The sequence below is a fragment of the Roseateles sp. GW835-FHT13E02 genome (assembly GCF_058794035.1).
In genome coordinates, this window is sequence record NZ_JBXAGJ010000008.1 from 1 (window position 1) to 111730 (window position 111730).

Genomic DNA, 111730 nt, shown 5'->3' on the forward strand with positions numbered 1-111730 from the left:
CAGTGAGCGCAGCGAACGGAGGGAGTTTGGCGCCGCTGAGCCGCGGAGTGAGCACCGAGGGGAGTCGGCTCACAGAGACGACCCGCGAACCATGAGCCCGGTGGCGGGCCGAGCCACCGCAGCGAGAGCGACGAGCACAACGAAGGTCCGCAACGTGTCGATTCCAGCCTCGCTCATTGCCGAGTCGCCATGAAAAAGGCCCCCGCAGGGGCCTGGCATTGAGTGCAACGAGGTGGCTTACATGCTGCGCCGGTACTGCCCGCCCACCTCGAACAGCGCCGAGGTGATCTGGCCCAGGGAGCAGACGCGCACCGCGTCCATCAGCACTTCGAAGACGTTCTTGTTGTCGATCACAGCCTGCTGCAGGCGTTGCAGCATGGCCGGGCTCTCAGCAGCGTGGCGCTCGTGGAAGGCGGCCAGACGCGAGAGCTGGCTTTGCTTTTCTTCCTCGGTCGAGCGGGCCAGCTCGATGCTTTCGGGCACGGTGTCGCCCTGCGGATTGCGGAAGGTGTTGACGCCGATGATGGGGTACTCGCCGGTGTGCTTGAGCATCTCGTAGTGCATGCTCTCTTCCTGGATCTTGCTGCGCTGGTAGCCGGTCTCCATCGCGCCCAGCACGCCACCGCGTTCGGCGATCTTTTCGAACTCAGCGAGCACCGCTTCTTCCAGCAGCTCGGTCAGCTCCTCGATGATGAAGGCGCCTTGCGACGGGTTCTCGTTCTTGGCCAGGCCCCACTCGCGGTTGATGATGAGCTGGATGGCCATGGCGCGGCGCACCGACTCTTCGGTCGGCGTGGTGATGGCCTCGTCGAATGCGTTGGTGTGCAGGCTGTTGCAGTTGTCGTAGATGGCGATCAGGGCCTGCAGCGTGGTGCGGATGTCGTTGAACTGGATCTCCTGCGCGTGCAGGCTGCGGCCCGAAGTCTGGATGTGGTACTTCAGCTTCTGGCTGCGTTCGTTGGCGCCGTATTTGTCGCGCATGGCCACGGCCCAGATGCGGCGGGCGACGCGGCCGAGCACGGTGTACTCGGGGTCCATGCCGTTGGAGAAGAAGAAGCTCAGGTTGGGCGCGAAGTCATCGATATGCATGCCGCGCGCCAGATAGGCTTCCACAAAGGTGAAGCCGTTTGACAGCGTGAGCGCGAGCTGGCTGATCGGGTTGGCGCCGGCCTCGGCGATGTGATAACCGCTGATCGAGACGGAGTAGAAATTGCGCACATTGTGGTGCACGAAATACTCGGCGATGTCGCCCATCACCTTGAGCGAGAACTCGGTCGAGAAGATGCAGGTGTTTTGGCCCTGGTCTTCCTTCAGGATGTCGGCCTGCACGGTGCCGCGCACATTGGCCAGCACCCAGTCCTTGATCTTGGCGGCCTCGTCGGCGGTCGGGTCGCGGCCGTTGTCGGCCTTGAACTTGGCGATGTTCTGATCGACCGCCGTGTTCATGAACATGGCCAGAATCGTCGGTGCCGGGCCGTTGATGGTCATGGAGACGGAGGTCGTCGGGCTGCACAGGTCGAAGCCGTCGTACAGCACCTTCATATCGTCCAGCGTGGCAATCGACACGCCGGAGTTGCCGACCTTGCCGTAGATGTCCGGCCGCGGCGCCGGGTCGGCGCCGTAGAGCGTGACCGAGTCAAACGCGGTGGACAGGCGCTTGGCCGGCATGCCCTCGGACACCAGCTTGAAGCGGCGATTTGTGCGGAAGGCATCGCCTTCGCCGGCGAACATGCGGGTCGGATCCTCGCCCTCGCGCTTGAAGGCGAACACGCCGGCGGTGTAGGGGAAGCTGCCCGGCACGTTTTCCAGCAGCAGCCACTTGAGCAGCTCGCCATGGCACTCGTAGTGCGGCAGCACGACCTTGCGGATCTTGGTGCCCGAGAGGCTGGTGTGGACCAGGTTGGTGCGGATCTCCTTGTCGCGGATCTTCACCACGTACTCGTCGCCGGCGTAGGCTTTTTGCATGTCCGGCCATTGCTTGAGCAGCTGGCGGGCGCCGCCTTCCATCTGCGCCTCGCGAGCCTCGGCCAGCTCGGCCAGGGCGGTGCGGGCGCCGTTCTTCTCGGGGTTGGCTTCCAGCAGCATGCGCGAGCTGCCCCAGAGCTGCTGGATCTCGCGGGCCAGCGTGGCCTGTTGGCGGGCGCGCTTTTTGTAGCCGCGCACGGTGTCGGCGATCTCGGCCAGATAACGCACACGTGCGGCGGGCACCACCGGCGTCTGGTGGGTGCTGTGGCGGGTGGCGACCAGGGGCAGGCGGCCATCTTGCAGCTGCAGGCCCAGCTCGGCCAGGCGGGGCTTCATGGCCTGGTAGAGGGCGGTGACGCCGTCGTCGTTGAAGCGGCTGGCCATGGTGCCGAACACCGGCATTTGATCCGGAGCAGTGGTCCAGGCTTCCTTGTTGCGCTGCACCTGCTTGGCGACATCGCGGATGGCATCGAGCGCGCCCTTGCGGTCGAACTTGTTGATGGCCACGAACTCGGCGAAGTCCAGCATGTCGATCTTCTCGAGCTGGCTGGCGGCGCCAAACTCGGGCGTCATCACATACATGGGTACGTCCACATGCGGCACGATGGCCGCATCGCCCTGGCCGATGCCCGAGGTCTCGACCACGATCAGGTCGAAGCCGGCCACCTTGGCGGCGGCAATCGCATCAGGCAGAGCAGGGGAGATCTCGCTGCCGAAATCACGGGTGGCGAGCGAGCGCATAAAGACTCTTTGACCTTGGCTCCACGGTCCGATGGCGTTCATGCGGATGCGGTCGCCCAGCAAGGCGCCGCCGCTCTTGCGGCGCGAGGGGTCGATGGAGATGACGGCCACGCGCAGGCGGTCGTTCTGGTCCAGGCGCAGGCGGCGGATCAGCTCGTCGGTCAGGCTGCTTTTGCCGGCGCCGCCGGTGCCGGTGATGCCCAGCACGGGCACCTGGATGTTCTTGGCAGCGGTTTGCAACTCGGCCACCAGGCCGGCATCGGCCTTGTCGTTCTCCAGCGCGGTGATCAGCTGGGCCAGGGCGCGCCAGGCGGCTTCGCTATGGCCTTGCAGGGCGCTCAAGGCCTTGGGTGCGTAGACGCTGAAGTCCTGGTCGGCCTTCATCACCATCTCGCCGATCATGCCTTGCAGGCCCATGCGCTGGCCGTCTTCGGGGCTGAAGATGCGCACGCCGTGGGCGGCCAGGTCGCGGATCTCGGCCGGCACGATCACGCCGCCGCCGCCGCCGAAGACCTGGATGTGCGCGCCGCCGCGTTGCTTCAGCAACTCCACCATGTATTTGAAGTACTCGACATGGCCGCCCTGGTAGGAGCTGATGGCGATGCCTTGTGCGTCTTCTTGCAGGGCGGCGGTGACCACCTCGTCGACCGAGCGGTTGTGGCCCAGGTGGATCACCTCGGCGCCCATGCCTTGCAGGATGCGACGCATGATGTTGATGGCCGCATCGTGGCCGTCGAAGAGGCTGGCGGCCGTCACAAAGCGCACCTTGTTCGTCGGGCGGTAATTGGCCAGGGCTTTGTTTTCGGCGGACAAATCGGTCATGGCGAGTCTCCTGCGGGCCTTGCGGTGGCGAAGCCCGGTTCTATCAGCAAAGGTGGGCGGATTCTAGGTGTTGATTGACGTTTACGTAAACGTCATCGGCGGCGAAGGCTGGGTTCGTGGCTGCGCCTGCAGCAGGGCGCGGCGCCCATGCGGATGGCGCACGGGCGCGTTGGTACAAGCTGCGATGATGCGTCACCTCTTCGTTTCAACCCTTCTTTTGCAAGTGAGAGCGCGCTGACCATGAGTTCCAAGTTCCAACGTCTGTCTCTTTCGACCACTCTGGCCCTGAGCCTCGGCTTGGTCTGGCTGCCGGCTCAAGCGGCTGAAGAATCGGCCAAGCCGGCCGTCAAAAAGGTCGTCAAGAAGGCGGCTGACAGCAAAAAGGCCGCGGCTGCAGCTACGGCAGCGACCGCCACCACCGCTGTCGCTGCTGCGGCGGCGGCAAGTGCCGCAGCCTCGGCCGCCGCGCCGGCCCCGGTGACCACCGCTTCGGGACTGCGTTATGAAGAGCTGCGCACCGGCACCGGCGCCCACCCGACGGCGGCCGACAAGGTGCGTGTGCACTATGTCGGCACCTTCCTCGACGGCCGCGAGTTCGACAGCTCGGTCAAGCGCGGCACCCCGGCCGAGTTCCCGCTGGGCCGCGTCATCAAATGCTGGACCGAAGGCGTGCAGCTGATGAAGGTCGGCGGCAAGGCCCGCCTGCACTGCCCCTCGGCCCTGGCCTACGGTGAGCGCGGCGCCGGTGGCGGTGTGATCCCGCCGAACAGCGATCTGCAGTTCGAGGTGGAACTGCAGGACATCGTCGCCCCCTGATCTTGTCGGGCTTACGGGCCGTGACGCCTTCACACCGGCGCCTCAGCCCCCGGTTTCTCCGGGCGGGCGCCGGGCTCAAGTGCTGTTAGGCTGCGCCTTGCAACACCTGACCCCTTCCCATCCCCCGGCTCCTCACTCTGTTTCCTCATGAGTTTTCTCGCCATCGACATCGGCAACACGCGCCTGAAATGGGCGCTCTACGCCTCGCCCCAACCCGGGGCGGTGCTGCTGGCGCATGGAGCCGTGTTCCTGGAAAACATCGACCAGCTGGCCGAGAGCGATTGGCGTGGCCTGCCCGCCCCTCACAGCGTGCTGGGCTGCAATGTGGCCGGCGATGCGGTGCGGCGCCGGGTGGAGGAACAGCTGGAACTCTGGGACATCGAGCCGCGCTGGGTGGTCAGCAGCGCGCAGGCGGGTGGCGTCACGAACGGCTATGACCACCCGGGGCGCTTGGGCACGGACCGCTTTGTCGCGCTGATCGGCGCACGCGCCCATGTGCTGGCCCGCGCCTCGGCCGAGCGGCCGGCGCAGGCCGCGCTGGTGGTGATGATCGGCACGGCGGTCACGGTCGATGCGCTCGACGCCACGGGCCGTTTTCTCGGCGGACTGATCATGCCGGGCCACGGCATCATGCTGCGTGCGCTGGAAGGCGGCACCGCCGGCCTGCGCGTGCCCACCGGCGAGGTGCGCGATTTCCCGACCAACACCTCGGATGCGCTGACCAGCGGCGGCACCTACGCCATCACCGGCGCCATCGAGCGCATGCACCGCCATCTGCGCCAGCGCGAGGGCGCCATGCCTCTGACCTTGATGACCGGCGGCGCCGGCTGGAAGGTCTCACCGACCTTGGATATCGAACATGAGCTGGTCGATTCGCTGATCTTCGACGGCATGCTGGCGCTGCAGTCGCACCGCCTGGCGCTCTGAGCTAGGGCCTGTTTCGGTCGCTGCGCTCTGGTCGCTGCTGACGCAGCTCGTCCTTGAGCTGGGCCAGTTCTTCATGCACGCTGCGCAGCTGGCTGTGCAGATCGCGCAAGATGTCTTGCTCCATGCGCCGCTCCGAGGTTTCCACCCACATGGCGGCGATCGCCGCCGTCACCAGGGACAGCACGGCATAACCGAGCAGAACGACGAACACCGAGAAGATCTTGGACGCGGCCGTGGTCGGCACGATGTCGCCAAAGCCCACGGTGGCGGCGGTGGTGAAGGCCAGCCAGAGCCCATCGCCCAGCGTGTTGGCGCGCGGCTCCAGGGCCCAGAAGCCCAAGCCGCACAGGCCCAGCACCAGCAGGGAGAGCAGCAGCAGATAGCCCAGGCCGCCGCGCGTGACCCAGCTCTTGACCGTCCAGACCATGCGCAGCAGGGTCAGCATGGCAATCGCCAGGCGAATCGCCAGCGAAATCTGTGATTCGATGCTGGGCGGCATCAGCGCCGCCACCGGCAGCAAGGCCACCAGCATCAGGTCCAGCAGATTGCTGCGCAGGTACTGGTGCGGGTGGCTGCATTGCCGCGCCACCCGCCACAGCGAGATCGCCACCAGGGCCGCGGCCGCCAGATAGATGGCCACGGCCAGGGGCGTGGGCAGGGATTCCAGCAACTCGATGTAGAAGGCCGGAATCGTGCACAGCAAAGCCACCAGCACCGGCCAGCGCCAGAACTTCTCGGCGCGCACGGCTGCGGCATTGAGGGCGCTGGGGCGGCTCAGGCCCCAGCTGCGGGTGGGCAGGCGGTGTGGCATGGCGCCAGCTTAAGCGCCAGCCGACTGCCCGGGCTTGATCTAAGACAAGAGGCCGGGCTTGGAACCACCCGGCATCCGCTCACAAGATGAAGCGTGACAGGTCTTCGTTGCGCGACAGCTCGCCCAGCTTGGCATCGACCTCGGCCGCACCCAGCTGCACCGTCTGGCCGCTGAGCTTGGGCGCGTCGAAGCTGATCTCGTCGAGCAGGCGCTCCATCACCGTGGACAGGCGGCGGGCGCCGATGTTCTCGGTGCGTTCGTTCACCTCGAACGCGATCTCGGCCAGGCGGCGGATGCCCTCGGGCGTGATCTCCAGCGTCACGCCCTCGGTGGCCAGCAAGGCCTGGTACTGCTTGATCAGGCTGGCGTGGGTGCTGCTGAGGATGGCTTCGAAATCATCGACCGAGAGCGAGCCCAGCTCGACCCGGATCGGGAAGCGGCCTTGCAGCTCGGGGATCAGATCGCTGGGCTTGGCCAGGTGGAAGGCGCCCGAGGCGATGAAGAGCATGTGGTCGGTCTTGACCATGCCGTACTTGGTGTTGACCGTCGTACCCTCGACCAGGGGCAGCAGATCGCGCTGCACGCCCTGACGCGACACCTCAGCGGTTCCTGAGCCTTCGCTGCGCGAGCAGACCTTGTCGATCTCGTCGATGAAGACAATGCCCATCTCCTGCGCGGCCTGCAGAGCGGCGGTCTTGATCTCGTCTTCGTTCAGCAGCTTGGCGGCTTCTTCCTCGGCCAGCAGCTTGAGGGCCTCGCCGATCTTGAGCTTGCGGGTCTTCTTCTTGCCCGCGCCCATCTGCGAGAACATGCTCTTGATCTGCTCGGCCATCTCCTCCATGCCCTGGCCGCCCAGGATCTCCATGGTCGGTTTGGCTTCCAGCAGATCGAGCTCGATCTCCTTGTCGTGCATGCTGCCTTCACGCAGGCGCTTGCGCATGATCTGGCGGGCGGTGCTGTCTGGGGCCGGGCTGGCGGCGGCATCGCCTTCCAGCCGGGGAGGCGGCACAAGGATGTCCAGCACGCGGTCTTCGGCGGCGTCCTCGGCGCGTAGGCGCTGGCGGCGCAGTTGCACCTCCCGCTCCTGTTTGACGGCCATGTCGATCAGGTCGCGGATGATGGTGTCCACATCCTTGCCGACGTAGCCCACCTCGGTGAACTTGGTTGCCTCGACCTTGATGAAGGGCGCGCCGGCCAGGCGGGCCAGGCGGCGCGCGATCTCGGTCTTGCCGACGCCGGTGGGGCCGATCATCAGGATGTTCTTGGGCGTGATCTCGCCGCGCAGCTTGTCATCCACCCGCTGGCGGCGCCAGCGGTTGCGCATGGCAATGGCCACGGCACGCTTGGCGGCGTTCTGGCCGACGATGTGCTGGTCGAGTTCGGAGACGATTTCTTGCGGGGTCATGGAGCTCATTCGAGCACCTCGATGGTGTGGTTGCCGTTGGTGTAGATGCAGATTTCGCCGGCGATTTCCAGCGATTGCTTGACGATCTCGGGGGCGCTGAGCGTGCTGTGCTGCAGCAGGGCGCGTGCGGCAGCCTGGGCGTAGGCACCGCCCGAGCCGATGGCGACGATGCCCAGCTCGGGCTCCAGCACATCGCCATTGCCGGTGATGATCAGCGAGGCCGTGCGGTCAGCCACGGCCAGCATGGCCTCCAGGCGGCGCAGCACGCGGTCGGTGCGCCAGTCGCGTGTCAGCTCGACGGCGGCGCGCACCAGATGGCCCTGGTGCTTTTCGAGCTTGGCCTCGAAGCGTTCGAACAGGGTGAAGGCATCGGCCGTGGCGCCGGCGAAACCGGCCAGCACCTGGTCACGGTGCAGCTTGCGCACCTTGCGCGCGCTGGCCTTGACGACGATGTGGCCCAGGGTCACCTGGCCGTCACCGCCGATGGCGACCTGCATGCGGCCATCGGGCAGGGCACGGCGCACACTGACGATGGTGGTGCCGTGGAAAGACGGCGGGGCGTTGTTGGAATGTGAGGATGAGTCCATAGCGGCTCCAGATGGGGCTGCGGGTCGCAGCTTTCAAGCTTGCGACCCGCAGATGGTGATCTCGATGATGATGAAGAAGGCGGCCGAGGCGCTAGACCGTTCGGACCTTGATCTTGGCGTGCTCGTTGATGCCCATGGCGGCAAAGAACATGGCCACCAGGCGGTGCGGCTCGCTGAAGCTGACGCTGCGGTTCTCGCTGCGGCGGCTCAGCACCCAGTTCAGCAGATCGCCCGCGGCCATGAAATCCAGCCGGATCAGGTGCGGGCAGTTGACGTTGATGACGGTGGCGGTGCCCAGATCACCGGCCAGCTTGCGCAGCAGTTCGGAGATGTCGCCACTGAGCTGGCCGCTGAGCTCCAGGTCCACGCTGGGTTCCAGCCGCGCCTGCTCGCTGATCTGCGACTCCAGGAAGGAGGTCGAGGCGCCCTCGGGCGCGGCGGTGCTGGTGGCCGGGCCGGTGGTCGAGAGCGTGGCACCGCTGACGCCGACGCGGCAGCGTGTGCGTTCCCAGGACGGCGGTGACACCTCGTAGGTGACGCAGTAGTCGATCGCCGCTTCGTCGAACTGATCGGGGCGGTTGACCAAGCGCAGCGCTTCCAGGCGCAGCATCCAGAGCTGGGGGTCGATGTCGCGCACACCGATCGGGGTCAGCTCGCGCAGGGCTTGCAAAAAAGCCTCGCCCGAGAGCCAGCGCATGTCCACCTGCTGCTTGGCCCATTCGCGGAACACGCCATGCAGCTGCACACTGGCGCTGGGGGTGATCTGGCGCGCGGCCGACCAGTCCAGCACCCAGGGCATGGGCAGGTTCTGGCAGCGCTTTTGCAGCAGGACCACGGCCTCGTCGTCGATGGTTTCGGGCGCCGCCCAACCGACGCCGCCGCTGGCCTTGGCCATGGGGGCACGCTGCTGCTTGGCCGCGGCCTCGGCCACCAGCTTGGGCAGGGAGAACCACTGCGGCGCCGAGCGGCCGAATTGCTGGGCGTAGTTGAGCGCCAGTGCCTCGAACTTGGCCTGCTGGCCGGTGGCGCGGTAGTGGTCGAACAGGACCAGCCAGGTTTCGCCGTCGCCGTGGCGGCGGCCGCCGCTCTGGGTCAGCTCGACCAGGGCGCGCTCGCAGCTCTCGTAATCGGCATTGGCGAAGGCGATCACGGCTTCGTCCAGCTCGGGGTCGTGGATCAGCTCATGCACCTCGATGGGCTTGTTCTCGACCTTCTTGCCGGCCTTCTCTTCCGCCACATGGAAGCTCAGGGGCTGATCCAGCACGGGCAGGGTGCTGAGGCCGGCCGGCGGCGTGGCGGTGGGTGTGGCCGCTTTGGCTGCGGCCGGCTTGGCGGCCTTGGCCGGTTTGGCCAGGCCGGTGGCCGGCGCCGGTTTGGCCGGCGGGAAAGGCACCGCGGGCAGGGCGCCGAGATTGGGCAGGCGGCTGGGCTTGGCGTCCGAGAGCGGGGCCATGCCCACGCCCATGGTCAGGGCCGAGGCGCCGCCGCCGCCCTTGCTGTCCAGCTTGCTGTCGCGCTGCGTGCTGCTGTGGGCGAACTGGCTGCCGCGGCCGTTGCGGCTGGGCACGCCATCGGCGGGAATGGTGGAGGGCGAGAAATGCACCGGCCGCGTGCTGGTTTCAAAGAAACCGGGCGGATGGGTGGTTTGCAGCTGGGTGGGGGCGAAGCTCTCGCCGGCCATTTGCTGCTCGATCTCATCGATCTTGGCCTTCACGCCCAGATCGATCTTGGAATTGACCTCGCTGTGGCCGCTGGCGCGCTCGACTTCTTCCAGCTTGGAGCTGGAGGAGCCCAGGGCGGCGAGTTGCTCGGGCGTCAGGCCTTCGCGGCGGATGCGGCGCAGCATGTCCAGCTCGCGCTTGCGCACGAAGTCATTGCGGCGTTTGCGCTCGACCATGGCGCGCAGCTCGGCCTTGGCCTGGTCACCTTCCGGGTCGTCCTGGCGCGAGTTGATCTCGGCCCAGTCCGTGGTCGGGTTGGCCACAAAGCGCGCGACCTTGCGGAAGAAGCTCTCGCCGTCTTTCGGTTCTGTCATGCGCGCTGGGCCTTGGGTGGAGGATGTGGGGTGGTGATGAAGGGCGGTCGGTGGCGCCGGAGCGCCCCTGAGTGCGGTATCGGCAGGCCGATGCGCGCTCAGCAGCTCGGCCCTCGATCAGTCACCGAACATCTTTTGCTTCATCTCGCGGCGTTGCTGGGCTTCCAGCGACAGCGAGGCGGTCGGGCGGGCGATCAAACGGCCCAGGCCGATGGGTTCGCCGGTTTCGTCGCAGTAGCCGTACTCGCCGTTGTCCAGGCGAGCCAGGGACTGGATGATCTTCTTCAGCAGCTTGCGCTCGCGGTCACGGGTGCGCAGTTCCAGGGCGTGCTCTTCCTCGATGGTGGCGCGGTCGGCCGGGTCGGGGACGATGGAGGTGTCTTCGCGCAGGTGCTCGGTGGTTTCGCCGGCATTGGACAGCACGCCGTTCTTCAGCTCATTGAGCTTGGCACGGAAGAACTCGACTTGCTTGGGGCCCATGTACTCGGAGTCGGGCATGGCCAGCACTTCGGCATCGGTCAGTTCGGCGCCAGACTTGGTCTTCCAGGCATTGGCCAGCTTGGGGTCGGCCTTGGCGGCTTTGTTGGAATTCTGAGGGCTTTCGATCACGGGCGTAGTCATTTGTCGGGTGGGCGGCTTCGGGGGAGCGAATCGGTCAGCGAAGCGGCTGTTTCCGGTCGGTGGAGGGCTGGCATCGAGCAAAGCGACAGCTGGCGAGGTCCCTGCGGCATCCACTTTGGACGACTTGGCCGCGGCCTTGCTGGTTTTGCTCGGCTTGGCATCGGCGTCAGGCTTGTTGGCTGACGTCGGGGTCGGGTTCGGGGCCTGGATCTTGCTCACGTTTCTCTCCTCGCTCCGGCAGACGATCTGAATGTCTCTGTCGGGCTAGATTGCAATCGGGACCAGCTGATTCGCTTTTTCGGGCGCCGCGGATTGTAGCCAGCTTGAGTGTGCGCTCTGAATGCCTGAGTTAGGGGAGTTTTCCCTCGGTCTCAGGCCCCTAATTCGCCACTTCGGCCGGCTGTTTTTCGTGCGGTACTCAGGCCAAGCAGCCTTCCAAACCTTGCAAGAGGATTTCCTTGGGCAGGTCGATGCCGATGAAAACCATTTTGCTCGTCTTTTTCTCGCCGGGCATCCAGCGCGGGCCCAGGTCCGAACCCATCAGCTGGTGCACGCCCTGGAAGATCACGCGCTTGTCGGTGCCTTTCATATTCAGCACGCCTTTGTAGCGCAGCAGCTTGGGGCCGTAGACCTGGACGATGGCGCTCAGGAAGTCTTCCAGCTTGGCCGGGTTAAAGGCGCGGTCGGATTTGAAGACGAAGGATTTCACGTCATCGTCATGGACATGGTGGTGCGGGTGGTCGCAGTGCTCGCCATGCTCATGGTCGTGATCGTGGTGATGGGGGTGGTCGTCCACCTTCAGGAAATCGGGGTCGATCTCCAGCTTGGCGTTCAGATTGAAGCCGCGCAGGTCCAGCACGCGCGACAGCTCCACCTCACCGAAGTGCACGCGCTGCTGCGGCGCGCGCGGGTTCATGTGCTTGAGGCGGTGGCTCAGGGCGTCGACGGCGGCGCTGTCGACCAGATCGGCCTTGCTGATGAAGATCTGGTCAGCGAAACCCACCTGGCGGCGTGCTTCCTGGCGGCTGTCCAGCTGTTGGGTCGCATGCACGGCATCGACCAGGGTCAGCACGCCGTCCAGCAGATAGGCTTCGGCGATCTCGTCGTCCATGAAGAAGGTTTGGGCCACCGGGCCGGGATCGGCCACGCCGGTGGTTTCGATGATGACGCGCTCGAAATCGAGCTCGCCGCGGCGCTTCTTGGCGGCCAGGTCGGACAGGGTGGTGCGCAGGTCTTCACGGATGGTGCAGCAGACGCAGCCGTTGTTCATCTGGATGATCTGTTCCTGGGTGTCGGCCACCAGGATCTCGGTGTCGATGTCCTCTTCACCAAACTCGTTCTCGATCACGGCGATCTTCTGGCCGTGGGCTTCCGAGAGCACGCGCTTGAGCAGGGTGGTCTTGCCGGATCCGAGGAAGCCGGTGAGGATGGTGACGGGGATGAGACCTTTGGACATGATGGGTTCGCGCGCGGCGCTCTGCTAGAAAAACCAGCCCTGGATATGGGGGCGGGTGAATGTCCTGCAAGAGCCTTGTCATGTCAATCGGTTATTCTGCAAGCTTGTGTAACTACGACACGCAGTCCCAGTGTCTGAACCTCAGCCTAGTCGGCCCTCTGCAAATCATGCAAAAGGGGGCGAAAGAAAACCATCCGCAGTGCCGCGCGGCCTCCTGGTGCGCATGTTGGAGTTTCTCCATCCCGGCCCGGATTCCAAGAGTGAGCTGCTGGAGGCCCTGGCCGATGCCGAGCAGCGCGAGCTGATCGAGCCCGAATCCCGTCAGATGCTGGAAGGCGTGCTTCGCATGGCCGAGCTCAGCGCCGGCGATGTGATGGTGGCGGCGCCGCGCATGGATTTGCTCGACATCGATGCGCCCTACGACGAATTGCTGGCGGCGGTGATCGACACCGGCCATTCGCGCTTCCCGGTCTTCGAGGGCCAGCGCGACAACATCATCGGCATCCTGCTGGCCAAAGATCTGCTCAAGATCCAGCGTGCCCCGGAGCTGAACCTGCGCGCACTGCTGCGGCCGACCGTGTTCGTGCCCGAGAGCAAGGGCCTCAATGATCTGCTGCGCGATTTCCGCTCCAACCGCAACCACCTGGCCATCGTCATTGATGAGTTCGGCAACACCGCCGGCCTGATCACCATTGAGGACGTGCTGGAAGAAATCGTCGGCGAGATCGAAGACGAGTTCGACGACAAGGACGGCGAATCCGGCATCTACACCCTGGCGGATGGCAGCCAGCGTGTGGCCGGTGACACACCCATCGCCCAGGTCAACCAGGCTTTCAGCGTGCAGCTGGCGCTGGACGAATTCGACACCATCGGCGGCCTGGTGGCCCAGGAGCATGGCCGAGTGCCGCGCCGTGGTGAGATGGTCGAGCTGGCCGGACTGCGCTTTGCCGTCATGCTGACCCGCGGCGGCTCGGTGCGCTGGTTCAAAGTCACCCGCATTCCCAAGACCGAGGCCTGATGCGCAAGCTACTTCCCAACTTCCTGACATCGAGCAAGGCCGCCCCCCGGGTGGCCTTTTTTGCGGCCCTGCTGGCCGGCTGTCTGCACACGGCCGCTTTTGCGCCGCTCGATGCTTGGTGGCTTCAGATCCTGGCCCTGGCCGGTCTGGCCTGCCTGGCCTGGGGCGCGAGCCCGCGCCGGGCGGCGCTCTTGGGCTTTGGCTTTGGCCTGGGCTGGCTGAGCAGCGGCCTGTGGTGGCTGCACATCAGCATGCACCAGTTCGGCCACATCCCATGGCTTCTGGCCGCCCTGGCCGTGCTCTTGCTGGCCGCGTTTCTGTCCTGCTACTACGCGGCCCTGCTGGCCTTGTGGGCGGCACTGCGGACGCGCGTACAGCCCGGCTCCGCGCAGCAGGTGTTGATGTTTGCGGCCATCTGGTTGCTGGCCGAGCTGCTGCGCGCCACGGTGTTCGGCGGCTTTCCGTGGATCGCCAGTGGCTATGCCCACACCGTCGGGCCGCTGGCGGCCTGGGCGCCCTGGGTGGGCATCTACGGCATCTCGGCCTTGGCGGCCCTGGCTGCTGCAGCGCTGGCGGCGCTGGCCTTGCCGGCCGTGCGCGCCTGGCGGCCGGCAGCGGCGGTGCTGGTTCTGCTGGTGCTGGCGGCGGTGCTGCTACCGCAGGATTTCACCCGCTCGACGGGCTTCATGAAAGTGTCCCTGCTGCAGCCCAATGTGCCTCAGGATCAGAAGTTCGACCGTGATCGCATTGATGCCAACTTGGAGCATTTGGCCCAGTTGATCGAATCGGCTCGCGGCCAGCTGGTGCTGACGCCGGAATCGGTGGTGCCGGTGCCCATGGCCTTTCTCGATCCTGCCTATCTGACACGCTTGCAGGCCGCCTCGGTCGACCGGCCGCTGCTGCTGGGCAGTTTTCTCGGCAATGAGCAAGACGGTTTCGTCAATTCCCTGCAGAGCTTTGGCAGCCTGCCCAGCTACAGCTATGGCAAGCGCCACTTGCTGCCCTTCGGTGAGTTCATTCCTTACGGCTTCCACTGGTTCGTGCGCCTGATGCGCATCCCCATGGACGACCAGGCGCGCGGCCAGCACCAGCGCGCTTTCGCCGTGGCCGGCCAGCGCCTGCGGCCCCTGATCTGCTACGAGGATCTGTTCGGCGAGGACTTCGTCGAAAGCGTGCGCGGGCCCGAGGCCGCCACCGTGCTGGCCAATGTCAGCAATCTGGCCTGGTTCGGTACGGCAATGGTGCTGGACCAGCACCTGCAGTTCTCGCGCATGCGTGCGCTTGAGTTCCAGCGCCCCTTCATCCGCTCGACCAACACCGGCGCCACCGTGGTGCTGGACCACCGCGCCGAGCGCACGGCCCAGCTGCCGCCGGCCCAGGCCGGCGTGCTGGAGGCCGAAGTCGAGGGTCGCCTGGGTGACACGCCTTATGCACGCTGGCTGCAGGCCTGCGGTCTGTGGCCGCTCTGGCTGGCTGCTGTGGCCCTGCTGCTGATCCCCGTGATCCGGGGGAGGGCCGGGGCCCCGGAAGCAGGTCGCCGCGCCTCGTAGAATCGGCGCAGCTCGAGGGCAGCTCTCGTCTGCCTGTTCATCACCTCTTCATTAGCCTGTGGCGCAAGCCCGAGTCCGAACTCTATGCTGAGCTTCCAGCACATCATCTTGACCCTGCAGGACTACTGGTCCAAGCAGGGCTGCGCACTCCTCCAGCCCTACGACATGGAAGTCGGCGCCGGCACCAGCCACACCGCCACCTTTCTGCGCGCCCTGGGCCCCGAGCCCTGGAAGGCCGCCTACGTCCAGCCCAGCCGCCGCCCCAAGGATGGCCGCTACGGCGAGAATCCCAACCGCCTGCAGCACTACTACCAATACCAGGTGGTGCTCAAGCCCGCGCCGGCCAACATCCTGGAGCTGTATCTCGGTTCGCTCGAAGCCCTGGGCTTTGACCTGAAGAAGAATGATGTGCGCTTCGTCGAGGACGATTGGGAAAACCCCACCCTCGGTTGCTGGGGCCTGGGCTGGGAGGTCTGGCTCAACGGCATGGAAGTGACCCAGTTCACCTATTTCCAGCAGGTCGGCGGCATCGATTGCAAGCCCATCACCGGCGAGATCACCTACGGCCTGGAGCGTCTGGCCATGTATTTGCAGGGCGTGGAGTCGGTCTACGACCTGGTCTATGTCGAAGGCAAGGACGGCGCACCGGACATCAAGTACGGCGATGTCTTCCACCAGAATGAGGTCGAGCAGTCGACCTACAACTTCGAGCATAGTGACGTCGAGTTCCTGCTGACCGCTTTTGCCGCGCACGAGAAGCAGTCCAAGCACCTGATGGAGCAGCAGCTGGCGCTGCCCGCCTACGAGCAGCTGCTCAAGGCCGGCCACAGCTTCAATCTGCTGGACGCCCGCGGCGCCATCAGCGTGACCGAGCGCGCGGCCTACATCGGCCGCATCCGCAATCTGGCACGCGCTGTGGCGCAGAGCTATCTGGAAAGCCGCGCACGCCTGGGCTTCCCCATGGCGCCGAAGGAATGGGCCGATCAAGTCATCGCCCAGATTGAAAAGAAGACAAAGGCGGCCTGAGCCATGACGACGACTGCTGTGAACAAGAACCTGCTGATCGAACTGTTTGTCGAAGAGCTGCCGCCCAAGGCGCTCAAGAAGCTGGGCGAAGCTTTCTCCGCCGTGCTGGTGGACAGCCTCAAGGCCCAGGGTCTGGTGGGCGAGGGCGCGCAAGCGACCGCCATCGCCACGCCGCGCCGCCTCGGCCTGCATCTGACGAACGTCGCGCCCAAGGCCGCCGATCGCGCCGTGCAGCAAAAGCTGATGCCGGTGGCGGTGGCGCTGACGGCCGAGGGCCAGGCCACGCCGGCCCTGCTGAAAAAGCTGGCCAGCATCGGCGCCGATGCCTCGGTGCTGCCTCAGCTGAAGCGCTTGCCCGATGGCAAGGCCGAGGCCCTGTTCCTGGATCAGCTGGTGCCCGGCGCCACCCTGGCCGAAGGCCTGCAAAAAGCCCTGGACGAAAGCCTGGCCAAGCTGCCCATCCCCAAGGTGATGACCTACCAGCTGAAAGACGGCTGGACCGATGTGAAGTTCGTGCGCCCGGCCCATGCCATCGTCGCCTTGCACGGCGCCGATCTGGTGGCCGTGTCGGCCCTGGGCTTGCAATCGGGCCGCACGACGCGCGGCCACCGCTTCGAGGCCAGCGCGCCCGAGCTGACGATTGAAAGCGCCGACAGCTATGCCGCGCAGATGCGCGAGCAGGGCGCCGTGATTGCCGGCTTTGCCGAGCGCCGCGCCGAGATCGCGCGCCAGCTGCAGGCCGCAGCGGCCAAAGAAGGCCTCAAGCCTATCGAGGACGAGGCCTTGCTGGACGAGGTGACGGCCCTGGTCGAGCGGCCGAATGTGCTGACCTGCCAGTTCGAGCCCGAGTTCCTGGCCGTGCCGCAGGAATGCCTGATTCTGACCATGAAGGCCAATCAGAAGTACTTCCCCCTGCTGGACGCCGCCGGCAAGCTGACGCACAAATTCCTCGTCGTCAGCGCCATCAGCCCGGCCGACGCCAGCGCGGTGATCGAAGGCAATGAGCGTGTCGTGCGCCCGCGCCTGGCCGATGCGAAGTTCTTCTTCGACCAGGACCGCAAGAAGACCCTGGCCGATCGGGTGCCAGGGCTTGCCAAGGTGGTGTATCACGGCAAGCTGGGCACGCAGGGCGAGCGCGTTGAGCGCGTGCGAGCCATCGCGCGCGCCATCGCCGGCCTGCTGGGCGGCGGCGCGCTGACCGAGCAAGCCGACCAGGCGGCACTGTTGGCCAAGTCCGACCTGCTGACCGATATGGTCGGCGAGTTCCCTGAGCTGCAAGGCATCATGGGTGGTTACTACGCCCGCCACGACGGCCTCAGCGAGGCCGTGGCCCTGGCCGTGGAAGACCATTACAAGCCCCGCTTCGCCGGCGACGAGCTGCCGCGCAACGAGGTCGGCCTGGTGGTGGCCCTGGCCGACAAGCTGGAGACCCTGGTCGGCCTGTTCGGCATCGGCCAGCTGCCCACCGGCGACAAGGACCCGTTTGCCCTGCGCCGCCATGCCCTGGGCCTGGTGCGCATGCTCAGCGAGCGCGCGCCCACGCTGGCGCTGGACGCCTTGATCGAAGCGGCCGTGCCGGCCTTCGGTGCCCTGATCCAGAACCCCGCCGGCCCGCTGGCCGACTTTGTTTTCGACCGCCTCTCCGGCTCGCTGCGCGAGCAGGGTTACAGCGCCCAGGAAGTCGACGCCGTGCTGGCCCTGCGCCCACAGCGCCTGGCCGATGTGGCCGCGCGCCTGACGGCCGTGCGCGCCTTTGCCGCCCTGCCGGAAGCCGCCGCCCTGGCCGCCGCCAACAAGCGCATCGGCAACATCCTGAAGAAGAGCGAAGAGCCGGTGCAAGCCCAGATCAACGAGGCCTTGTTGGTCGAGCCCGGTGAGCAGCATCTGGCCGCGGCGCTGACGAATGCCAAGCCGATTGCCGATGGCCTGTTCCACAACGGCGAGTACGCGGCTTCCCTGCGCGAGCTGGCTGTGCTCAAGGCCCCGGTCGACGCCTTCTTCGATGGCGTCATGGTCAATGCCGAAGACCCGGCCCTGCGTGCCAACCGTCTGGGTCTGCTCAAGACCTTGCACGAAGCCATGAACCGCGTGGCCGAGCTGGCGCGTTTGGCCTCCTGATCCTTTCCGCACCGCCACAAAAGGTCGCCACTCTATGCGCTCAGATCACAGCCACAGCATGAAGCTGGTCATCCTGGGCCGTGATGGCACGCTCAACGAGTACCGCGACGACCACGTCAAATCGGTGGATGAGCTGGTGCCCGTGCCCGGTGCGCTGGAAGCGGTGGCGCGGCTCAACCATGCCGGCTGGCACACGGTGATGGCCACCAACCAGCCCGGCATCGGCCGTGGCCTGCTGGATATGGCTTCACTGAACGCCATCCACATCCGCCTCAACCAGCTGCTGGCCGAGAAGGGTGGGCGCCTCGACGCCGCCTTCTTCTGCCCGCACACGCCCGAGGAAGGCTGCGATTGCCGCAAGCCCCTGCCGGGCCTGGTGCAGCAGATCGGTGAGCGCTTCGGTGTCGAGCTGCCCACCATCCATATGGTTGGCGCCAGCCTGCGCGATGTGCAGACGGCTCAAGCGGCCGGCTGCGTGCCGCATCTGGTGCGTGGCGCGCGCCTCGGTGATCTGGACGAGACGCAGCTGGCGGCCCTCCTGGCCAAGGTGCCGGGCGTGCGGGTCCATGCCAGCCTGGGTGCGTTTGCCGAGCATCTGATCCAGAAAGACCGGCGCAGCAAGGCCGATGCCCGCGGTCAGGCCCTGGCGCCCGACACCGCCCCGGGGGCGCTCACTTGAAGACCGGTGCCAGTGCGCCACCGCCGGGGGCTGTGTCGGCGGCTCCGCTGGCCAGCTTGCTGGCAGCGCTGCGTTCCGCCGTGTTTGTGCTCTGGCTGACGGCCACCGTCATCCCCTGGGCGCTGGCGGTGCTTTTGATCTCGCTGTTCGCCAAGGGCGACACGGTGTACTGGGCCTGTGCCGGCTGGCTGCGTCTGGCCATTCACAGCGCGCGCCTGATCTGCGGCGTGCAGTGGCGCATCCAGGGCATGCAGCACCTGCCCAGCCAGGCCGACCGCCGCTCCGCCGTCATCCTGCTGCCCAAGCACCAGAGCACCTGGGAGACCTTTGCCTTCCCGGCCCTGATGTCGCATCCGCTGGCCTATGTCTTCAAGCGCGAGCTGCTCTACGTGCCCTTCTTCGGCTGGGCCATGGCGCGCATGGACATGATCCACATCGACCGCAGCAAGCGCGCCGAGGCCTGGGCGAAAGTGGCCGCGCAAGGCAAGCGCTTGGCGGCCCAGGGCAACTGGGTCATCATGTTCCCCGAGGGCACGCGCACCGCGCGCGGCCAGAAGGGCGAGTACAAGACCGGCGGCACCCGCCTGGCCATCGAGACCGGCGTGCCCGTGGTGCCGATCGCCGCCACCTCCGCCCGCTGCTGGCCGCGCAAGAGCTTTTTGCTGCGCCCCGGCGTGGTGGACATCTCCATCGGCCGGCCGATCGCGCCGCAGGGCCGCGAGGCCGGCGAGCTGATGCGCGAGGTGGAAAGCTGGATCGAGGCCGAAATGCAGCGCCTGGACCCCGAGGCCTATCCCCAGACCCAGGCCGGCGCCCGCCGCGCCGCCGCCGCTCCGCCGCCAGCGGGTGCGATGCAGGCCTGAGCCCGGGCGCTTGATCACCACCATGCTCAAGAATCTCTTGCAAGGCGCCCAGCTGAGCCTGTTCGGTCAGGAGGCCGCACCGGCCCGCAGCGAGGCCGAGGTGCTGCAGAATCCGCGCGCCCAGCGCGAGCTCAGCCTGGGTGAACACCGTGTGGCCTATGAGCTCAAGCGGGCGCGCCGGCGCAGCATCGGCTTTGTGGTGGGCGCCCAGGGCCTGCGCGTCAGTGCGCCGCGCTGGCTGCCGCAGGCTGATATCGAGCGCGCCCTGCAGCACAAGGCTGATTGGATCCTGCGCAAGCTGGTGGAGCAGCGAGAGCGCGCCCGCCGGGTCGAGGCCTCTCGCATCGAGTGGCGCGATGGTGCCAGCCTGCCTTACCTCGGCGCGCCCATCACCCTGCGCCTGGAGCCTCAGCGCAACGGCGTGCTCTTCGACGAAGCCGAACGCGTGCTGCGCATCGGCCTGCCGCTGGCGGCCAGCGAGGAGCAGCTGCGCGACACCGTGCAAGCCTGGCTCAAGCGCCGCGCGCGCGCTGATTTCGAGCCGCGCTGCCAGCGCTTCGGCGCCGCCCTGGGCGTGCAAATGACTCAGCTGCGCCTGAGCTCGGCCCAGACCCGCTGGGGCAGCGCCAGTGCCGACGGTTCCATTCGCCTGAACTGGCGCCTGATCCATTTCGCGCCGGCCATCATCGATTACGTGGTGGCCCACGAGCTGGCCCATCTGCGCGAGATGAACCACAGCCCGGCCTTCTGGGCCGTGGTGCGCTCGGTGCTGCCGGACTTCGAAACCGCCCGCGGCCGCCTGCGCGAAGAGTCCATCGTCAGCGAGTGAGCGCGCGGCCGTTTCAGGTTCACTGGTTCACCTGTTCACGTGTTCACCCCTCCCGCAAAGTGAACAGGTGAACGGGTGAACAGCTGAGGGGTGGGCTCGGGTGGGGGCTTATCCCTCTTTGGGGGGGCTTGTCCCCTAAGAGGGTGACGATAGACACTCTGGGCCAACGCTGTCATCACCCGCACCCAGTTCTAGATTCCATACGGCGTGGAATCACTCGCAGCCCGGCTGCCGAGGGGTGCTAAAAGGGGCCGAGTGTCCGCCATCCTTGACGTTGCCTTCGCCGGCAGCCTCAGTGATGGCGGATTTCTTTTGGGCGCAGCGCTTCGGGCCGGTTCAGGTCTTGGGCGCCGCTGCCGGCGTGGCCAGTGTGCGGAAGCGGTAGATGCCGTCGGCACCGCGCTCGCGGCGCAGCTGGCCGCCCAGCCAGAGCGAGTTCAGATGGGCCACCGATTCGCCCATGGCAAAGGTGGTCTGGTGCAGATCCAGCTTGCGCTTGAACAGCAGCTCCAGCAGCTCGGCCGCATGGCAGGGCTTGTCGGCGCAGGCCTGGCGCACATCGGCCAGGCGCTCGACATGGTGCTCCTGCAACTGCTCGATGCGCGCATGCAGGCCGCGGAAGGGCAGGCCATGGGCCGGCAGCACCAGGGTGTCGGCCGGCAGGCTGAGCAGGCGCTGCAGCGAGTCGAGATAGAGGCGCAGCGGGTCGGCCTCGGGCTCGACATCGACGACCGAGACATTGGTCGAGATGCGCGGCAGCACCATATCGCCCGAGATCATCAGGCCGAGTGCGGCGCAGTAGAGGCTGATGTGCTCGGGCGCATGGCCGTAGCCGACCAGGCATTGCCAGCTCTGGCCGCCGATCTGCAAGGTCTTGCCGCCCATCAGGCGGCGAAAGCTGGCCGGCACCTCCGGCACCATGCTCGGGTAGTAGCTGCTGCGGGCGCGGATCTTGGCCAGGGCCTCCGGGTCGCTCAGGCCATGGCTGGCGAAGAAGGCCGCGGCGGTCTCGCCGCCCATGCCCACGGTCGAACCGCTGGCCAGGCGGGCCAGGTGAAAGTCAGTCGCGCTGATCCACAGCCGGCATTCGTGATGCGCCGGCAGGCCCGGCGCCACGGCGCCGCTCCAGCGCTGGCAGAGCCAGTGGGCCAGGCCGATGTGGTCGGGGTGGAAATGGGTGACGATCACGCGCAGCACCGGCAGGCCTTCGAGCTGATCGGCAAAGATGGCTTCCCAGTTCGCCTGCGTCGCTTCATTGGCCACGCCGCAATCGACGATGGTCCAGCCCTGGATCTTGGCCCCCTCGCTGCCGTCGATCTCGTCGCGCAGCAGCCAGAGGTTGATGTGGTCCAGCGCAAACGGCAGGCCCATGCGCAGCCAGCGCACGCCGGGCGCCAGCTCGATCAGCTCGCCCGGGCCGGGGCGGGCGTCGCCGAGCGGATAGTGCAGTTCCGATTCGCGGGGATTGGCCATGGTCGTTCAGCAAGAAGCAGAAATTGGGAGGGGAGAGGGCAAGGCCCGACGCGGCGCCGCCTCGCAGGTGCATAGAATTGCCGCTTACGTCAACGTCAATGCGAGCGAGCCCCAGTTTAGCGATGAGCACCGTCACCCCACCGAATGCCGCGAGCGAGGGTGCCCGCCAGTTCACCATCACCGAGCTGGCCCATGAGTTCGACATCACGCCCCGGGCCATTCGTTTTTACGAGGACATGGGCCTGCTCGAGCCCTCGCGCGCCGGCCGCAACCGCGTCTACACCCACCGCGACCGCACCCGCCTCAAGCTGACCCTGCGTGGCAAGCGCCTGGGCCTGAGCTTGCAGGAGATCAAGCAGCTGGTCGATATGTACGACGCCTCCAGCGGCGCGGCGCCGCAGCTGCGCGCCTTTCTGGAGGTGCTGCAGCAGCACCGCCGCCAGCTCGAGCAGCAGCTCGACGACATCGAGGTCACCCTGGCCGAGATCGCCCAGCACGAGGACCGCTGCAAGAGCCTGCTCAAGCAGGTCAAGTAAGAGCCCGGAAGAAGAAAGGGCCGCAGATCAGCGGCCCTGTTTCTAACGGCTTTTTTCCTCAGCTTTTCAGGGCCAGCACCGGCCGCATGGCCATGGCCTGCAAGCCATGGTGCAGGCTGGCGATCAGGCTCACCAGCAGCAAGCCCAGCAGGGCCAGGGCTTGCGGCCACAAGCCCATGGCCGCCCGGTCGGCAAACTGGCTCAGATAGCTTTGACCCAGCCACCAGGACAGCGGCAGGGCCAGCAGGGCCGCGATCAGCAGCAGGCCGGCGAACTCACGCAGCAGCCGCGTCAAGGCCTGGCCGGCTGAGGCACCGTAGAGCTTGCGCAGCACCAACTCGCGTGCATGGCGCTGCACCAGAAAGGCGGCCAAGGCATAGACGCCGAAGCCCGCCAGGGCCAGGGCCAGCACGCTGCTGGCCGTGACCAGCTCGGCCAGGCGCAGGTCGGCGCGGTAGGGCTCCTGCATGGCCGCTTCCACCGCTTCCAGCTGCAGGGCTTGGTCCGGCGCATAGCGCTTCCAGATCGGTGCGATCCAGGCCTCGGCTCGCGCCAGGCTGGCCGGTTCTCCTGCGCGTAGGCGCAGATTGAGCACCCAGGCGCCGCGGCCCGTGGCCAGCACCTGTTCGCTGCGCTTGAGTGCGAAGGCATGGGGCTGGCTGAGCTGGCGGGTGCTTTCCAGCAGCTGCTGCGGCACCACGGCAGCGACACGCCAACTCTGCTGGCGCTGGGCCAGGCCGGTGTAGGCCAGACGCAAGTCCTGGCCCACGGCCTGCTCAACCCGAGCCCAGCCGAGCGCACGCAAGGCCGGCAAGTCCAGCACCACCGTGTCTTGCTCGCCCGCGCGCAGCTGGCCGGCCAGCAGGGGAATCCGGTAGAGGGCAAAGAAATCGGCGTCGACATGGACGACCCGCAGCTTGCGGGCCTCACCCCCGTCGCGGCCCGGGTCCGCGCGCAAAAAGCCGCCCTCGCGCTCGATCCGACCGCTGCCGGGCACGCTGTCGCTCCAGGCCAGGGCCTGCACCTCGGGGCGCTGGGCCAGGGCCTGGCGCAGGTCTTCGGCCAAGGCCGGGCTGGCGCCATCGGGCAAGCGCAGGGCCAGCACGCCGTGGGGATCGAAACCCAGCTCACGCGCCAGCACATGGCGGTTCTGCAAGCTCAGGATCAAGGCCAGGCTGCAGACCAGGAGCGCCACGCCGAACTGCAGCACGGTCAGGGTGCGGCGCAGCCAGCGGCCTGAGGCGCCCTCACTGGCTTGCCGGCCCTGCAGGGCGGCGGCCGCATTCTGCCGCCAGGCCAGCCAGGCCGGGTAGAGGCAGACCAGGCCACCCAGCAGCGCGCAGCCCGCGGCCAGGCCCAGCAGGGGCAAGGTTTGCAAGAGGCTGTCCGGCACCGGCAGCTGCAGCACGCCGGCCAGCCAGGGCACCATCAACCAGGCCAGCAGCACCGCCAGCGCGGCCGCCAGTGCGATGCTCAGCTGCGCTTCGGCCGCGAACTGCAGCAGCAGGCGGCGCGGGCCCAGGCCCAGGCTTTTGCGCACGGCGATCTCGCGCTGGCGTTGCACGGTGCGCACGCTGCTGAGGTTGATGAAGTTGAGCAGGGCCAGGCTCAACAGCAGGACCGCCACGCCGCCCAAGGCCCACAGGGCTTGCACGCGCAGGCGCCCTTCGCGGCCTTCGAAGGGCAGCCGGGTGATGGGCAGGGCGCGCATGAAGGCCGCTTTGCGGCCCTCGGCCGTCCAGTCGGGCGGCAGCTGCTTCATGATGGGGCTGGCGTCGAGCAGGGCTTGAGCCAAGGCGCCGACCTGCTCGGCGCTGGCGCCGGGTGCCAGCCGGCCATAGATGCGCCCGCTGATCTGGAACCAGGCGCTGCGCATTTCCTCGTCGAGCTCGGCGGCGGGTGAGTCGAAGCCGATGAAGGCCGGCTCGCGCAGCGTGCTTTGTGAGCCCGGATCGGCCAAGAGCGCGCAGACGCTGAGCATGTGCTTGCCCGCATGCAGAAGCTGACCCAGGGCGGGCCGCTCGCCGAAGAGCTGGCGGGCCAGGCTCTGTCGCAGGACGATGGTGTCGGGCCGGGATAGGCAGGCCTTCAAGTCGCCTTGCAGGCTGCGCAAGCCGAACAGCTCGACGGCGCTGGCATCCAGGGCCAGCACGGCGCTGCGCTGCTGGCGCTCGCCCACGCGCAAGGTCAGCCAGTCGTTGCTGCTGCGGCTCAAATGCTGCAGCGGCGCGCCGGACTTCTGCAGCGCCTCGTGCAGCGCAAAAGGCGCGCCCAGAAACCAGTCCTCCTGGCGGCCCGGCATATTGCCGTGGAAATCGAGCATCACGATGCGCTCGGGCTCGCGCAGCGCCGGGTCGGGCCGGTAGCGTTCGCCCAGCATCACGGCCAGCAGGTAACTGGCTGCCAGAGCCAGGGCCAGGCCCAGGATCAGCACCGAGGCATTGAAGGGGGCGGCCCGCAATTGCCGGGCCGCCACGCGGAGGTCGAGCAGTCTCATGTGTGGCAGGCCGCTTCAGTCGCGCAGGGCCAGGATGGGCCGCATGGACATGGCCGCCAGGGCATGGCGCAGGCCGGCCAGGGCGCTCATCAGCAAGGTGCCGAGCAGGGCCGCCAGCAGCGGCCAGCCGCCCATCGGGGCGCGCTCGATAAAGCCGCTCAGGTACTGCTGGGCGATCCACCAGATCAGCGGCAGGCTGATCAGGGCGGCCAGGCCCAGCAGGGGCGCGAACTCCTTGACCAAGAGCGCGGCGATGTGGCGGTGGCCGGCGCCGTGCAGTTTGCGGATCACGATCTCCAGCGCCGCGCGCCGCACCGTGTAGGCCGCCAGGGCGTAGACGCCGAAAGCGGCCAGCAAGAGCGCCAGCAGGCTGGCGACGGCGATCAAGCGGCCGAGATTGCGGTCCAGGCGGTAGCGTTGGGCCAGTTCCTCATGCACGCTGCTCATCAGCAAGACATCGTCCTGGAAGTAGCGCGGCCAGGCCTCTTGAGCCGCCGCACGCAGCGCAGGCAGATCTGGGCCGGCCAGGGTGAGCACGCTGTGCCCGTTCTTGAGCAGCATGAAGAGCTGGGGTTGTTGCAGCGAGCGAGCCGATTCTTGCCGGATCGGGCCGCTCACGGCGACCACGCGCACTTCATGATCGTCGGCCAGCATCACCTGGCCCACGGCCTCTTGCGGTGACGCAAAGCCCATGGCCTTGGCCGCCGTCGCGTCGATCAGCGCGGGCCAGACTTGCTTGGCTGCGTTTGGGTCAAAAGGAGAGGTCTCGGGGAGGTTGATCCCCTCCAGGCTTCCGGCCAGCAGGGGGATGCTGTAGGTGGCCACGAAGCTGCCATCTGCCAAGCTGCGGCGGGTGGAAACCTTGGTCTCGCCTCGCGTCAGGGTGACCACGGCGCCGATCCCGTTGCGGCCCGGGATGTCGTCGCTCATGCTCAGGCGCTGCACGCTGGCATGCGCGCGCAGGGATTCGTACAGACCGAGCTTGGCCGCGCGTTTGGCCGTGGGCGGCAGTTCAATGGCCAACAAGCCATCGGTCTTGAAGCCCGGGTTGATGCCAGCCACAAACTCGCTCTGCCACACCACCACCACCGCTGCGCCCGACAGGGTCAGCGCGGCGCCGAACTGCAGCACCGTCATCGCCCGGCGTAGCTGGCGGCCGGCTGTGCCTTCGCTTTGCTTGCGGCCCTGCAAGGCCGGGGCGCAATGCACGCCCAGGGCCACCCGGGCCGGGTAGAGCCCGGACAATGCACCCAGGGCCAGGCAGCCCAGCAGCAGGCTGATCAGCTGCGCCGGGGCGAACAGCTTGCTGGCGAACTGCACATCGAGCAGGTCGGCAAAGCCTGGCGCTAGCAACCAGGCCAGCAGCAGGCCGACGACGCCGGCCAGCGAGGCCACCAGGCTGGACTCCAGTACAAACTGCAGGCCCAGGCGCGCCGGGCTGGCGCCCAGGCTCTTGCGCACGGCGATCTCGCGCTGGCGGCGCAGGGTGCGCACGCTGCTGAGGTTGACGTAGTTGATGGCGGCCAGGGCCAGCATGGTCAGGGCCATGAGGCTGAGGGCGCTGTAGAGCATCAGCCGGGTCCGTTGACCGGCCCCTTCAAAGGGGATGCGCGTCAAAGGCATGGCGCGCACGAAGGCGCTCTTGCGCCCTCCGGCGCGCCATTCGGGCGGCACCTCGGTGGTGCCGGGGCTGCGGTCGAAGATGGACTGCATCAGCGTGCCCAGTTGGGCGGCGCTGGCGCCATCGGCCAGGCGGGCGTAGACGTTGCCGTTGATGAAGTACCAGGCGCTCAGCATCCAGGGGGCTTGCTCGGAGGCGGGCGACTCGAAGTTGGCCAGCACATCGAACTCCAGCTCGCTGTTCGCGGCCTGGCGCGGCATCAGGGCCGCGACCGTCATCTCCTGCCCGCGCATGCGCAGGCGCTGGCCCAGCACATCCGTGCTGCGGCCGAACAGGCGCTCGGCCGCGCTGGTGGTCAGGGCCACGGTGTCGGGCTTGCTCAGCGCCGCCCGCACATCGCCGCTCAGGGCCTTGAGGCCGAAGATGTCGACCAGCTCCGGGTCGGCGAACATGACATGGTTCTTGCTGACCTGCTCGCCGACGCGCAAGCCGAGCTCGCTCTCTGCCACCCGCGCCACATGGCTCACCGGTGCTTTCGCATCGAGCAAGGCATTGCGAAAGACAAAGGGCATGGAGCTGAACCAGTCGTCGTTGCGACCGGGGATGTTGCCCTTGAATTCCAGGCGCACGACCCGGTCGGGCTGCGGCACGCTGGGGTCGGGCAGCCAGCGGTCGTTGAGCAGCAGGGCGATCAGATAGGCGGCGGCGATGGCCACGGCCAGGCCCAGCACGACCACCAGGGAGTAGGCCGGTTCGGCCAGCAGCTGGCGCCAGCTGACGCGCAGATCTTTGAGCTTCATGGTGCTGTGTCCTGTTTCAGGCCGCCATGGCATCGACGAGGATGCGTCCATCCAGCAGTCGCAAGCAGCGCGATGCTTGCGCGGCATGGGCTGGCGAGTGGGTCACCATCACCAGGGTCGTGCCTTCTTCGTTGAGCTCGCGCAGGATGCGCATGACCTCGTCGCCTTGCGCGCTGTCGAGGTTGCCGGTGGGCTCGTCGGCCAGCAGCAGGGCCGGGCGCGAGACGATGGCGCGGGCGATGGCCACACGCTGCTGCTGGCCGCCCGAGAGCTGCGAGGGCCGGTGATTGGCGCGGTGGTCGATGCCCAGGCGCAGCATGGCGGCATCCACGCGGGCGGCATGTTCCTTGCGCGGCACATCGCCGTATTCAAGCGCCAGCTCGATGTTCTCGCGCACGCTCAGGTCGTCGATCAGATTGAAGCTCTGGAACACAAAGCCGATGCGGCCGCGGCGCAGGGCGCTGAGCTGGCGCTCGTTCCAGCCGGTGACGTTCCGGCCCTCGAACCAGTACTCGCCGCTGCTGGGCGCATCGAGCAGGCCCAGGATGGACAGCAGGCTCGATTTGCCGCAGCCCGAAGGGCCGGTGATGGCCAGGTATTCGCCCGCTTCAATTTCCAGGTTGATCTGGTTCAGGGCGGTGGTCTCGACCTCGCTGTTGCGGTGCAGCTTGCTGAGGTTTTTCAGTTGGATCATGGTGTTCTCCGTCCTCTTGGAGGGTGTCTTGAAGTTGATGGGGCTCAGGTCTTGAGCTTGAGCAGGGGCGCGTCGCCGTAGGCGCGCACCTTGGAGACGATCACGCGCTCGCCGGGCTGCAGGCCGTCCAGCACCTCGATGCGGCCGGCCGCGCGGCGGCCCAGGCGCACCGGGCGGCGCTCGGCCGCCGTGCCCTCGGCATTGAGCACATAGACCCAGGCGCCGCCGCTGTCGCCGTAGAAGGCGCCGTCGTCGATCAGGCGGGCGCGGCTGGGCTGACCCAGCACGATGCGGGCGTCCAGGCTCTGGCCGGCCTGCAGGGCCGGCGGCATGCCCTGGCTGAACTCCAGCTCGACGCCGAAGCGGCCGTCCTTCACCTGCGGCACGCGCTGGCTGACGGTCAGGGGCCAGGTCTTGCCTGCGGCCTCCAGCGAGGCCTGCAGGCCTTTTTGCACGCGGGCCAGGTAGAACTCGTCGACATTGCCGGCCAGCTTGAAGCTGGCGATGTCGTCGATGCGGCCCAGCCGGTCGCCCGGCTTGACGCTGCTGCCCACCTGCAGGCTGAAGCCGCTGAGCTGGCCGTCGCGGGGCGCCCGGGCCGAGAGGCCGGCGGCCGCCTGGCGCACCACGGCCAGGCCTTCGCTGAGGCCTTTGACCGCGCGCTCCATCTCGGCCACGGCCTGCTCGCGGGTGCGGATCTCGGCCGCGCCGTCTTCGCGCGCCTGGGCCAGCAGACGCTGCTGCTGTTCGCGCTTGAGCTGGGCATCCTCCAGCACCGCTTTGGAGACAAAGCCCTGCGCGGCCAGGCTTTGCTGGCGGGCCAGCTCGTTCTCGGCCCGGGTCAGCTCATGCTGCAGGCTGCTGAGGTCGCGGCGCAGCATGCTTTGCGCATTGGCCAGGGCGGTGCGCTGCATGGCCAGATTGGCCTGCTGCTGGGCCACCTCGGCCGAGCGCTGCAGCACCTCCTGCTCGCGTTGCGGGTTGGACAGGCGGTAGAGCAGGGTGCCGGCCTTGAGCATGTCGCCGTCGCGCACCAGCACCGCGTCGACGCGGCCGGCGTCGGTCGCGTCCAGCAGCACCTGGTGGGCCGGCACGACCTGGGCGCGCAAGGTCAGCTCGTCGCGGAATTCACCCTCGGCCACGGTCGAAATGCTCAGCTCGGCCAGGGGCACCGCCAGGCCGCGCGGCACGCTGAGGTAGAGCGCTGAGGCCGCTGCCAGCGCGGCCAGGCTGAAACCGGCCCAGCGCAGGGCGCGGGCGTACTTCTTCTTCGGCAAGGGGCGGTCCATGGCGGCGCCGGTGACGGGGGGCAGGCGATGCAAATTCGCGTTCATGGCCGCTGTGTTTGCAAAGCGCGTGCCAGGCTGAGCCCCGCTGTTTCCCATGCCCTTGCCGGGGCGACTGTCCGGGAGCGGACACCCGGCCGCCGTGTCGCCCGAGCAGCTGTCCGGAATCGGACAGGTGCGCGCCCCAGCGCGCTGCTAATCTCGCGTCATGGCGATCTTGATACTGGACGACGACCCCGATGTGGCTCTCGCTGCGCGCTTGCTGCTGCAGCGCCGCTTCGGCCCGGTGCGTCTGCTGCATCAGCCCGAAGCGCTGCTGCCGGCCCTGGATGCGGGCGATGTGGAACTGCTGCTGCTGGACATGAACTTCCTGCCCGGCCGCACCGATGGGGCTCAGGGTTTGGAGCTCTTGCAGCGTGCCCTGGCCCACAGCCCCGAGCTGCCGTTGATTGTGATGACGGCCTATGCCGAGGTGAACCTGGCCGTGGCCGCGCTCAAGGCGGGCGCTTTCGATTTCGTCACCAAGCCCTGGGACAACGCCAAGCTCTGCGCCACCGTGGCCGCAGCCCTGGCCCGGCGCGCGCCGCAGGGCGGGGTGTGCCAGCCCTCGGCCCTGCTCGGCGAGGCGCCGGCCATGCGCGAGCTGCGGGCCTTGATCCAGAGCGTGGCGCCGACCGAGGCCAATGTGCTGGTGCTGGGCGAGATGGGCTCGGGCAAGGAGCTGGTGGCGCGCGAGATCCATGCCTGGAGCAAGCGCAGCGGCGAGACTTTCCTGGCCGTGGACCTGGGCGCTCTGTCCGAGACCACGCTGGAGAGCGAACTCTTCGGTCACAAGCGCGGCAGCTTCACCGATGCGCGGCAAGAGCGGCCCGGCCGTTTTCAGGCCGCGGCCGGCGGCACGCTCTTTCTCGACGAGGTGGCCAATCTGCCCCTGGCCGGCCAGGCCAAGCTGCTCACCGTGCTGGAACGCCGCGAGGTGACGCCGCTGGGCGCCGACCGGGCGCTGCCGGTCGATGTGCGCATCGTCAGCGCCACCAATCTCGACGAGGCAGCGCTGTTCGACCCGCTGCGCTTCCGCCCCGATCTGCTCTACCGCCTCAACACCATCGTGCTGCGCGTGCCGCCGCTGCGCGAGCGCCGTGAAGACATCCCGCTGCTCGCCCGCCACTACCTGGCCGCCTATGCCCATCAGTACGGCAAACCGCAGCGCGACTGCAGTGCCGCCGCCTGGCAGGCCCTGCAGGCGAACGACTGGCCGGGCAATGTGCGGGCTCTGCGCCATGCCTGCGAGCGGGCCGTGATCCTGGGGCAGGGCATGCAGCTGGAGGCGGCAGACTTTGGCTTGAGCGCCGCCACCATTCAAGCCCCAGCGGCTGCGGCTGCGGCGACGTCGAGCGCCGGTCCGAGCCTGAGCCTGCACGAGCGTGAGCGCGAGGCCCTGGACCAAGCCCTGCGCCAGGCCGAGGGCAATATCAGCCAGGCCGCGCGCCTGCTGGGCCTGAGCCGCGCAGCGCTCTACCGACGCATGGAAAAGCATGGGCTCTGAGCACCCGCCGCTGTCGCCGGCACAGCTTCAGCTGCGACGCAGCCAGCAGCTGCGGGGCCAGGTGCTGCTCGCCGCCCTGCTGCTGGCGCTGGGTGCGGCCGGCCTGGTCTGGCAGCAAGGCTCGCCGCGCTGGCAGGTGCTGATTGTGCTGGCCCAGCTGGTCGTGGCGCGCTGGGGCTGGCTGGCTTTGGGGCGTTTGCAGCTGCCCGCACCCGCCCTCGATCAGCCGCAGGGCAACCCGGCGCTGCAGGCCGATCTGCAGCAGAAGCTGAGCTTGCTGGAGGGCGAGCTGGAGCATGTGCCGGTGGCCTTGCTGCGCATCAGCGGCGAGCAGGTGACGGCGCTGAACGTGCGTGCGCGCCGCCTGCTGGCGCCCGGCGGGGCGCTGGAGCGCGAGGCCCTGCTGGCGCAGCTGCGCGAGGCCCGCGGCGAGGCCGGACGCGAGTTGCTCAGCATCGCCACCGAGCGCGGCCAGGAGCGCTGGCTGCTGGCCGGCAGCCGCCTGAGCCTGGGCGGTGTGGACGCGCGGTTGCTGGCCTTGCTGCCTCTGGAGTCCGAGCTGGAGGCCGAAACCCTCAAGGCCTGGCGCCAACTGGTCCATGTGCTGACACATGAGATCATGAACTCGCTCACGCCGATTGCCTCGCTCTCGCGCAGCGCGCGCGAGATGCTGGGCGACCCCGAGGCCGGGCCCGACCTCAACCTGGCCCTGGACACCATCGCCCGCCGCGCCGCCTCGCTCGCGGCCTTCGTCGGTCATTACCGCAGCATCAGCGAGCTGCCGGCGCCCCAAGCCGAGGTGCTGCAGCTGTCCGAGCTGTTTGCGCGTTTGGAGCAGCTGGTGGCGGCCGACTGGCGCGCCCGTGGCGGCGAGGCCAGCTTCACGGTCGAGCCCGAGAGCCTGAGCCTGCGCGCCGACCCGGGTCAGCTGGAGCAGGCCTTGCTTAACCTGATCAAGAACGCCGCCCAGGCCACGGCCGGTGTGCCGCAGCCGCGCCTGCAGGTGCGTGCCCGTCTGGTGCGCGGCGGCCGCCTGGCCCTGGAGGTGCGCGACAACGGCCCCGGCGTGCCTGCGGGTCTGGAGAACGACATCTTCCTGCCTTTCTTCAGCGCCCGCAGCGCGACTCAGGCGCGCGAGGATGGCAGCCACGGCATCGGCCTGGCCCTGGTGCGCAAGCTGATCCACGGCATGGGCGGCACGGTGCGCTACGTCAAGCCGGTGACGGGTGGGGCCTGCTTTGTGCTGAGCTTTTAGAGCGTCGAACAGCAGCTCAGGCCAGGGGCAGGTCCTGGCGCAGGGCCCGCGACTCCTCGTCATGCAGCGCCACCACGGCCTGCAGCTCGTGGTGGATGAAGCCACTGCCCAGGGTTTCGAGATAGCGGCAGGCGGCGTAGCTGGCGGCCTGGCTTTCGTAGCGCGCGATCCAGTCCTGGCGCGCCGGCATCTGCTCCGGTGACACCGGCCAGGTGCCGGAGCGCGGGCGGATGCGGCCGGTGAGACCCATGCGCCAGGGCTTGCCGCTCAAGCGTGCGCGAAAGCAGTTCTGGTTCAAACACATGCGCACATAGTTCTCATCGGCGCCGACGGCCTGGAAGAAGGCGCGGCTGAGGTCGGAACGTGCTGCCATGGTCTCGTGCGTGGCCAGCAGGCGCAGTCCGGCCGGTGTCTGGTAGAGGCGCAGACTCCAGTTGGGGTGTTCGGCCAGAAAGGCCTGGATGCACCGACGCTGGACTTGCAGCGGCCCCCCGCGCACGGCCAGCCACAGGCGCCGGACCTGCTGGGTCGCGGGCGCCGCCAGCAGCAGGGACAGGAAGAGCAGCAGGACAAAGGTGCCAGAACTGCGGAACAGCCAGGCCAGCAGCCCCGACCCCAGACACAGCAGCGCCCAGCCGAGCAAGCCCTGCCAGAGACGGACCTCAATCTTGAAATCGATGTCGGCGAACAGGGCATGTTCGGTGTTCAGGCAGCGCGCGCCGTAGGCATTGCGAGTCACGACGAGTTCGCCCTGCCGTGCCACCACCTCTTCGCGAATGGGCACGCCCTCGCTGCCGTTGTAGGGCATCTTCAGCTCATGCGCCGTCAAGGCCTCGCCGGCCATGCGGCGCCGCAAAGCCTCCTCGACCCGGGCCTCGGCCATGGCCTGCGCATCCTCGGGGCTGAGGTTGGACCAGCCGAAACGCCTCACGGTGACGGCATGGCCTCTCCTTGTTTGTGTGCGACGGGCTTCGGCCCAATGGTCGGGAATGATCATGGTGGCAGGCGTTCTGCGAGGCAGGGGTGGCGTGGGTTCTGGAGATTATGTGGCTCCAGCCAGCTCGCAGAAGCTTGCCCAGGGTTTGCCCCGATCCTCAGTCCGCGAGCCTCAGCCCGCGAACCTCAGCCCGCGAACCTCAAGGGCCACACCACGCGAAAGCGCTCGCAGGCGATCAGGAGGTCTTCGCTGAACACCCGCCCGGCGCGTTCGCATTCGCGTCTGAAGTACTCGCGGTGTGCGCGCCGCCAGAACGCCAGGGATCCGTCGCCTTCGCCCTCGGTGGCGGCGAACTCGGCCGTGACCTGGTCAAAAGGCGTCAGGTCCACCTGGGTGGTTTCGATGATGCACAGGGCGCGGTCTTGCGAATCGGTGACGATGCTGAGCAGGCCCGGCCGCGGCAAGCCCAGGCCCGAGGATTCGTAGAACCAGACGGCGCCGGCGGTCGCACGTTTGCGGCCGGCCAGCACCAGCTGCGCGAGTTCATCGATCAGCTCGGGTGTGTCCCCGAACTGGCAGACCTCGTGAAAGCGCTCCTCGTCGAGCGGGTCCTGGCCGCCCCGTTGAGCGGCGTAGGGAGCGGCGTAGGCTTGCCAGAATTCCTGCAGAGGAGCCGGGATGCGTGGATTCATCGTCCTTGAGGGGGCGTGTCGAGGGCGCCGCTCAAGGCAGCAGATCGGCCACGTCGTTCCAGGCCTCGGGGGCGACGCGGCCTTCGTAGCGGCGCACCACGCGGTTCTGCGCGTCCACGACCAGGGTCAAGGGCAGGCGGGCAGGCGCGGGCCCGGCGTCCAGGCGCAGAGACAGCAGGCCCGGTGGCGGCTTGTGCATGACGTTGCGGATCTGCTCATAGCTGCGCCAGTCCTCGGCCTGCTTGTCGACATTGACCTGCACCACGGACACCGGCTTCTTGCGCCAGCCTTCCAGGTTGGCGCGCAGCTCGGCCAGGGTGTCGCGGCAGACCGCGCAGGCGGTCGACCAGTAGAAGACCACGGCCACGCGGCCTTTCAGCTCGCTGGGCGCAAAGGCTTCGCCACTGAGCTTGCTGGCCTGCAGCTGCCAGTTGCTGGGCAGGCCGGCGCCAGTGGGGCTGTTCATCAAGAGCTGGGCCGGATCGTTGGCGATGGTGTTGCTGGCAGTGCTGCTGGCCTTGGCATGCAAGGTGGCGGCGGGTTTGCTTGGGGTCACCACACCGGCGGTCGGGGGCGTCTGGCTGAAGGCGCTGGAGTGCAGGCTGGCCAGCGCGATCCATGCGGGGAGCATCAGGCGAGCGCGCAAGTGGCGAGGGGGAGAAGCGCGAAGCGCTGGGCAGCAGGAGGCAGAAGAACAGGAGGCGGCCGAAGACTGGGGGAGACGGGTCTTGAGGGATGACGTCAGTGGCATCGCTGAGTGTCCTGGGGTGGAGGGGTGATCCCAGGATGCTCAGTTGAGGCGCGGAATTCAACTGCGATTTTGGGGGTGGGTAATATCACCCGAGCACCACTGTAAACTTATCCAGTGATTTCCTCTGATGCCCCTTTGCCCGCGCCGCCCGCATCGACTGCCGCGACTGCCGCGACTGCCGCGAGCGCCGCCCCGGCGCTCAGCCGCCCCCAGCTCAGCCGCTTGATGAAGGTCTGGCGCTCGGGTGGCTGGCCCTGCCGCGATCCGCTGGAGATCGACCTGCTGGCCGGTGGTTGGGTGGAGTTGCGTTGCCCGCCCGGCGGCCACGAAACCCTGCAGCTGACGCCCGCCGGCATTGCCGCCCTGGCCGCCTCGCGCCAGCGTGGCCAGCGGGCGCTGAGCCTGCATGACCGCCTCGCCTGCCTCATGAGTGAACAGCTGATGCGCCAGGACGGCCGCATCGTCTGGCGCGAGTTGTCGCTGCGGGCCCAGGTTCAGGCCGAAGCATCATCACCGCTCAGGGCTTCTTCCACGCCGCTGTTTGGCGAGGACTTGCTCGATGCGCCCCACGAGGCCGCGCCCAAGCAGCCCTGGCGCATGGCCCGCCCCGATCTTTTTTCGGTGCGCAACACCTCGGTGGCGGCTTATCTGCAGCCCGTGGTGCACGAGATCAAGGCCAGCCGGGCCGATCTGCAGTCCGATCTGCGCCATGCGGCCAAGCGCGAGTCCTACCAATGGCTGTGCAGCGCCTGCTACTACGTGTTCCCGGCGGGGGTGGCCGAGCCCGAGGAGTTGCCGCCTGAATTCGGCGTTTGGGTGCTGCACGGCGAGGTCGAGACCGGCCGGCTGGAACTGCTGCGCCCGGCACGCTACCAGCCCTGCGAGCTGCCTTTTGCCGTCTGGATGGCGCTGGCCAAGGCCACGCCCGATCGGCTGGAAGGCGAGAGCCCGCAAGCCCATCTGGGTGAGCCGGGGGCGCAACCCGAGGCGGCTTTGCCCGGCGACCCGGGCAGCGTGGCGTGAGCGAGACCGCCGCAGCTGCCGAGCTGCTCGTCGCCGTCCGCGCCCTGTGCGAGTTCAGCGCCAAGGCCGGCGATCTGGACCTGCGCTTCACGCCGGCACCCACCGCGCTGGAGGGCATGGCCGGCCATGCCCTAGTGGCCGGCCGGCGCGGCAGCGGCTACCAGACCGAGCTGAGCCTCAGCGGCGTGTTTGTTGAACCGGAGTGTGGTGCACGTTTGCGGGTGCGCGGCCGCGCCGATGGCTGGGATGCCGGCCGCCAGCGCCTGGAGGAAATCAAGACCCACAAAGGCAGCCTGGACGCCCAGCCCGCCAACCACCGCGCCCTGCACTGGGCCCAGCTCAAGGTCTACGGCGCCCTGCTGTGCGCGCAGGAGGGCCTGGCGCGGGTCGAGCTGGCCCTGGTGTACTTCGACGTCATGGCGCAGAGCGAAACCGTGTTCGCCGAGACCCACGGCGCCGCCGATCTGCAGGCTTTTTTTGCCGAACAATGCGGGCGTTATGTCGCTTGGGCGCAGCAGGAGCAGGCGCACCGTGAGGCGCGCGACGCGGCTTTGCTGGCCCTGGCTTTTCCCCATGCCGAATTTCGCCGCGGCCAACGCGCCCTGGCCGAGGGCGTCTACAAGGCGGCGGTCTCCGGCCGGGTGCTGCTGGCCCAAGCGCCCACCGGCATCGGCAAGACGGTGGGCACCATCTTTCCCATGCTCAAGGCCATGCCGGGCCAGAAGCTGGACAAGCTGTTTTTCCTGACGGCCAAGAGCTCCGGCCGCCAGCTGGCATTGGAAGGCGTGGAGAAGCTCAAGACCCCGCCGGGCAGCCTGCGGGTGCTGGAGCTGGTGGCCCGTGACAAGGCCTGCGAGCACCCCGACAAGGCCTGCCACGGCGAGAGCTGCCCGCTGGCCCAGGGCTTTTACGACCGCCTGCCGCAGGCCCGCGCCGCCGCCGTGCAAAGCGGTTTGGCGCTTGAGCGTGCGGCCGTGCGCGCCCTGGCCCTGGCCTTTGAGGTCTGCCCCTACTACCTGAGCCAGGAGCTGGTGCGTTGGGCCGATGTGGCGGTCGGCGACTACAACTACTTCTTCGACAGCAGTGCGCTCCTGCATGGCCTGAGCCAGCAGAACGGCTGGCGCGTGGGCCTGCTGGCCGACGAGGCGCACAACCTGCTCGAGCGTGGCCGCAAGATGTACTCGGCCGAGCTGGAGCAGGACAGCTTGCGTGGCGCCAAGCTGGTGGCGCCGCCCTCGCTGAAAGCGCCGCTCGACCGCCTGCAGCGGGCCTGGACCAAGCTGAGCAAAAGCACGGCCGGCGAAGAGGCAGCCGAGCCCTATCAAGTTTTGAAAGAGTTGCCCGAGGCCTGGATGCAGGCCTTGCAGCAAGCCACCGCCGCCATCAGCGAGCAACAACAGGCGGGCTCGGCCAAGCCGCTGGAGCCGGCGCTGCAGAACTTCTTCTTCGAAGCCCTGGCTTTTGCCCGCCTGGCCGAGCAACTCGATGCCCACTCGCTTTGCGACCTGACCCTGCGCAACAGCAATGCCCCCGGCTTTGCCAAGAGCCAGGCCAAGCTGCACACCACCCTGGCGATTCGCAACATCGTGCCCGCGCCTTTCTTGCGGCCGCGCCTGCTGGCGGCCCATACGGCCACCTTGTTCTCGGCTACGGTGCAGCCCGCCGGCTTTTATGCCGACCTGCTGGGCCTGCCCGAGAACTGGGCCTATCTGGAGGTGGAATCGCCGTTTGAGGCGGCGCAGCTGGAAGTGAAGGTGGCGCGCCAGATCTCCACCCGCTATGCCGACCGCCAGCGTTCCCTGGCCGCCCTGGTCGCCCAGATCGGCGCACAGTTCCAGGCCCGGCCCGGCAACTACCTGGCCTTTTTCAGCAGCCACGACTACCTACAGCAGGCGGCCGAGCTGTTCTCCCGCGAGCATCCGGGCGTGCCGCTCTGGCCGCAGGCGCGGCGCATGAGCGAGGCCGAGCAACAGGCCTTTCTGCAGCGCTTCACGCCCGAAAGCCAGGGCATCGGCTTTGTGGTGCTCGGCGGCTCCTTCTCTGAAGGCGTGGACCTGCCCGGCGCGCGCCTGATCGGCGCCTTCATCGCCACCCTGGGCCTGCCCCAGGTCAACCCGGTCAACGAGCAGTTTCGCGCCCGGCTGGAACAGCTCAAGGGCGCGGGTTATGACTACACCTACCTCTACCCGGGCCTGCAGAAAGTGGTGCAGGCCGCCGGCCGTGTGATCCGCACCACCGAAGACCGCGGCGTGATCCATTTGCTGGACGACCGCTTTGCGCGGCGCGAGGTGCGGGCTTTGTTGCCGAGCTGGTGGCGGGTGGAGGGCTGAACCAGATGCCGTGCCGCGATAGGGGCTGCGGCTCACGCCCTGCATTCACGGCAGGACATGAAGCCGCTCACAAATCCAGGTTCGACGGCAAGCGCAGCGAATCACAGCCGAAAGGCCTCTTTCTCGGCGGGGAGTCCTTGAGTTTCGGTCAGCGTGATTGACGCGTCAGGGTCGGGCTTGCGAAGCCGGGGCGATGGCCCGATTGCGCAAGGCCTCGATGCGGTCGGGGCTCATCTCAAGCACCACATTGCTGTCTGACGCGATCAGGCTCACGATGGCCTCGCGTGGTCCCTGGCGCCAGGCGGGGCTTGCATAGAACGCAGTCTGCTCGGCCTCAAGGGCGGCCATGTCGCGGAAAGCGCGCATGAGGAAATAGCTGTCTGCGTCATGCAGCGAGGGGCCCAAGTCGACGACGTCAAAGCCCCATTCCCGCATCAGAGGCAAGCTGTGTTGGCTGATCAGCCGATGGAAGCGATCTCGGCTGCCTGGTACCAGCTGGTAGCCGCGAATCTCGATCACGGGCATGCGGGTTTTCTTGCGAGGGACTCGGCAGGGCGGAAGTCCATCACCCAGTTGACTTCCCAGCTGACACCACCATCGGTGGAGAACGCCTGCTCCCAACGCGGCTGGCCCAGTTCAGAGCACTGGGTCCACAGGAAGCGAACGCGGATGGCTTGGCCTCTGAGCGTGTCGTCGGCGTAAAAGTAGCCTTTGCCCTCCTTGAAGCTGCCCACAACGGGCACATCGAGCTGATCGGGATGGCGCCCATCCAGCCACCAAATCGACCACAAACCCGTCGCTGCATTGAAGCTGCGAAGCGTCAAGGCCCGGTAGTCGCCATCGGGCAGGTGGATCAGGTTGTCATCGATATTGGCATGGCCGCCGAGCAGCTTCTGCATGCTTGAGCTGCCCTCGAACTGCTCCCATTCCTGGCAGCCTGTCAGCCGCTCCTTGAGCCGGCGGTGCTGTATCTGCCAGGAGCCGACGAAGAAGTCGAAGTCAGCGGCGGCGCCGATGCTGGGGGTGACTGGGATGCTGGTGCTTGGATGTGCCATGCCTGTGTGCTCACGGGGTCTGGGGGTGAAGTCCGAAGCCTAATTGCCCGGCTGACCTTGTGATCGTTTGTTCATGCAAGCCATGCTGTCAAAATTGCAAGCCATCAACGCCCTTGCCGTGATACATCGCCATGACTCAAAGCCCCGCTTCCTGGGACGACTTGCGCGTCTTCCTGCACATTGGCCGTGCGGGCTCCCTGACCGCGGCCGCCGAAACGCTGCGGGTCAGCCATGCCACCGTGTTTCGACGCCTGGGTTCCCTGGAAGCTGAACTGGGCGTGCGCTTGTTTGTGCGCAGCCGGGCTGGCTATGCGCTGACAGAAGCGGGGCAGGAACTCATGAAGGTGGCCGCTGAGATGGAGACCGGGCTGGCCTCTGCCACGCGGCAACTCGGCAGGCGTGCTGCCTGGCCGGGAGGGGTGGTGAGGCTGACCACCACCGACACCCTCATGCACGCCGCCCTGGCCCCCATGCTCAGCGCCTACCAGCGCCAAGCCGGCGTGCAGTTGTTGATCAACACCTCGACGGTGCAACAAGACATCTTGAAGGGCGAGGCTGATGTGGCGATTCGCGCGGGCGGCCGGCCGGCCGATCCGCTGGTGGCACGGCGTCTGTGCCGCATCGAGTCCACGGTGTACCGCTCGCGCAAGATCGGTGGCGCAAGCCCCAGCAATCTGGCCGACTTTCCTTGGGTCGCGGGTGACGAAACCTTCGCGCATCTGGACTCATCCAAATGGCTGCATCAGCAAGGCCTGGACGCCAAGGCCGTGTTGCGCACCAACAGTCACGTCAATGTCTTGAACCTGGTCAAAGCCGGCGCGGGCCTGGCTGTCCTGCCCTGCTATCTCGGCGATCTGGAGCCCGGCATCTGCCGCGTGATCGCGACCCCGCCCAAAGCCTGGCGCAGCGATCTGTGGCTGCTCACCCGCGTGGATCTGCGGCATGTGCCCCGTATCAAACAGCTCTTTGATGCGGTGTTCGAGGGCACACGCCCTATGGTCGAACTGTTTGAGGGGCGGGCGGCATTGCCTTGAGCGCGATGCAGAAAATGTGCGCGCCTCAGAGCGGAAGCCTGCTCTTGCTCAACGAGGCCCGTGATCGATGGGCGCTGCTGCCGCCAACATCGCCGCGTCAGCCTCGCATGGCCAGGGCCTGCCGGCCTTTCAGTCGCGTTGATACGCCGGCAGAGTCGCCCCGCAATGCCGGCAGAACTTGGAGTCGGCCTGGTGCCCCTCGCTGAGGCAGACATGGCAGCTGCGCGTGGTGGCCTTGGGTGCGCCGGCCAGGCGTTGTGCGCTCATTTCCGCCGTCACGATGCCGGTGGGCACGGCCAGCACGCCCCAGCCCAGCAGCATCATCAGCGAGGCAATCGCCCGGCCCAGATCGGTCTTGGGGGTGATGTCGCCGAAGCCCACGGTGGTCATGGTGGTGATGGCCCAGTAGACGGAGGTGGGGATGCTGCTGAAGCCGTTGATCGGGCCCTCGACCACATACATCACCGTGCCCATCACCAGCACGATCATCAGCACCGCGGTGATGAAGACCGAGATCTTGCGCGAGCTGGCCCGCAGAGCCTGGGCCAGGCTGGCGTACTCGGCCACATAGGCATTGAGCTTGAGGATACGGAACACCCGCAGCAGGCGCAGCACCCGCACATCGACCAGGGCGTAGAGCTCGGGCACGAAGAAGGCCAGATAGGTGGGCAGCACGGCCAGCAGATCGACGATGCCGTAGAAGCTCAGCGCATAGCGCAGCGGCTGGCGCACGCAGGCCAGGCGCAGCAGGTACTCGACCGTGAAGACGGCGGTAAAGAAGATCTCTAGCCCGGTCAGCCAGCGGCCATGCTCGTTGTGAATGCTGGCCACGCTGTCCAGCATCACGGTCAACAGGCTCAGCAGCACCATGGCGATCAGGCCCAGGTCAAAGAGCCGGCCGGCGCGAGTGTCGGCCTCAAAGATGATGGTGTAGCAGCGCAGGCGCCAGCCTTGCAGGGGGCGGCCGAACTCGGGTGTCTTGGCGGAGGAGCTGGAGGGCGAGGTCATGCCGGCGATTGTGCCGCCGCCAGATCGTCAGAGTCCCGCTTCCCAGGCCGCTTGCCAGTGCGCGGCATCCGCCTGCTCGAGCGCTCTCACCAGGCAGGCGGACGATGCGCCGGCCCGGCGTGCGGCCGTCACACGCTCCGCCTCGGTGATGCCGCCAATCGCCACCACAGGCCGGCCGGCCATGCGTACCCACCAGGTCAGGTTGTCCAGGCCTTGCGGACGCCAGGGCATGTCCTTGGTGACCGTGGCCCAGACCGGGCCGCAGGCGATGTAGTGCGGCGCCAGGCTGCGCGCGCGCGCCAGCTCCCAGAGGCTGTGGCTGGACAGGCCGAGCAGAGCGCCGCTGTCCAGGATCAGCTGCCGTTGATCGGCTGCCAAGGCCGACCAGTCCTCCTGGCCCAGGTGCAAGGCGCGGGCGCCGGCCTGCAAGGCCAACTGCCAGTGGTCGTTGATCCACAGGGTGGTGCGTGGGTGGTTGGCTGCCGCCTGCACGGCAGAGGCGATCGCCTGGCGCAGCGCGGCTTCGCTCGAGCCCGGCCTTGACTTGATGCGCAGCTGCAGCTGCGCATAGCCGGCCTCGGCCAGCGCGGTCAGGCGCTGCGGGTTCTCGGTGATGGCGTAAAGCCCCATCTCAGGCGCTTGCGCGGCCGGAGCTGCCAGCAGCGCCTGACGCCAACGTTGCACGGTGCCGGCATTGAGCGGCTCGGCGCCGAAGCTCAGCACCGGCATGGCCCTGGGGTCGGCAATGAAGCCGGGCGCGGCACGCACCGGCCCGGCGCCCGCGCCCGCCGCGTGGCCGGCGCGCAAGGCGCTCCAGGTCGCCATCTTGGCCAGCACCAGGGCGTCGGCCAGCGGGAAGCCTCGCGCCAAGGCGGCTGCGGCTGAAGTGGCAAAGCTGCAGCCGGTGCCATGGTGGTGGCGGCTGGGCAGGCGGGGCAGGGCCAGCCAACCCTGGGCTTGATGGTCGAGTGCCTGCACATCGATCCAGTCCAGGGCCAGTTCGCGCTGGGCCGGGGCGGAGGCGTCGTCACCGCCGGTGATGCAGACCGCGCGCGGGCCCAGCTCGCGCAAGGCTGCGGCCAGGACCGGTGGGCTGTCAGGGCTGCCGGGATCGCCTGCAGAAAGGCCCAGCAGGCGCTCGGCCTCACGGCGGTTGGGGGTCAGCAGGTCGCAGCGCGGCAGCAGCTGCTCGCGGTAGGCCTGCAGCAAGGCCTCGTCGCAAAACGCTGCGCCCCCGGCCGTGGCGCCCAGCACCGGGTCGATGATCAGCAGCACGGTGCGGTCGCGCCGCAGCGCGTCCAGCTGCTCGCACAAGGCCTGCACGGCGGCGACCGAGGCCAGCAGTCCGGTCTTGATCACCCGGGGGGCCAGGTCTTGCGCGAGGGTCTGCAGCTGGGCACGGATCTGCGCGGCGGGCAGCGGGTAGACGGCCGCCACGCCTTGCGAGTTCTGCGCCGTCACAGCGGCCAGCACCGGGCAGAGATGCACGCCGAACGCTGCCGCCGCGCGCGTGTCGGCCGAGAGCCCCGCGCCGCCGCCGCTGTCGTGACCGGCCAGGCTCCAGATCACCGGCGGCGCCGGGTCTTGCAGCCAGTCGGCCAGCGGCGGCTCGGCCGCCCACGGCGAGGGCAGGCTGGGGTGGGGGTAGAGCCTCGCGGTTGCGGTTGCGGTCGCGGCTTCGCTCATGGCGCGCTCCCGAGCAGAAAGGCATGGCCGCTGACGGGGGTCGAAGGCACGGCGAAGTCCTGGGTGGCCATCAGCCCGGCCCGGTAGGCGGCGCGGCCGGCCTCGATGGCGGCCTTGAAAGCGCCGGCCATGGCCACCGGGTCGCGCGCCTGCGAGACCGCTGAATTGAGGAGTACGGCATCGAAGCCCAGCTCCAGGGCTTGGGCCGCATGCGAGGGCGCGCCGATGCCGGCGTCGATGATCAAGGTGGTGTCCGGCAGGCGCTGGCGCAGGCTGCGCAGGCCGGCGATGTTGTTCAGGCCTTGGCCCGAGCCGATCGGTGCGCCCCAGGGCATGAGCAGGGGGCAGCCTGCATCGAGCAGGCGGCGGCACAGCACCAGATCTTCGGTGCAGTAGGGGAAGACCTCGAAGCCTTCGCGCACCAGGGTCTGGGCAGCGTTGAGCAGCTCGAAGGGATCGGGCTGCAGGGTGTGCTCGTCGCCGATCACCTCCAGCTTGATCCAGCGCGTGCCGTAGAGCTCACGCGCCATCTGTGCCAGATTGATGGCCTCGCGCGCGCTGCGACAACCGGCGGTGTTGGGCAGCAGACGCGCGCCCTGCACTTGTGCTGCTTGCAGGGCGCCGGCGACAAAGCCGTTGTCGCCCGCCTGCAGCGTGCGCTTGAGGCCGACCGTCAGCACTTGCGTGCCCGAGGCGGCAATCGCGCGCGCCAGGGTCTGCGGGTCCGGGTAGCCTGCGCTGCCGAGCAGAAAGCGGCTGCTCAGTGCCGCGCCGGGGAGTTGAAAGAGATCGGTGTGGGTGCTCATGGCGGAGGGGTATGGCAATCGGGTTCAACCGCCGACGATGGGTTGAAACAAGAGCACTTGATCGCCGGCTTGCAGCGTGGTGCTGGCCCGCGCTTCGCGGCGCAGGAACTGGCCGTTCAAGGCCGTGCCCACACTCTCGGGCGGGCGCTGCAGCTGGACCAGCAGATCGGCCACGGTGTGGCCGGCAGGCAGTGTCAGGTCTTGCTCGTCGAGGCGGATGGTGATGTGGGTGGCGTTCATGTCGGGGCGGTGCAAGATTCTTCGTGGGCCGCGAGCGAGGCCAGGCCGCAGTGCAGCAAGAGCTGCTGAACCAGGGCGGGCGCCAGCAACCAGCCGTGGCGGTAGAGGCCGTTCAGGCGCAGCAGTCCGGGCTCGGCCAGGCTCAGCGGGCGGTGGTCGGGCAGGGCGGGGCGCAGATTGACATCAAGCCGGGTGATGCGCGCCTCGGCCAGTGCGGGCATGACGCTGTGGGCGGCGGCCATCAGCTCGACGGCGCTTTGCAGGCTGACCGGCGAACGGTCCTCGCTTTCGATCTCGCTGGCGCCCAGCACCAGGCTATCCGGTGTGCGCGGCACGAGGTAGATGCGGTGGCGCGGATGCAGCAAGCGCAGCGGCCGCCGCAGGCCGTGGCCGCTGAGGCTCAGATGCACGACCTCGCCGCGCACGCCACGCAGGCCCGCGACTTGCGGCCGGGCGCCCAGGCCGCGGCAGTCGATGGCCCAGTCCGCGGCGACGCGTGAACCGCTGCTCAGCTGAAGTTCGCCGGCCTGCACAGCCTCCACCGGCGATTGCCAATGCCAACGCACGCCGCGAGCTTGATCGTGCAGCGCGGCCATCAGCCTCGGCGGGTGGATCAAGCCCTCGCGCGGCAGCAGCCAGGCGCGCGGGCCACGCAGGAGGCTGGGCTCCAGGTCCTGCAGCTCGGCTTCGCTCAAGGCCTGCGCCCGGCCGAGCTCGGGGTGCTCACCCAGGCGAGCCAGCACTCGCTCGGCCGCGCCCAGGTCCTGGCGGTGTGAGAGCAGCAGGCTGCCCTGGGTTTGCAGGCAAGACCTGAGCCCCAGCGCCTCGCAGACCTGCGGCCAGAGCTGCAGCGAGCGCCAACCCAGCGCCGCCACCTCGGCCTCGGCCCGGTCCAGCTCGGCCAGGGGGCTGAGCATGCCTGCGGCGGTGAAGGCGGCGGCGCCCTGGCCGTCGAAGTGCGGTTCGGGGCCGGGGCCGGCCTCGAAGACCTGCACGGCGTGGCCGGCGCGGCTCAGCGCCCAGGCGAACAGGCGCCCGGCCAGGCCGGCGCCCGCGATGGCGATCTGCAGGCCCATCTCAGACGGGCTGGATGGGGATGTAGATCTCGCTGCCCTGGGCCTTGAACTCGGCGCTCTTGGCGGCCATGCCGGCCTCGGCTTCCAGCTGAGCGGAGTACTCGCGCACGTCCTGCGTGATCTTCATCGAGCAGAACTTGGGGCCGCACATGGAGCAGAAATGCGCGACCTTGGCGCTGTCCTTGGGCAGGGTTTCGTCGTGGAAATCGCGTGCGGTTTCGGGGTCCAGGCCGAGGTTGAACTGGTCTTGCCAGCGGAACTCGAAGCGCGCCTTGGACAGCGCGTCATCGCGGGCGCGGGCGCCTGGGTGGCCCTTGGCAATGTCGGCCGCATGGGCTGCGATCTTGTAGGCCATCAGGCCGGCTTTCACATCGTCGCGGTTGGGCAGGCCCAGGTGTTCCTTGGGCGTGACGTAGCAGAGCATGGCACAGCCGAACCAGCCGATCATGGCCGCGCCGATGCCGCTGGTGATGTGGTCGTAGCCTGGGGCGATGTCCGTGGTCAGGGGCCCTAGCGTGTAGAAGGGCGCTTCGTCGCAATGCTTGAGCTGCTCGGTCATATTGGCCTGGATCATGTGCATGGGCACATGGCCGGGGCCTTCGATCATGGTTTGCACATCATGCTTCCAGGCGATCTTGGTCAGCTCGCCCAGCGTGCGCAGTTCGGCAAACTGGGCCTCGTCATTGGCGTCCGAGAGGCTGCCCGGGCGCAGGCCGTCGCCCAGCGAGAAGCTGACGTCGTAGGCCTTCATGATCTCGCAGATCTCTTCGAAGTGCGTGTAGAGGAAGTTCTCCTGGTGGTGGGCGATGCACCACTTGGCCAGGATGGAGCCGCCGCGCGAGACGATGCCGGTGCGGCGCTTGACCGTCATCGGGATGAAGGGCAGGCGCACGCCGGCGTGGATGGTGAAGTAGTCCACGCCTTGCTCGGCCTGCTCGATCAGGGTGTCGCGGAACAGCGCCCAGGTCAGGTCTTCGGCCACGCCGCCGACCTTCTCCAGCGCCTGGTAGATGGGCACGGTGCCGATGGGCACGGGGCTGTTGCGGATGATCCAGTCGCGCGTGGTGTGGATGTTGCGGCCGGTGGAGAGGTCCATCACCGTGTCGGCGCCCCAGCGCGTGCTCCAGACCAGCTTTTCCACTTCCTCCTCGATGGAGGAGGTGACGGCCGAGTTGCCGATATTGGCGTTGACCTTCACCAGGAAGTTGCGGCCGATGATCATCGGTTCCAGCTCGGTGTGGTTGATATTGGCCGGGATGATGGCGCGGCCTCGCGCCACCTCTTCGCGCACGAACTCGGGCGTGATGATGCGCGGGATGGCCGCACCCATGGGCGTGCCGGCCAGGCGGGCTTCGCGCTCGGCATCGGCCTCGTACTCGCGCATCCATTCATGGCGCTGGTTCTCGCGGATGGCGATGTACTCCATCTCGGGCGTGACGATGCCGCGGCGGGCGTAGTGCAGCTGGGTGACATTGAAGCCAGCCTTGGCGCGGCGTGGCGTGCGGCGCAGGCCGGCGCTCAGGGCCAGCAAGGCCTCTTGCTGTGCGCTTTCACGCAGGCCGTCGTCCATCAGCTGGATGGCGCGGCCGGCGTAGGGCTCGGTGTCTTGCCGCGCCTCGACCCAGGCGGCGCGGGGCGTGGGCAGACCTTGCTTCACATCGATCGTGGCGTTGGCATCGGTGTAGGGGCCGGAGGCGTCGTAGACCGTGACCGTCTCGCCATTCGTGAGTGCGATGGCGCGCATGGGCACGCGCAGCTCGGGGTGTTGCTGGCCGGCGAGATAGATCTTGCTGGAGCCGGGCAGGGGCGTGCGGGTCAGCTCCAGGCTGGTGTTGAGGCTGTCGCTGGCGCTGGCTGTTTGCAGGCCGGGGTCGGTGATGCTGTTCATGGGGATGCATTCCTCGCTGTGCTGGTGGGGCTGCGAGGGCTGGCATCGAAACGGCGGAGGCCTGGCACAAGGGCGGGCGCGACCGGCAGCGTTGGCGCTTTCGCTTCAACGGCGCTGGGATGGAGGGAGCCCAGGACGAGCGTCGGGTCAGGGTGTCGCAGCGGCGGTGAGGGCGGATCGGGGGCCACCTTTGAGGCGTGGTCTCGTTCGCGTTCACTGCGGCTGGCCCTGGTGCGATGCATGTCCAGGGCCCGCACCCCAGGCGGGGGTCGGGCTCTTCTTACGCCGGTATCAACCGGATCAAGTTCAGCGGGTCCGTGGCTTCCACCACATCTCAGCCCGGTGCATCGTGAACGACTGCACAACAGGGCCCCCCGGAGCGTGTCCGCAGTATATCCACATTAGGTTGGGCTCTCTGGACTGCGGGCAAACCCGAGCAAGGGAGGCCCTGGGCCTTCCCTAAACTCCCGCCTGCCGCGACCAGCGGTTTCGCTGACCCCCCCCAACACAATTTCAAGGAGCACAGCATGTGTCGAAGCAAGCGCCGGGCCTTGAGTCTGGTGGGTGTGGCCGTAACCCTGGCCACGACATTGAGCACCAGCCCTCTGGCGCAAGCCCAAGGCACTGAAGCCGGCAAGGCCGATGCCGGCAAAAGCAGCACCAGCAACAAGGCGGAAATGACTCCGGCCGAGCGCGCGCAGCGCGATGCCGACAAGGTCTTCCAATGGATCCGCCTGCATGCTGACAAGCCGGGCGCCAAGCCGACCATCATCTTGCCGGGTCAGGGGGCGGCCGCAGCACCGGCGCCGGTGGCGGCCAAAGCCGCCAGTAATCGCACGCCTGAGCGCAATGGTGGAAGCGATGTGGCATCGGCCAAACGCGCGGGCACGCCGGCCGACCGCAAAGGCATCACCGAAACCGTGACCGATATCGTGCCCGAGCGTGGCGCCGCCACGCAGACCGCGGCAGCCCCGTCACAGCTCAATGAACCGGCCCCGGAGCCCACCCGCCTGGCTGCCGCCAGTTTGAGCGCCACGTCGGTTCCGCCGACTCTGCCCGAGACCCTGGCTGCACCGCCGGCCTCCGCCTCGCCCGCCTTCGCCGAACCCCCGGCGCCGCCACTTGAAACCCCGCTCAAGGCCATCAAGATGGTCGAGCCCGAGTTCCCTCGGCAGCTGCAATCGACCCTGCGCTCGGGCTCGGTACAGGTGCGTTTCACCGTCAACCCGGATGGCACGGTGGGCCGTGCCGAAGCGATCCAGACCACCCATCGTCGGCTCAGCCCCGCCGCGCTGGAAGCTGTCAACCAATGGCGTTTCGAGCCCATTGCCAAGGCTCGTGAGGCGACGGTGGAGTTGGTGTTCCGCCTGGAGTGATCCGGTTCGCCGTTGCGCTGGCGCTGGTTGCTGGAGGGGGGGCGTTGTTTGTTTGATTGCGAAAATAGCCATGTAGCGCTTGATCGACCCGGCGGCGCGTAAAATCGGTGCTTCCCCAGCCTTTTGGCGACCCACCCGATCATGGAAGACCTGCCACTTGCCGCATTGACCCAGGTTGCGGCCTATTTCCAGGCCTTGTCTGAGCCCACGCGCTTGCAGATCCTCAATCTGCTGCGGCAGCAGGAGCGCAAGGTGGGTGAGTTGGCCGAGTTGTGTGGCTTCAGCATCGCCAACATCTCGCGCCACCTGAGCCTGCTGCAGCAGCAAGGTCTGGTGGAGCGAGAGAGCCGCGGTACCAGTGCTTACTACCGCATCGCCGATCCGGCGGTCTATCAGCTCTGCGATCTGGTCTGCGGCAGCATTGCCCAGAGCAATGCGCGTGCCGCCAAGATCAACGCGGCCTTTGTTCAGAACCGCTGACATATCCCGTTACAAAAACGGCACTCGTTTGCAGGTGGTTTCACGGGCTTGCGGCGTTGACGCGGCCTGCGCTTTGACGGAACCTCGCTTTCTTTTGTCGGGCCCGTGAACGATTGCGCTTCGAAGCCGGGGCGTCGTGATGGGCCCTTTTGAGGGAGAAGCGGTATGAGCAAGCGAAACAGCTGGGTCCTGAAACCTTTGGCCGTCGGCCTGATGGTCTGGGCCTGTGGGCCGCTGGCGGCGCAGACGGCGCCCTCCAGTTCGTATGCCAGCCTGGTCGTGTTCGGTGACAGCCTGGCCGACAGCGGCAACAACGCCCGTCTGGTCGGGGCGGACCCAGGGCAGTTGATCAGCGGGGATGCCTATTTCGCGTCCCGCCCCTTTGCCTCGGGTCGTTACAGCAATGGGCCGGTCTGGGCCGAGCGCTTCGCCGATCGGCTGGGCCTCAGCGCCCAGGCCTCGCAGCTGGGCGGCAGCAACTTTGCTTACGGCGGGGGGGCCTCCGGGCAGGACGGCTCGGGGACGCCCATCCCTGGCTTCCCTTTCAGCATGCGCACACAGCTGGACCAGTATCTGGCCACGCTGCCCCTGAGTGGCAGCACCGCGCCCGCGCAATCCTTGTTTGTGCTGTCGGGGGGCGCCGTCAATGTGAGCCAAGCCATGGAGGCGGCGGCCATGAACCCGGCTGCCGCCGCCGCAATTGTGGATGCCGCTGCGCGCAGCTTTGCCGAGGACATCGGCGCCATGGTCGACACCTTGCAAGCGGCCGGCGCACAGCACATCCTGGTGCTCAATGTGGCCGACTTCGGCCTCACACCGCGTGCACAGAGCCATGGCGCGCCGGTGGCCGCACTCGGTTCCTGGGCCGCGAATGCCATGAATCTTTCTCTGGCCCAGCGGCTCACCGGGGAGGCCGGCGTGCAGGTGTTTGATCTTTTCGGCACCTTGGGTCGGGTGGTGGCCCAGCCTTCGGCGTATGGGCTCAGCAATGTCAGCCATGCCTGTGGCGCTGCACACAACGGCTGTGATCCGGCCACCGCCCTGTTCTACGACGGCCAGCACCCCACCGCCTTCGGCCACCAGCTGATTGCCGATCAGGTGTATGCGGCGGCCGTGCCCGAGCCGGCATCGGCGGCGCTGCTCTTGGCGGGCCTGGCCGGCGTGCTGACCCTTGCGAGCCGGCGGCGGCGCATGGAGGCGGCCGGCGCCTGATCAGCGGCGCGGGTCGGGCGCCTGTCCCGGGCATTGCGCCATGCGTGCGACCAGGGCTTCGAGAAACACCCGCGTGCGCAGCGGCATCAGCCGCCGCTCGGGGAAGACCGCCCAGCAGGTGACGTCCGGCAACTGCCAGTCCGGCAGCACGTGCTGCAACTGCCCGCTGGCCAGCCAAGGGCCGGCGAAATGGTTGCCCACGGCTGTGATGCCCACGCCGGCGCAGGCCAGGCGCAGCAGCATGTCGGGCGCGTTGACCAGGCTGCGCCGGGCGGGCGTGCCGCTCCAGCTTTCTTCGCTGCCGTCGGGGCGAAGGCGTTGCAGGCGCCAGGGCGGGGCCTCACCCGCGCGGTTCAGAATCATCAAGCCATGCTGGTCGAGCAAGTCTTCGGGTTGTCGTGGTTCGCCATGGGCCTGCAGATAGCTCGGCGAGGCATAGAGCCCGTTGCTGAACACGGCCAGGCGGCGCGCGGCCAGCTGGCTGTCGGCCGGCAGCTCGCCGATGCGAACGGCCAGGTCAAAGCCCTCGGCGATCAGGTCCACGCGACGCGGCGACAGGTCCAGCATCAGCGTGATGTCGGGGTAGCGCAGGGTGAAATCCGCCAGCATGTCACCAAAGGCATGGTGGGCCAGATCGGCCGGCATGGACACGCGCAGCCGGCCGCTGGGCCGCAGCTGGCGCTGCGAGGCCAGGGCCAGGGCGCCATCGACCTCGGCGCTCAGCGCGCGCGCATGCTCCAGCACGCCGGCGCCGAATTCGGTCAGCGCCAGGCGCCGGGTGCTGCGCTGCAGCAGCTTTTCGCCCAGGCGCTGTTCGAGCGCGGCGATGCGCCGTGACACGCTGGATTTGGGCAGCTGCACCCGCTCGGCAGCGCGGCTGAAGCTGCCGCTGTCCATCACGCGGGCAAACAGCAGCAGGTCGTCGGCGTCGGGGCTCATGGGTGGAGGATGTCTTTGGATTGATGCTTTGGTGGAACAATCTTATCCAGATCGATGGCTTCTGTCGCTCGGGAGTTCTCAATACAGTGAGCCCATCGCTTCACCACGGGGTGCAGCGCAACCGGCTCCTTGAGAGGAATCCACCATGAGCGACATCAGCAACACCTCCACCACCCGCATCCTGCAAATCAACTCCAGCGCCCGCCGCGTCGTCGAGGGTCAAGGCTCCGTCTCCACCCGCCTGGCCCAGGAACTGGTGGCCCGCCTGCAGACCCAGCATCCGGCCAGCGCGCTGACCGTGCGTGACCTGGCCCTGCAGCCGCATCCGGTGCTCGACGAAGCGGCCCTGCAAGCCCTGTTCACCCCCGCCGAGCAGCGCAGCGCCGAGCAGGCCGCCCGCGTCGCTCTGGACGATGCCCTGATCGCCGAGGTGCAAGCCGCCGATGTGCTGGTGATCGGCTCGCCCATGATCAACTTTGGCGTCAGCGCCCAGCTGAAGAACTGGATCGATGCCATCTCGCGCGCCCGCGTCACGTTTCAATACACCGCCAACGGCCCCGAAGGCCTGCTGAAGAACAAGAAGGTCTATGTCGTGCTGTCGCGCGGTGGCATCCATCGTGACCAGCCCAGCGACACGGTTGTGCCCTATCTGCGCAATGTGCTGGCCTTCCTCGGCATGACCGATGTGCAGTTCATCTACGCCGAAGGTCTGGCCATGGGCCCCGAGGCCGAAGCCGCCGGCTGGGCCGCAGCACGCGAGCAGATCGACGAAGCCCTCGCTACCATCGCCTGAGCGCGATCCAGCCCCAAGCCCACCCACTTCGAAGACTTCAGAAAGGTCGTCCCCGATGAGCAGCCCGTCCCCTGTTCGCCAACCCGTCCACAGCCCTCGTGCGGTGGAGCGCCTGGTCGTCGGCCAGGCCACCAGCGATGGGGCTGGCGTCAAGCTCACCCGGGTGCTGACGCAGGACCTGCAGCGCCGGCTCGACCCCTTTCTGATGCTCGATGCTTTTGGCTCGGACCAGGCCGACGACTACATCGCCGGCTTCCCCAACCACCCGCACCGCGGTTTTGAAACCGTCACCTACATGCTCGAAGGCCGCATGCGCCACCGTGACTCCGCCGGCAACGAGGGCTTGCTCGGCAACGGCGGGGTGCAATGGATGACGGCCGGTCGCGGCGTCATCCACAGCGAGCTGCCCGAGCAGGAAGAGGGGCGCATGGAGGGCTTCCAGCTCTGGCTCAACCTGCCCAGCCACGACAAGATGCGCGCGCCCTGGTACCGCGACATCCCCACGGCCGAGATCCCTGAGTTCCAGACCGAGGCGGGCGTCACCGTGCGCGTGATCGCAGGCAGCAGCCACGGCGTGAGCGGTGCCATGCAGCGCGAACACACCGAGCCGCTCTACCTGGACCTGCACCTGCCTGCCGGCGCCCGTTTCGAGCAGGACTTGCCCGAGGGACATAACGCCTTTGTGTATGTGTACCGTGGCGCGCTGGAGTTCCCGGGCGGCTGCCGTGTGCCGGCCCAGCGCATGGCCATTCTGGCCAACACGCCGGGCAGCGATGGGCTGGTCTTGCAGGCGGCAGCGGATGCGCCCAGCCGCGCCATCCTGATCGCCGGCCGGCCGCTGCGCGAGCCGATCGCCCAGCACGGCCCCTTCGTGATGAACACGCACGAGGAGTTGGTGCAGGCGGTGCGCGATTACCAGGCCGGCGTGCTGGCCTGACGCCGGCTCAGGGCTGGCTGCTGGCCTCGCCAGCACCCGCCGCCTTGGTCTGCGGTGCGGCCAGGGCGGCGTTGATGTCGGCGGCGATCGCGTCGAGCGAGCTCTCGCTGTAGCCGCGGTAGAGGCGGATGATGCGGCCGTCGCGGCCGATGATCAGCATGTGCGGGATGCCTTGCACCCCGAAGGCCTGCTGGGCCTGCTTGTCGGGGTCGTAAATCATTTGCAGCTTGAAATCTCGGAGCGCGCGCTTGGCCTTGCGGAAGACATCGCGCGCCTCGGTGTTCACCGCGATCACTTGCAGGCGCTCAGGGCCGACCAGGTTCTGGATGTTCTCCAGCACCGGCAGCTCTTTCAGGCAATAGCCGCACCAGGTGGCCCAGAAAGTCAGCACCACGGCGCGGCCGGCGTACTGGCTCAGCAGGATGGTGTCGCCGTCGAGGTTTTTGCCGACGGCGTCGGGCGGCAGGTCGCCAGCGCCCGGTACCCCGGGCTTGGCCTGTGCCAGCGGGGCGGCCATCAGGGCCAGGCACAGCGGCAGGGTGACAGCGGCGCGGCCTGCGTGCCGCGCCCAGGTACGGCTTCGACTGACGAAGGCCCGGAGATGGTGGTGGTGTGCAGCCATTCAACGGCCCTGGATGAAGCGCTCGAACGCGGGGATGCGGAAGTCCTTGGGGTACTCGTCACGGGTGCGCAGGGCGAAGCGCACTGCGATCTCACCGTCGACCGGGCGGTTGTTGATGCGCTGGGCATCAAAGGCCCAGCCCTCGAAGGAGGCCTTGGCAAAGCGGCGCACCGATTCCGGCATGCCCGGCAGCATCTGCACCTCGATCTTCTGGCACTGGCCTTCCGGGCTGACATGGCAGGTGGCTTGCACGCCGCCCTCCCAGCCTGCTTGCTGGCTGACATCCTTCGGATAGCTGGCCATGTATCGCTTGACCGGCAAAGGCGCCACCGCCGAGCCGAGGAATTGCACCTGGCTGTTCGCCTCGGGGCTGCTGGCCGGCAGCAGCAGGTAGTTCAAGCGCACGCCGGTGCGAAAGGTGGCCGGCGAGCCATCGCTGTCCTGCACCGGCTGGATGCGTGCGGCTTGCAGCTGGCGCTTGACCAGCTCAGCAAAAGGCGTGGGCAGCACGGTCTCGTCGGGCAGGTGGAAAGCCAGATTGCGCCCGTCGGGGCCGAACAGCACATCGGCCCAGACTTCGTAGCGCTGTCCGGTGCTGGTGCTGCTGGCCGCCGAGCTTGGCGCCGCATCCTGGGCCCGAGCGGCACCAGCGGCGAGCAGCAGATGCGTACAAAGCAGGCTGCTCAACAGGGGACTCAAGACCGTGCACGCGAAGGCGCGGCGGCGAGGTGAATTCAGGACGGGCATGGCGGTGGGCGGCTGGCGGCGGAGTCAGCGCATATTCTGCGTCAGCCCGATTCCAGTTTGAGTCCAGCGCGTGGCCGATTCGCCTCACCCTGAAGTGGGGACGGTGCTCACAAGAGCATGGTTCGCAGCGAATCGAACTGCCAGCGCAGGAAGCGGCCCAGGCCGACCACGTCCGGGAAGATGCTGCTGGCGGTGATCTGGTGGTGCTCGGCCAGGAACTGCAGGGCCCGGCTTTTGCAAGCGGCGGTGATGGTGACGCGGCCGAAGTGCGGCTGCACCTCGAAACCGCTTGCGGCATTCAGCTTTTGCCGTTCCAGATCGAGCGTGCGGATCAGTTGGGCGTGATCCGAAAACACCTCGCTGGCCACCGTGTGATGGCCAAGTTGGGTGCGCATGCGCGGCGAGATCTTCGGGTCCAGCTCCACCAGGGCCGGCACCCCGGGCTGGTAGAGGTAGGCTGGCTCGGCAGGGGGTTGCGGGCTGGCATCGAGCAGGGCACTCCAGCGCCCATCCTGGTTGCGCTGCTCGATGAAGATGTTGCGGTCGTAGAACCAGAGCTCGGCGTCCTCGCCCGGGTCGCTGGCGCAGGCGAAGTAGAGCGAAGTCCAGTAGCTGGCGCTCCAGTCCAGCAGGCGTGTCGGGATCTCGTAGTGCTGCATGACGCTGAGGCAGCGCAGGGTGTGGAAGGCATCGATCTGCTGGGTGTTGGGCATGTCGCCATGGCGATCTGGCAGCTTGGCGTAGTGATCGCGAAAGGCCTGCACCAGATGCCGCTCGATCAGCTCGGCCGTGGCGCTGGACGGGCGGGTGAACTGGCGCTGGAACGAGGGCTGCAAGCTGCCGAAGGGCCGCGACTGGCCGCGGTAGGCCCAGACGCGGCCTTGGCTGCGGTGGGTTTCGAACAGGTCGATCAGTTCCGCCACGGCCGTGATGGGGGCGGGCGCCGTGATGGCTTGCAGTTCCTGGGCGTCGAGTTTCATGGGGGCAGGGTCTCCGGCCGGGCGATGCGCACCCGCAGCCGGCAGCATGCCTTCAGACCCGGCGGCTGCCGAGCTGAACATTCACCAAGCCCTGTCCCTGAAAGAGGGCTCAGGTGAACCCGCCCGCCGGCAGGTGGCGAATCGTCAGCGGCGTGCCTCGCTGCCGGTCGGCCGCCATCGCCGCAGCAGCAAGGCATTGCTGACCACCGACACGCTGGAAAACGCCATGGCCGCACCGGCCAACACCGGGTTCAGCAAACCGAAGGCCGCGAGCGGAATGCCGACGGCGTTGTAGGCGAAGGCCCAGAACAGGTTCTGGCGGATCTTGGCGTAGGTCCGGCGCGAGATGGCGATGGCATCGGCCACCAGGGCCGGGTCGCCGCGCATCAGGGTGATGCCGGCCGCGGCCATGGCCACCTCGGTGCCGCTGGACATGGCCAGGCCCACATCGGCCGCGGCCAGGGCCGGCGCGTCATTGATGCCGTCGCCCACCATGGCGACACGGCGCGGCTCACCTTGCGGGCCGGTCTTGAGCGCGCTGACGATGCGCGCCTTGTCCTGCGGCAGCACTTCGGCATGGACTTCATCGATGCCCAGCTGGCGGGCCACGGCAGCGGCCGCGCCACGGTTGTCGCCGCTGATCAGGGCGGTCTGCACGCCCATGGCGTGCAGGCGATCGACCGCCTGCCGCGCGCTGGGCTTGAGCCGGTCGCCAAAGGCCAGCAGGCCCAGCAGCTGAGGGCTTTCTTCGTTGCCGCGACCCAGGGCGGCCAGCCAGGACAGGCTGTGGCCCTGCGCCTGCAGCGCCTCCGCACGGGCTTGCAAGGGGCTCAGGTCCAGGCCCAGCTCCTGCATGAAACGGCTGCTGCCCAGGCGCAGCTCGCGCGCCTGGCCTTGCCAATCGACCTCGGCGGCCACGCCGCGGCCGGCCACGGCGCGCATCTCGCGTGCCGTCGGGATGGGCAGTTCGGGGCTCTCTGCGGCGGCCTCACGCACGGCGCGGGCCAGGGGGTGTTCGCTGCCTGCCTGTACGGCCGCGGCCAGGGCCAGCAAGTCGGCATGGCCTTCGTGGGCCTGCAGGCGAGGGCGGCCCTCGGTCAGGGTGCCGGTCTTGTCGAAGGCCACCAGGTTCAGACCGTGCGCCAGCTCCAAGGCTTGTGCGTCCTTGATCAGGATGCCGTGGCGTGCCGCCACGCCGGTGCCGGCCATGATGGCCGTGGGTGTGGCCAGGCCGAGCGCGCAAGGGCAGGCAATCACCAGCACCGAGACGGCATGCAGCAGGGCGGGCTCCCATTGCCCCGAGCCCAGCCCCCAGCCCAGCAGGGTCAGCAGGGCGAGCAGCAGCACCACGGGCACGAAGACGGCGCTGACCTGGTCGACCAGGCGCTGGATCGGCGCCTTGTGGCCTTGTGCGTCTTCCACCATGCGGGCGATGCGGGCCAGCGTCGATTCGGCACCCAGCGCGGTGCAGCGCAGGCGCAGCAGGCCTTCGCCGTTGACGGCGCCGCCGGTCAGATGATCGCCGGCCTGCTTGGCCACCGGCAGGCTCTCGCCCGTGATCAGCGATTCATCGACCTGGCTGCGGCCTTCCAGCACCAGGCCATCCACCGGGATGCGCTCGCCCGGCCGCACCAGCACCTCGTCGCCCAGATGCAGTTGCTCAAGCGGCAGCTCTTGCTCGCGACCCTCGCGCAGCACGCGGGCGCTCTGCGGCTGCAGGGCCTGCAGGGCCCGGATGGCCTCGGTGGTCTGTCGCTTGGCCCGTGCCTCCAGCCATTTGCCCAGCAGCACCAGGCAGATGACCACGGCCGCTGATTCGAAATACAAGGCCATGCTCATCGGCCCATGGGCCCAGAGCTCGTAGAGCGACAAACCAAACGCGGCGCTGGTGCCCAGGGCCACCAGCAGGTCCATATTGCCGCTGCCGGCGCGCAGCGCGGCCCAGCCGGCTTTGTAAAAGCGTGCGCCCAGCCAGAACTGCACCGGCGCCGCCAGGGCCAGCTGCCCGTAGCCATTCAGCATCCAGTGCTGGCCGAACAGCATGCCCAGCATGGGCAGCACCAGGGGCGCGCACAGCAGGGCCGCAATCAGCACCGGCCAGGCGCTTTGGGCCCAGGGTGTCGTTGCCGCTGACGCTGCTGCGCCGGAACCGCTCTCGTCCAGCTTTCGCGCGCCATAACCGGCTTTCTCCACAGCCTGGATCAGGACGCGCGCCTCCAGGCCGGCCAGGGTGCGCAGCGTCGCCGTCTCGGTGGCCAGATTGACCTCGGCGGAGATCACGCCGGGAATCTTGCCCAGCGCGCGCTCGACCCGCCCGCTGCACGAGGCGCAGGTCATGCCCTCGATCTTCAGCCGCAGCGCCTGCTCGCGCAGCGGATAGCCCGCCTGCGCCAGGACCACAGCCAGCGGCGCCAGCGCCACCGCGCCCTCGATCAGGGCCGTTTCCGTGGCGAGATTGACCTCGGCCCGGCTCACCCCTGGCTGCTTGATCAATAGCTTCTCCACCCGCGCAACGCAGGACGCGCAACTCATGCCGGACAAAGGCAGGCGCAGAGCTGAAAGAGTGGGTGAAAGAGAGGTCGGTATCGCTGTCATGGTTCCAGTGTCGCCCCAAGCGCCATGGCTTGTCCTAGACTTGCGGCAAGTTCTTTGCTGCCTTGATTCCACCCATGCTTGAATTCACCCTTCCCGATATGAGTTGCGGCCATTGCGTCGCCGCGATCACTCAAGCCTTGGCGGCAGCCGATCCTCAAGCGCGGCTGCAGTTCGACCTGCCCCAGCATCGGCTGGCGGTCGATGGAGGGCAGCTCGATGAGGCCGCGCTGGCGGCAGCCTTGCGTGAGGCGGGCTACCCGCCGGCTTGACGGCCGGCGAGTTGGTGCTGCTTGGGCTTGATCGCGAGGATCAGGCTCTGGGCCAGAACCTGATGTGCGATCTGCGGCGCGGCCTCAGCCTGTCTTCTTGACGACCAGCAGCGCCGGGTCGATCGGCAGCTGGCGCAGGCGCACGCCGGTGGCGGCGAAGATGGCATTGGCCACGGCCGGTGCCAGCGGCGGCGTGCCGGGCTCGCCGATGCCGCCGGGCGCTTCCTGGCTGGCCACCAGATGCACCTCGATCTTGGGCATCTCGCTCAGGCGCAGCACCGGGTAGTCGTGGAAGTTGCTCTGCTCGACCCGGCCATCCTTGTGCGTGATCTTGCCGTAGAGCGCCGCCGAGAGGCCGTAACAGATGGCGCTCTCGACCTGGTGCTGGATGGTCAGCGGGTTGACCGTCTGGCCGCAGTCCACCGCGGCCAACACGCGGTGCACCTTGGGCACACCGTCCTTGCCCACCGAGACCTCCGCCACCTCGGCGACAAAGCTGCCAAAGCTCTCGGCCGCGGCAATGCCGCGGTACACACCCTTGGCCGGCTTCTTGCCCCAGCCGGCCTTGGCCGCGGCCAGGCGCAGCACCGCTTGCAGACGCGGCTGCTTGCTCAGCGCAGCCAGGCGGAACTGCAGCGGGTCGGCGCCGGCCGCGTGGGCCATCTCGTCGATGAAGCTCTCCAGGAAGAAGGCGTTCTGCGAATGCCCCACCGAGCGCCAGAACCAGACCTGCGGGCCCGGCTCGGCGCGGCCGTAGGCGATGCGCAGATTGGCGATGTCGTAGGGCTGGTCGGCCAGGCCCTCGACGGCCATGGAGTCGACGCCGTTCTCGGGGATCTTCATGAAGCCCGAGGCCGCCATGATGGAGGGCGAGCCCACATCGGCGCGCAGCATGGTGGGCCGCCCTTGGGCGTCCAGCGCGCCTTCGAACTGCACCACCGAGGCAGGGCGGTAGAAGCCGGCGGCCATGTCGTCGGCGCGGTCGTAGATCAGCTTGACCGGCCGGCCGCTGATCTTGGACAACAGGGTCGCGGCAATGGTCACATCATGGGCAAAGCGCCGGCCGAAGCCGCCGCCCAGCAAGCTGGTGTTGACCTTGACATTGGCCTGCGGCACGCCGGCCACCTGGGCCACCACCATTTGTGTCGGCCCGGAGCCTTGGGTGCCGGTCCAGACCTCGGCCCGGTCGGCCTGCACCCAGGCCAGGCAGTTGAGCGGCTCCATGCAGGCATGGGCCAGGTAGGGCACCTCGTAGCGCGCGCTCAAGGTCTTGGCCGCCTGGGCGGAGGCGTCCTTGAGATTGCCCTGGTCCACGGCCACGGCCGAGGCCTGCTCTGCGCCTTGCTGTAGCAGGGCGCTGACCTGGGATGCAGACAGCGCCGCCTGCTCGGGCTTGGCACTCAGATCCCATTCCAGCTTGAGGGCCTGGCGGCCTTGCTGGGCAGACCAGTAGCCCTGGGCCAGCACGGCCACGCCAAAAGGTAGGGTGATGACCTGCACCACGCCCTTGACGGCGCGCGCTGCGGCCTCGTCCATGCGCCTGGGTTTGGCGCCCTCGAAGGGCGCGCGCGACAGCACGGCGATCACCATGCCCTCGACCTGGGCGTCGATGCCGTAGCGGGCCGTGCCATTGGTCTTGGCCGGGGTGTCGAGGCGGCGGGTGGGGCGGCCCAAAATCTTGAAGTCGGCCGAGGCCTTGAGCTTGGGGGCGCTGGGCACGGCTTGCTGAGAGGCGGCGGCGACCAGGGCGCCGTAGGCCACTTTCTGCCCGGCTGGGCCCAGCACATGGCCGCGCTCGGTGCGCAGCTGGGCGGCAGGCAGCTGCCACTGGGCCGCGGCGGCGGCCACCAGCATCTCGCGTGCGGCGGCGCCGGCCTGGCGCAGCGGGGTCCAGTGCGCGCGCACGGTCGTGCTGCCGCCGGTGGCCTGCATGCCGAACATGGGGTTGTTGTAGCGGCCATCGGCCGGCGCCTGCTCGACGCCGACCAGGCGCCAATCGGCATCGAGCTCTTCGGCCAGCAGCATGGGGATGGCGGTGAGCACGCCCTGGCCCATTTCCGAGCTGCCGCACAGCACGGTGACGCGGTTGTCCGGCGTCAGGCGCAGCCAGGCGTGGGGGGCGAAAGTGTTGCTGACCTGGGCCTGCGCCTGGCGCGGGCTCAGCGGCAGGGCGAAGCCGATGCTGAGAGCGGCGGCGCTGCCGACGCCGGCTTGCAGCAGCTGGCGGCGGTTCAGCGTGGGGCTCAGCGTGGGGCTCAGCGAGCTGGGGTGGCGTGCGTCCATCTCAGGCTCCCTTCTGGCTCAGCGTGGCCGAGGCGTCATGGATGGCGGCCCGGATCTGGTTGTAGGTGCCGCAGCGGCAGATATTGCCGCTCATGGCCTGATCGATGTCGGCATCGTTGGGCTTTTTCTTGGCGGCCAGCAGGGCGCAGGCGCTCATGATCTGGCCGCTCTGGCAGTAGCCGCATTGCGGCACATCGAGCTTGACCCAGGAGGCCTGCACCGCCCGACCGGTCTTGCTGGCACCGACCCCTTCGATGGTGGTGATCTTCTTGCCGGCCGCGGCCGACAGCGGGGTCGAGCAGGCGCGCACCGGCTGGCCGTCCAGGTGCACGGTGCAGGCGCCGCACAGGGCCATGCCGCAGCCGAACTTGGTGCCGGTCAGGCGCAAGTCCTCGCGCAGCGCCCACAGCAGGGGCATGTCGGGGTCGGCGTCGAGTGAGGTGGCCTGGCCGTTCACGGTCAGCGGGATGCTCATGGGCGTCTCCTGGGGTGGGGAGGATGGCAAAAATGGGGCGAGGGTCGGGGGACGAATGCAGCCGGTCGGTGGTCGCCGAGCGCTGCACCGCGCCGCACGCAGCTTACACAGACTGGGCTGTTTCTGCAGGGCCTGGTGTTTTCGCCGGGGCGCTGCATGTCCGCCCTGGGACGAAACCCCGGGCCGCTGCCACCAAGCCCGCCGGTGTGGCCGCGGCCATCCTCTACAGTTGCCCGATCTGCGATCTTCCGACCCGCTGTTTGGCCTGAGGCTGTTTCGTCCAAGCTCGCTTCGCTCCCTCCCTCCTTCCTGCCTCGCGGTCGCCTGCCCTCACACGACCCTCGTCGCGCCCGGACTCCATCGATGTCAGCTCCCCTGCCGCTCCCGCTGATCCCGCCACAGGCTGAGGCCGAAGCGGCTGCGCGCAGCCCCGCGGCCAAGGGCGTGCGCTCGCTGATCTGGGCCTTGCTGGCCTGGTCGGGGGTGGGCTTGCTGATGGGGGCCACGCTGTATGCGGATGCCGCCCGCCGTGGTGCGGGCGGCGGATCTCCTTGGCAGGGCCTGCTGGATTCGCTCGGCGCCTTGAGCCTGATGGCGCTCTACACCTGGCTGCTGCATCTGTGCATCGAGCGCTGGCCCCAGCGCTGGAGCCAGCCCCGCCAACTGGCCGGCCTCTACCTGCTTTGCGTCGGTGTGATGGTGCCGCTGGCCATCACGGCCAAGGTGGTGGTGGTGATGTGGCGGCTGGATCGCCCCTGGGGCCGACTCCTGGCCAATCTGGGGCGTCAGGAGGGGGTGCTCTGGTGGTTTGAGTTCATGGTGGTCACGGGCACGTTTGCGGCCGTGGTCGGCCTGAGCGCCTGGCAGCGCAGCCGTCGGCGAGAGCGCGACTGGGCCCTCGCCCAGAGCGACAACCTGCGTCTGCGCCTGACCCTGCTGCAAGGTCAGCTGGAGCCCCATTTTCTGTTCAACACCTTGAACGGTGTGTCATCGCTGGTGCGTGCCGGTGAGCGCGGCCAGGCCTTGTCGGCGCTGAGTCGGGTCAGCGAATTGTTGCGTTATGCGCTGCGCGTCAGCCGCCTGGATTGGGTGACGGTGCAGGACGAGCTCGATTTCGTGCGCGACTACCTGGCCTTGCAAAGCCTTCGCTTTGGTGCCGGCTTGCGCCTGAGCTGGCAGCTCGATGAGGCCACGGGCTGGGATCTGGTCGCCTGCCCGCCCTTGCTTTTGCAGCCTCTGGTCGAGAACGCCATCCGCCACGGTCTGGAGGCCAGCGGCGGCGCAGGCCGGGTGCACTTCGCCTTGCATCGCCAGGGTGAGCGCTGGCATCTGCGCATCGAGAACGCGCGCGGCGAAGCCAGCACGCCGAGCGCCGGTCATGGCCTGGGCTTGAGTGCCACACGCGAGCGCCTGGCCATGCTGTACGGGCCGGCGGCGCAGTTGCACACGCGGATTGAGGCCGATGCCGATGCCGACGCTGAAGCCGACGGCACGGGCGAGCGGTTTGTGTTGGAGATGAGCCTGCCCTGGCGCGATGCGAGTGAAGATGTGGAACGCACTGATCGTTGATGACGAGGCGCTGGCGCGCAGCAATTTGCAGCTGGCCCTGGCCGAACACCCGGACTGGCGCTGTGTGGGTGCTTGTGCCAGCGCCGCCGAGGCGCGTGTGGCTCTGGCCCAGCGCGAGGTCGATCTGCTGCTGCTGGACATCCAGATGCCGCGGCAGAACGGCCTGGCCTTTGCAGCCGAGCTGGCGCAGCAGCCGGGGGCGCCTCTGGTGGTGTTTGTCACTGCGTACGACGAGCATGCGTTGAGCGCTTTCGATGTGTTCGCGCTGGACTACCTGCTCAAGCCATTCGACGACCAGCGCTTCGCGGCCATGTTGGGCCGGGCGGAGCAGATGCTGGGCCTCAAGCAGGGCGCGGCTTTGCAGGCCGAGGCCTTGCAGGCCTTTGTGCGCGAGCAGCACAGCCGTGCGGCCGGCACCGGCCTGCCCGAACTGCCGTTCCTGACGGTACGCTCGGTGGGACTGGTCGAGCGCATCGCCGTGGCCGAGATCGAGTGGATCGCGGCCGCGGGGAATTATGTGGAGCTGCATCTGCAGTCGCCCTCGGCGGGTGTGCCCGGGCGCATGGTGCTGCATCGCTCGACCCTGTCGGCCCTGGAGGCGCGCCTGCCGCAAGGGCAGTTTCTGCGCGTTCATCGCACGGCCCTGGTGCGCCCCAAGGCCTTTGCCAGCCTGGCGGTCACCGGCGACAGCACCTATGCCCTGAGCTTGTGCAGCGGCGAGCAGGTGCCGGTCAGCGAGCGTTTCGTCAAGGAGGTGCGGGCGCACTTTGATTGAGGCGGGGCCGGGCATGCGGGCAGACCCTCTTGCCGCGCGTGGCTGCCCAACCTAACGTGGCGCTCCTTCGCACTCCGGCGCGAGGCCGGCTGCCGGCCTCGCCGATCCGCCATGTCTGTTCAGCTTCCCCTGCTTCCCGTGCCCAGCTTGCGCCAGGCCCTGTGGGTCCTGCGCCTGGGCATCCCGGCCTTGTTCATGGCCCATGCCGTGACGCGCATTTTCAACGGCACGATTCCGCGCTTCGCGACCTACCTTTCCCAGTTCAGCTTCCTGCCTGAACCGCTGCTCTGGGTCTGGCTGATCACGGCCACCGAGATCATCGCTGGCAGCTGCCTGATCTTGGGGATCGCCGTCCGCTGGGCTGCCGCCGCCCTGGCCGTGATCGCCCTCGGTGGCATCGACTTGATCCATATGCACCGCGGCTGGTTTGTCGGCGAGCATGGTTCGGGCGGCGTGGAGTACAGCGTCTGCCTCTTGCTGGGTCTGTTGGTGCTGGCGGCGGCGGACCGGGAGCGAGTCTGGCGCGCCCGCTGAGGCCGGACGTGCGGCTGCCGCTGCTGCTGCCGCTGCCTCGCTGGGCCCTGGCGCTCGGCCTTCTGCTTCTGCCTCTGCTTCTGCAGCACCTGGGGCAGGCACCCGTTCGCATGTTCGGGCAGGGCTTGCTCTATGTGCTGCTGGCCTTGGGGCTCAATGTGGTGGTCGGCTTCGCCGGCCTGCTGGACCTGGGATTTGTGGCCTTCTATGCCCTCGGCGCCTATGTGGTGGCGCTCGCCGCCTCGCCTCATCTGTTCGAGCATTTCGCCTGGGTGAGGGCTTGTTTTCCGGCCGGCATGCACGCGCCCTGGTGGCTGCTGCTGCCGGCGGGCGCCATCTTGGCTGCGGGCTTGGGCTGCCTGCTGGGTGCGCCCACCTTGGGTCTGCGTGGCGACTATCTGGCCGTGGTGACCTTGGCGTTTGGCGAACTCATCCGGCTTTTGCTCAACAACCTCGGCCACCCGGTCAATCTGACCAACGGCGCGCGCGGCATCAGCCAGATCGACGATCCTCACATCGCCGGATTGAATTTCGGCCAGCCCCTGGATTTGTTCGCGGGGCTGTGGCTGGCCCCGGTGACCTTGCATGCCTATCTGTTTCTGGCTTTGGTACTGCTGGCGGTCTTGATCAGTCGGCGTCTGGGAGATTCGCGGCTGGGCCGGGCCTGGAAGGCCTTGCGCGAGGATGAGATGGCGGCCCAGGCCATGGGTTTGAACACCCCCCGGCTCAAGCTCATGGCCTTTGCCGTGGGCGCCAGTTTGGGTGGTGTGGCTGGCTGCCTGTTCGCCGGGTTTCAGGGCTATGTCTCGCCCGAGTCCTTCAGCCTGCAGGAGTCGGTGCTGATCGTGGCCATGGTGGTGCTGGGCGGCTCGGGTCATGTGCCGGGCGTGGTGCTGGGTGCGCTGCTGCTGTCGGTCTTGCCCGAGGCCTTGCGTTACCTGACCGGGCCGCTGCAGGCCTGGAGCGATGGCCGCCTCGATGCGCCCATCCTGCGCCAGCTGCTGGTGGCCGTGGTGATGGTGGGGGTGATGTTGTGGCGGCCCAGGGGCTTGTGGCCGGGGAAGGGGTGAGGAAGACATTTCTGCCTTCATCGAGGCTGTCTCAGCCCGGGCGCTGGCAGGCGCCCGGTCCTTCCGAGGGCGTCAGGAAGGCCTCAAGGCCTTCCTTCGGTCCCACCTCAGCCAGGGCGCTGGTAGGCGCCCAGTCCTTCGACAGGCGTCGGACAGGCCGCAGGGCCTGTCCTCGGTTCTGTCTCAGCCAAGCTGCTTGCAAGCAGCTTGGCCTAAGTATGTCGTCGAGAAGGCCTCAAGGCCTTCTCTCGGCACGTCTCAGCCTGGGCGCTGGCAGGCGCCCAGTCCTTCCGAGGGCGTCAGGAAGGCCTCAAGGCCTTCTTTCGGTCCCACTTCAGAACTTCACGTCGTAGGAGACGGTGAGCTTGACGGCGCGGGCGGCGGCGGTGGCGAGGGTGCCGTTGGCCACCGCGTCCACGGCCACCGAGTTGGGCACATTGCGGTCTTCGCGCACGGTGATGGCTTGCTGCCGGTTCAGTACATTGAACACATCGACTTTCAGGCCCAGTCCTTTGAGCGCGCGCGGCTGGTAGCTGAGGTTCAGATCCAGGCGCTGTTCCATGGGCAGATTGCCGAGGGCGCCGCGTGGCGAGATCTGGCCCTCGCAGTAGTGGAAGCGGTACGACGGTGAGCCCGCGCCCTGCCCCGGGGCGGTTGTGAAATTGTTCAGGCAGCTGATGGGACGACCCGAGGCCAAGATCGCGGCGCCGCCGATGGTCCACTCGTCGTTGAGCTGATAGAAGCCGTAGGCCTTGAGCTGATGGGTGCGGTGGTTGGCCAGGGGGCCGTAGGCGCCGATCATCACGTCGCCGTTGTCCCAGGTCTGGGTGGCCGACACATCGGTCTGCGCCACATCCGACAGCGTCTGCCCTTCGGTGTTGCCGTAGTTGCGCGACCAGGTGTAGTTGACCTTGCCGTACCAGCCATTGCGCAGCGCGTGTTCCAGGAACAGGTCCAGGGCCACATAGCTGCGCTTGGCCTTGGGCAGGCCCATCTCTTCCGGCGACAGGCTCACGCGGTGGTATTTCTTGCCGTCGCCAGCGAAGTCCACATCCAGATCAACCTTCTCGCCCGGGTTGACCGAGGCGCAGTTGAAGCCGGGGTAGTGCGAGTTGTCCACACCATTGGCCACGGCCCAGGCGTCGATCGGCGTCTGGTCGCAGTAGTCGTCGATGGTCGAGCGCAGCTTGCGGTAGGTCAGGCGGGCACCGAAGGCCAGGTCCTTCTGCAGCGCCTTCTCGAAACCGAGGACGATCTCGTCCTGGTAGGTCGGCTTCAGATTCGTGGCGGTGATCTGGCGCACGTCCTTGCGCTGACCCAGCTCGTTATTGGCCGAGCGGGGCTCGGAGACCTGGTTCAGGCCGGTCGGTGCACCGGTCGTCGGGTCGATGCCGGTGTAGCCGAAGATCTGGCTGGTGCCGGTGGAAGGGCTGGCGCCACGCACGGCGAGATGGGTCGGGATCTGGATGAAGTAGCGGCCGGCCGAAGCGAAGAGCTTGAGCGAGCCGTCGCCGTTCACATCGAAGGCAGCGGCCAGGCGCGGCGCGATCTGGTTCTTCTGGTCGATGAACTTCTCGTTGAAGTGATTGCGGTTGTTGTAGTCCTCCTTGCGGATGCCGGCCGTCAGCAGCAGCTGTTTGTTGACCTGCCAGCGGTCTTCCAGATACAGCGCAGATTGGTCCGAGTATGCGTCGGTCAGGTCGTTGAACAGGGTTCGCAAGACATAGAAGCCCTGCTTTTGCAGCGCGGTCGGCGCCGGGCCGCCGGTCAGCAGGTCGAAGGTCTTGCCGGCCAGGCGCACTGCGCTGGGGTTCGAGGCCTTGCGGAATGCCCAGGTGCCCCCGCCGGCGGTGAAGTCACCCGCGGCTGTGGAGGCCAGCTTGTTGTCGTCGATGCCGGCGCGCAGGGAATGGCGGCCCAGCTGGTACTCGATGTCGATGCGCTTGCTCTTGATGGTGTCACGTGCGTCCTTGCCGCTCATCAAGGAGCCCACCAGCGGGTTGGGGTTGAAGTAGTTCAGCCCGGGTGCCTGGGTGCCAGCCGGGAACTGTACGCCGAACAAGGCCTTGGCCGGGTCATAGATGTCGGCGCCGGCGATGCCGTTGCTGTGCTTGACGCGGCTTTCGCCGACCAGGGCCGTCACGGTCAGATCCGGCGTGAGGTAGCCGGTGTACTTCAGGATGTTGACGTCGCCGCCATCGGGGGTCTCACCGGCAATGTTCTTGTAGTTCAGGGTGATGGGCGCGCCGGCCACGCGGCTGAGGGTGCTGTAGTCATAGCCCGAGTAGCTGCTGTCGCGGGTGGAGTTGTCGCGGATGGCGCTCAGCTCCAGGCGGTGTTCGTCGCTGAGGTTCCAGTCCAGCTTGGAGAACAGGCGCTGGCTGCGGTCCTTGTCCTCGGTCCAGCCCCACTTGAGCACCGAGGCGTTGTCGGTCGACAGATTGTTCATGCGCACGCGGCTGTTCTTGCTGTCGTTCTGCTGGGCCGCGATGAAGAGGAAGAGTTTGTCCTTGATCAGCGGGCCACCGACATAGGCGCCCACTTCGGTCTTGCTCAGTCGGTCATCGGCGCGGAAGCGGCGCAGCTTGCCGTCGGTCGCGGCGTTCACCGCCGCGCCGGTCATCGGGTAGTCCAGGTTCACGCTCTTGCCGCGCAGCCCTGCCGGCTCGGTGCTGAACATCACGCCGCCTTCCCACTGGTTGCTGCCGCTCTTGGTGATGATGTTGACCACGCCGCCCACCGAGCGGCCGAACTCGGCGCCCATGCCGCCGGTCAGCACCTGCAGTTCCTGGATGGCACCGAAGGGCAGCTCGCTCGCGCCCAGCTGGGTGAGAGGGTTGGTGACCGGGAAGCCATTGATGTAGGAGGCGTTTTCCGAGGCCGCGCCGCCGGCGAAGCTGGAGCCGCCCGAATAGCGGCTGTCGGCCGCCGTGGTGTTGGGGGCCAGCAGCACGACGGCGGTGACGTTTTTGGCCACCGGCAAGGCGGCCAGCTTCTCGGCCGAGAAGCTGGTGCTGCTGCTGGTCTTGGTCACGTCGATGACCTTGCGCGTGCCGGTCACCAGCACCGCCTCCAGGGTGTTGCCGGCGCTGGTGAAGCTGATCTCCTGGTTCTGGCTGGCCGAGAGCTCGATGTCATCCCGGGTTTCGATCACCTTGCCATCACGCAGCAGCTGCAGCCGGTAGCTGCCCGGTGGCACCGAGGCGAAGTTGAAGCGGCCGTTGGCATCACCGGGCACGCTGCGCTTGACGCCCGTGGCCTTGTTCTCGAGCTGGATCAGGGTGCCCGGTGCAGCGCTGACCGTGCCGTAGATGGAGCCGGCGGTGTTGGACTGTGCCTGTGCCGGCGTGGGCACGCTGAGCATCAGCACCGTGCTGCCGAAGGCCAGGGCTAGCGCGCGAGCCAGATGGGTTTTCTTGACCATGGTTCATTCCCCCGAATAGTTTGGAAGTGGGTTGGAGTGCTTGCTGCCGGAGGCGATCGCTTGGAGATCGCCTCCACCGCTCCATGTCCGACCGGCTTTGCGGCCAGGGGCAGGGCGGTGCCGCGACTCTAAAAATCGGGGCATCCAGGGCCGAAGTCCTGGGATCAAGTGCCGACCTGCTGCCGCCACGGGCGGGCCGCCGTTGCAAAAGGGAACAAACCCCGCCGGGCTGGGGCCAATCCCCGGATTTCGACCGGTGGCGGGGCCTTGCTCCCGCCACCACCCGGCTTGGTCCCAGCAGGCTGGAGCTGGCGGGCCTCTGCGTTCACAGTGCGGACGGCGAGGCGGGCATCGCCCAAGTTCGCGCTTGCAAAACCCGGTTTCGTCCCCGGCCTGGCCGGCTCGGTCACATCCGGCTTGAGGCGCGTGCCTGCCCTCGCCACAGTCCGCTCAACGATCGAGTCAGGAGACCTTCGCCATGGCCAACACACCCGGAAAACGCCCCGCCTGGAATCGACTCAGCGCCAGTGAGCTGGAGCGCGAGCGCGCCTTGGTGCGCGAGAAGGAGCGCCTTTTGCGGCAGCGCCTGGCGCGCCAGGAAAAGCTCTTGAGCGCGCGCCGACCCTGCCCGCAGCAGCAACAGGGGCTGGAGCTGCTGCGTGAGCGGGTCGAGGGTATGCAAACCACAGCCCAGGCTCTGCGCGCACGCTCCCAGCAGCGCTGAACCGTGAGGAACTTGGCACTGTTTACAGCGCCTTACCCCTTGTTGCAGCCTTGCGCGGCCAACAAGCGCAGCATCCGCCCCATACAGATCCACAAGAACAAGAACTGAGGCCCGATGGTTCGTGACCGCGGCCTCAGCCCGGAGAGTCGGTCAGGGTCCGCGCTCTCCCCGGAGTCGATTGGGGTGCATCATGAGATTTGAAGGCCGTTTGACTGCCTGGGCTGCCTTGCGCGGCTACGGCAGCATCGCGCCGCTGGAGGGCGGCGAGGAGTTGTTTGTCCACATTTCCGCGTTCCCGCCCGACGGCGAGCAGCCCTTGCTGGGCGAGGTGCTGAGCTTTGAGCTGGTGATCGGTCGCGACGGCCGCAAGCAGGCCGTGCGAGTGCAGCGCTCCAAGCGCCGCCCGGACGCGGCCGTTCCTGTACCCGCGCCCAAGGTCCCGTTGCAGGGCGCGGCCTACCATCAGCGCCGCCAGCTGCAGCGCCGCTTGCGCTGGGCCTCGGTGTGCGCTGCCTTGCTGCTGGCGCTCGGAACCGTGGTCTGGCTGGACATGAGCCGGGCCAACACGCCGGCGCAGGTGCTGCACAAGCTGGCCCTGGCCTGGGGCCACTGATTCCGGCGTCAGCTCAGCCGGCGGGGAGGGCATCGTGTCAGTCACGGACCCAGGCCATGGCGCCGCCACCGCCGCCCTTGCGTTCGGCGTTCTTGCGCGTGCGCAGCACCGCTTCGAAGGCCTGCTGCGCACCGTTGTTCAGCGCCACCAGCAAGCCGCTCATATCGTCGACGCTGAGGGTGTCGGTGTCGCGGCGGAACTGTTTGATGGCCGGCGCCAGCATCTCCTTGGCCACGGCCGGGTGCGTGACCGCCACCACCAGCATGGCGCTGAAGAGATCCGGGAAGCGCGTGCACAAGGCCTTGATGCGCTTGAGCGCCTGGGCCGGCGAGCTGCGATGGCCCGGGGCAATCCACTGTACCTCGTCATTGGCCTGGATCAGCTCGGCCTCGAGGATGCGGATGCGGGTCAGCAGGTACTCGCAGTCGCGCGCCGCCATGGCTTGCAGCTCGGCTTCGTCGTCGCTCTCCGCGTGGGGGTAGCGCTCTTGCACCATCTGGGCAAGCGCAGCTTCGAGCTCGGGCAGGGTCGGGGCGGGAACTTCAGCCATGACGACAAAAGGCCTGGGCGACAGGCCGAGGGAGCGCGGCAGACGGCGGCGGGATTCATCGGCTTTCGGCCGCCTTGGGCCGAACTTGAGTGCAGCCGACCTGATCCGCCGGATTTTTATGACGCCACTGCGACGCCCCGGCCCGGGCATGCCCTAGGACGCAAGCGGGGGCGGTCTCGGCACAATGCCCGCTCCTGTCTTGTCGCGCAGTCCTGGAACAAGCCAGCCCGCCGTGAATCCTCGCCCCTCGATTCGGACAAGACGCCATGAACGCTCCCGCCAATTTCCTCAACCGCCGCGGCTTTGTCGCCGGCTCCCTGACCCTGGGCGCGGGCCTGGCCCAGGCCGGCGCCGGCAGCCAGTTGCCGGTGGCTCCCATGCCCTCGGCGCGCTTTGACGCCCTGGATCTGCAGGCCATCCAGCAAGGACTGGCCGGCGGCCAGCTCAGCTGCGAAAGCCTGACCCGCCACTACCTGCGCCGCATCAACACGCTCGATCGCCAGGGCCCGCAGCTGCGCTCGGTGATCGAGCTCAACCCCCATGCCCTGGCCGAAGCCCAGGCCCTGGACCGCGAGCGCCGCGACAAGCGCCGCGGCCCGCGTGGCCCGCTGCACGGTGTGCCGGTGCTGATCAAGGACAACATCGCCACCGCCGACGCCATGAGCACCACGGCCGGCTCCCTGATGCTGGCCGGCCTGCATGCCAGCCGCGATGCCTTTCTCGTCACCCGCCTGCGCGCGGCCGGCGCCCTGATTCTGGGCAAGACCAACCTCAGCGAGTGGGCCAATATCCGTTCGAGCCGCTCGACCAGCGGCTGGAGCAGCCGCGGCGGCCAGACCCGCCACCCCCACGTGCTGGCGCGCAACCCCAGCGGCTCCAGCTCCGGTTCGGCCGTGGCCGTGGCGGCCGGCTTGTGCGCCCTGGCCGTGGGCACCGAGACCGATGGCTCCATCACCTCACCGGCCAGCATCTGCGGCATCGTCGGCCTCAAGCCGACCGTGGGCCTGGTCAGCCGCAGCGGCATCATCCCCATCTCGGCCAGCCAGGACACGGCCGGCCCCATGACCCGCCATGTCCGCGATGCCGCTGCCCTGCTGCAGGTGCTGGCCGCGCCCGACACTGAGGACCGCGCCACCGCCGCCGCGCCCAAGCCGGTCGACTACCTCGCCGGCCTGCGCAAGGATGCGCTGCGCGGCGCTCGCATCGGCGTGCTGCGCAGCGCCCAACCGCCGCAGCCGCAGGTGAATGCCTTGTTCGAAGAGGCGCTGGCCGTGCTCAAGGCCCAGGGGGCGGTGCTGGTCGACCAGGACCTCAAGATCCCGCACCAGGAGAAGTACGGCGAGAGCGAAATGACCGTGCTGATGCATGAGCTCAAGGCCGGCCTGGCCGAATACCTGGCCGCCTACCAGCCCGATGCGCCGGCCAAGGACTTGGCTGGCCTGATCGAATGGAACAAGGCCCATGCCAAGACCGTGATGCCCTTCTTTGACCAGGAGTTGTTCGACATGGCGCAGGCCACCCAAGGCCTGGACGCGGAGGTCTACCGTCAAGCGGTCGAGACCAACCAGCGCTATGCCCGCAAGGAAGGCTTGGACGCCTTGTTCGCCGAACACCAGCTCGACGCCGTGGTCGCACCCAGTGGCAACCTCGCCTGGCTGACCGACCCTCTGCTGGGCGATCACTTCACCGGCGGCGGCTTCACCTCGCCCTTTGCCGTGGCCGGCTACCCGCACCTGACCGTGCCCATGGGCCTGGTGTCCGAGCTGCCCGCCGGTATTTCCTTCGGCGGCTTGGCTTGGCAAGAGGCCAAGATCCTGGCCTACGGTTACGCCTACGAGCAGGCCAGCCTCAAGCGGGCAGCGCCGAAGTTCCTCAGCAAGGTCTGAGCACAGGCCGTCAGGCCCCAAAAGAAAAGCCCGGCGTGACCGGGCTTTTTTTCGGCTGCTTGGCCGTCGCGCAAGCATGCGCGACCGCACTGAACGAGGCACCCGATACTGCGCAGGCAGCAGCTCGTCGTGACACGGCCGTCGCGCAAGCATGAGCTCCGGCGCTGATTGAGGCTGAGCCCCCTGCGCAGGCAGGGTGCTCAGTCCGCAATCAGTCCTCGTTGCTGAAGACCAGCTTGACTTCGTGGTGCTGCTTTTCGCCGCTGGCTTCGAAGCGCCAGTCCATCAGGGCGTTGGTGACCGAGCGGTCGAAGACCTTGCGCGGTTGCGCTTCCAGGATGTCCACGCCGGTGACCTTGCCGTCGCCGTCGATGGCCATCTTGGCGGTCACGGTGCCGCGGGTGATGGATTGCTTTTCGGCTTCGCGCGGGAACTCGGGCGGCACCTTCTTGATGATCTTCGGGGCTGCAGCCTGGGCGCTGAAGGCCAGGGCCAGGGCGCTGCAGAACAGGGTGGCAGCGCGCAGGATGGAAGAAGAGGAGGTGCGGTTCAGGTTCGTCATCATGGTGGTCTTGGACTGCAGGAAGGAAAGAGAAAAGAAGGGGGTGAAAAAGAGAAGACGGGGAGGTGCGTGCGGCGCTTGGCCTGTCCACTGATCAATCAAGCCGGCACGGCACGGAAGAAGCCCACGGCATCGAGCAGGCGCGAGGAGCTGGACTTGAGCGCATCGGTCGAGCGGCCCAGTTCGTCGACCAGGGTGGTGTTCTGCTGGGTGGTGCGGTCCAGCTCGTTCATGGCGTTGTTGACCACGCCCACACCGGCGGCCTGTTCCTGGGCCGAGTGCGAGATCTCTTCGATCAGCTGGCCCATATTGTTGACCTCGTCGACCACGCTGCGGATGGTGACGCCGGCGTTGTTGACCAGGGCGGTGCCGTTCTCGACCTTGACGGACGATTCCTGGATCAGCACCTTGATCTCCTTGGCCGCCGAGGCCGAACGCGAGGCCAGGGCGCGCACTTCGGAGGCCACCACCGCGAAGCCGCGGCCATGTTCGCCGGCACGCGCCGCTTCCACGGCCGCGTTCAGGGCCAGGATGTTGGTCTGGAAGGCGATGCCGTCGATCACGCCGATGATGTCGCCGATCTTGCGCGAGCTGGCGCTGATCTCTTCCATGGTGTCCACCACCTTGGCCACCACCGCACCGCCGGCCGAGGCCGATTGGCGCGCCTTGGTGGCGATGCCAGCGGCGCGGCGGGTCAGGTCGCTGGCGCCGTTCAGATTGGCGGCGATCTGTTCCACCGAGGCGGCGGTGTTCTGCAGGCTGGCCGCCGAGCGGGCGGTGCGATCGGACAGATTGACATTGCTGTCGGCGATGTCCGAGGAGTTCTGGGCCACTTCGCCGGCGGCATCGCTGACGCTGCTGACCACGCCGGTCAGCGCCGCCTGCATGTCCTTCATGGCGCGCAGCATCTGGCTCAATTCGTCATGGCCTTCGGCCTGGATGTGCAGGGTCAGGTCGCCCGAGCTGATGGCCTCGGCGGCTTCCTGGGCGCGGCGGGCCGGCAGCACGATGGAGCGGGCAATCACCAGGCCGCCGCCAACACCGATGACCACGGCCACCACCACCAGCACGCCGGTCAGCAGCACCGCGTTGCGGGCCATCTCGCCGCCGCTGACGGCCAGATCACGCGCACTCTCGAACTGCAGCTCGACCAGGCCCTTCAGGCCATCTTGGTAGGCCTGCTGGGCCGGGCGCACATCGGTGATCAGGCTCTCGCGGGCCTCGTCCGGGCTGCCGTCCTTCTGGATCTTCTGGAACTTGGCCACGGCTGCGACGAAGGCGGTCTTGCGCTCGCGCACCTGGGCCACCAGCTGCTTTTCCTTGTCGCCATCGAGGGCGGCCTCGACCGCCTCGATCTGCTTGTCGCTCTCGGCCAGGGCGGCTTCGATGGCGGCCTTTTGCTTCTTGATCTGGCGCGCTTCGTCGAGCAGCAGCAGATCGCGCGAGGCGCGGGCGATCACGTTGACTTGTTCTTCCAGGGCGTTCGCCGAGGCGATCTTGACCAGGCTGGAGTTGGCCGTCAGGTCCAGGTCCTTGGCCAGATGGCTGGCGGTGCGGGCGCCGTAGCTGCCGATGGCGATGAGCAGCAGGATCAACAGACCGTAACTCACGGCCAGGCGCTGGCTGATGCGCAGCTGGGTCAGAAAGTTCATGGATGAATCCCTCGTCTTCAAGAACTGGTTGTTGTGGCGGCCGGGCTGGCCTCGTGGACTGCCATCGGGCGCTTTGCCGCGCCTGGGAGGCTTTCGGCGCCAGTGCTGAAGTTCTTGATGCGGGATTTCATCGATTCCTGACCGGCTTGTGACATATGTCGCAGTGGCGGGTCGGGGCCGGAGGGTCCGGTCCAAAAAGGCGATCCGCACGGAAACTGCGGACGCCAGTCTGCCGCCGCGGCTGCCTCTCGGCACAGCGCGGCGCCAGGGTGCCGTGAAGAATTGCGCGGGCTCGCCGCGCATCTGCGCCCCAGCCCCTGGATCAGGGGCTTGTCGTCGGCACGGAAGCGACAGCCGGGCGGTCAAGCCCGCGGCTGAGCGCCGTGCCCTGACGCCGAATTCAGGCGGCGGTGCGGAACTGCCGCATATTGGCGGCCAGTCCGTGGGCCTGGTGGTGCAGGGCCGCGGAGGCGGCGGTGGACTGCTCGACCAGGGCGGCGTTCTGCTCGGTCATCTGCTCCAGGGCTTGCATGGCCTGTTCGACCTGGTCGACATGCTGGCTTTGTTCTTGCGCGGCGGTCTGCATGCTGTGCATGAGATCGCGCACCTCGAACACGCCGGCGACGATGGCGGCCATCTGCGTGCCGGCGCCGGCCGCGCGCGCCGCGCCGGCTTCGGCCTTGTCCACCGAGGCGGCAATCAGCTGCTTGATCTCCTGCGCGGCCTGGCTGCTGCGCTGGGCCAGTTGGCGCACCTCGGCGGCCACCACGGCAAAGCCCTTGCCCTGGGCACCGGCGCGGGCGGCCTCGATGGCGGCGTTGAGGGCCAGGATGTTGGTCTGGCGGGCGATGCCGTCGATCACGCCGGTGATCTCGCCGATCTGGTGGGCGGTGGCGCGGATCTCGCCCATGTCCTGCACCATCTGCTGCACGGCGCTGCCGCCGGCCTCGGCCTGGGCGGCGGCGGCGGCGCTCATGCGTGCGGCGGTGGCCGCGCTGCCCTGGCTCTGGCGCAGGCTGGCGGCCATGGCGCTCATGCGCAAGGTGGTGGCGTGCAGGCGCTCGGCCGAGCTTTCGGTGCGGCGCGACAGGTCCTGGTTGCCGCTGGAGATCTGGGTCGAGGTGATGCTGACCGTCTCCACGCCCTGGCGCACGGCTTCGACCATGTCGCGCAGGCGCAGGGTCATGGTGGCCAGGGCGCGGTTCATGCGGCCCAGCTCGGTGTTGTGCGCCTCGGCGCCGGCCGGCGTGCTGCGGCTCAGATTGCCCGCCGCCACATCGCTGGCCAGCTGCACCACATCGCGCAAGGGCCGGGTGATGGCACGCGTGACCCGCCAGCCGAGCAGGGTGGCCGTGAGCACCAGGGCGGCAATCAGCCCCAGCATCTGGCGCCGGCTTTGCTGGTAGGTGGCATGGGCCTGGGCGGCCTCGGACTGCGCTGCCTGCAGGTTGAGATCGGTTAGCTGCAGCAGCAGGCTGCGCGCATCGGCAAAACGGCGCGCGCCTTCGCTGCTGATCAGGTCGATGGCCGCGCCGCTGGCGCCCATCTTGGCAAAGGCCTGCACGCCCTGGCGCAAGCTGCCGTAGTGGCGCAAGGCCTGCTCGGCATCGGCCAGGATGCGGCGCTCCGGGTGCTCGGGGGTCAGGTCTTGCTTCTGTGCGGCGTAGCGGCTGCGCAGCTGTTCCAGCTCGGCATCCACGGCTTGCAGCTGCGCCTCCACCTCGGGCAGGCGTTCGCGCTCGCTCATGGCCATCAGGTAGTCGAGGGAGTGCCGGCGCGTGGCCAGCTCGGCCAGACGCAGGCTGTCGGCCACGCCTTGCAGGTGCACGGCGCTGATGGCCTGGGCTTTGGCATCGATCTCCTGCTGGCGCAGGATGGACAGGGCGCCCAGGCCGGCCAGGGCCATTACCAGCAGGCCGAAGGACAGGGCCAGGCTGTGGGCAATCGACAGGCCGGCCCAGAATTTCAGGGCGGGCAGGCGGGACAAAAAGGCCGATCGCGAGGATCGAACCGGGGGCCGGGGATGCGGCATCACAACTCCAAGATGGGCGGCAGGCATCGGCTTGATGCCTGGAAACGCCGCGCAGTCTGAAGTTGCCGTGTGACGCTGCGGTTACGCGCAGGCCCCGCTGGCGAGGCATGCCGGCCTCGCGTGAAGAACTACCGTTTCGCGGGCCGCTCCGTCAGTCGACCCGCTGGTCCTTGGCCTGCAGCACATCGAGCGGCCGCACATCGGGCGCGCCCTGGGGCTGGTTGCCCCAGGCGGTGCGCACATAGCTGGCCACCGCCGCCAGCTCGGTGTCGCTGAGCACGCCGGCGAAAGGCGGCATGCCGAAGGGCCGCGGGTTGCCGGCGGTCGAGGGCGCGAAGCCGCCGCGCTGGATGATGCGCAGCAGATTGGCCGGGTTGGCCATCAGCAGCGCGCGGTTGCCGGCCAGGGCCGGGTAGATGCCGGGCACGCCCTGGCCTTGCACGCCGTGGCAGCTGGCGCAGTGGTCGGCAAACAGCTGGGCGCCTTGCTCGCGCAGCTTGAGCTCGGGGCGGCGCTCGGGCGCTGCGGCGGGCTTGCTGTGCTGCGGCAGGCTTTGCAGATAACTGGCCATGGCGGACAGATCGGCATCGCTGAGGTGCTGGGTGCTGCCGCGGATCACCTCGCTCATGGGCCCGAGCGCGCTGGCCTGATCGTTGCGGCCGCTTTTCAGCCACTGCTGCAGGGCGGGTGCGCTCCAGCGGGCGACGCTGCCTTCGGCCGGATCGTGCAGCGAGGGCGCGTACCAGCCCAGCGCATCGAGCATGCCTCCGGAGAAATCGTTCAGGCCGGCGGTGGCGCCCAGGCTGTTGCGGCTGGCGTGGCAGGCATTGCAGTGGCCCAGGCCCTGGCTCAGGTAGGCGCCACGGTTCCATTCGGCCGAGCGCTGCGCATCGGGCTGGAACACGGCCGGCCGGAAGTACAGCGCCCGCCAGACCGCCAGCGCCGCCTGCGTGTTGTAGGGGAAGCGCAGCTCATGTTCGCGCCGCGGCTGGGCCACGGCGGGCAGGCTTTGCAGGTAGGCGAACAGCGCATCGGCGTCTTCGCGCGTGACCAGGGCGTAGTTGTCGTAGGGGAAGGCGGGCGTCAGCAAGCGGCCGTCGCGGCCACGGCCGTTGTGCAGGGCGGCCCAGAATTCATCGGCACTCCAGCGGCCCAGGCCGGTCTCGGCATCGGGTGTGAGGTTGGAGCTGAAGACGCTGCCGAAGGGCGTGGGGATGGCGCGGCCGCCGGCGTACTCGGCGCCGCCACGGGCGGTGTGGCAGCCCATGCAGTTGCCGGCGCGGGCCAGGTAGGCGCCGCGCTCGACCAGGTCCGGGCTCGATTGGAAGGGTGTGCTGCGTGGCGCGCTCTCGTCCAGGTGGTTGAGGCGCTGTACCGCCAGGGCGGCGAGCAGCAGACCGGCGGCGAGCGCGGCGAGGATCTTGTAGCGGAGCTTCATTTACTTGAGCCCCCCGCATTCCATGGGCAGGGGCGCAGGCAGGCTCTCGGCCGGGCGGGCACCGGCGGGCATGGGCTGGCCGGCCAGCCAATGCGAGATGGCGTTGATCTCCTCTTCCTTGAGCTGCTTGGCGATCCAGGCCATGCAGTCGGGCGCCACGGCGCGGCGCTGGCCGCTGCGCCAGGCGCCGAGCTGGCCGTTGAGGTAGTCGCGCGGCAGGCTCAGCAGACCCGGGATGAAGGGCTGGACGCCGGTCAGCTGCTGGCCATGGCATTGCACACAAGCCGGCAGCTTGCGCGCTGGGTCACCTTTGAGCACCAGCTCTTGGCCGCGGCTCAGGGCCGCAGCCGGCAGGGCCGGGGTCTGCGGCGGTGGGTAGGGCAGGTGCAGGTTGGCGAAGTAGCCCGCCAGCTCGTTCAGATAGGCATCGCTCAAGGGGTCGACCAGATCGCTCATCAGGCCGTAGTGGCGCCGGCCATCGCGGAAGTTGAGCAGTTGCTTGAAGAGATAGCCCTGCGGCTTGCCGGCCAGGCGCGGGTAGTAACCGTCGGCGGCGGCGCGGCCTTGCTGGCCATGGCATTGGGTGCAGGCCAGGGTGCGTTGGGCGATGCTGTCTTCGACGGTGGCGGCGGGGGCCGGGGAAACTGGAGCTGCATAGGCTGAGGCGGCGCAGACCAGGCTCAGCAGCAGGCCCGCTGCGGCCAGGCGCGCACGGGCAAGAATCGGTAGGGAAGGCATGGCGGGATTATCCCCGTCACCTCCGGCCGGGCACAGGCGCAGAGCTGCCCGAAAACATATGGAGCAGCGCAGCGGAGCGTGCGCTCAGCGCTGCGCCAGCTGCGCTCGGGCCATGTCGCCGAGCGCGGCGATGGCAGTTTCCCAAGCCGGGCCCCAGGGGTGGCCGCAGTTCAGGCGCAGGCAGGCGGCAAACTCACCCTGCGCCGAAAACAGCGGCCCCGGCGCCAGGCTGAAGCCTTGTTCGCGCGCCCGCGGCAGCAAGGCCAGGCTGTCGCAGCCATCGGGCAGCTCCAGCCAGAGGAAGTAGCCGCCGGCCGGTTCGCTGACCCGGCTGCCGGCCGGCATGTGCTGGGCCAGGGCGGCGGCCATGCGGCGCATCTGGCGCGCGAGGGCCTCGCGCAGGCGGCGCAGATGGGCATCGAAGCTGCCGTCCTGCAGATACTCGGCCAGGGCGGCTTGCGCCGGCAGGGAGCTGCTCAGGCTGCTCATCAGCTTGCTGCGCTGCAGCTGCGGCGCCCAGCGCCCGCCCAGGGCCCAGCCGATGCGATAGCCCGGCGCCAGGCATTTGGAAAACGAGCCGCAGTGCATCACACCGCCGCGCTGCTCGAAGGCCTTGGCCGGCAGCACCGGCTCCGCGCCGTGGTGCAGCTCGGCATAGACATCGTCCTCGATCAGGGCCACGTCTTCGGCTTCCAGCAAGGCCACCAGGGCGCGCTTCTTGTCGGGTGGCAGGGTGCAGCCCAGCGGGTTCTGGAAGCTGCTCATCAGCCAGCAGGCGCGCGGCCGGTGCTGCGCGATCAGGCGGGCCATGGCCTGCAGATCGGCGCCCTCGGTGCGGTCGGTGGGTACCTCGATGGCGCGCAGGCCAAAGCGCTCTAGCGCCTGCAGCGCGGCATAAAAACAGGGCGATTCCACCAGCACCGCATCACCTGGCCGGGTCACCGTCTGCAGGCAGAGCTGCAGGGCTTCGAGCGCGCCGTTGGTGATGACGATGTCCTCCGGCGCCACGCGCAAGCCCAGGCGCAGATAGCGCAGGGCGATCTGGCGCCTCAGGGTTTCCAGGCCCAGGGGCAGCTCGGCGCTGATCTGCCAGGGTTCCAGCTTGCGCATGCCGGCGCCCAGGGCCAGGCGCAGGCGCTCCAGCGGGAACAGCTCGGTGGCGGGAAAGGCCGAGCCCAGGGGCAGCAGCCCGCGTTCGCGGCTGCTCTGCAGCAGCTCGAAGATTTGTTCGCTGATGGTTCGAGGCGTGGCATCGCTTGCGGGCGACGGTCGCGTCGGACTTTGCGCTGCCCCCGCGTGGGCGCTGACGAAGTAACCCGAGCGCGCCGCGGCTTGGACCAGGCCGCGCGCCTCCAGCAGGTGGTAGGCCTGGAACACCGTGGCGGCGCTGAGGCCGCGGCTTTGGCAGGTCTGGCGCACCGAGGGCAGGCGGTCGCCGGCGCGCAGTGCACCTTGCGCGATCATGCCGGCCAATTCATCGGCCAGCTGCTGGTAGCGCGGGATCACGCGGGTGTGCTGCTGCTGCTGGGGCTTTTGTCGGGATAGCTGCGCGCGCCGAAGATGGCCGAGCCGATGCGCACCATCGTGGCGCCTTCCAGCACGGCCGCCTCCAGATCGGCGCTCATGCCCATGGACAAGGTGTCCAGACCGCCGAACAGGGTCGGGTCTTGCTGCTTCAAGTCGGCCAGCAGATGGGCCAGGGCACGGTGCGGCAGGCGCTGTGCTTCAAAGTCTGCGGCCGCTTCCGGCACCGCCATCAGGCCGCGCAGGCGCAGGCGCGGCAAGGCGGCCACCGCACGGGCCAGCGTGGGCAGATCGGCCGGGGCGATGCCGCTCTTGCTGGCCTCGCCGCTGATATTGATTTGCAAGCAAATGTTCAGCGGCGGCAAGGTGTCCGGGCGCTGCTCCGAGAGGCGCTGTGCGGTCTTGAGCCGGTCCACGCTGTGCACCCAGTCAAAGGCCTCGGCCACCGGCCGGGTCTTGTTGCTCTGCAAGGGGCCGATCAGGTGCCAGGCCAGCTGCGATCGGAGGTCTGCGAGCTCGGCGATCTTGTCCAGGCCCTCTTGCACATAGTTTTCGCCGAAGGCGCGCTCGCCCGCGGCATGGGCCTCGCGCACCGCCGCCGCCGGGAAAGTCTTGCTGACGACCAGCAGGCTCACGCTATGCTGCGCGCGCCCCGCAAGCTCGCAGGCGGCGGCGATGCGATGGTGCTGTTCTTGTATGTTGTTCGCTATCGTCGCCATAATGACCCAGGCTCTTTCTCTCAATCATGGACATCACCCAACTGCTCGCATTTTCGGTCAAGAACAAGGCCTCCGACTTGCACCTCTCGGCCGGCTTGCCACCGATGATTCGCGTGCATGGGGATGTGCGTCGCATCAATGTCGAAGCCCTGGAACACCGCCAGGTGCACGACATGGTCTACGACATCATGAACGACTCGCAGCGCAAGATCTACGAAGAGTCGCTGGAAGTGGACTTCTCGTTTGAGATCCAAGGCCTGGCGCGCTTCCGGGTCAATGCCTTCAACCAGAACCGCGGCGCCGGCGCCGTGTTCCGGACCATCCCGAGCAAGATCCTCTCGCTGGAGCAGCTTAACGCCCCCAAGATCTTTGCCGAGCTGGCCCTGCGCCCGCGCGGCCTGGTGCTGGTGACCGGCCCCACGGGCTCGGGCAAGTCCACCACCTTGGCCGGGATGGTCAACCACCTCAACGAGAACGAGTACGGCCACATCCTGACCATCGAGGACCCGATCGAGTTCGTGCACGAGTCCAAGAAGAGCCTGATCAACCAGCGTGAGGTCGGCCCGCACACCATGAGCTTTGCCAACGCGCTGAAGTCGGCGCTGCGCGAAGATCCGGACGCCGTGCTGGTCGGTGAAATGCGTGACCTGGAAACCATCCGCCTGGCCCTGACCGCGGCGGAAACCGGCCACTTGGTCTTCGGCACTTTGCACACCTCGTCCGCCGCCAAGACCGTGGACCGGATCGTCGATGTGTTCCCTGCTGCTGAAAAAGAAATGGTGCGGGCCATGGTGTCCGAATCCCTGGTGGCCGTGATCTCGCAAAGCCTGTGCAAGCTGAAGGACGGCTCGGGCCGGGTGGCGGCGCACGAGATCATGCTGGGCACCTCGGCCATTCGCAATCTGATCCGCGAGAACAAAGTCGCGCAGATGTACTCGGCCATCCAGACCGGCAACAGCGTGGGCATGCAGACCCTGGATCAGAACCTCACCGACCTGGTGCGCCGCAACATCATCTCAGCCGCCGAAGCCCGCGCCAAAGCCAAATTTCCGGAAAACTTCCCAGGATGAAATCCTGGGAAGTTTGACGTCACTCCTATGGCAAAGCCATGGGAGTGACGGCAGAACTTTCCGGGCAAATCAGCCCATCACCCGCTTGCGAGCCTGCTACATTGCCGCCGGTCAATTCAAGCAGACGGTTAGGACGACTCACTCATGGAACGCGATCAGGCCTCGAAATTCATCAACGATCTGCTGCGCCTGATGATCTCGCGCAAGGGCTCGGATCTGTTCCTCACGGCCGAGTTTCCGCCCGCCATCAAGGTCGACGGCAAGGTCACCAAGGTCTCGCCCCAGCCCCTGACCGGCCAGCACACGCTGCAGCTGGCGCGTTCCATCATGAACGACAAGCAGGCGGCCGAGTTCGAGCGCAACAAGGAATGCAATTTCGCCATCTCGCCGCAAGGCATTGGCCGCTTCCGCGTCAATGCCTTTTTGCAGCAGGGCTCGGTGGGCCTGGTGCTGCGGACGATTCCGGCCGATCTGCCGACCATTGCCTCGCTGGACCTGCCACCGGTGCTGCGCGAGGTGGTGCAGTTCAAGCGCGGCCTGGTGATCGTGGTGGGCGCCACCGGCTCGGGCAAGAGCACCTCGCTGGCCGCCATGATCGATGAGCGCAACCAGACCACCTTCGGCCACATCATCACCATCGAAGACCCGATCGAGTTCGTGCATCCGCACAAGAACTGCATCGTCACCCAGCGCGAGGTTGGCATCGACACGGACAGCTGGGAGTCGGCCCTGAAGAACTCCCTGCGCCAGGCGCCCGATGTGATCCTGATGGGCGAGCTGCGCGACCGCGAGACCATGGAGCATGCCGTGGCCTTCGCCGAAACCGGTCACCTTTGCATGGCCACCCTGCACGCCAACAGCGCCAACCAGGCGCTGGACCGCATCATCAACTTCTTCCCCGAAGAGCGGCGCAGCCAACTGCTGATGGACCTGTCGCTCAATCTGCGTGCCCTGGTCTCGCAGCGCCTGCTGCCGCGCCGCGAGGGCAAGGGCCGGGTGGCGGCGGTCGAGATCCTGCTCAACACGCCGCTGGTGTCCGACCTGATCTTCAAGGGCGAGGTCGGCGAGATCAAGGAGATCATGAAGCGCTCGCGCGAGCAGGGCATGCAGACCTTTGATCAGGCCTTGTTCGATCTCTACGAGAGCGGCAAGGTCACCTACGAAGACGCGCTCCGCAATGCCGATTCGGTCAACGACCTGCGTCTGCAGATCAAGCTCAACAGCGAGCGCGCGCGTTCCGGCGATCTGAGCACCGGCACCGAGCACTTCACCATCCTCTGAGCTCGCGGCCGACCTCGGCTGCGTTCCTGTCCTGGTTTAGAGTCGGGGCATGAACGCTGCCACCACCCACCCCCATCTCCCCACCGGCGCCGCCGCGCGCTCCTACGATGCCATTCCTTCTCAGCCTGTGGCCTTTCTGGGCCTGGGTGTGATGGGCTACCCGATGGCCGGCCATCTGGCCCGCGCCGGCCACCAGGTGACGGTTTACAACCGCACGGCCAGCAAGGCCGAGGCCTGGGTGGCTCAAGAGGGGCAAGAGCGCGGCTGCGCCGCCGCCACGCCGCGCGAAGCGGCCCAAGGTGCGCGCATCGTGTTTGCCTGCGTGGGCAATGACGAGGACCTGCGCTCGGTGGTGCTGGGCGAGCAAGGCGCCTTCGCCGGCATGGCGCCGGGCGCGGTGTTTGTGGATCACACCACAGCCTCGGCCGAGGTCGCCCGTGAACTGCATGCCGAGGCGCGCCGTCTGGGTCTGCACTTCATCGATGCGCCCGTCTCGGGCGGTCAGGCCGGTGCCGTCAACGGTGTGCTGACGGTGATGTGCGGTGGCGATGCCGAGCCCTTCGAGCAGATCCGCCCGGTGACCCTGGCCATGGCCAAGGCGGTGACACGGGTGGGCGAGTCGGGCGCGGGTCAGCTGGCCAAGATGGTCAACCAGATCTGCATTGCCGGCTTGGTGCAAGGTCTGGCCGAGGCCATCGCCTTTGGCGACAAGGCCGGCCTGGACATGAAGCAGGTGCTCGATGTCATCGGCAAGGGCGCGGCCCAGAGCTGGCAGATGGACAACCGCGGCAAGACCATGGTCGACGGCAAGTTTGACTTCGGCTTTGCCGTCGACTGGATGCGCAAGGACCTCGGTCTGGTGCTGGACGAGGCGCGTCGCAACGGTGCGCGCCTGCCGGTGACGGCCGTGGTCGACCAGTTCTATGCCGATGTGCAGGCTGCGGGCGGTGGCCGGCTGGACACGTCCAGCCTGATCCAGCGCCTGAAGTAAGCAAATCGCCGGCTTGTTGGCCGGCTCATTTGCTCGTTTACTTGCCGGTTTACTTACCGGCGCCCTCGACGCGCTTGGGCGTCAGCCGGGCCAGTTCTTCTTCGCTGATGATCTCGAAGGCGCGCACCACTTTTTGCACGCCGCTGACACCGCGGGCGATCTCGACCGCGCGGTTGGCCTCGCGCTCGGTGACGCGACCCATGATGTAGACCGTGCCGCGCTCCACCACCACGTAGAAGGCATTGGAGATCAGGTCGCGGGCGTCGACCAGGCTGAGCTTGATCTTGCTGGACAGCGTCACGTCGCTGGCGCGGCTGCTCAGCGAGCTGTTGCCGAGCACGGCGGTTTCGTTCAACACCTGGCGCACGTTCTCGACCTCGGCGGCAATCTTCTCGACCCGGGCGCGTTCGGCTTCGCTGGCCACTTCACCGGTCAGCAGCACCATGCGGTTGTAGGCGTTGACGCTGACATGGCCTTTGTCGCCGACCTGCTCGCGGATGCGCGTGGAGGTCTTGAACTCGATGCCTTGGTCTTCGACCTGGGTGCCCGAGGTGCGGCGGTCGGTGGCGACCAGGGCGCCGCCCATCATGGCGCCACCCAGCACCAGGGGGGCGCAGGCGGTGGACATGAAGGCTGCGCCCAGCGCGAGCAGCAGGACCGAGGTTCGGGCGTTGCGGTGTTGAAGCAGTTTCATGGGCAGGGCTTGGCTGTGAGTCGGTGAAGAAGGGGCGCGGCGGGAACGTGCGGCGGAGCGTGAAGGCTCTGCCGGCTCATTCATTCACTCGCGCCCAGCAATTGCAGGTCGAGCGCGTCGCACAGACAGTGCGCCAGCAGACGCTGGGCCTCGGACACGCGGGCGGCGCGGCTGTGCGGCACGCGGATCTGCACATCGGTGTCTTGCAGCAGGGCGCGCATTTCGTCGGTGGGGCTGCCGGTCAACGCGATCACGCTCATCTCCTGGGCGTGAGCGGCCTCCAGCACCGGTGCCCAGCGGGCTTGCTGATCGGGCTGGGCTTCAAAGATCAGCAGCAGATCACCGGGGTGGCCGTGGGTTTGCACCTGGCGGGTCAGGGCGGTCTCGGCGCTGCAGCCGTGGGCCTGGCCGTCCAGGGCCCAGGCGGCGAGGCCGGGGCGGTCTTGTTCAAAGCGTCCCACCAGCAGGGCGGCCATGTAGCTGGCATCCAGTGCCGACAGGCCTTGACCGCAGCAGAGCACGCGGCCACCGCTGGTGATGCCCTCGATCAGCATCTGCGCGGCGTCGGCCAGAGGGCGCGACAGGTTCTCTGCCACCTGGTACAGCAGGTCGGCGCTTTCGAAGAACTGGGTTTGGATTCTTTGCTCTAGCATGTGGCGGGATCATAAGCGAGTGCAGGCAAACCCTGGGTTCGCCGCCCAGGGCGCGCAATCCGGCACGCCGGGGCGCGGAGGCCGAGTCTTGAAGCAGGCCCCGCATTCCTCAAGCCGCATCGAAGGCCGCGACCAGCCACTCCACCTGATCGCCATCGATCGCCACCACATCGAAGCGGCAAGGCGGTGGGCTGGCGTGCCGCAGCAGGTAATGCTGGGCCGCGTAAATCAGCCGGGCCTGCTTGCGGGCAGTGACGCTGGCCGCCGCGCCGCCGTGCGAGAGGCCGGCCCGGGCGCGCACCTCGACGAAGACCAGGGTGCCGTCGCGGGCGCGCAGAATCAGGTCCACCTCGCCCGCGTGGGCGCGCGGCCCGGCGGCGACCCGATAATTGCGCTCCAGCAATTGCAGGCCCTGGGCCTGCAGATGGTGCAGGGCCGCGTCCTCGGCGGCCTGGCCCAGGCGCTGGCGCGCCGTCGGCGTGCCGCTGCTTGCTGTTGCGGCTGCCTTGCTGGCCGACGCGCCCGTTTTTTTCGGAGAAACCCACTTGAACATCGATGCCTCCCTGCTCCTGCAGGCGGCTGCAGCCGCCGCGGGTGGCCAGCAGTATCCTGCAGCCACGCTTTATGTGGTGGCCACGCCCATCGGCAATCTGGCGGACATCAGCCTGCGGGCCGTCCATGTGCTGAGCCTGGTCGATGCGGTGGCCTGCGAGGACACCCGGGTCAGCGCCGGCCTGCTGCGCCATCTGGGCTTGCACAAGCCACTGGTCAAGCTGCACCAGCACAACGAGCATGAGGCCAGCGCCGACTTGCTGGCGCGGCTGAAGCAGGGCGAGCGCATCGCCTACATCAGCGATGCGGGCACGCCCGCCATTTCCGACCCTGGCGCGGTGCTGGTGGCGGCGGTGGCTGGGGCCGGGCTGCGCGTGCTGCCCTTGCCGGGTGCCAGCAGCACGGTCACAGCGCTCAGCGTGGCCGGCGACACGGCGGCCGAAGGTTTCGAGTTCGCGGGTTTCCTGCCCACCAAGAACGCCGAGCGCCGCAGCGCCTTGCAGGCTTTGACGGGCAGCCGGCGCAGCCAGGTGCTGTTCGAGGCACCGCACCGCATCGAGGCCTTGCTGGCGCTGCTGGCCGAGCTCTGCCCGGAACAAACGGTGACGGTCTGCCGCGAGCTGACCAAGCAGTTCGAGACCGTGCACACCGCGCCGGCGGCCAGCTTGCCGGCCTGGCTGGCCGCCGATGCGCAGCGCGAGCGCGGCGAGTTTGTGCTGGTGCTCCACGCCGTGCGCGCCAGCCAGGCCGCGGCCGAGGACCTGCCGGCCGAGACCCTGCGCACGCTGGATCTCTTGCTGCGCGATCTGCCGCTCAAGCAAGCCGTCAGCCTGGCGGCCGAGTTGAGCGGCGCTTCGCGCAACCGCCTCTACGAGCTGGCCTTGGAACGAAAGAAGAACCCCGCCGAGGATTGATCCTGGCGGGGTGTGGGCTGGCGTCTGACGCCAGCACGTCAGCGCTCAGGCCCTTATTGACCCGTCGTGGTCTTTTCGTTGTGCTTGGCGCGGTGGATGGCCGCGCTCTTGCGCTCCTGCATGCGGTGCAGATGACGGCGCTCTTGCTGGGTCACGGTGCCATCGGCCTTGGCCTGAGCTTCGGCGTTCTGCACGGCGGCCTGGCCGCGCTCCAGGCGCTGGGTTTCCTGGGCGGTCAGGGCGCCCGAGGCGGCGCCCTGGGCGATGCGGGCCTGTTGGTGGGCCTGGCGCTGGTCCACGCGCGGGGTGGCGGGCGTCTGGGCCTGGGCGGTGCTGGCGATCAGGCCCAGCAGGGCCGTGCCGATCAGGGAGAGGCGGAGCTTGCGAGTCATCATCGTGGCGGCAGCGTTCATGGGGTGAAGACCTTGTGTCGATCCGGCCCGAGGGCAGGGGGTGGTGGGGTGGGATCAAGCCGCGGAAGTGCGGGCTTGATGCTGTTCACAACGCCGCCTGCTCGCGCTGCGGTGACCGTTGGGCGGTAAAGATCCGTGAAGCTCTGTGTGCCACTGTGCCTGTCGGGTTCAGGGCTCAGGGTTCAGGCTTCAGTCATCAGGCCTCACGCCGCAAGCGCTGAGCCGCGCTGTCGCGATGCGGCTGCACCGGCTGCAGTGCACCCGCCCGGGCCAGGCCAAAGGCCGGCATGTTCAGGTAGATGCTCTCGTGCTCGCCGGCGCGCACCGAGTAGGTCTCATGCCAGACGCCGACGGTGCCGTTGTTGCCGACGGCCTTGTTGAAGGCCGCCCAGGCCGGCAGGTGGGCCGATTGGCGGTCTTTCGCGTAGGCCAGCAGCTGGTCCATCGAGCGCCAGTACTGCACGCCGATGACGGTGCGGCTGAACCACATCTCGGCGTGCAGCAGGCCGCGCTCGGGCTGGGCGCGCAGCTCGGCCAGCATGCGCGGCATGGCGGCCGCCACCGGCCACCATTTGTGCAGCAACCAGGGTTTGTTGATGCGCATGCCAATCAGGAAGACGACAAAGTCGCCGTCGATCTGGGCCGTCATTCTTTGAGCGTGGATCATGAGGGAGGGAGTCAGGGAAACATCGACAGGGCTGCAGTGTCGGCGCCGGCTTCGTGTTTCGGAACTGGCTATATTGCGATCCAGATATTCATTTTTGAATTGGGGGCCGCATGGCACTGGATTGGTCGCATGTGCAGATTTTTCTAGCCCTGGCCGAAGCCGGCTCGCTCAATCGGGCTGCGCCGCAGCTGGGTCTGAGCCAGCCCACCCTGGGCCGGCAGCTGGTAGCGCTGGAGGAGTCGCTGGGCCAGGCCTTGTTCGAGCGCCACAGCCGGGGCTTGAGCCTGACCGAGGCCGGCCAGGCCATGCTGCCGGCCGCACGGCGCATGCGTGAGGGCGCGCAGGAGCTGGCCCTGGCCTTGGCCGCGCGCGATCAATCGCTGGCCGGCACGGTGCGCCTGACCGCCAGCGATACGGTGAGCACCTATTTCCTGCCGCCGGTCTTGCATGCCCTGCGCCAGCGCTACCCCGAGGTGCAGATCGAGCTGGTGGTCAGCAACGAGCAGGAGGATTTGCAGCAGCGCAGCGCCGACATCGCCCTGCGCATGGTGCGGCCCGAGCAGGAGATGCTGGTGGCGCGCAAGCTCAGCGAATGGCCGGTCGGCGTGTTTGCCCACCGCGACTACATCGCCCGTCGCGGCCTGCCGCAGATGGCCAATGTCCTGGAGCACGACTGGCTGGGCTACGACCGCTCGGACCGCATGTTGCGCGGCTTTGCCGCGGCCGGCATGCCGGTGCCGGTGAGCTTCTTTGGCCTGCGCTGTGACAACCAGGTGGTGGTCTGGGAGGCCATGCGCGCCGGCATGGGCCTGGCCGTCAGCGCCGTGGCCCTGGGTGAACGCGACCCGGCGCTGCAGCAGGTGCTGCATGAGCTGCCGATCGAGCCGCTGCCTCTGTGGCTGACCGCCCACCGCGAGCTGCGCGACACGCCGCGTTTGCGGGTGATCTTCGACGCCCTGGCCCAGGCCTTCGCGCGGCCGTTCTGATTCAGCGGCAGGGCCAATCGGGCGCCGCCCCTGCGCGGCCGCGCCCGCTCCTACAATGGCTCGCATGATCTCGCGCGAACCCACTCTTGCCCGCCTGGTAGCAGCCCGCAGCCAATTGCTGGAGCCTTACGGCCTCAGTGAACATGTTCTGACCAAGGCCTTGCGCCTGATCACCGAACACCGGGTTGACGATGCCGACCTGTACTTCCAGACCACCCGTGCCGAGGGCTGGAGCCTGGAGGAGGGCATCGTCAAGAGCGGCTCCTTCAGCATCGACCAGGGCGTGGGTGTGCGCGCCGTGGCCGGCGAGAAGACGGCGTTTGCCTACTCCGACGATATTTCCGAAGCGGCCCTGATGGACGCCGCCCTGACCGTGCGCAGCATCGCCGCCGCCGGCCAGAGCCGCCGCGTCAAGGTGCCCAGCGTCGGCACGGTGGCGCCCAGCCGTGCGCTCTACGGCGCGGCCGACCCGATCGCCAGCCTGGACAGCACCGAGAAAGTCGCCCTGCTGGAGCGCGCCGAGCGCATGGCCCGGGCCAAGGATCCGCGTGTGGCCCAGGTCATGGCCGGCCTGGCCGCCGAGCATGATGTGGTGCTGGTGGCGCGCGCCGACGGCACCCTGGCCGCCGATGTGCGGCCCCTGGTGCGCATGTCGGTGACCGTGATTGCTGAGAGCAACGGCCGCCGCGAGGTGGGCAGCGGCGGCGGCGGCGGCCGTTTCGGCCTGGCCTATTTCACCGACGAGATGATTGCCAGCTATGTCGATCAGGCGGTCAATGCGGCCCTGACCAACCTCGACTCGCGCCCGGCCCCGGCCGGTGAGATGACCGTGGTCTTGGGCCCTGGCTGGCCCGGCGTGCTGCTGCACGAGGCCATCGGCCACGGCCTGGAAGGCGACTTCAACCGCAAGGGCTCCAGCGCCTTCGCCGGCCGCATCGGCCAGCGCGTGGCTGCCAAGGGCGTGACGGTGCTGGACGACGGCACCATCCCCGACCGCCGCGGTTCGCTCAATGTTGACGACGAGGGCTGCGCCTCGCAGCGCAATGTGCTGATCGAGGACGGCATCCTCAAGGGCTACATCCAGGACGCGATGAACGCCCGCCTGATGAAGGTGGCCCCGACCGGCAATGGCCGCCGCGAGAGCTATGCCCACCTGCCCATGCCGCGCATGACCAACACCTACATGCTCGGTGGCGACAAGGACCCGAAGGAAATCATCGCCAGCATCAAGAAGGGGCTGTACGCCACCAACTTCGGCGGTGGCCAGGTGGATATCACATCGGGCAAGTTTGTCTTCTCGGCCAGCGAAGCCTTCTGGGTGGAAAACGGCCAGATCCAGTACCCGGTCAAGGGCGCGACCATCATTGGTAACGGTCCAGATGCACTGACTCGCGTCACCATGATCGGCAATGACATGCAGCTGGACACGGGCGTGGGCGTCTGCGGCAAGGAAGGCCAGAGCGTGCCCGTGGGTGTCGGCCAGCCGACCCTGCGCATTGATGGCCTGACCGTGGGCGGCACCGCCTGAGGCCTGTTGTGCCAAGACCTCAGTGCCCCGTTCGGCGCTGAGCGTTTGTCAAAAACTGCGTGCTACATTCCAGCTCATGCACTCGCCGAAGACCTATTTCTTTAGCTTTTTTTGGTTCTCTGACCGCACCGGCGGCCGAGAGGTGAGCGCGTAAGCCAAGCAAGACAAGCAAGCACAGCGCACAAATCTCAAGAAACCGCCGGGTCCACCATCCGGCGGTTTTTTTTCGTCTCTTGAGCCGCGCTGCATCGAACACAGACCACGGAAAGTGAGAGTCACGCCCATGAATGCCAAGTCCGCCAAACCGGAGATTCAGGCTGAACGCTGGTACTCGCAAGAGGACAAGACCAGCGCGACCGATGACGAGCGCATCGTCGACATCACGCCGCTGCCGCCGCCGGAGCACTTGATCCGTTTCTTCCCGATCCGCGGCACGCCGATGGAGCAGCTGATCGCTGGCACGCGCCAGAGCATCCGCAAGATCATGCAGCGCAAGGATGACCGCCTGCTGGTCATCATTGGCCCCTGCTCCATCCACGACCCGGCCGCGGCGCTGGAGTACGCGCGCCGCCTGTTGCTCGAGCGCGAGAAGTACGCCGACACGCTGGAGATCGTCATGCGCGTCTACTTCGAGAAGCCGCGCACCACGGTGGGCTGGAAGGGCTTGATCAACGACCCCTACCTCGACGAGAGCTACCGCATCGACGAAGGCCTGCGCATCGCCCGCCAGCTGCTGCTGGAGATCAACCGCCTGGGCGTGCCGGCCGGCTCGGAGTTCTTGGACGTGATCTCGCCCCAGTACATCGGCGACCTGATCTCCTGGGGCGCCATCGGCGCGCGCACGACCGAGAGCCAGGTGCACCGCGAACTGGCCTCGGGCCTCTCCGCCCCGATCGGTTTCAAGAACGGCACCGACGGCAATATCAAGATCGCCACCGACGCCATCCAGGCGGCCGCCCGCGGCCACCATTTCCTCTCGGTGCACAAAAACGGCCAGGTCGCCATCGTCGAGACCAAGGGCAACAAGGACTGCCATGTGATCCTGCGTGGCGGCAAGGCGCCCAACTACGACGCCGAGAACGTGGCTGCTGCCTGCAAGGACCTGGCCACCTCCAAGCTGGACACCACGCTGATGGTGGATTGCTCGCATGCCAACAGCTCCAAGCAGCACCTGCGTCAGCTCGAGGTGGCGCGCGATGTGGCGGCGCAGATTCGCGCTGGCAGCCAGAGCATCTTCGGCGTGATGGTCGAAAGCCATCTCCACGACGGCGCCCAGAAGTTTACGCCGGGCAAGGACGATGCCCGGAAGCTGGAGTACGGCAAGAGCATCACCGACGCCTGCCTGGGCTGGGACGATTCGCTCGAAGTGCTGGAGGTGCTCAGTGCCGCGGTGAAGGCGGCGCGCGCGTGATTTGAGTCCCTGCCCGGCGGCCCGGTTCTGAGCCAGAATCGGGCCGTTCCAGCCCTGAAAGGCCCGCGATGCGCAGTGAAGTGAAGGTCGTGTTCAGCCCGCTCCAGCAGTTCGATCTGGTGGTGGATGCCGAGGAAGTCTTGAGCTTTGAAGCCGCCCGCAAGTGGCTGGACGAGCAGTACGTCAAGAACGAGTGCGAGCCCATGCGCGGCTCGGGCAAGGTCTTGCTGGCCGACAAGATCCTCGGCGTGGCCGCGGCCGTGGGCCCGGCGGCCTTCAGCGACCCGGCCTGGGCCATGGACTACGCCCGGGCCACCAGCGGCGCCCTGAGCAAGGCCTTGCTCAAGGTCGACGTGGCCAAGCGCACGCTGTCGTACTGAGCCTGCGGGCTCGATCAGGCCTGCAACTGGGGCGCCGGCAGCTGCCAGCCCAGCTGCAGCGAAGCCAGGCGCAGCGCCGCCACCACCAGCATGCCGCTGAAGAAGGCGATCTGGCGCGGCAGGCCCAGGGCCCGCAGCAGCAGATAGGCCGCAATGCCGCCGATGGCCGCGCTGGCGTAGATGTCCCGGCGCAACAGCAGGGGCACCTGGCCGGTCAGCAGATCACGCAGCACGCCGCCGCCGCTGGCGGTGATGGTGCCCAGCAGCACCACGACCAGCCGTGGCTTGCCGGCCTCTTCGGCGATCTCGGCGCCGCACAAGGCGAACAAGGCCAGGCCCAGGGTGTCGGCCAGCACCAGGGCGACATGGCCGCTGGCCAGGGCCTGGCTCCAGCGGCTGGCGGCCAGGGCGGTCAGCAGGGCGGTGAGGCCGATCACCTTGATGTAGCGCGTGTCCGTCATCCAGAAAATGGGGTGGCGGCCGAGCAGCAGGTCGCGCAGGGTGCCGCCGCCGATGGCGGTGATGGCGGCCAGCACCAGCACGCCGAACAGGTCCAGCCCGGCCTGCATGGCGGCCAGGGCGCCGCTGCTGGCGAACACGGCCACGCCGGCCAGATCCATCCAGTACAGGATGGCGCGGGCGCGCGGGGTCAGGGATTCTTTGTCGTCGGCAGCAGCGGGATTCATGGGGCGGGATTTTCGCAGCCCCACCGGGCCGCCCGGCAAAACTTGCAGCCCGGGCTCTTGAAGCTCACGCGCGCGTCCCCACATCCCGCTCACCAGTGCGGGCGGCAAGCCGTTCCGCGCCCCTCGTCTTCTTGTTTGTCTTTTGTTTTTCAAAGATCCACGGGCACGCCATGACACAAAAACAAACCCATGCCTTCCAGGCCGAGGTCAAGCAGATCCTGCACCTCGTCACCCATTCGCTGTATTCCAACAAGGAAATCTTCCTGCGCGAGCTGGTCTCCAATGCCTCGGACGCCTGCGACAAGCTGCGCTTCGAAGCGCTGGACCATGCCGAGCTCTTCGAGGACACGCCGAACCTGGAGGTTCGGGTCTCGTTTGACGAGGCCGCCCGCACCGTCACCATCAGCGACAACGGCATCGGCATGAGCGCCGAGGAAGCCATTGCCCACCTGGGCACCATCGCCAAGAGCGGCACGCGCGAGTTCATGGCCAAGCTGGAGGGCGACCAGAAGAAGGATGCCAACCTGATCGGCCAGTTCGGCGTGGGCTTCTACTCGGGCTTCATCGTCGCCGACCGCATCACGGTCGAAACCCGTCGCGCCGGCCTGAAGGCCGAAGAGGGCGTGCGCTGGACGTCCGAGGGCACAGGCGACTACGAGGTGGAGACCATCACCAAGGCCGGCCGCGGCACCGATGTGATCCTGCATCTGCGCGAGGGCGAGGATGAGTTCCTCAAGACCTGGCGCCTGAAGTCGGTCATCAGCAAGTACTCCGACCACATCTCCCTGCCCATCCTGATGAAGAAGGAAGAGTGGGATGCCGAGGCCGCCAAACAGGTGCTCAAGGACGAGTGGGAGTCGGTCAACAAGGCCTCGGCCCTGTGGTCGCGCTCCAAGAGCGAGATCACGCAAGAGCAGTACGACGAGTTCTACAAGCAGATCAGCTACGACACCGAGGCGCCGCTGGCCCACACCCACAACCGCGTGGAAGGCCGCAGCGAGTACACCCAGCTGCTCTACATCCCCAAGAAGGCGCCGTTTGACCTGTGGAACCGCGACAAGCGCGGTGGCGTCAAGCTCTACGTCAAGCGCGTCTTCATCATGGATGACGCCGAGGCGCTGATGCCGGTCTATCTGCGCTTCGTCAAGGGCGTGATCGACTCGGCCGACCTGCCGCTCAACGTCAGCCGCGAGCTGCTGCAGGAAAGCCGCGATGTGAAGGCCATCCGCGAGGGTTCGACCAAGCGCGTGCTGGGCATGCTGGAATCGCTGGCCGACAGCGAGGACGCAGCCGATCGCGCCAAGTACGCTGACTTCTGGAAGGACTTCGGCCAGGTGCTCAAGGAAGGCATCGGCGAAGACCATCAAAACCAGGAGCGCCTGGCCAAGCTGCTGCGCTTCGCCTCCACTCATGCCGACGAAGGCGTGTCCCTGGCCGACTACCTGAAGCGCGCCAAGGAAGACCAGGAGGCGATTTACTACATCACCGCCGACAGCTTGAGCGCCGCCAAGAACAGCCCGCAGCTGGAGATCTTCCGCAAGAAGGGCATCGAGGTGCTGCTGCTGACCGACCGCGTGGACGAGTGGATGCTGTCCCACCTGTTCGAGTTCGAAGGCAAGCCGCTGCAATCGGTGGCCAAGGGCGCCATCGACCTGGGCAAGCTGCAGGACGAAGAGGAAAAGAAGAAGGCCGAGGAAGCGGCTGAAACCTTCAAGCCCCTGCTGGACCGCCTGAAGGAAGCGCTGAAGGCCCGCGCCAAGGATGTGCGCGTCTCCACCCGTCTGGTCGATTCGCCCGCCTGCATCGTGGTGGAAGAGGGCGATATGAGCGGCCATCTGGCCCGCCTGCTCAAGCAGGCCGGTCAAGCCGCGCCCACCTCGCTACCGACCCTGGAGATCAATGCCGAGCACGCACTGATCAAGAAGCTGGACGGCGCCGCCCAGTTCGACGATCTGGCCCAGGTGATCTTCGACCAGGCTGTCCTGGCCGAGGGCGGCCATCTGGAAGACCCGGCCGCCTACGTGCGCCGTGTCAACGCCATGCTCTTGGGCTGATGTTTCCTCAACGTCCTGCTCGATGAAAAAAGCCCGCCATCTGGCGGGCTTTTTCATGCGGAGCGCGCGCTCAGACTGAGCGGCGACGGCCGGCGCAAACGCCCAGCAAGGCCAGGGCCACCAGCGACAGCGTCGCGGGCTCTGGCACGTGGTTGGATGCGGGGGCAGCGCCAGTCAAGGAGATCGAATCGACCCCAAAGTCATTGCCGTAGCCCCAGTCGAGCCAGCCGCCGCCTTGGTAGTAGCCCGAAAGTTGGTATTCGTTCTTCAGTGTGATTTGAGCTGTTGTGGCAGCGCCAGAATTCCAGCTCAAGCTGATCAGGTTCCAGCCGCCTGTGGCAGCCTTGACGATGCCACCGACATTGCTGCCGTTGATCTGCGCTTGGATGGGCACGTTGTAGGGTGCATAGCCTGCGTAGTCGTCCTGCACGTAGAACTGGAGCGTGTAATCGCTGTTGGCGGCAATGTCGAAGACGGAGCTGATGAAGAAGCGATGGTCGGGTTCCGGGCCTGTGCGGGTGCCCAGGTTGAAGTAGGCGCCACTCTGCCCGCTGGAGCCGACAACGCAATTGCCTTGGCCTTGGCAGTCCGACCAGTAGGCATCGCCGCGAGTCCAGCCGTTGAAACCGTTGTCAAAGCCTTCGCTATAGACAACGCCGGCTTGTGCGCCACCGGTGAAGAGGCCACCAACGAAGGCCAGAGTCATGGCGCTGAAGAGTTTTTTGGATTGCATAAGTTGCTCATTCAAAGAGGTTTGAACCAGAACCCGACAGCTCAGCGCCACGTCCCGCGCAGCGCCTGAGCGCTGGCTTGACATGGCCTCCGTTCCATGGGGAGAAGGCAACATTCAGTTACAAGTTCCGTGCCAGCTTGATACAGCTCAATGAATCAAGGAGTTAGGGCCCGGAGCTTGTTGGGCTGCGGGATTCTGTAAAGCTGACCGACAGATCCTGGATGCCAGGGGGCTCGAAAGACGCGCACCTTCCTAGCGGAAACCCTCATCGAACTGAACCCCGCCTTCATCGAGGAAGTCATCCACGGGGCGTTCGTCCTTGGGCGTCATGGCCTCCAGCTGCTCGCCCAGTTTGGCGACCTGGTCATGCCAGTAGTTGGACGTACCGAACCAGGGGAAGGCGAGCGGAAAGGCCGGGTCGTTCCAGCGTTTGGCCAGCCAGGCGCTGTGGTGAATCATGCGCAGGGTGCGCAGCGGTTCGATCAGGCGCAGTTCGCGGCGGTCGAACTCGGCCACCGTCTCGTAACCGTCCAGCACCCAGGACAGCTGCTGGCGCGCCGCCACTTCGTCGCCAGAGAGCAGCATCCACAAGTCCTGCACCGCCGGGCCGGTGACGGCGTCGTCCAGGTCCACAAAATGCGGCCCATGGTCGGGCGTCCAGAGGATGTTGCCTGGGTGGCAGTCGCCGTGCAGGCGCAGCACCTTCAGCTCCGGGATGCTGTCGAAGATGTGCTGGATGCGGCTCAGGCAGGCCTGCACCACCGCATCCCAGGCGGGGAAGACTTCGATGGGCACGCAGTCCAGGGCGACCAGCAGATCGCGGGCCATGCGGCCGGGCTCAGCGCCGGCCCAGCGCAGGCGGTGCTCGAAAGGGCGCTGCCGGCCGACCGTGTGCAGCCGGGCCAGCAGGCGGCCGATCCAGCGCAGCACCTCGGGGTCTTCCAGCTCGGGCGCCCGCCCACCTTGGCGCGGGGTGACGGCGAAGCGCTGGTCGCCGAAATGGGCCAGCGTCGCCGGCGTGCCGGCCAGGTGCAGCTGGCCCTTGATGTCCTGCAGCGCCCAGGGTGCGGCCACGGGCACCTCGGCCTCGGCCAGCTCGCGCGCGAACTGGTGCTCTTCGAGGATCTGCGCATCGCTCCAGCGCCCGGGCCGGTAGAACTTGGCCACCGCAATGCGCCCGTCTTCCAGGTGCAGCTGCAGCACCCGGTTCTCGTAGGAGTTCAGCTGCAGCATGCGGCCGTCGCCGTAGAGGCCGGCGGCGTCCAGCGCGTCAAGCATGAATTCGGGGGTCAGGGAGCCGAAGCTGCGGTCCAGGTCTGGGTTCATGGGTGGGGAAAAGAAAAAAGCGGCGCCGGACCTCGTTCGGTCCGGCGCCGCAGTATCGCCTGGGCGCTGCTGGCGCTGTGGGGGCTGTGGGGGCTGTGGGGGCTGAGGCTTTGGCCGAAGGGCCTGCGCCTTCAGCGGGGCAGCCTGCCGCCGTAGCGCGGCGAGTCGACCACCAGGCCGACGATGTCGTTGGGCGCCTCGTCCGGGTATTGCGCGTCGGCGTTCAGCGGCTCACCGAAAGGCACCGAGTTCTGGAAGGCCGGGCCGCCACGGTGGCTGCTGTGTCCGCGGGGCGGCGCATCGACCATGCCGTTGTTGTCGAAGCGGCTGTCGGGTGCGAAGAAAGAGTCGTGGAACACGGCCGAGTCTTGCCACAAGCCTTTGCGGCTGGCGCGGCGCGGGGTGCTGCCGTTGAGGCTGGGTCGCGAAGGCGACACCGTGCCAGGCATCGGCGCGGCCTGCGGGCCACGCGAGTTGCTGTTGCTGAAGGGCACCAGGAGCTGCAGCTCGGCCGCGCTGGGCAGGTTGTCGATGGCGCAGCGCAGGTAGCGCACGCGGCAGGCGCCCAGCACCGACTGCTTGATCTGCAGGCCGCGGCCCGAAATGCCGCGTTCGCTGTCCAGGTCGACGGCCGCCAGCACGCGGCCGTTGGGGCTACAGATGGCGAAGGTGACGTTGATGGCGCCCAGCAGGTCGAACCAGTAGCGCACTTCCTGCGCCTCGGTCGGCTGGCAAAAGCGCACCAGGGGCAGCTTGGACAGGATCACATGGTGCGGCAGCGCTTCCTTGAGCAGGCGGTAGACGCGCCGCTCATCGCTGCTGAACACCGGCCGGGCCGTCAGCGACCATTCGGTCGGCAATGGCTTGGTCGGCGGCGCCGAGCGCCGCAGCACCCACAGCAGGGCCAGCGCCAACAGGCCGAAGCCCGAGGCGAGCGCGATGATCCACGGAATGGTGCTTTGCATGCCCTCGACAGCCCCAATGGGTTTGAATTCTTTGCGCCTGTGATCAGGTGCTTATTCACCAAATGTAGCGCAGGAAGATGACATGTAACTGGGTGTATCCCCTGGTTCAGGGGCGTCAGTTCGCGGGGTCGGTGGGTGAAGCGAAAGGGTGTGCGAAACGCGACTTTCGCTGTTCCTCAGGCGGCGCCGTCCGGGCCAGCGGGCGGCCCCGGCCATGCTCAGAGCTTGGCGCCCTTGCCGGCGTCGCCGAGCTTGGCCTTGACCTCGGCCACGCCATCGAGGATGTCGCCAATTACCCGCACATGGCGCTTGAACTGGAAGTCCAGCTCGGCCAGGTGGCGCTCGATCGCTTCGTCCACATGCGAGGACACGGTGTCGGGCGGCAGGCGCAGCCAGGCTTCCGATTCCGAGCCATCACGCTCCACGGTCGCGCCGGCATTGCGGGCGATCTTGAGCATGGCGGCGTTCTCGCTCAAGGCGTGGATGAACAAGGTGTCGATACCGCGGTTGCGGGCATGCAGGGCCGCGCATTCAAACAGTCGCGCGCCAAAACCCCGGCCGCGCACCTGGCCCAGCACCGAGACGCCAAATTCGGCCATGGCGGCCTTGCCCGGGCGCTGCGGTCGCGGCGCGTAGGCGAGGTGGGCCATGGCCACCAGTTCCAGCTTGCGGTTGAAGATGCCCAGCACCTCGTCGCGCTCGAAATCCAGCGACATGGCGTAGCGGCTGATCTGCTCGTCCGAAGCGGGGTAGCCGAAGCGCAGATAGCGGTCGCGTTCGCTCAGGGTCAGCAGATGCTGGGCGATGCGGTGGCGGTGGCGGCGGGCCAGCGAGCGTATGGGCACCCAGCTGGACATGCGGCGCAAGGCGGCGACCGGATTCCAGGCGGATGATTCCTCGGCGGCGGCGGGCGCGGTCTTCAGATCCTTGTCGGTGCTGTCAACGTCGGGTTTCATGGCTGGACCCTGTGGGTCGTACGTAATAACCCGGATGGTAACCCGGGATCTGGCGGCCTGCCTCCCCTTGATCGGTGGATCAGCCTTTCCTTTTCGGGTCAGCTGCTGCTAGAATCGCAGGCTTCCCCTGATTTGGCTGTGGGGAAGAAACCCATGCGCCTTGTGTGAGAGGTCGCGAGATGCGGTCGGGCTTGGAGGCAACTTCAGGTCGGCAGCATCCCGATAAGCGGCACCGAATGTAGCGCGTGTGGGTATGAATCAGCCATCCGACCGCCGGGCAGATGTTCTGCCGGGCATTCGAAAGAAACTCATGAAGACCTTCAGCGCCAAGCCGGCAGAAGTGACGCACGAGTGGTTTGTGATTGACGCCACCGACAAGGTGCTCGGACGTGTTGCCAGCGAAGTGGCACTCCGTTTGCGCGGCAAGCACAAGGCCATTTACACGCCTCACGTGGACACCGGCGATTTCATCGTCATCATCAACGCAGACAAGCTGCGCGTCACTGGCAACAAGGCCAATGACAAGGTGTACTACCGTCACTCGGGTTTCCCGGGCGGTATCTACGCCACCAAGTTCAAGGACATGCAAGCCAAGCACCCGGGCCGCGCCCTGGAAAAGGCTGTCAAGGGCATGCTGCCCAAGGGTCCTCTGGGCTACGCCATGGTGAAGAAGCTGAAGGTCTATGCCGGTGACACCCACCCGCACGCCGCTCAGCAGCCCAAGGCTCTCGAAATCTAAGGAGCGGTGATGATCGGAAACTGGAACTATGGTACCGGCCGCCGCAAGTCGTCGGTCGCACGTGTCTTCATCAAGAAGGGCACGGGCCAAATCGTCGTCAACGGCAAGCCTGTCGAGAACTACTTCGGCCGTCAAACCTCGATCATGATTGCCAAGCAGCCCCTGCTGCTGACCAACCATGGCGAAACCTTTGACATCAAGGTCAACGTTCACGGTGGTGGTGAGTCGGGTCAAGCCGGTGCTGTGCGCCACGGCATCACCCGCGCTCTGATCGACTACGACGCGACCCTGAAGCCCGAACTGAGCCGCGCCGGCTTCGTCACGCGTGATGCGCGTGAAGTCGAGCGTAAGAAGGTCGGTCTGCACGGCGCTCGTCGCCGGAAGCAGTTCAGCAAGCGCTGATCGACTCTCGGATGGGCTGGCTTTCGAGCGGGCTCATCACACAACAAGGCCGCTTTTCAGCGGCCTTGTTTGTTTCTGGAAGAGATAGAGAAGACCCCTGTGTTGCGCCCTGGCGCGATTGCCAGCACCTGGCATGGGGTCTTGCTGCCGCGACCGCGGTCCCGCAGGCTTTTGCGTGGACAATGCGGCGCATAACGCCAACATCAGGAATACACATGAGCGCAGTGCTTGAAAATCCCGCCACCGGTGCCGACGAGATGCCCGTGCCGCTGGTCTTCACCGACAGCGCGGCCGAAAAGGTGCGCGATCTGGTGGCCGAGGAAGGCAACCCCGATCTAAAGCTGCGCGTATTTGTGCAAGGCGGTGGCTGCTCGGGCTTCCAGTACGGTTTCACCTTCGATGAAGCCGTCAATGAAGACGACACCCAGATGAACAAGAACGGCGTGACGCTCTTGATCGACGCCATGAGCCTGCAATACCTGGTTGGTGCCGAGATCGACTACAAGGAAGACCTGCAAGGCGCGCAGTTCGTGATCAAGAACCCGAACGCGACCACCACCTGCGGCTGCGGTTCCAGCTTCTCGGTCTGATCGACGTACGCGCCCATGGCGCAAGACAAAAGCCGCCCTCGAGGCGGCTTTTTCATGGGCGCTTACCTGGGTTTGAGCCGGGATCAGGCCGGGCTCAGGCCGGATGCAGGGCGCCGAGAATCCGCGTCCCGGCCGCACCGGTGACGGCGGGCAGATTGCCGGGCAGGCCGCGCACAAAGCGCATGGCCAGCCAGGCAAAGGCGGCGGCCTCGACCTGCATCACCGGTAAGCCCGCGTCGTCGCTGCGCGCCACCTGGGTGCCGGGCAACAAGGCCTGCAAGCGCTGCATCAGCTGGCGGTTGAGTGCCCCGCCGCCGCAGACCAGCAAGCGGCTCAAGACCTGCTCCTCGCTCCGAAGACTGTCAGCGACGGCTCGTGTGCTCAGCTCCAGCAAGGTCGCTTGCACGTCCTCGGCCCGTGGCGTGGTGGTCAAGCGATCCAGGTGTTGTTGCAGCCAGGCGCGATGGAACAGATCGCGCCCGGTGCTGCGTGGTGGTGGCTTGGCGAAGAAGGGCTCGGCCAGCAGGGCGAGCAGGAGCTCGGGCACGATCTGACCCTGGGCGGCCCAGGCGCCATCGGCGTCGTAGTCCTGACCTTGGTGCTCGGCGATCCAGGCGTCCATCAAGCAGTTGCCGGGGCCGCAGTCAAAACCGAGGGTGCGGCCGTCCGCAAGCAAGAGGCTGATATTGCTGATGCCGCCGATATTGAGCACCGCAAGGCTTTCGCCCGGGCGCCCGAAAACCGCGCGGTGGAAGGCGGGCACCAGGGGCGCGCCCTGGCCGCCGGCGGCCACATCGCGGCTGCGCAGGTCGCAAACCACGGAGATGCCGCTTTGCTCGGCCAGCAGGGCGCCGTTGAGCAGCTGGCTGGTGTAGCCGATGCCGTCAAATTCTCCCGGGCGATGGCGCACGGTTTGGCCATGGGCGCCAAGTGCCCGGATGTCCTGAGGGCGCAGTGCGCATCGCTCCAGGAGCTGGGCCACCAGATCCGCATAGCTGCGCGCCAGCGTATTGGCGGCCAGGGCGGCGCGGTGGAGCTCGTCGGGCCCGCTTTGGTTCAGGCTCAGCAGCTCCTCGCGCAAGGCTTTGGAAAAAGGCTGGTGGGCGTGGCTCAGGGTTTGCATGGCGCCGCCGGTCTCGGGAAAGCGGGCCAACACCGCATCGACCCCGTCCAGCGAGGTGCCGGACATCAGGCCGATGAAGAGGTCGCTCATGGAGTGTGCGGCGTGAGGTGCCCGCGCCGAACTGCGCAGGCGAGCTGCGAGCTCAGTCGGCGCCGAGCACGCCCGATTCCATGCTCTGCGCGACGCTCAGTTGCGTTTTCACGCTGGCCACGGTTTGCTGGAACTGGTTGCGCGCGTAGTTGGGCAGGGTGACCGCTTCCGAGGCCCGGGCAATGATGCGCGGATCCTGGTGCGAGCCCTTGACGCGGAACTCGAAATGCAGATGCGGGCCGGTGGCCCAGCCGGTGGCGCCCACGGCGCCCACGCGCTGGCCTTGTTCGACGCGCTGACCCTTCTTGACGTCGATGCGGCTCAGGTGGGCATAGACCGTGGTGCGGTCGCCGCTGTGGCGGATGTGAACGACGTTGCCAAAACCGTTCTGCCAGCCAGCAAACTCGACCTGACCATCACCCACCGTGCGAACCGGCGTGCCTGTGGGCGCGCCGTAGTCCACGCCCAGATGACGGCGCCAGGTTTGATGGATCGGGTGGAAGCGCATCGCGAAGCCCGAGGTCACGCGCGAGAACTCCATCGGGCTGGCCAGGAAGGCGCGGCGCTTGCTCTGGCCGTCAAAGGCGTAGAAATTGCCCTTGCCGGTGGCGCTGTCCTTGAACCACACGGCCGTGTGGCTGCGGCCGTTGTTGACGAACTCGCCGGCGATGACACGGCCGGCGGCGCCGTTCCAGTTGATGGGCTCGCCGTCGGCGGTCAGGCTCTCGTAGACGATGGAGAAGCGGTCGCCCTTGCGCAGTTCGCGGTGGAAGTCGATCTCGCCCGAGAACATATCGGCCATCTGGGTGGCGATGGCGTCGGGGATGCGGGCTTCGTCGGTGGCGGCGAACAGCGAGCTCTGGATGGTGCCGCTGCCGAGGCGAATCTGCGCTTGCAGCGGCGCGGTCTCCAGCTTGGCGCTGAACTGGCCATCGGCGCCGCGGCTGATGCTCAGGCGGCTGAAATGGGTGCTTTGCTGATCGCTGGAGTCGGCCGGAAAGCGGGCCACCAGAGTTTGGACCGTGCCCGAGGCATCGGCCGTCAGCTGCACCATCTTGCCAGCGCGGCCTTGCAGCAGGCGCTTGGCCAGGGGATCTTTGCGCAGGAACTGGGCAGCTTCAGGGTCGAAGGCGCCCAGGCGCTTGAACAGGCTTTCGACCGTGTCGCTGCTGCGGGTCAGCTCATTGCGGCTGAGCGCGATCGAGTGGCTGGCCAGGGCGCTGAGCTGCGCATCCAGGTCGTCGATCTGGATCTGTTCGGTCAGCGTGCGCTGGGGCAGGTCGGCGGCATTGGGCGCCAGCGGCGCGATACCGAAGGCGGTGATGGCAAAGCCGCTCAGCAGAGTGACCACACCGCCGGTCAGCGCACGCGGGTGGCGCGCGGCAAAGGCTTCGGCTCGCGCCAGAGCCATCTTCACGTCGTTCAACCGGAATTTCACGCTGTCGCTTCCCAGGGTCTTCTTGTAGAGGTCACCGGGGCCGCTTGCACAAACGCTGCCGGTGCCGTTCGAGAAGGATCACAGTGCGCCCGCAGGCCTGTCCACTAGAATCCGCCGCTGTGCCGCCCCCTCCTCAAGGGTGAGCCGTCACAAAACCAGGCGCGAGTATAACGAGCCCATCCCCGCGTCAACGCCACGAAAACCCGATAAATCAGGGCTTTACCCAGGCCCCACTCGCTCCCATGTCCGATCCGCGAACAAACGCCACGCCTGCCGCAAAAACGCAGTTCCCCATCACAGATCGCGTGCGTGAGGCCTTGGCGATCTCCCAGCGTGGCTGCGATGAGCTGCTGCCCGAATCCGACTGGGTGCAAAAACTGGCCCGTTCCGAGGCCACCGGCGTGCCGCTGCGCATCAAGCTGGGCCTGGATCCGACGGCGCCCGACATCCACATCGGCCACACCGTGGTGCTGAACAAAATGCGCCAGTTGCAGGACCTGGGCCACCAGGTGATCTTTCTGATCGGCGACTTCACTTCCATGATCGGCGACCCGTCCGGCCGCAACGCCACCCGCCCGCCGCTGACGGCCGAGCAGATCAAGGCCAATGCCGAGACCTACTACGCCCAGGCCAAGTTGGTGCTGGATGAGAGCAAGACCGAGATCCGCTACAACTCCGAGTGGAGCGACCCGCTGGGCGCGCGCGGCATGATCCAGCTGGCGGCCAAGTACACCGTGGCCCGCATGATGGAGCGTGACGATTTCACCAAGCGCTTCGCCGCGCAGACCCCGATCTCGGTGCACGAGTTCCTCTACCCGCTGATGCAGGGTTACGACTCGGTGGCTTTGAAGAGCGATCTGGAGCTGGGCGGCACCGATCAGAAGTTCAATCTGCTGATGGGCCGCCATCTGCAGCAGGAGTACGGCCAGGAGCCGCAGTGCATCCTGACCATGCCGCTGCTGGAAGGACTGGACGGCGTCGAGAAGATGTCCAAGTCCAAGAACAACTATGTGGGCATTAGCGAGCCGGCCAACTCCATGTTCGCCAAGATCCTGTCCATCAGCGATGAGCAGATGTGGAAATGGTTCAAGCTCTTGAGCTTCAAGAGCCTGGCCGAGATCGCCGCCCTGCAGGGCGAGGTCAGCGCCGGCCGCAACCCCAAGGAAGCGAAAGTGCTGCTGGCCAAGGAGCTGACGGCGCGCTTCCACAGCGCCGCGGCGGCCGAAGCGGCCGAGGCCGATTTCAACAACCGCGCCAAGGGCGGCATCCCGGACGAGATCCCCGAGGTCAGCCTCAGCGGCGCGCCGCTGGGCCTGGCCCATGTGCTGAAGTCCGCCGGCCTGGTGGCTTCGAACAGCGAAGGCATGCGCATGATCGAGCAAGGCGGCGTGCGCATCGACGGCACGGTCGTCAGCGACAAGGGCTTGAAGCTGGAGGCCGGCACCGTGGTCGTGCAAGTGGGCAAACGCAAGTTCGCGCGCGTCAGTCTCGCCTGAGTTTTTAGACTCAGCCGCAGGCAACAAGGGGAGGCCCGGTGTATCACCGGACCTCCCCTTGGTCTTTCAGCGGCGCGGCAAGCCTGCCCGCTGCGTCAGCTCTTACTTCAGACTCACGGGCCGCGGATAGGCGCCGGGCTTGGGTTCGGCGCGCGGCTTCTCGGCCATGGCTTTGTTGAGCGTGGCAATCGCGGCATCAAGCTGGGCATCAGCACCCATGAAGCTGGCGCGAGGCAGGTTGTCGACCTCCAGGTCCGGCTTGACGCCGATGCCTTCCACCAGGAAGCGGCCATCGGGCGCGATCTGTCCGGTTTCGGCCGCGCGCATGATGCCGTTGTCCATCAAGCGGTTCTGGTCCGACAGCCACACGCCCGCACCCGAGGTGGTGGTGCCGATCAGCGGGCCCAGGCCCAAGCGCTTGAAGCCCTCGGCAAAGGTTTCGCCGTCGGAGTAGGTGTGCTCGTTTTGCAGCACCACCACTTGGCCGCGGAAGGTCTGCTGCATGTTGGAGCGCACCGGCGCGCCGCCCGGCGAGCGGGGCTGCCAGTAGGCCCAGGCGCGGCGCAGCAGCTTCTCCAGGATCCAGCTGTCGATGCTGCCGCCACCGTTGAAGCGCACGTCGATGATCAAGCCTTCGCGGTCCACATGGGTGTAGAACTCGCGAGCGAAATCGGCGATGTCGGCCGGTCCCATGGCACGCAGATGCACATAGCCGATGCGGCCGTTGGAGGCCTTCTCCACCGCCTGCGCGCGGCCAAAACGCCAATCGGCATAACGCAGCTGTTGCTCGCGCTGGCGCGTCACCGGCGTGACGATGCGTTGCAGTTCGGGCCCGCCATGGGCCGGTTTGATCTGCAGCAGCACCTGCTTGCCGGCCTGGCCGCGCAGCAGCTCCACCTCATGTGCCACTTCATTGGCCTTGCGGCCGTTGATGTGGGTGATCAGGTCGCCGTCCTTCAGGCCCAGCTCGGTGCGGGCCAAGGGGCCCAGCTCGCTGGGCAGCTCGGGGTCGGCGCGGTAGATGCGCTCGATGCGCAGGCCCTCGGCCGTGCGGGCCAGTTGGGCGCCCAGGCCGGCCAGGCCGGGTTCTTCGGGCGCCTGGCGCTGGTCACCGGCATTGACCTGGCTGTGCAGGGCGCCCAGCTCACCGATCATCTGCGCCATCAGCTCGGCCAGCTCGGCGCGGTCACTGACGCGCTCGACCAGGGGCTCGTACTTGGCGCGCATGGCGGGCCAGTCGACGCCGTGCATGGCCTTGTCGTAGAAGTAGTCGCGGTGCATGCGCCAGCCATCGGCGAACATCTGGCGCCATTCGGCGCGCGGGTCGGTGGCGATCTGCCAGTCGCTCCAGCGCACCTGGAACTTGGCCAGCTCGGCCGGCAGCTTGGGGCCGGCGTCGCCGAGGATCAGCTCGGGCGCCGCGCCCGGCGCGCCATTGCGCACCACCAGCATCTTCTTGCCATCGGCGCTGAGCTCGATGCTGCGCACATCGCTCGCCACTGTTTCGATGTTGCCGCCCTGGTTGTCGATGGCCGCGGTCTTGAGCACCGATTTGCGCTCGCCGCCGTTGATCTCGGCGTCGAGGAACCACAGGCGCTTGCCGTCGGTCGTCAGGCCGCTGTAGTTGCCGGCGGGCAGAGGCAGCTCGAAGAGGCGCTCGCGCAGGCCGGCGAAGTGGATGGGCGGCTTGGGCTTGGCTTCAGGTTTCGCCTCGGGCTTGACTTCAGCCTTGCTGGGCTCGGCTTTGCCGTCGACCTTGGCGGCATCGGCACGCTGCTCGGGTTTCAACTCGGGCTTGAGTTCGGGCTTGGGCTCCGGCGGCTCCAACTCGTCCTTGGGTGCGAAGGGGAAGCGCAGGCCCGGCTGCAGGGCCAGGGCGAAGAGCTTGCTGCCGCGGTCGAAGTAAGGGCCCATATTGCGGTCGCCCCAGGGCGAGCCGCGGCCGGTGGCCGTGAACTGGCGGTTGGAGACGAAGTAGAGCCAGCGCCCGTCCGGCGAGAAGGCCGGCGAGTCGCTGTCATAACGCTCACTGCTGACGGTGTGGATCTTGTTGTCGGCCAGGTTGAAGAGTTGCAGCTGATCGCGGTTGATGTCGCTCAGGGCTTGGGTGAAGGCCAGGCTGCGGCTGTCTGGTGACCAGGTCAGATTGGCGATGCTGGCGTTGCGACTGTCTCGCGTGATCAGACGGCCGCTGTTGCCCTTGAGGTCGCTCAAGTACAGATGGCCTTCCTTGTCGGTGTGGGCCAGGTAGCGACCATCGGGTGAGAGGGCCATGTCCTTGCGCTGGGCGCGCGCGTCACGGGTGATCTGCTCGGGCTTGCCCAGGCCATTGGCGGCGAAGCGCCAGACCTCGCGCTCACCGCTGAAATCGCACAGGGCCAGCACCTGCTTGCTGTCGGCGCTGAACAGGCCTTTCAGGCAGCGGCTGTCGGGTGCCTGCGGCAGCTCGGCGCGGCGCAGCTGGCCCAGGCCCTGGGTGGCCAGGCGGCCACGGCTGGCCAGCAACACGCGCTCGCCATTGGGTGCCAGGGCCACCGAGGTGAGAAAGTCCTGTGGCTTCTTGACCCAGCGCTGGCGCTGCTGTTCAAAGTCGCCGCTGAGCTGGATGGCGATCGGAGTGGGCGTCGCGCTGGTGGTGTTGGCGTTCAGTTCGACCCGGTAGAGATCGGCGCCGAGGGCATAGACGGCCACGCCGCCGTCCACCGAGGCGTGGCGGATGTCCCAGCCCTTGTGCGTGGTGTGCTGCCGCAGGTCCTGGCCCTGGGCATTGACCGACCAGAGGTTGACCGTGCCGTCGCGGTCCGAGAGGAAGGCGATGCGTTCGCCGGCTGCCGTGCGGTAGGGCATGGGCAGGCGATCGTTGGCGCCCTCCGTGACCAGGGGGCGGGCCTCGGCCGTGCCCGTCAGGTCCAGGGTCCAGAGCCGGGCCAGGGCGCCGCCGCGGTACTGGCGGGCGTTGTCGCCGCGCAGGCCGTTGCGGGTGAAGTAAAGCTGGCGGCCGTCGCTGCTGATGGCGCCGTCGCTGGCCTGGGCCACGGGCAGGGCGCGGCGCGCCTGCGTGGTCGGGTCCACGGCATAGAGCTGGGTCACCGGCTGGCCGGTCTGCGAGGGGCCGGAGTAAATCACTTCGCCCAGGGCGCTGAAGCCCCAGACGCGCTGGCCGGCATTGCCCTCCCAGCTCAGGCGCTGCGGCAGGCCGCCCTGCACCGGCATCAGGTAGACATCGCCCGGGCCGTCGTACTGGGCGGTGTAGGCCAGCCAGCGGCCGTCTCGCGACAGCACCGGCGAGCCTTCCTGGCCGGCGTGGGTGGTGATCCGCTCGGCGCGGCCGCCCCGTGCGTTGACGCGCCAGAGGTCGCCTTCGGCGACGAAGACCAGGTTCTCACCCTGCAGGGTGGGCTGGCGGAAGAAACCGGGGTTGGGCGTGTTGCCGCCAGACGCGGCGGTGGTGGCGGCCAGGCTACTCAGGGCGGCGCAGCTGATGGCGGCGGCCAGGGTCAGACGGTGCAGCCGAAGCGGGGTGCGAGGGTTCATGCGCATGAGGCTCGGATCGCGAGCGCTGAAAGTGAGCGCCGATTATCTCGACCGCCCGCGCGTCTTCAGACCCGTGTAAGCCCCGTGGCGGCCCAGGCTTGTGCGCAGAGCGCGTGCCGGGTTCGCGGGGCGCTCAGTGGTTGGTGATGCCGGCGCTGACATGGCCTGCCGGCACATGGGCGGCGGCACTGGCGATGTGGCCGGCCTGGTCGTCAAAGAAGAAGTCGGGTTCGAATTCGCGCAGGAATTCGCCCTTGGCCAGGCCGCCCAGGAACATGGCTTCGTCCACCTCAATGCGCCAGTCCATCAGGGTGCGAATGGCTCGCTCATGGGCGGGTGCGCTACGTGCGGTGACCAGGGCGGTGCGCACCTTCATGCCGCCGCCACCCTCTTGCTGCAGCCGGTGCAGGGCTTGCAGCACGGGCTTGAAGGGACCGGCTGGCAGGGGCGTCTTGGCATGGGTGATCTCATGGCTCTGGAAGGCATCCAGACCCTCGCGCTGGAACACCTGCTCGGCCTCGTCGGAGAACAGCACGGCGTCGCCGTCGAAGGCGATGCGCAGCTCCTGCGGGTGGGCGCTGGAGGCATGGGCCGAGAGCGGCAGCACGCGCGCCGCGGCCACGCCGGCCTGCAGGGCGCTGCGCACATCGGCCTCATTGGCCGAGAGGAAGAGCTGGGCCTTGAGCGGGCGCAGATAGCGCCAGGGCGACTCGCCGCGGGTGAAGACGCCGCGCTGGATGTTGAGGCCGTAATGCGTGGCCGAGCGGAACACCCGCATGCCCGAGATCGGGTCATTGCGCGAGAGCACCACCACCTCGACCTTGGGCGCGCCTTCGCCGTTGAAAGCCAGCAGCTTGCGCACCAGGGAGAAGGCCACGCCGGGCTTGGCCGGCTGGTCCAGGCGCGTCTGCTGCAAGGCCATGTAGTCGCGGTCGTTGCCGGCCTCGAAGAACTGGTTCTCTTCCTCGAAGTCGAACAGCGCCCGCGAGGAAATCGCCACCACCAGCTGTCCGTCGAGATTGGCCGGCATGTCCTCGCCTAGTCCTTGTTTACTTCACAAAGCTGTTCATCTGGATGATGGGCAGCAGCACTGCCATCACGATCAGCAGCACCACCGCGCCCATGCCGACGATCAGCAGAGGCTCCAGCAAGGTGGCTGCCGCCAGGGCACGGCGCTGCACTTCGACGCTGAGCTGTTTGGCCGCGCGCTCCAGCATCTGCGGCAGCTGACCCGTCTGCTCACCGAGGCGGGCGAACATGGCCAGGATGCCGGGGAAGCGCTTCTTGCCGGCCAGGGCCGAGCCCACCGGCGCGCCCTCGCGCACCTGCACCAGGGCATCGAGCGCGTCGGCGCGCATGGCGTGGTTGGACAGGGTCTCGGCCGCCGCCTGCAAGGCCTTGAGGATGGGCACGCCCGAGCCGGCCAGCATGGCCAGGGTGCCGGCAAAACGGGCCGCGTTGTAGCCGCGGGCCAGGCGGCCCAGCAGCGGCACCTTGAGGAAGGCCGCGTCGAAGCGCAGGCGGAAGGCCGGGCGCTTGAGCGCCCAGGACAGGCCGCTGCCGCCGCCGACGGCGGCCAGCAGCATCAGCCAGCCCCATTCGCGCACGAAGTCGCTGGTGCCCAGCATGGCCACGGTCAGCCAGGGCAGGGCGCGCTTGGAACTGGTGAAGGTGGCGGCGATCTGCGGCACCACATAGGTCACCAGGAAGATGATGATCATGAAGGCGATCAGCGAGACGATGGTCGGGTAGGCCATGGCGCCGATCAGCTTGGACTTGAGGTCCTGGCGTTCTTCCAGATCGTCGGCCAGCTTTTCCAGCACCGGCCCGAGTGCGCCGCTCTGCTCACCGGCCGCGACCACACCGCGGTAGACCTCGTCGAACTCGCGCGGCGCCGTGCCCAGGGCGCGGGCAAAGCTGGCGCCGGCATTGACCTCGGCCTTGAGCTGGGACAGCAGCTCGCGCTGGCGCGGGTCTTCGCACTCATCGGCCAGGGCCGTCAGCGCCCGCTCCAGCGGCAGGCCCGAGCCAACCAGGCCGGCCAGCTGACGTGTCCAGACAGCCAGGGCCGTGGGGCTGAACACGCGGCGGGCAAAGCGGCTGCCGCCGTCCTGCCCCTGCTGTTGCACCGGCTCCAGGCTCAGCGGCACCAGGTTCTGGGCACGCAGCTGGGCGCGCGCGGCGCGCGGGTTGTCGGCCTCGATCAGGCCGCTGCTGGAGCGGCCCGCCGGGTTCAGGGCTTCGAATTTATAGGCCGGCATGGCAGCGGGGCACTCAGGATTCGCGCGTCACGCGCAGCACTTCTTCGACCGAGGTGATGCCGGCATCGATCAGGCGCTGGCCGTCCTCACGCATGGAGCGCAGGCCGCCTTTTTGCGCCGCAGCCTGCAGCTCGCTTTCGGCCGCGCGCTGGTGCATGAGGTGGCGCACTTCTTCGTCGGCCACCATCAGCTCGTAGACGCCGGTGCGACCCTTGTAGCCGGTGCGGCTGCAGGCTTCGCAACCGACCGGATGCCAGCGAACATGAGCCCCCACGCTTGCTGCTTCGCCGCTGCGCTGCCCCCCGAGGGGGCTGGCCCCGCCTTGGGGCGGCCCGGCGTCGGGGCCGTCCACGACCTCGGCCCGTTTGCACACCGGGCAGAGCTTGCGCACCAGGCGCTGGGCCAGCACGCCCAGCAGCGAGCTGCTGAGCAGGAAGGGTTCGACGCCCATATCGGTCAGTCGAGTCACGGCGCTAGGGGCGTCATTGGTGTGCAAGGTGGCCAGCACCAGGTGGCCGGTCAGCGAGGCCTGGATGGCGATCTGCGCGGTCTCGTAATCGCGGATTTCGCCGATCATGATCACGTCCGGGTCCTGGCGCAGGATGGCGCGCAGTGCCTTGGCAAAGGTCAGATCGATCTTGGCATTGACTTGGGTCTGGCCGACGCCGGCCAGCTCGTACTCGATCGGGTCTTCCACCGTCAGCACATTGGTGGTGCTGGTGTCCACGGTCTGCAGCGAGGCATACAGGCTGGTGGTCTTGCCCGAACCCGTGGGCCCGGTGACCAGCACGATGCCGTGCGGCTGCTGCACCAGGCGCTTGAAGGCCTCCAGCACATCGCCGCTCATGCCCAAGCCTTCGAGCGTGAACTTCGATTCGGTCTTGTCCAGCAGGCGCAGCACGGCGCGCTCGCCGTGGGCGCTGGGCAGGGTGGAGACGCGCACATCGATGGCGCGGCCGCCGATGCGCAGGGATATGCGTCCGTCCTGCGGCAGGCGCTTTTCGGCGATATCCAGCTCGGCCATGATCTTCAGGCGCGAGATCAGGGCCGCGTGCAGGCCGCGGTTGGGCTGCACCACCTCGCGCAGCGTGCCGTCGACACGGAAACGCACCGAGCTGGCGCGCTCGTAGGGCTCGATGTGGATGTCGCTGGCGCCGTCCTTGGCCGCCTGCGTCAGCAGCGCGTTGAGCATGCGGATGATGGGCGCGTCATTGGCCGCTTCCAGCAGGTCTTCCACGGCGGGCAGGTCCTGCATCATGCGACTCAGGTCCACCGCGCTCTCGACCTCGCCGATCACCACGGCCGCGCTCGATTCGCTGCCGGCATAGGCGGCATTGATGCGCTCGGCCAGGCTGGCCGCGGCCTCCTGCTCGAAGCGGTCGATCAGGTAGAGGCGTTGCACCTCGGACAAGGTGGCCAGGCTGATCTCGGCCGGGGCCCAGAGCACGAGGCTGGCGCCGTCGTCCTCCAGCAGCACCGAGTTGGCCTTGGCGTAGGCGTAGGGCAGCGGGTGGCGCATGGCGCTCACGGGCCCACCTTCTCAGCAGCACCCGCGGGCGGCTTCGTTGCGCCCATGGGTGACTCCTTGGTCGCACCGATGGGTGCGGTGGGATTGGCCGGCAGCAACGGCGTGCCGGTGTCCGGCAGGGCGAATTTGGGCTCGGGCTTGACCGATTCCTGCAAGGTGCGGAAGTGGTCGTAGCGGTCCATGGTGATGCGGTCGGCCGCGTCTTGGCTGCGCATGATGACCGGGCGCAGGAACACCATCAGATTGGT

Annotated in this window: 96 protein-coding genes, 1 pseudogene and 1 riboswitch (1 of these 98 cut by a window edge); of the genes and pseudogenes, 41 read left to right on the forward strand and 56 right to left on the reverse strand. The window is 67.6% G+C overall.

What is annotated here, in order from left to right; translation table 11 throughout:
* Positions 1-237: 237 nt before the first annotated feature.
* Positions 238-3528 (reverse strand): fused isobutyryl-CoA mutase/GTPase IcmF, encoded by a 3291-nt coding sequence (icmF, locus tag AC1Q6P_RS09420; protein WP_492663691.1) that lies wholly within the window; start codon positions 3526-3528, stop codon positions 238-240.
* A 429-nt stretch (positions 3529-3957) separates the two neighbouring features.
* Between icmF and AC1Q6P_RS09425 the strand changes: the two are divergent.
* Together AC1Q6P_RS09425 and AC1Q6P_RS09430 are read left to right on the forward strand one after the other, a co-directional pair.
* Positions 3958-4344, forward strand: a pseudogene (locus AC1Q6P_RS09425) (FKBP-type peptidyl-prolyl cis-trans isomerase); the annotation flags it as partial.
* 147 nt (positions 4345-4491) lie between these two features.
* Complete coding sequence (locus AC1Q6P_RS09430) at positions 4492-5271, forward strand: type III pantothenate kinase (protein WP_102766061.1); 780 nt, start codon at positions 4492-4494, stop codon at positions 5269-5271.
* A gap of 1 nt (position 5272) precedes the next feature.
* On the opposite strand, the gene AC1Q6P_RS09435 is transcribed toward AC1Q6P_RS09430, so the two are convergent.
* From AC1Q6P_RS09435 to AC1Q6P_RS09460, 6 genes are all read right to left on the reverse strand, one after another.
* Positions 5273-6082, reverse strand: a complete 810-nt coding sequence (locus AC1Q6P_RS09435; protein WP_492663692.1) for a potassium channel family protein — start codon at positions 6080-6082, stop codon at positions 5273-5275.
* A 79-nt stretch (positions 6083-6161) separates the two neighbouring features.
* The gene (gene hslU, locus AC1Q6P_RS09440) at positions 6162-7496 is read right to left on the reverse strand and encodes an ATP-dependent protease ATPase subunit HslU (RefSeq protein WP_171827758.1); all 1335 of its coding nucleotides are present in this window, start codon (positions 7494-7496) and stop codon (positions 6162-6164) included.
* Positions 7493-8074: an ATP-dependent protease subunit HslV gene (gene hslV / locus AC1Q6P_RS09445; RefSeq protein WP_102766064.1), complete on the reverse strand. Its 582-nt coding sequence runs from the start codon at positions 8072-8074 to the stop codon at positions 7493-7495. Before hslV ends, hslU begins: the two co-directional genes overlap by 4 nt.
* 91 nt (positions 8075-8165) lie before the next feature.
* Positions 8166-10109: an STAS domain-containing protein gene (locus tag AC1Q6P_RS09450; protein ID WP_492663693.1), complete on the reverse strand. Its 1944-nt coding sequence runs from the start codon at positions 10107-10109 to the stop codon at positions 8166-8168.
* A gap of 117 nt (positions 10110-10226) precedes the next feature.
* Complete coding sequence (gene dksA, locus AC1Q6P_RS09455) at positions 10227-10940, reverse strand: RNA polymerase-binding protein DksA (RefSeq protein WP_492663809.1); 714 nt, start codon at positions 10938-10940, stop codon at positions 10227-10229.
* Positions 10941-11148: 208 nt separating this feature from the next.
* Positions 11149-12186: a CobW family GTP-binding protein gene (locus tag AC1Q6P_RS09460; RefSeq protein ID WP_492663694.1), complete on the reverse strand. Its 1038-nt coding sequence runs from the start codon at positions 12184-12186 to the stop codon at positions 11149-11151.
* 223 nt (positions 12187-12409) lie between these two features.
* Here AC1Q6P_RS09460 and AC1Q6P_RS09465 point away from each other — a divergent pair, with 223 nt between their 5' ends.
* The 7 genes from AC1Q6P_RS09465 to AC1Q6P_RS09495 all read left to right on the forward strand — a co-directional run bounded on the left by AC1Q6P_RS09465 (position 12410) and on the right by AC1Q6P_RS09495 (position 20269).
* Positions 12410-13204: a CorC family transporter gene (locus AC1Q6P_RS09465; RefSeq protein ID WP_442953064.1), complete on the forward strand. Its 795-nt coding sequence runs from the start codon at positions 12410-12412 to the stop codon at positions 13202-13204.
* The gene (gene lnt / locus AC1Q6P_RS09470; RefSeq protein ID WP_492663695.1) at positions 13204-14754 is read left to right on the forward strand and encodes an apolipoprotein N-acyltransferase; all 1551 of its coding nucleotides are present in this window, start codon (positions 13204-13206) and stop codon (positions 14752-14754) included. The genes AC1Q6P_RS09465 and lnt overlap by 1 nt, the downstream gene beginning before the upstream one ends.
* 84 nt (positions 14755-14838) lie before the next feature.
* The gene (gene glyQ, locus AC1Q6P_RS09475; RefSeq protein WP_102766069.1) at positions 14839-15780 is read left to right on the forward strand and encodes a glycine--tRNA ligase subunit alpha; all 942 of its coding nucleotides are present in this window, start codon (positions 14839-14841) and stop codon (positions 15778-15780) included.
* 3 nt (positions 15781-15783) lie between these two features.
* Positions 15784-17898, forward strand: a complete 2115-nt coding sequence (gene glyS, locus AC1Q6P_RS09480; RefSeq protein WP_492663696.1) for a glycine--tRNA ligase subunit beta — start codon at positions 15784-15786, stop codon at positions 17896-17898.
* A gap of 58 nt (positions 17899-17956) precedes the next feature.
* Positions 17957-18577 carry a D-glycero-beta-D-manno-heptose 1,7-bisphosphate 7-phosphatase gene (gene gmhB / locus AC1Q6P_RS09485; protein ID WP_492663697.1) on the forward strand — a complete coding sequence of 207 codons (621 nt, stop codon included), beginning with the start codon at positions 17957-17959 and terminating at the stop codon, positions 18575-18577.
* A 59-nt stretch (positions 18578-18636) separates the two neighbouring features.
* Positions 18637-19440 (forward strand): lysophospholipid acyltransferase family protein, encoded by an 804-nt coding sequence (locus AC1Q6P_RS09490; protein WP_492663810.1) that lies wholly within the window; start codon positions 18637-18639, stop codon positions 19438-19440.
* Between the two features lie 22 nt (positions 19441-19462).
* On the forward strand, positions 19463-20269 hold the full coding sequence (locus tag AC1Q6P_RS09495; RefSeq protein WP_102766571.1) for a M48 family metallopeptidase: 807 nt from the start codon (positions 19463-19465) through the stop codon (positions 20267-20269).
* A gap of 336 nt (positions 20270-20605) precedes the next feature.
* Here AC1Q6P_RS09495 and AC1Q6P_RS09500 read toward each other — a convergent pair whose 3' ends face one another.
* Positions 20606-21742, reverse strand: coding sequence for an MBL fold metallo-hydrolase (locus tag AC1Q6P_RS09500; protein WP_492663698.1), 1137 nt, complete (start codon positions 21740-21742; stop codon positions 20606-20608).
* 98 nt (positions 21743-21840) lie between these two features.
* Between AC1Q6P_RS09500 and AC1Q6P_RS09505 the strand changes: the two genes are divergently transcribed.
* Positions 21841-22278, forward strand: a complete 438-nt coding sequence (locus AC1Q6P_RS09505; RefSeq protein ID WP_102766072.1) for a MerR family transcriptional regulator — start codon at positions 21841-21843, stop codon at positions 22276-22278.
* 58 nt (positions 22279-22336) lie between these two features.
* On the opposite strand, the gene AC1Q6P_RS09510 is transcribed toward AC1Q6P_RS09505, so the two are convergent.
* The 4 genes from AC1Q6P_RS09510 to AC1Q6P_RS09525 are packed head-to-tail and all read right to left on the reverse strand — an operon-like array spanning position 22337 to position 29224.
* Positions 22337-24775 carry an FtsX-like permease family protein gene (locus AC1Q6P_RS09510; protein ID WP_492663699.1) on the reverse strand — a complete coding sequence of 813 codons (2439 nt, stop codon included), beginning with the start codon at positions 24773-24775 and terminating at the stop codon, positions 22337-22339.
* A 15-nt stretch (positions 24776-24790) separates the two neighbouring features.
* The gene (locus AC1Q6P_RS09515) at positions 24791-27196 is read right to left on the reverse strand and encodes an FtsX-like permease family protein (protein ID WP_492663700.1); all 2406 of its coding nucleotides are present in this window, start codon (positions 27194-27196) and stop codon (positions 24791-24793) included.
* Positions 27197-27212: 16 nt separating this feature from the next.
* Positions 27213-27890, reverse strand: a complete 678-nt coding sequence (locus tag AC1Q6P_RS09520) for an ABC transporter ATP-binding protein (RefSeq protein ID WP_492663701.1) — start codon at positions 27888-27890, stop codon at positions 27213-27215.
* Positions 27891-27934: 44 nt separating this feature from the next.
* Complete coding sequence (locus AC1Q6P_RS09525; RefSeq protein ID WP_492663702.1) at positions 27935-29224, reverse strand: efflux RND transporter periplasmic adaptor subunit; 1290 nt, start codon at positions 29222-29224, stop codon at positions 27935-27937.
* A gap of 160 nt (positions 29225-29384) precedes the next feature.
* Here AC1Q6P_RS09525 and AC1Q6P_RS09530 point away from each other — a divergent pair, with 160 nt between their 5' ends.
* Together AC1Q6P_RS09530 and AC1Q6P_RS09535 are read left to right on the forward strand one after the other, a co-directional pair.
* Positions 29385-30722: a sigma-54-dependent transcriptional regulator gene (locus AC1Q6P_RS09530; RefSeq protein WP_492663703.1), complete on the forward strand. Its 1338-nt coding sequence runs from the start codon at positions 29385-29387 to the stop codon at positions 30720-30722.
* Positions 30712-31977 (forward strand): sensor histidine kinase, encoded by a 1266-nt coding sequence (locus tag AC1Q6P_RS09535; RefSeq protein ID WP_492663704.1) that lies wholly within the window; start codon positions 30712-30714, stop codon positions 31975-31977. The genes AC1Q6P_RS09530 and AC1Q6P_RS09535 overlap by 11 nt, the downstream gene beginning before the upstream one ends.
* 16 nt (positions 31978-31993) lie before the next feature.
* On the opposite strand, the gene AC1Q6P_RS09540 is transcribed toward AC1Q6P_RS09535, so the two are convergent.
* From AC1Q6P_RS09540 to AC1Q6P_RS09550, 3 genes are all read right to left on the reverse strand, one after another.
* A complete protein-coding gene (locus AC1Q6P_RS09540; RefSeq protein WP_492663705.1) occupies positions 31994-32974 on the reverse strand; it encodes a hypothetical protein in 981 nt (326 codons plus the stop codon).
* A 125-nt stretch (positions 32975-33099) separates the two neighbouring features.
* Positions 33100-33606, reverse strand: coding sequence for an ASCH domain-containing protein (locus tag AC1Q6P_RS09545; protein WP_492663706.1), 507 nt, complete (start codon positions 33604-33606; stop codon positions 33100-33102).
* Positions 33607-33637: 31 nt separating this feature from the next.
* On the reverse strand, positions 33638-34237 hold the full coding sequence (locus tag AC1Q6P_RS09550) for a TlpA family protein disulfide reductase (RefSeq protein ID WP_171827745.1): 600 nt from the start codon (positions 34235-34237) through the stop codon (positions 33638-33640).
* A gap of 255 nt (positions 34238-34492) precedes the next feature.
* Between AC1Q6P_RS09550 and AC1Q6P_RS09555 the strand changes: the two genes are divergently transcribed.
* Both AC1Q6P_RS09555 and AC1Q6P_RS09560 read left to right on the forward strand, forming a co-directional pair.
* Positions 34493-35380 carry a hypothetical protein gene (locus AC1Q6P_RS09555; protein ID WP_492703156.1) on the forward strand — a complete coding sequence of 296 codons (888 nt, stop codon included), beginning with the start codon at positions 34493-34495 and terminating at the stop codon, positions 35378-35380.
* Positions 35377-37710 carry an ATP-dependent DNA helicase gene (locus AC1Q6P_RS09560; protein ID WP_492663707.1) on the forward strand — a complete coding sequence of 778 codons (2334 nt, stop codon included), beginning with the start codon at positions 35377-35379 and terminating at the stop codon, positions 37708-37710. Before AC1Q6P_RS09555 ends, AC1Q6P_RS09560 begins: the two co-directional genes overlap by 4 nt.
* Positions 37711-37875: 165 nt before the next feature.
* Here AC1Q6P_RS09560 and AC1Q6P_RS09565 read toward each other — a convergent pair whose 3' ends face one another.
* Complete coding sequence (locus tag AC1Q6P_RS09565) at positions 37876-38235, reverse strand: NIPSNAP family protein (RefSeq protein WP_492663708.1); 360 nt, start codon at positions 38233-38235, stop codon at positions 37876-37878.
* Complete coding sequence (locus AC1Q6P_RS09570) at positions 38226-38765, reverse strand: DUF1579 domain-containing protein (protein ID WP_492663709.1); 540 nt, start codon at positions 38763-38765, stop codon at positions 38226-38228. Before AC1Q6P_RS09570 ends, AC1Q6P_RS09565 begins: the two co-directional genes overlap by 10 nt.
* Positions 38766-38896: 131 nt before the next feature.
* On the opposite strand from AC1Q6P_RS09570, the gene AC1Q6P_RS09575 reads away from it, so the two are divergent.
* Complete coding sequence (locus AC1Q6P_RS09575; RefSeq protein WP_492663710.1) at positions 38897-39799, forward strand: LysR family transcriptional regulator; 903 nt, start codon at positions 38897-38899, stop codon at positions 39797-39799.
* Between the two features lie 129 nt (positions 39800-39928).
* Here AC1Q6P_RS09575 and AC1Q6P_RS09580 read toward each other — a convergent pair whose 3' ends face one another.
* Genes AC1Q6P_RS09580 through thiC form a run of 6 tightly spaced genes read right to left on the reverse strand, consistent with a single transcriptional unit; the run spans position 39929 to position 46503 of the window.
* Positions 39929-40807, reverse strand: coding sequence for an ion transporter (locus AC1Q6P_RS09580; protein WP_492663711.1), 879 nt, complete (start codon positions 40805-40807; stop codon positions 39929-39931).
* Positions 40808-40834: 27 nt separating this feature from the next.
* The gene (locus AC1Q6P_RS09585; RefSeq protein WP_492663712.1) at positions 40835-42493 is read right to left on the reverse strand and encodes a bifunctional hydroxymethylpyrimidine kinase/phosphomethylpyrimidine kinase; all 1659 of its coding nucleotides are present in this window, start codon (positions 42491-42493) and stop codon (positions 40835-40837) included.
* Positions 42490-43299, reverse strand: a complete 810-nt coding sequence (locus AC1Q6P_RS09590; RefSeq protein WP_492663713.1) for a thiazole synthase — start codon at positions 43297-43299, stop codon at positions 42490-42492. Before AC1Q6P_RS09590 ends, AC1Q6P_RS09585 begins: the two co-directional genes overlap by 4 nt.
* Before the next feature lie 24 nt (positions 43300-43323).
* Positions 43324-43539 (reverse strand): sulfur carrier protein ThiS, encoded by a 216-nt coding sequence (gene thiS, locus AC1Q6P_RS09595; RefSeq protein ID WP_492663714.1) that lies wholly within the window; start codon positions 43537-43539, stop codon positions 43324-43326.
* A complete protein-coding gene (locus AC1Q6P_RS09600) occupies positions 43536-44615 on the reverse strand; it encodes an FAD-dependent oxidoreductase (protein ID WP_492663715.1) in 1080 nt (359 codons plus the stop codon). Before AC1Q6P_RS09600 ends, thiS begins: the two co-directional genes overlap by 4 nt.
* Before the next feature lies 1 nt (position 44616).
* On the reverse strand, positions 44617-46503 hold the full coding sequence (thiC, locus tag AC1Q6P_RS09605) for a phosphomethylpyrimidine synthase ThiC (RefSeq protein WP_271010441.1): 1887 nt from the start codon (positions 46501-46503) through the stop codon (positions 44617-44619).
* 260 nt (positions 46504-46763) lie between these two features.
* Positions 46764-46890: riboswitch (TPP riboswitch) on the reverse strand.
* Positions 46891-47030: 140 nt separating this feature from the next.
* On the opposite strand from thiC, the gene AC1Q6P_RS09610 reads away from it, so the two are divergent.
* From AC1Q6P_RS09610 to AC1Q6P_RS09620, 3 genes are all read left to right on the forward strand, one after another.
* Complete coding sequence (locus AC1Q6P_RS09610) at positions 47031-47879, forward strand: energy transducer TonB (RefSeq protein WP_492663716.1); 849 nt, start codon at positions 47031-47033, stop codon at positions 47877-47879.
* Between the two features lie 141 nt (positions 47880-48020).
* Positions 48021-48359, forward strand: a complete 339-nt coding sequence (locus AC1Q6P_RS09615; RefSeq protein ID WP_102766092.1) for an ArsR/SmtB family transcription factor — start codon at positions 48021-48023, stop codon at positions 48357-48359.
* Between the two features lie 165 nt (positions 48360-48524).
* A complete protein-coding gene (locus AC1Q6P_RS09620) occupies positions 48525-49571 on the forward strand; it encodes an SGNH/GDSL hydrolase family protein (RefSeq protein WP_492663717.1) in 1047 nt (348 codons plus the stop codon).
* Here the strand turns inward: AC1Q6P_RS09620 and AC1Q6P_RS09625 are convergent, their stop codons facing one another.
* The gene (locus AC1Q6P_RS09625) at positions 49572-50510 is read right to left on the reverse strand and encodes a LysR family transcriptional regulator (RefSeq protein ID WP_492663718.1); all 939 of its coding nucleotides are present in this window, start codon (positions 50508-50510) and stop codon (positions 49572-49574) included.
* Positions 50511-50655: 145 nt separating this feature from the next.
* Between AC1Q6P_RS09625 and AC1Q6P_RS09630 the strand changes: the two genes are divergently transcribed.
* Both AC1Q6P_RS09630 and AC1Q6P_RS09635 read left to right on the forward strand, forming a co-directional pair.
* Positions 50656-51303, forward strand: a complete 648-nt coding sequence (locus AC1Q6P_RS09630; protein ID WP_492663719.1) for an FMN-dependent NADH-azoreductase — start codon at positions 50656-50658, stop codon at positions 51301-51303.
* 55 nt (positions 51304-51358) lie between these two features.
* Positions 51359-52240, forward strand: a complete 882-nt coding sequence (locus AC1Q6P_RS09635; protein ID WP_492663720.1) for a pirin family protein — start codon at positions 51359-51361, stop codon at positions 52238-52240.
* A gap of 7 nt (positions 52241-52247) precedes the next feature.
* Here AC1Q6P_RS09635 and AC1Q6P_RS09640 read toward each other — a convergent pair whose 3' ends face one another.
* From AC1Q6P_RS09640 to AC1Q6P_RS09655, 4 genes are all read right to left on the reverse strand, one after another.
* Positions 52248-52862, reverse strand: a complete 615-nt coding sequence (locus tag AC1Q6P_RS09640) for a TlpA disulfide reductase family protein (protein WP_492663721.1) — start codon at positions 52860-52862, stop codon at positions 52248-52250.
* A complete protein-coding gene (locus tag AC1Q6P_RS09645) occupies positions 52863-53549 on the reverse strand; it encodes a hypothetical protein (protein WP_492663722.1) in 687 nt (228 codons plus the stop codon).
* A gap of 167 nt (positions 53550-53716) precedes the next feature.
* The gene (locus tag AC1Q6P_RS09650) at positions 53717-54589 is read right to left on the reverse strand and encodes an FRG domain-containing protein (protein ID WP_492663723.1); all 873 of its coding nucleotides are present in this window, start codon (positions 54587-54589) and stop codon (positions 53717-53719) included.
* Positions 54590-54733: 144 nt separating this feature from the next.
* Positions 54734-57184, reverse strand: a complete 2451-nt coding sequence (locus tag AC1Q6P_RS09655; protein WP_492663724.1) for a heavy metal translocating P-type ATPase — start codon at positions 57182-57184, stop codon at positions 54734-54736.
* A 74-nt stretch (positions 57185-57258) separates the two neighbouring features.
* Here AC1Q6P_RS09655 and AC1Q6P_RS09660 point away from each other — a divergent pair, with 74 nt between their 5' ends.
* Complete coding sequence (locus AC1Q6P_RS09660; RefSeq protein WP_171827726.1) at positions 57259-57453, forward strand: cation transporter; 195 nt, start codon at positions 57259-57261, stop codon at positions 57451-57453.
* 84 nt (positions 57454-57537) lie between these two features.
* On the opposite strand, the gene AC1Q6P_RS09665 is transcribed toward AC1Q6P_RS09660, so the two are convergent.
* Both AC1Q6P_RS09665 and AC1Q6P_RS09670 read right to left on the reverse strand, forming a co-directional pair.
* Positions 57538-59736, reverse strand: a complete 2199-nt coding sequence (locus tag AC1Q6P_RS09665; protein WP_492663725.1) for a xanthine dehydrogenase family protein molybdopterin-binding subunit — start codon at positions 59734-59736, stop codon at positions 57538-57540.
* Between the two features lies 1 nt (position 59737).
* Positions 59738-60211: a (2Fe-2S)-binding protein gene (locus AC1Q6P_RS09670; protein WP_171827724.1), complete on the reverse strand. Its 474-nt coding sequence runs from the start codon at positions 60209-60211 to the stop codon at positions 59738-59740.
* Positions 60212-60574: 363 nt separating this feature from the next.
* Here AC1Q6P_RS09670 and AC1Q6P_RS09675 point away from each other — a divergent pair, with 363 nt between their 5' ends.
* The 4 genes from AC1Q6P_RS09675 to AC1Q6P_RS09690 all read left to right on the forward strand — a co-directional run bounded on the left by AC1Q6P_RS09675 (position 60575) and on the right by AC1Q6P_RS09690 (position 64159).
* Positions 60575-61780, forward strand: a complete 1206-nt coding sequence (locus tag AC1Q6P_RS09675; RefSeq protein WP_492663726.1) for a sensor histidine kinase — start codon at positions 60575-60577, stop codon at positions 61778-61780.
* On the forward strand, positions 61746-62555 hold the full coding sequence (locus AC1Q6P_RS09680; protein WP_492703159.1) for a LytR/AlgR family response regulator transcription factor: 810 nt from the start codon (positions 61746-61748) through the stop codon (positions 62553-62555). The genes AC1Q6P_RS09675 and AC1Q6P_RS09680 overlap by 35 nt, the downstream gene beginning before the upstream one ends.
* A gap of 111 nt (positions 62556-62666) precedes the next feature.
* Positions 62667-63089: a DoxX family protein gene (locus AC1Q6P_RS09685; RefSeq protein WP_492663728.1), complete on the forward strand. Its 423-nt coding sequence runs from the start codon at positions 62667-62669 to the stop codon at positions 63087-63089.
* Positions 63090-63097: 8 nt separating this feature from the next.
* Entirely contained in the window at positions 63098-64159 is a 1062-nt protein-coding gene (locus AC1Q6P_RS09690; protein WP_492663729.1) for a branched-chain amino acid ABC transporter permease, read from the forward strand.
* 334 nt (positions 64160-64493) lie between these two features.
* Here AC1Q6P_RS09690 and AC1Q6P_RS09695 read toward each other — a convergent pair whose 3' ends face one another.
* Positions 64494-67583: a TonB-dependent receptor gene (locus AC1Q6P_RS09695; RefSeq protein ID WP_492663730.1), complete on the reverse strand. Its 3090-nt coding sequence runs from the start codon at positions 67581-67583 to the stop codon at positions 64494-64496.
* Between the two features lie 478 nt (positions 67584-68061).
* On the opposite strand from AC1Q6P_RS09695, the gene AC1Q6P_RS09700 reads away from it, so the two are divergent.
* Positions 68062-68307: a hypothetical protein gene (locus AC1Q6P_RS09700; protein WP_133155053.1), complete on the forward strand. Its 246-nt coding sequence runs from the start codon at positions 68062-68064 to the stop codon at positions 68305-68307.
* A gap of 190 nt (positions 68308-68497) precedes the next feature.
* Positions 68498-68920 carry a cold shock domain-containing protein gene (locus AC1Q6P_RS09705; RefSeq protein ID WP_102766107.1) on the forward strand — a complete coding sequence of 141 codons (423 nt, stop codon included), beginning with the start codon at positions 68498-68500 and terminating at the stop codon, positions 68918-68920.
* Between the two features lie 37 nt (positions 68921-68957).
* On the opposite strand, the gene AC1Q6P_RS09710 is transcribed toward AC1Q6P_RS09705, so the two are convergent.
* A complete protein-coding gene (locus AC1Q6P_RS09710; RefSeq protein ID WP_171827719.1) occupies positions 68958-69470 on the reverse strand; it encodes a hypothetical protein in 513 nt (170 codons plus the stop codon).
* 266 nt (positions 69471-69736) lie between these two features.
* Between AC1Q6P_RS09710 and AC1Q6P_RS09715 the strand changes: the two genes are divergently transcribed.
* On the forward strand, positions 69737-71356 hold the full coding sequence (locus AC1Q6P_RS09715; protein ID WP_492663732.1) for an amidase: 1620 nt from the start codon (positions 69737-69739) through the stop codon (positions 71354-71356).
* Positions 71357-71567: 211 nt separating this feature from the next.
* Here the strand turns inward: AC1Q6P_RS09715 and AC1Q6P_RS09720 are convergent, their stop codons facing one another.
* The 7 genes from AC1Q6P_RS09720 to AC1Q6P_RS09750 all read right to left on the reverse strand — a co-directional run bounded on the left by AC1Q6P_RS09720 (position 71568) and on the right by AC1Q6P_RS09750 (position 80021).
* Entirely contained in the window at positions 71568-71921 is a 354-nt protein-coding gene (locus AC1Q6P_RS09720; RefSeq protein ID WP_492663733.1) for a TonB family protein, read from the reverse strand.
* 95 nt (positions 71922-72016) lie between these two features.
* Positions 72017-73570: a methyl-accepting chemotaxis protein gene (locus AC1Q6P_RS09725; protein ID WP_171827717.1), complete on the reverse strand. Its 1554-nt coding sequence runs from the start codon at positions 73568-73570 to the stop codon at positions 72017-72019.
* A 400-nt stretch (positions 73571-73970) separates the two neighbouring features.
* On the reverse strand, positions 73971-75557 hold the full coding sequence (locus AC1Q6P_RS09730) for a methyl-accepting chemotaxis protein (protein ID WP_492663734.1): 1587 nt from the start codon (positions 75555-75557) through the stop codon (positions 73971-73973).
* A 196-nt stretch (positions 75558-75753) separates the two neighbouring features.
* Positions 75754-77040, reverse strand: coding sequence for a c-type cytochrome (locus tag AC1Q6P_RS09735; RefSeq protein ID WP_492663735.1), 1287 nt, complete (start codon positions 77038-77040; stop codon positions 75754-75756).
* Positions 77041-77778 (reverse strand): c-type cytochrome, encoded by a 738-nt coding sequence (locus AC1Q6P_RS09740; RefSeq protein WP_492663736.1) that lies wholly within the window; start codon positions 77776-77778, stop codon positions 77041-77043.
* 84 nt (positions 77779-77862) lie between these two features.
* Entirely contained in the window at positions 77863-79284 is a 1422-nt protein-coding gene (locus AC1Q6P_RS09745; protein ID WP_492663737.1) for an aminotransferase-like domain-containing protein, read from the reverse strand.
* Positions 79281-80021, reverse strand: coding sequence for a YggS family pyridoxal phosphate-dependent enzyme (locus tag AC1Q6P_RS09750; RefSeq protein WP_492663738.1), 741 nt, complete (start codon positions 80019-80021; stop codon positions 79281-79283). The genes AC1Q6P_RS09745 and AC1Q6P_RS09750 overlap by 4 nt, the downstream gene beginning before the upstream one ends.
* 26 nt (positions 80022-80047) lie before the next feature.
* Here AC1Q6P_RS09750 and AC1Q6P_RS09755 point away from each other — a divergent pair, with 26 nt between their 5' ends.
* The 3 genes from AC1Q6P_RS09755 to AC1Q6P_RS09765 all read left to right on the forward strand — a co-directional run bounded on the left by AC1Q6P_RS09755 (position 80048) and on the right by AC1Q6P_RS09765 (position 83363).
* Positions 80048-81091: a type IV pilus twitching motility protein PilT gene (locus AC1Q6P_RS09755; protein WP_102766115.1), complete on the forward strand. Its 1044-nt coding sequence runs from the start codon at positions 80048-80050 to the stop codon at positions 81089-81091.
* Positions 81092-81235: 144 nt separating this feature from the next.
* Entirely contained in the window at positions 81236-82372 is a 1137-nt protein-coding gene (locus AC1Q6P_RS09760; protein WP_102766116.1) for a PilT/PilU family type 4a pilus ATPase, read from the forward strand.
* A 49-nt stretch (positions 82373-82421) separates the two neighbouring features.
* The gene (locus tag AC1Q6P_RS09765; protein WP_492663739.1) at positions 82422-83363 is read left to right on the forward strand and encodes an NAD(P)-dependent oxidoreductase; all 942 of its coding nucleotides are present in this window, start codon (positions 82422-82424) and stop codon (positions 83361-83363) included.
* Positions 83364-83412: 49 nt separating this feature from the next.
* On the opposite strand, the gene AC1Q6P_RS09770 is transcribed toward AC1Q6P_RS09765, so the two are convergent.
* The 3 genes from AC1Q6P_RS09770 to AC1Q6P_RS09780 all read right to left on the reverse strand — a co-directional run bounded on the left by AC1Q6P_RS09770 (position 83413) and on the right by AC1Q6P_RS09780 (position 85263).
* On the reverse strand, positions 83413-84057 hold the full coding sequence (locus AC1Q6P_RS09770) for a BON domain-containing protein (RefSeq protein ID WP_492663740.1): 645 nt from the start codon (positions 84055-84057) through the stop codon (positions 83413-83415).
* A gap of 80 nt (positions 84058-84137) precedes the next feature.
* Complete coding sequence (locus AC1Q6P_RS09775; protein ID WP_102766119.1) at positions 84138-84710, reverse strand: SIS domain-containing protein; 573 nt, start codon at positions 84708-84710, stop codon at positions 84138-84140.
* Positions 84711-84819: 109 nt separating this feature from the next.
* Entirely contained in the window at positions 84820-85263 is a 444-nt protein-coding gene (locus tag AC1Q6P_RS09780) for a YraN family protein (protein ID WP_492663741.1), read from the reverse strand.
* Here AC1Q6P_RS09780 and rsmI point away from each other — a divergent pair.
* Positions 85256-86176 (forward strand): 16S rRNA (cytidine(1402)-2'-O)-methyltransferase, encoded by a 921-nt coding sequence (gene rsmI / locus AC1Q6P_RS09785; RefSeq protein ID WP_492663742.1) that lies wholly within the window; start codon positions 85256-85258, stop codon positions 86174-86176. The two genes, AC1Q6P_RS09780 and rsmI, sit on opposite strands and share 8 nt — an antisense overlap.
* Before the next feature lie 53 nt (positions 86177-86229).
* Here rsmI and AC1Q6P_RS09790 read toward each other — a convergent pair whose 3' ends face one another.
* Both AC1Q6P_RS09790 and AC1Q6P_RS09795 read right to left on the reverse strand, forming a co-directional pair.
* Positions 86230-86589, reverse strand: a complete 360-nt coding sequence (locus AC1Q6P_RS09790) for a hypothetical protein (protein WP_492663743.1) — start codon at positions 86587-86589, stop codon at positions 86230-86232.
* A gap of 196 nt (positions 86590-86785) precedes the next feature.
* Complete coding sequence (locus AC1Q6P_RS09795) at positions 86786-87256, reverse strand: DUF4188 domain-containing protein (RefSeq protein WP_492663744.1); 471 nt, start codon at positions 87254-87256, stop codon at positions 86786-86788.
* 110 nt (positions 87257-87366) lie between these two features.
* Between AC1Q6P_RS09795 and AC1Q6P_RS09800 the strand changes: the two genes are divergently transcribed.
* From AC1Q6P_RS09800 to AC1Q6P_RS09815, 4 genes are all read left to right on the forward strand, one after another.
* On the forward strand, positions 87367-88242 hold the full coding sequence (locus tag AC1Q6P_RS09800) for a LysR family transcriptional regulator (RefSeq protein WP_492663745.1): 876 nt from the start codon (positions 87367-87369) through the stop codon (positions 88240-88242).
* A 64-nt stretch (positions 88243-88306) separates the two neighbouring features.
* Positions 88307-89770 carry a metalloprotease TldD gene (tldD, locus tag AC1Q6P_RS09805; protein ID WP_102766123.1) on the forward strand — a complete coding sequence of 488 codons (1464 nt, stop codon included), beginning with the start codon at positions 88307-88309 and terminating at the stop codon, positions 89768-89770.
* Positions 89771-90053: 283 nt separating this feature from the next.
* On the forward strand, positions 90054-91181 hold the full coding sequence (locus AC1Q6P_RS09810; RefSeq protein WP_492663746.1) for a 3-deoxy-7-phosphoheptulonate synthase: 1128 nt from the start codon (positions 90054-90056) through the stop codon (positions 91179-91181).
* Positions 91182-91249: 68 nt separating this feature from the next.
* Complete coding sequence (locus AC1Q6P_RS09815) at positions 91250-91561, forward strand: hypothetical protein (protein WP_102766125.1); 312 nt, start codon at positions 91250-91252, stop codon at positions 91559-91561.
* A gap of 14 nt (positions 91562-91575) precedes the next feature.
* On the opposite strand, the gene AC1Q6P_RS09820 is transcribed toward AC1Q6P_RS09815, so the two are convergent.
* Positions 91576-92247, reverse strand: a complete 672-nt coding sequence (locus tag AC1Q6P_RS09820; protein ID WP_492663747.1) for a trimeric intracellular cation channel family protein — start codon at positions 92245-92247, stop codon at positions 91576-91578.
* Between the two features lie 170 nt (positions 92248-92417).
* Here AC1Q6P_RS09820 and htpG point away from each other — a divergent pair, with 170 nt between their 5' ends.
* Entirely contained in the window at positions 92418-94301 is a 1884-nt protein-coding gene (gene htpG / locus AC1Q6P_RS09825) for a molecular chaperone HtpG (protein WP_492663748.1), read from the forward strand.
* Between the two features lie 70 nt (positions 94302-94371).
* Here htpG and AC1Q6P_RS09830 read toward each other — a convergent pair whose 3' ends face one another.
* The 4 genes from AC1Q6P_RS09830 to AC1Q6P_RS09845 all read right to left on the reverse strand — a co-directional run bounded on the left by AC1Q6P_RS09830 (position 94372) and on the right by AC1Q6P_RS09845 (position 98281).
* Entirely contained in the window at positions 94372-95148 is a 777-nt protein-coding gene (locus tag AC1Q6P_RS09830; protein ID WP_492703162.1) for a PEP-CTERM sorting domain-containing protein, read from the reverse strand.
* A 138-nt stretch (positions 95149-95286) separates the two neighbouring features.
* The gene (locus AC1Q6P_RS09835; RefSeq protein WP_102766129.1) at positions 95287-96360 is read right to left on the reverse strand and encodes a serine/threonine protein kinase; all 1074 of its coding nucleotides are present in this window, start codon (positions 96358-96360) and stop codon (positions 95287-95289) included.
* Positions 96361-96491: 131 nt separating this feature from the next.
* Complete coding sequence (locus tag AC1Q6P_RS09840; protein ID WP_271010415.1) at positions 96492-97325, reverse strand: DUF2726 domain-containing protein; 834 nt, start codon at positions 97323-97325, stop codon at positions 96492-96494.
* A 218-nt stretch (positions 97326-97543) separates the two neighbouring features.
* Complete coding sequence (locus AC1Q6P_RS09845; RefSeq protein ID WP_492663749.1) at positions 97544-98281, reverse strand: GNAT family N-acetyltransferase; 738 nt, start codon at positions 98279-98281, stop codon at positions 97544-97546.
* Positions 98282-98591: 310 nt separating this feature from the next.
* Here AC1Q6P_RS09845 and rplM point away from each other — a divergent pair, with 310 nt between their 5' ends.
* The 3 genes from rplM (at position 98592) to erpA (ending at position 100012) form a co-directional block, all read left to right on the forward strand.
* Positions 98592-99020: a 50S ribosomal protein L13 gene (rplM, locus tag AC1Q6P_RS09850; RefSeq protein WP_102766131.1), complete on the forward strand. Its 429-nt coding sequence runs from the start codon at positions 98592-98594 to the stop codon at positions 99018-99020.
* 9 nt (positions 99021-99029) lie between these two features.
* Positions 99030-99422: a 30S ribosomal protein S9 gene (gene rpsI / locus AC1Q6P_RS09855; protein ID WP_102766132.1), complete on the forward strand. Its 393-nt coding sequence runs from the start codon at positions 99030-99032 to the stop codon at positions 99420-99422.
* 215 nt (positions 99423-99637) lie between these two features.
* The gene (gene erpA, locus AC1Q6P_RS09860) at positions 99638-100012 is read left to right on the forward strand and encodes an iron-sulfur cluster insertion protein ErpA (RefSeq protein ID WP_102766133.1); all 375 of its coding nucleotides are present in this window, start codon (positions 99638-99640) and stop codon (positions 100010-100012) included.
* A 94-nt stretch (positions 100013-100106) separates the two neighbouring features.
* On the opposite strand, the gene AC1Q6P_RS09865 is transcribed toward erpA, so the two are convergent.
* Both AC1Q6P_RS09865 and AC1Q6P_RS09870 read right to left on the reverse strand, forming a co-directional pair.
* Complete coding sequence (locus tag AC1Q6P_RS09865; protein WP_492663750.1) at positions 100107-101225, reverse strand: anhydro-N-acetylmuramic acid kinase; 1119 nt, start codon at positions 101223-101225, stop codon at positions 100107-100109.
* Between the two features lie 52 nt (positions 101226-101277).
* A complete protein-coding gene (locus tag AC1Q6P_RS09870; RefSeq protein WP_102766580.1) occupies positions 101278-102636 on the reverse strand; it encodes a M23 family metallopeptidase in 1359 nt (452 codons plus the stop codon).
* Positions 102637-102905: 269 nt separating this feature from the next.
* Between AC1Q6P_RS09870 and tyrS the strand changes: the two genes are divergently transcribed.
* Positions 102906-104159, forward strand: coding sequence for a tyrosine--tRNA ligase (tyrS, locus tag AC1Q6P_RS09875; RefSeq protein ID WP_102766135.1), 1254 nt, complete (start codon positions 102906-102908; stop codon positions 104157-104159).
* 102 nt (positions 104160-104261) lie between these two features.
* On the opposite strand, the gene AC1Q6P_RS09880 is transcribed toward tyrS, so the two are convergent.
* From AC1Q6P_RS09880 to gspD, 5 genes are all read right to left on the reverse strand, one after another.
* Positions 104262-107693 carry a S41 family peptidase gene (locus tag AC1Q6P_RS09880; RefSeq protein ID WP_492663751.1) on the reverse strand — a complete coding sequence of 1144 codons (3432 nt, stop codon included), beginning with the start codon at positions 107691-107693 and terminating at the stop codon, positions 104262-104264.
* A gap of 133 nt (positions 107694-107826) precedes the next feature.
* Positions 107827-108723 carry a 5'-nucleotidase gene (locus tag AC1Q6P_RS09885; protein WP_492663752.1) on the reverse strand — a complete coding sequence of 299 codons (897 nt, stop codon included), beginning with the start codon at positions 108721-108723 and terminating at the stop codon, positions 107827-107829.
* Positions 108724-108742: 19 nt separating this feature from the next.
* Positions 108743-109954, reverse strand: a complete 1212-nt coding sequence (gspF, locus tag AC1Q6P_RS09890) for a type II secretion system inner membrane protein GspF (RefSeq protein WP_492663753.1) — start codon at positions 109952-109954, stop codon at positions 108743-108745.
* A gap of 13 nt (positions 109955-109967) precedes the next feature.
* A complete protein-coding gene (gene gspE / locus AC1Q6P_RS09895) occupies positions 109968-111473 on the reverse strand; it encodes a type II secretion system ATPase GspE (protein WP_492663812.1) in 1506 nt (501 codons plus the stop codon).
* 5 nt (positions 111474-111478) lie between these two features.
* Positions 111479-111730, reverse strand: the 3' portion of a protein-coding gene (gene gspD, locus AC1Q6P_RS09900; protein ID WP_492663754.1) for a type II secretion system secretin GspD. The gene runs 2016 nt beyond the window's last position; only the last 252 of its 2268 coding nucleotides appear in the window; its start codon lies off the right edge, out of view — the gene reads right to left on this strand; the stop codon is at positions 111479-111481.

Excerpts from the sequence above, each read along its gene's own strand:
- AC1Q6P_RS09430 (WP_102766061.1), top strand. The coding sequence starts at position 4,492 with ATGAGTTTTCTCGCCATCGACATCGGCAACACGCGCCTGAAATGGGCG.
- AC1Q6P_RS09460 (WP_492663694.1), bottom strand. The coding sequence starts at position 12,186 with ATGTCCAAAGGTCTCATCCCCGTCACCATCCTCACCGGCTTCCTCGGA.
- AC1Q6P_RS09565 (WP_492663708.1), bottom strand. The coding sequence starts at position 38,235 with ATGCCCGTGATCGAGATTCGCGGCTACCAGCTGGTACCAGGCAGCCGA.
- AC1Q6P_RS09685 (WP_492663728.1), top strand. The coding sequence starts at position 62,667 with ATGTCTGTTCAGCTTCCCCTGCTTCCCGTGCCCAGCTTGCGCCAGGCC.
- gmhB (WP_492663697.1), top strand. The coding sequence starts at position 17,957 with ATGAAGCTGGTCATCCTGGGCCGTGATGGCACGCTCAACGAGTACCGC.
- thiS (WP_492663714.1), bottom strand. The coding sequence starts at position 43,539 with ATGAACGCCACCCACATCACCATCCGCCTCGACGAGCAAGACCTGACA.
- AC1Q6P_RS09880 (WP_492663751.1), bottom strand. The coding sequence starts at position 107,693 with ATGAACCCTCGCACCCCGCTTCGGCTGCACCGTCTGACCCTGGCCGCC.
- AC1Q6P_RS09755 (WP_102766115.1), top strand. The coding sequence starts at position 80,048 with ATGGACATCACCCAACTGCTCGCATTTTCGGTCAAGAACAAGGCCTCC.
- AC1Q6P_RS09715 (WP_492663732.1), top strand. The coding sequence starts at position 69,737 with ATGAACGCTCCCGCCAATTTCCTCAACCGCCGCGGCTTTGTCGCCGGC.
- AC1Q6P_RS09600 (WP_492663715.1), bottom strand. The coding sequence starts at position 44,615 with ATGGGCCTGCAGATCGCCATCGCGGGCGCCGGCCTGGCCGGGCGCCTG.
- thiC (WP_271010441.1), bottom strand. The coding sequence starts at position 46,503 with ATGAACAGCATCACCGACCCCGGCCTGCAAACAGCCAGCGCCAGCGAC.
- AC1Q6P_RS09615 (WP_102766092.1), top strand. The coding sequence starts at position 48,021 with ATGGAAGACCTGCCACTTGCCGCATTGACCCAGGTTGCGGCCTATTTC.
- AC1Q6P_RS09465 (WP_442953064.1), top strand. The coding sequence starts at position 12,410 with ATGTTGGAGTTTCTCCATCCCGGCCCGGATTCCAAGAGTGAGCTGCTG.
- AC1Q6P_RS09580 (WP_492663711.1), bottom strand. The coding sequence starts at position 40,807 with ATGACCTCGCCCTCCAGCTCCTCCGCCAAGACACCCGAGTTCGGCCGC.
- AC1Q6P_RS09790 (WP_492663743.1), bottom strand. The coding sequence starts at position 86,589 with ATGAACGCTGCCGCCACGATGATGACTCGCAAGCTCCGCCTCTCCCTG.
- AC1Q6P_RS09450 (WP_492663693.1), bottom strand. The coding sequence starts at position 10,109 with ATGACAGAACCGAAAGACGGCGAGAGCTTCTTCCGCAAGGTCGCGCGC.
- AC1Q6P_RS09510 (WP_492663699.1), bottom strand. The coding sequence starts at position 24,775 with ATGAGACTGCTCGACCTCCGCGTGGCGGCCCGGCAATTGCGGGCCGCC.
- AC1Q6P_RS09725 (WP_171827717.1), bottom strand. The coding sequence starts at position 73,570 with ATGAACTTTCTGACCCAGCTGCGCATCAGCCAGCGCCTGGCCGTGAGT.
- AC1Q6P_RS09795 (WP_492663744.1), bottom strand. The coding sequence starts at position 87,256 with ATGATCCACGCTCAAAGAATGACGGCCCAGATCGACGGCGACTTTGTC.
- AC1Q6P_RS09520 (WP_492663701.1), bottom strand. The coding sequence starts at position 27,890 with ATGATCCAACTGAAAAACCTCAGCAAGCTGCACCGCAACAGCGAGGTC.
- AC1Q6P_RS09670 (WP_171827724.1), bottom strand. The coding sequence starts at position 60,211 with ATGAGCATCCCGCTGACCGTGAACGGCCAGGCCACCTCACTCGACGCC.
- AC1Q6P_RS09575 (WP_492663710.1), top strand. The coding sequence starts at position 38,897 with ATGACTCAAAGCCCCGCTTCCTGGGACGACTTGCGCGTCTTCCTGCAC.
- AC1Q6P_RS09505 (WP_102766072.1), top strand. The coding sequence starts at position 21,841 with ATGCGAGCGAGCCCCAGTTTAGCGATGAGCACCGTCACCCCACCGAAT.
- AC1Q6P_RS09780 (WP_492663741.1), bottom strand. The coding sequence starts at position 85,263 with ATGTTCAAGTGGGTTTCTCCGAAAAAAACGGGCGCGTCGGCCAGCAAG.
- glyQ (WP_102766069.1), top strand. The coding sequence starts at position 14,839 with ATGCTGAGCTTCCAGCACATCATCTTGACCCTGCAGGACTACTGGTCC.
- AC1Q6P_RS09570 (WP_492663709.1), bottom strand. The coding sequence starts at position 38,765 with ATGGCACATCCAAGCACCAGCATCCCAGTCACCCCCAGCATCGGCGCC.
- AC1Q6P_RS09720 (WP_492663733.1), bottom strand. The coding sequence starts at position 71,921 with ATGATGACGAACCTGAACCGCACCTCCTCTTCTTCCATCCTGCGCGCT.
- AC1Q6P_RS09760 (WP_102766116.1), top strand. The coding sequence starts at position 81,236 with ATGGAACGCGATCAGGCCTCGAAATTCATCAACGATCTGCTGCGCCTG.
- AC1Q6P_RS09545 (WP_492663706.1), bottom strand. The coding sequence starts at position 33,606 with ATGAATCCACGCATCCCGGCTCCTCTGCAGGAATTCTGGCAAGCCTAC.
- gspF (WP_492663753.1), bottom strand. The coding sequence starts at position 109,954 with ATGCCGGCCTATAAATTCGAAGCCCTGAACCCGGCGGGCCGCTCCAGC.
- AC1Q6P_RS09585 (WP_492663712.1), bottom strand. The coding sequence starts at position 42,493 with ATGAGCGAAGCCGCGACCGCAACCGCAACCGCGAGGCTCTACCCCCAC.
- AC1Q6P_RS09535 (WP_492663704.1), top strand. The coding sequence starts at position 30,712 with ATGGGCTCTGAGCACCCGCCGCTGTCGCCGGCACAGCTTCAGCTGCGA.
- erpA (WP_102766133.1), top strand. The coding sequence starts at position 99,638 with ATGAGCGCAGTGCTTGAAAATCCCGCCACCGGTGCCGACGAGATGCCC.
- AC1Q6P_RS09735 (WP_492663735.1), bottom strand. The coding sequence starts at position 77,040 with ATGAAGCTCCGCTACAAGATCCTCGCCGCGCTCGCCGCCGGTCTGCTG.
- AC1Q6P_RS09750 (WP_492663738.1), bottom strand. The coding sequence starts at position 80,021 with ATGGCGACGATAGCGAACAACATACAAGAACAGCACCATCGCATCGCC.
- AC1Q6P_RS09830 (WP_492703162.1), bottom strand. The coding sequence starts at position 95,148 with ATGTTGCCTTCTCCCCATGGAACGGAGGCCATGTCAAGCCAGCGCTCA.
- htpG (WP_492663748.1), top strand. The coding sequence starts at position 92,418 with ATGACACAAAAACAAACCCATGCCTTCCAGGCCGAGGTCAAGCAGATC.
- AC1Q6P_RS09620 (WP_492663717.1), top strand. The coding sequence starts at position 48,525 with ATGAGCAAGCGAAACAGCTGGGTCCTGAAACCTTTGGCCGTCGGCCTG.
- icmF (WP_492663691.1), bottom strand. The coding sequence starts at position 3,528 with ATGACCGATTTGTCCGCCGAAAACAAAGCCCTGGCCAATTACCGCCCG.
- AC1Q6P_RS09705 (WP_102766107.1), top strand. The coding sequence starts at position 68,498 with ATGAGATTTGAAGGCCGTTTGACTGCCTGGGCTGCCTTGCGCGGCTAC.
- AC1Q6P_RS09675 (WP_492663726.1), top strand. The coding sequence starts at position 60,575 with ATGTCAGCTCCCCTGCCGCTCCCGCTGATCCCGCCACAGGCTGAGGCC.
- AC1Q6P_RS09540 (WP_492663705.1), bottom strand. The coding sequence starts at position 32,974 with ATGATCATTCCCGACCATTGGGCCGAAGCCCGTCGCACACAAACAAGG.
- glyS (WP_492663696.1), top strand. The coding sequence starts at position 15,784 with ATGACGACGACTGCTGTGAACAAGAACCTGCTGATCGAACTGTTTGTC.
- rpsI (WP_102766132.1), top strand. The coding sequence starts at position 99,030 with ATGATCGGAAACTGGAACTATGGTACCGGCCGCCGCAAGTCGTCGGTC.
- AC1Q6P_RS09610 (WP_492663716.1), top strand. The coding sequence starts at position 47,031 with ATGTGTCGAAGCAAGCGCCGGGCCTTGAGTCTGGTGGGTGTGGCCGTA.
- AC1Q6P_RS09885 (WP_492663752.1), bottom strand. The coding sequence starts at position 108,723 with ATGCCGGCCAATCTCGACGGACAGCTGGTGGTGGCGATTTCCTCGCGG.
- AC1Q6P_RS09625 (WP_492663718.1), bottom strand. The coding sequence starts at position 50,510 with ATGAGCCCCGACGCCGACGACCTGCTGCTGTTTGCCCGCGTGATGGAC.
- AC1Q6P_RS09695 (WP_492663730.1), bottom strand. The coding sequence starts at position 67,583 with ATGGTCAAGAAAACCCATCTGGCTCGCGCGCTAGCCCTGGCCTTCGGC.
- AC1Q6P_RS09775 (WP_102766119.1), bottom strand. The coding sequence starts at position 84,710 with ATGCTAGAGCAAAGAATCCAAACCCAGTTCTTCGAAAGCGCCGACCTG.
- AC1Q6P_RS09650 (WP_492663723.1), bottom strand. The coding sequence starts at position 54,589 with ATGAAACTCGACGCCCAGGAACTGCAAGCCATCACGGCGCCCGCCCCC.
- AC1Q6P_RS09740 (WP_492663736.1), bottom strand. The coding sequence starts at position 77,778 with ATGCCTTCCCTACCGATTCTTGCCCGTGCGCGCCTGGCCGCAGCGGGC.
- rplM (WP_102766131.1), top strand. The coding sequence starts at position 98,592 with ATGAAGACCTTCAGCGCCAAGCCGGCAGAAGTGACGCACGAGTGGTTT.
- AC1Q6P_RS09820 (WP_492663747.1), bottom strand. The coding sequence starts at position 92,247 with ATGAATCCCGCTGCTGCCGACGACAAAGAATCCCTGACCCCGCGCGCC.
- hslU (WP_171827758.1), bottom strand. The coding sequence starts at position 7,496 with ATGAGCTCCATGACCCCGCAAGAAATCGTCTCCGAACTCGACCAGCAC.
- gspE (WP_492663812.1), bottom strand. The coding sequence starts at position 111,473 with ATGCGCCACCCGCTGCCCTACGCCTACGCCAAGGCCAACTCGGTGCTG.
- AC1Q6P_RS09660 (WP_171827726.1), top strand. The coding sequence starts at position 57,259 with ATGCTTGAATTCACCCTTCCCGATATGAGTTGCGGCCATTGCGTCGCC.
- AC1Q6P_RS09815 (WP_102766125.1), top strand. The coding sequence starts at position 91,250 with ATGCGCAGTGAAGTGAAGGTCGTGTTCAGCCCGCTCCAGCAGTTCGAT.
- AC1Q6P_RS09630 (WP_492663719.1), top strand. The coding sequence starts at position 50,656 with ATGAGCGACATCAGCAACACCTCCACCACCCGCATCCTGCAAATCAAC.
- AC1Q6P_RS09590 (WP_492663713.1), bottom strand. The coding sequence starts at position 43,299 with ATGAGCACCCACACCGATCTCTTTCAACTCCCCGGCGCGGCACTGAGC.
- AC1Q6P_RS09680 (WP_492703159.1), top strand. The coding sequence starts at position 61,746 with ATGCGAGTGAAGATGTGGAACGCACTGATCGTTGATGACGAGGCGCTG.
- AC1Q6P_RS09835 (WP_102766129.1), bottom strand. The coding sequence starts at position 96,360 with ATGAACCCAGACCTGGACCGCAGCTTCGGCTCCCTGACCCCCGAATTC.
- lnt (WP_492663695.1), top strand. The coding sequence starts at position 13,204 with ATGCGCAAGCTACTTCCCAACTTCCTGACATCGAGCAAGGCCGCCCCC.
- AC1Q6P_RS09840 (WP_271010415.1), bottom strand. The coding sequence starts at position 97,325 with ATGCAAAGCACCATTCCGTGGATCATCGCGCTCGCCTCGGGCTTCGGC.
- AC1Q6P_RS09845 (WP_492663749.1), bottom strand. The coding sequence starts at position 98,281 with ATGAAACCCGACGTTGACAGCACCGACAAGGATCTGAAGACCGCGCCC.
- AC1Q6P_RS09550 (WP_171827745.1), bottom strand. The coding sequence starts at position 34,237 with ATGCTCCCCGCATGGATCGCGCTGGCCAGCCTGCACTCCAGCGCCTTC.
- AC1Q6P_RS09640 (WP_492663721.1), bottom strand. The coding sequence starts at position 52,862 with ATGGCTGCACACCACCACCATCTCCGGGCCTTCGTCAGTCGAAGCCGT.
- AC1Q6P_RS09530 (WP_492663703.1), top strand. The coding sequence starts at position 29,385 with ATGGCGATCTTGATACTGGACGACGACCCCGATGTGGCTCTCGCTGCG.
- AC1Q6P_RS09765 (WP_492663739.1), top strand. The coding sequence starts at position 82,422 with ATGAACGCTGCCACCACCCACCCCCATCTCCCCACCGGCGCCGCCGCG.
- hslV (WP_102766064.1), bottom strand. The coding sequence starts at position 8,074 with ATGGACTCATCCTCACATTCCAACAACGCCCCGCCGTCTTTCCACGGC.
- AC1Q6P_RS09865 (WP_492663750.1), bottom strand. The coding sequence starts at position 101,225 with ATGAGCGACCTCTTCATCGGCCTGATGTCCGGCACCTCGCTGGACGGG.
- AC1Q6P_RS09435 (WP_492663692.1), bottom strand. The coding sequence starts at position 6,082 with ATGCCACACCGCCTGCCCACCCGCAGCTGGGGCCTGAGCCGCCCCAGC.
- AC1Q6P_RS09770 (WP_492663740.1), bottom strand. The coding sequence starts at position 84,057 with ATGAAACTGCTTCAACACCGCAACGCCCGAACCTCGGTCCTGCTGCTC.
- AC1Q6P_RS09665 (WP_492663725.1), bottom strand. The coding sequence starts at position 59,736 with ATGGACGCACGCCACCCCAGCTCGCTGAGCCCCACGCTGAGCCCCACG.
- tyrS (WP_102766135.1), top strand. The coding sequence starts at position 102,906 with ATGTCCGATCCGCGAACAAACGCCACGCCTGCCGCAAAAACGCAGTTC.
- AC1Q6P_RS09495 (WP_102766571.1), top strand. The coding sequence starts at position 19,463 with ATGCTCAAGAATCTCTTGCAAGGCGCCCAGCTGAGCCTGTTCGGTCAG.
- AC1Q6P_RS09525 (WP_492663702.1), bottom strand. The coding sequence starts at position 29,224 with ATGAACGCGAATTTGCATCGCCTGCCCCCCGTCACCGGCGCCGCCATG.
- AC1Q6P_RS09700 (WP_133155053.1), top strand. The coding sequence starts at position 68,062 with ATGGCCAACACACCCGGAAAACGCCCCGCCTGGAATCGACTCAGCGCC.
- AC1Q6P_RS09800 (WP_492663745.1), top strand. The coding sequence starts at position 87,367 with ATGGCACTGGATTGGTCGCATGTGCAGATTTTTCTAGCCCTGGCCGAA.
- AC1Q6P_RS09710 (WP_171827719.1), bottom strand. The coding sequence starts at position 69,470 with ATGGCTGAAGTTCCCGCCCCGACCCTGCCCGAGCTCGAAGCTGCGCTT.
- AC1Q6P_RS09500 (WP_492663698.1), bottom strand. The coding sequence starts at position 21,742 with ATGGCCAATCCCCGCGAATCGGAACTGCACTATCCGCTCGGCGACGCC.
- AC1Q6P_RS09655 (WP_492663724.1), bottom strand. The coding sequence starts at position 57,184 with ATGACAGCGATACCGACCTCTCTTTCACCCACTCTTTCAGCTCTGCGC.
- tldD (WP_102766123.1), top strand. The coding sequence starts at position 88,307 with ATGATCTCGCGCGAACCCACTCTTGCCCGCCTGGTAGCAGCCCGCAGC.
- AC1Q6P_RS09810 (WP_492663746.1), top strand. The coding sequence starts at position 90,054 with ATGAATGCCAAGTCCGCCAAACCGGAGATTCAGGCTGAACGCTGGTAC.
- AC1Q6P_RS09870 (WP_102766580.1), bottom strand. The coding sequence starts at position 102,636 with ATGGCTCTGGCGCGAGCCGAAGCCTTTGCCGCGCGCCACCCGCGTGCG.
- AC1Q6P_RS09515 (WP_492663700.1), bottom strand. The coding sequence starts at position 27,196 with ATGAAGCTCAAAGATCTGCGCGTCAGCTGGCGCCAGCTGCTGGCCGAA.
- AC1Q6P_RS09635 (WP_492663720.1), top strand. The coding sequence starts at position 51,359 with ATGAGCAGCCCGTCCCCTGTTCGCCAACCCGTCCACAGCCCTCGTGCG.